The organism is Halococcus sediminicola (assembly GCF_000755245.1).
Taxonomy (GTDB): Archaea; Halobacteriota; Halobacteria; order Halobacteriales; family Halococcaceae; genus Halococcus; species Halococcus sediminicola.
Window position 1 is genome coordinate 168,517 of record NZ_BBMP01000007.1, and the last position, 109,861, is coordinate 278,377.

A 109,861-nucleotide genomic window follows, 5' to 3' on the forward strand; every position below is an offset into this window, starting at 1 on the left:
CGGTCGACGAAACTGCTCGCAATATCGGGGTCGGCCGACCAGTAGAGCTGAAACCACTTCGCAGTGTCGCCCAACTCCTCGGCGACTGCCTCCATCGTGTGCGACGAGGCCGAACTGAGCACCATCGGAATATCGAGTTCCGCGGCGGCGCGTGCGACGGCGAGTTCACCCTCCTCGTGGACGACCGAAAGCACGCCGAGCGGCGCGAGAAGAACGGGGAGTTCGAACTCGGTGTCGAAGAGGGACACTTGGAGGTCCCGTTCGGCGACGTCACGGAGCATACGCGGAACGATGCGCCAATCGGCGAACGCGCGGCGGTTCTCGCTGATGGTGTCCTCAGTTCCGGCCCCGCCGGCGACGTAGGCCGCCGCCTCGTCGCTCATCGCGGCCATCGCTTGGCGTTCGAGTTCCTCATAACGAACCGGGTGCTCGGGCGAGTCGTCGGCGAGCATTCCCGACGCGTAGACGTTCTGCTGGCGGTTCTCTCCATAGGGTTCCGATGGCTCCTCGCTCATGGGAACCCGTGCGCCCGGTCGGCACAAGTAACTTCACCCGTCGCGTTCGACGCCAACGAGATCGCAGATTTCGAACGGGTCCTCGATACGGTACGTGACGGTCGGGTCGTCGGGATCGGCCTCGCTCGCGCTCCCGCCGAAGGCAGCGGTGTCGATGCCCATCCGCGCCGCGCCCTCCATGTCGTTTTCGTAGCGGTCGCCGACCATCAGCGCCCGTGCGGGGTCGATACCTGCCTTGTCGAGCGCCGTCTCGAACATCGCCGGGTCGGGTTTCGTTCGGCCGACCTCCTCGGAGGTCGTCACGGCGTTGAGATGCTCGCGCACGCCGAACTGCTCCAACAGGCGCTCACCCTCCCACGTGTCGATGTCGCTGACGACGCCCTGATGCACGTGGCCATCGAGTCGGCGGATGGCCACGACCGTTTCGCTCACGGGTTCGAGGTTCTCGTGGGTCGCGCGCTCGAAGACCGGCAGCCACTCCTCCTCGGGGAGTTCGCGGCCGACCATCGCGGCGACCGCCCGCTGGTAGCCGACCCGCGCGCTGCGGAATTCGGTGCCATCGCGGGTCGTGAAGTGAGTTCCCAACTCCTCGCGCCACGTTGCGAGCGCTTTCTCCATGTCGAGATCGTGTTCCTCGGCGAGCGCTCCGACGAATGACCGGTGACCCGCCCGGACCGATTCGAGGTCGAGGATGACGCCGCCGATGTCCCAGAAGATTGCCTCGTACTGTGAATCATTCATATGTTGTCTACAACTTTTTCTTCGTGCTCTGTTCAAGTTCTTCAGCAGATTTGTTTGCGGCCTTGATTTCTGAACTGATGCCGACTGCGTGCAGTTCAGTATTTGCCCGGGTTACTTCTCTGCATTTCTTTGCTGTCTCTTCAACTAGCGTGAGTGTAGAGTCGTCAACATTTAGATGCTCTCCCCGGGCACGGTGAGAGGACAGATCCTCGGCTATGGCTTTTATCTTTCTTTGTGTCTCAGAGTGTTGTGGGATGCTTCGCTCCTTCCAATTCTTCTTCATCCGTTGGACGCGCTGAGCGTATTCAATGGTGTCAACATACCAGTTCTTGATATTTTCTTGAGTTTCTGCGGTCTGTTGGTCTCGGTTCGTGTACCAATGAAGAACTATTCCGACGAACAACCCGCTTATGATGGCCAATATGAATTCTAAACTGTAGCTAAGCCATTCAACCATACGAATCTATCAAGTCTGAATCACGTAATTGTTGTGGGTTCATCTCCAACAGGCAGCCGAAGATTTGTTGATATCATGAGTCTTTGCGATCCGGGATTATTACCGGTGGTAAATAAATAAATATCTATTGTCATTGATGGTAGCGGCGGGATTTATTAGCGTGCCATCGGTAACGGCGGTGTGATGGAATCCACCACGCGGAGGGCGCGATGACGACCGAGCAGTTCAGCGTCGACGGCGACACCGCGCTCGTCACGGGCGCATCGAGCGGCATCGGGCGGGAAATCGCGGAACGATTCGCCGACGACGGGGCCGAGGTCGTGGTCTGCTCGCGCGAACAGGACAACGTCGACCCCGTGGCGGACGGAATCGAGGACGCCGGCGGCTCGGCGCTCGCCGTCGAGTGCGACGTGCGCGAGCGCGAGTCGGTCGAGGCACTGGTCGAGGCAACAGTCGAGGAGTTCGGCGATCTCGACACGCTCGTGAACAACGCGGGCGCGAGTTTCATGGCGAACTTCGAAGGCATCTCCGAGAACGGCTGGAAGACCATCGTTGACATCAATTTACATGGTACCTACCACTGCACGCAGGCCGCCGGCGAGGTGATGCGCGAGGCCGGCGGGGGAACCATCGTGAACTTCGCCAGCGTCGCCGGCCAGGAGGGCGCACCGTACATGAGCCACTACGCCGCCGCCAAAGCGGGTGTGGTGAACCTCACCTCGACGCTTGCCTACGAGTGGGCCGACGACGGGGTGCGGGTCAACTGCATCGCACCGGGATTCGTCGCCACACCGGGCGTGGCGAGCCAGATGGGCGTCACCGCCGATGACATCGATCGAGAGGAAGTCGACAGAAAGATCGGCACGAGCGAGGAGATCGCCGACGTGACCCAGTTTCTGGCCTCGCCCGCCGCGTCGTATCTCACGGGCGAGACCATCACCGCACGCGGCGTGCCCGACATCATGGAATCGCCCGAATGAGTCCCGCAGCCGACCGCGACGTGTTCTTGCCCGTGGGCGCACAGCCGAGCATCGACGCGCTCTGTGCGCAGGCCGAGCGCGCCGAGGAACTAGGCTACAATCGCGTATGGCTGCCCGAGACGTGGGGTCGCGACGCGGTGACGGTGCTCACCTCGATTGCCCATCGAACGGACGAGGTCGGCATCGGCACCTCGATTCTGCCCATCTACTCGCGTTCCCCAGTTTTGATCGGCCAGACCGCCGCCACCCTTCAGGAGGTCTCGGACGGACGTTTTCGGCTGGGTCTCGGTCCGTCGGGACCGATCGTCATCGAGAACTGGCACGGCGTCAAGTACGGCAACCCGCTCCGCCGAACGCGCGAGACCGTCGAGATAGTGAAGCAAGTGCTCGCCGGCGAGGAGGTCGACTACGACGGCGACTACTTCGATCTCTCGGGCTTTCGGCTGCGATGTGACCCACCCGAAACCCCACCGAACGTGGACGCGGCCGGCATGGGACCGAAAAGCGTGGAACTCGCCGGGCGTTTCGCCGACGGCTGGCATGCGCTCATGCTCACTCGTGAGGGGATCCGCGACCGCCTCGACGACCTCTCCCGAGGCGCGGACCTCGCCGACCGCGACCCCGATGACGTGCGCGTGACGCTCTCGCTGACCTGTGCAGCCCTCGACGATGGTGAGCGTGCCCGCGAGTCCGTCCGCCAGCATCTCGCCTTCTACGTGGGCGGAATGGGTACGTTCTACCGCGACAGTCTCGCGCGCAGTGGCCACGAGGAAACCGCCGAAGCGATCTACGAACACTGGCAGGCCGGCGAGCGCGAGGCGGCGATGGACGCCATCGACGACGACCTCCTCGACGCCATCGCGATCGCCGGCACCCCCGAGCAAGCTCGCGGGCGCTTCGAAAAATTCGCCGCCATCGACGGCGTCGACGGGATTTCGGTGTCGTTCCCGCGCGACGCGACGCTCGACGAGATCGAAGCGACGACCGCGGCGCTGGCCCCGAACTGACGAGTCCGCAGAGCTTAGTCGGCTTCGAGCGGTTCGTGGACGGCGCGGTAGCCGTTCGCCGTCTCGGCGACGGTCTCGACGGTGTAGAGTCGCATCGATCGCTCCTGTTTCGTGGTGACGGGAAACCCGTATCGGTCGGCCTCGTACGCGAAGCGCTTCGCGCCACGCTCGGCGACGAACGCGCGATGGTCGGCGAGTCGCTGGTGACCGACGGTTCGGGAGATCGAAGGAACGTCGGCGACGCGGTCGTCGAAGGCGCGTGTGAACGCCGCGTCGCGTTCGTAGCCGATGGAGTCGCGAGCGGCGGCCATCGCGGCGAGAGTCGTCGTCCCCGTACCCCAGAAGGGGTCGAGAACCGTGTCACCATAGGCGCTGAACATGTTGACGAGTCGGTAGGGGATCGCGAGTGGGTAGGCTCCCGAGCGCTCCCGCAGGTCCGCACCGTCGAGCGCCTGGAGTTCGCCCCCGACGTCCGTCCAGAGGTCCGAGAACCATCGGTTGCGCTCCTCCCAGAAATACGCCGACTCGTAGCGGCGTTCGGCGTGTGGCTCGAACTCCCGTTTCTCCCCGTTACGAAAAACCAGTATATACTCGTGTTCGAGCGTGACGTAGGCGTTCGGCGGGAGCATGCCGCTGCCCATGAACTTCGTGCCCGAGTTGGCCGGTTTGCGCCAGAGGATCTCGGGGAGCGGCTCGAACCCACGCTGCTCGAAAGCATCGACGATGCGGGAGTGATTCCCCCAGACGCGAAAGCTGTCACCGACGGTCCGGGTCGCATCGCCGACGTTGATGCAGGCGATGCCGCCGTCGACGAGGACGCGGCCGAGTTCGTCCCAGACCGCATCGAGCTGGTCGTGCATCGACTCGAACGCTTCCCGTCCCTCGCCCGCGTCGAGATGGTCCGCGACCGCGTCATCGAGGTCGGCGAACAGGTCGTCCCACATCTCGATCATCGGATACGGCGGCGAGGTGACGACGAGTTCGACGCTGTCGTCGTCGACCCGGTCGAGTCGCCGGGAGTCGCCGACGACGACGCGATGGTCGGTCTCCATTGGAGACTTTCACCACGTCACCGCTGAAAACACCCGCGAAGAGGGTTCGGGTCCGGTGTCAGGCCGCGAGTTTCTCGGCGAACTTCTCGCGCACCTTTTCGATTTTCGGTTGGGCGTGGAAGGTGCAGTAGGCGTCGTCGGGGTTCTTCTCGTAGTAGTTCTGGTGTTCCTCGCTCGCTTCGTAGAACGTGTCGAGCGGTTCAACCTCGGTCACGACGTCATCCTCGTAGCCACCCTCCGCGTCGAGCGCGTCGACGTAGGTTTCGGCCTTTTCCTGTTGATCGTCGCTGTGGGTGAAGATCGCCGAACGGTACTGGCTGCCGACGTCTGGACCCTGCCGATTCAGTTGGGTCGGATCGTGGACGGTGAAAAAGACGTCCAGGAGGTCCTCGTAGGCGATGCGCTCCGGGTCGTATTCGACCTGGATGACCTCCGCGTGGCCGGTAGTGCCCGAGCAGACCTCGCGGTAGGTCGGGTTCTCCGTGTGGCCGCCCGCGTAGCCCGAGGTCACGTCCTGCACGCCGTCGAGTTCCTCCATCGGGGCCTCGATACACCAGAAACAGCCGCCGGCGAGCGTCGCACGTTCGGTTTCGGTTGCCATAGCAATAGAAAGAGCCGCTCGGGGGAAAACCCATCGACCCATCGGAGTGAGGTATTTCACGGCGGGCCACGATGGAACGACGATGACAGACTACACCGGCGCGGAGCTGTTCGTCGATGCGCTCGCCGACTACGGCGTCACGCACGTCTTCGGCAACCCCGGAACGACCGAACTCCCGGTGGTCCACGCCATCGCCGACAGCGACATCGAGTACGTCCTCGGCCTCCACGAGGACATCGCGGTCGGGATGGCCGGTGGCTACGCCCAAACCCGCAGATACCACTCCCACCGCGACGACGAAATCACTCCGCTCGGCGTTGCGAACCTCCATCTCGCGCCGGGGCTGGCTCACGGATTGGGGAATCTCTACGCCGCGAAGGTCGCCGGCGCGCCGCTGCTGGTGACGGCCGGCAACCACAGTCTTGATTTCCGCCACGAGGAACCGATCCTCTCGGGCAACCTGCTCAGGATGACCCGGCAGTTCTGCAAGAGTAGTCACGAGGTTCTCGACGTCGAGGCGGTGCCGACGATGGTCCGCCGGGCGGTGCGGACGGCGCTCACGCCACCCACGGGACCCGTCTTCTTGGGATTGCCACTAGACACGATGCTCGCCGAAACCGATGCCAGCCCCGAGCGGCTCGGGCCGATTCAGACGGGAGGAGGCGGCGACGCCGCGAGCATCGAGCGCGCGACCGACCTGTTGGTCGAGGCCGATGCGCCGGTGCTGGTCGTCGGCGACCACGTGGCACGGGCAGACGCGGTCGCGGCGGCGGTCGACCTGGCCGAGGCGAGCGGCGCGCGCGTCCACGGCGAGATCCTCCTCTCGGAGGTCGACTTCCCGATGGACCACGAGCAGTGGGTCTCGCCGATTCCACCCGACGAGGACCTCGCGCGAACGCTGTTGAGCGCCGACACCGTGATCTTCGCGGGCTGCTCGACGAACACGACGCTGACGCGCCACGAGGGCGAACTCGTCGCCAGCGATACGACCTGTATCCATCTGAGCGACGCGGTCCACGAGATCGGGAAGAACCAGCCCGCCGACGCGGCCGTCGTCGGCGACCCCGGCGACGTGATGGGCGATCTCGCCACCCGACTGCGCGAGCGCCTCGGCGACGAACAGCGGGACGAACGGCTCGAAGCCGTGCGCTCGGTGAAGGAGATGATCGAAGGGCAACTGGCTGCGATGGGTCACGGCGACGAGGACGACAAGCGCGCCTCGAAGGCCGAACTCGTCGACGCTCTCCGGGAGAGCGCCCCGGACGCCTACATCGTCGACGAGGGCATCACGTCGAAATACGCGATGTTGACGCGCTGGCCGCTCCAGCCCGAACAGTATATCTCGAACAAGGGCGGCGGATTGGGCTACGGACTCCCGGCATCGGTGGGTGCGGCGCTCGCCGAGAGCCAGCACGAGGAGCCACGGGACGTCGTGGGATTCGTCGGCGACGGCTCGTATCTCTACTATCCCCATTCGCTCTACACCGCCGCCCGGTACGACCTCGATCTCACGGTCGTGATCCCCGACAACAGAAATTATCGCATCCTGAAGGACAACACCCTCGACGTCATGGGTGGCGAGGAAGACGAGTACAACTGGCAGGACATGGAGTTCGACCCACCGGTCGACATCCCGACGAACGCCGCAAGCCACGGCGCGCGCGGGGAGTTAGTCGAATCGCCCGACGACATCGCGCCCGCTGTCGAGGATGCACTCGACAGGGCTGGCCCGGACGTGCTCGACGTGCTGGTTCACGACTGACTCGACAGAAAGTATTTGTCGGCCGTCGTACCATCGTGATCAATGCGGAAGGCGATTCTCGTCGTACTCTGCGCGGCGGTCGTTCTCGCCGGCTGTAACGGGTTTGCGCCCGGTGACGACGAGACCCCGGCTCGGACGGTGACGCCGGCGGACGTGCCCACCGACCGGCCGACCCCAACGCCCGTGCCACAGCTCGCACCGGGCCTCACCGAAGGGGGTGTGACCGACGCGTTCGCGCTCGGCGAGGCCCACGCGGCCGCTCTCGATGACACATCCTACACCCTGCACGAGGACTTCATTGTCGAATACGCGAACGGAACCGCTTACAACCGGGGTTCGACCGACGCCCGACTCGCGGCCAACGACAGCCGGTACTTCGTCCGGCAGAACGCCTCCGGACTGCTCTTCGACGGCGGTGCGTTCGCCAGGGTGATCTGGTCGAACGGCGAGCGCGTCCTCGTAGCCGACACGGCGAACGATAGCACGTCGTACAACTCTCCGCGGGACGTCGAGGGCGAGTCGGTACCACCCCGCGAGGCACTCGTGATCGATCCGACGAAGCGCCAACAACTGTACTCTTACCTCGGCTCGGTCGAGACCCGTGTGACCGGAACCGAGACGCGAAACGGAACGACGCTCCACCGCGTCGAGTCGACGGGCGTGACTAATCCAGCCGCCTTCGAGGTCCAGTGGAGGGATCCACGGGATCTCTCGCTCGTCGCGTTCGTCGATTCGCGCGGGTTCGTCCACGAGTACCGACTCGACTACACGGCATCGCTCGACGGCACTCCCGTCGCCGTTCGCCGGCACGTGCACTACACGAACCTCGGAAACACCACCGTCGAGCGTCCCTCCTGGTACGATGCGGCCATCGCAAACGTTTCGACCGCTACGATGACTACTGATTGAGATTCAATCGACCCGCAGGCGCTCGCCGTCGGCGGTTTCGGGAAAGATCTTGCCGGGGTTCAGAGTATCCTTCGGGTCGAGTGCGCGCTTGATGGCACGCATCGTCTCTACACCGTTCTCACCGTGCTCTTCGACCATGTACTCACGCTTTCCCTGGCCGACGCCGTGCTCGCCGGTCGCCGTGCCACCGAGTTCGATGGCTCGCCGGACGACGTCGTCCGAAATCTCTCGGCCGGCCGCGAGTTCCTCCTCGTCGTTGGGGTCGACCAACACGTTGTAGTGGACGTTACCGTCGCCGGCGTGGCCGAACGTCGTCACGTCCAAGCTGTATTCGTCGCCGCGCGCTTTTGCGTAGCGGACGATTTCGGGGAAGTGGCTGATGGGCACAGTAACGTCGCCGGGTTTGGCCGGCCGGCGTGGCGGGTCGTAGGCGAGCATGGCGTTCGCAAGATTTCGTCTGGCTTCCCACAACTCCTCCATCTCGTCGCCGGCAGCCATCGCGAAGCGCTCGGCTCCGTGATCTTCGAAGACTGCGCGGCAGGTCTCGATTTCGTCCTCGACGTGGTGGTTAGCGTGGAATTCGAGGAAGACTGTGGGAACGTTCGGGAGATCGGTTCCGGAGTAAGCGTTGGCGATTTTCGTGCTCAGCGGGTCGATGAGTTCGATGGTGGCCACGTCGACGCCGGTCTGCATCGCCGCCGCTATCGCCTCGGCCGCCGCATCGAGGTCGGGGAAGGTCGCCCGGCCCCCACGAATTTGTTTCGGCCGGCGGGCGAGTTCGACGGTCACGCGCGTGACGACTGCAAGGGTGCCCTCGCTGCCCACGATGAGATCCGTCAGGTTGTAGCCGCTCGACGTTTTGACCGCCCGGCCACCCGTTTCGATGACTGTGCCGTCAGCGAGCACCGCTTCGAGACCGAGCACCCAGTCGTCCACCTCGCCGTACTTCACGGTTTTCGCGCCGCTTGCGTCGTTGGCGACCATTCCACCCACGGTCGAGATGTCGCCCGACTGGGGTAGCGGCGGCAAGAAGAGGTCGTGCTCGGCGACCGCGTCGTTCACCGCCGACCCCATGACGCCCGGTTCGACGTCGATCTGGAAGTCGTCCGGTCGAATCTCGATCACCTCGTCCATCCGCGTGCAGTCCATGCTGATACCTTCGAAAGCGGGCAGCGCGTTGCCCTCCAGCCCCGTGCCCGCCGCGTAGGGCGTCACCGGCACTCCCCGTTCGTTGGCCGCGGCGAGCACCGCGCTCACCTCCGCGGTGGATTCCGGCCAACAGACTGCCTCGGGGCGCACGCGCTCGTCCTCAGGGGTTCCCCAGTCGCCGGCGTGGCCGTCACGGTCGTCGGCGTCCAACGATACCTGCTCGTCGGCGAGGTGGTCGGCGAGAAATCCACAGTCGTGTGGCATGCGTCCGCTTCACGCGCGCCGGAGATTAACCCTCCGCCCGACGACCGGCCGTCGAGTGTAGGCGAGTCCGTTCTCCGCCCGGACCGTGCACTTCGGATCGTATTCACTACGTGAATTATTTCCCAATAATATCTGTGTGCTACTTGCAAGGTAAAGGAATGGTTTATTACCATTGCGAGCGAATATGATGTTGCGGTCGTTCGCGGATGCGAGACGCTACCGTGTAAACGACCCGTAAGAACCATGATTCATGCACACACGATCGGAAGTACAGCACTACAGATACAGGTCCCACAGTTCCTCCAGGAGACCGTCGCGGGCATCATCGCGTTCCTGCCGGTGCTTCTCAGCGGCATCGTCGTCCTGCTCATCGGGTGGGTGCTCGGCCGGGTGCTCGGTGCCGTCGTCACCCGCGTCGTCGAGGGCATCGGCCTCTCGAAGTACACACAGGGGACGCCACTCGAAAGCGACAGGAGCGGTGATGGCGGCATCGCCGGCGCGCTCGGAAAACTCGTCAAGTACATCGTCTATTTCTACGCCGCACTCGCGGCATCGGACATCCTCGGCATCGCGATCCTCTCACAGTTGCTCTCTGACATCGGCACGTTCTTGCCGGTCGTCCTCTCGGCGGTCGTCGTTCTCGTCATCGGGTTCGTCGTCGGCCGGGCCGTCGGCGACATCGTCGCGGACGTCGTCGGTGGGTTCAACCTCGGGAGCTACTTCCACGACACGCCGCTCGAACGAGTCACGAGGACGGCCGGCGGCATCGGCGGCATCGTCGGCGCGCTCGTCGAGTACTACATCTACTTCCTCACGCTCCTCACCGCGGCGGGCATCCTCCAGATTCCCGCGCTCTCGCGGCTGTTGAACGACTTCGCCGGGTTCGTCCCGGCGCTCATCGGCGGCGTCGCAGTCCTGATCGTCGGCGCGCTCGCCGCGGAGTTCATCGAGGACATCGTCGCCAGCACCGACCGGAGTCGGCTGACGAGCCTCGTCGGGCTCGGGGTGAAGCTGTTCGTCTACTACCTCGCCATCACCATCGCGCTCGACACGATGGGCTTCGACGCAACCGTGCTCACGACGCTGTTCACCTCGTTCGTGACGGCCTTCTTCGGCGCGCTCGCGGTCGCCCTCGCCCTCGCCATCGGCATCGGTCTCGGCTGGGGGAGCAAGGACTACGTCGCCGACAATATCGACGACTGGATGGGCAGTGCGCGCGACAGCGCCGGCGACCTCACCGACGAGAGCGCCGGTCACGGCTCATCCGACGAGTTCGGCTCATCCGGTCCCGACGACGGCCCGGGTGGTTCCGGCCCGAGCGGCACGGGCGGCTCCGACATCTGAACACGCTCGCACAACGACTTTTTATCCGTTCCGCTGCTGTTCGCGTCATGGCTAGCCTCCTCGGCGACTACGACCGCTCGCGCATCCCGATATGGGGCATGGCGGTCGTGTTCGGTCTCGCGCTCGCGTTCATCGTCTGGCGGTACGTCGGGACGTTCGTCCTCGGACTGTTCGTCTACTACATCACGCGCCCGATCCACCGCCGGCTCGCCGACCGCGTGCCGACGTCGAGCCTCGCGGCAGCGGTCTCGCTGTCGACGGTCGCGCTGCCGATCATCCTGCTCATCGGCTACACCCTCTACGTCGGCGTCTTTCAACTCGCCGACGTCGCCGAGAGTGCAAATCTCCAGCCGGTGCTCGACGCGCTCGAACCGTACGTCGGCGATGCCGGCGTCGGCACCGAACCACAGGCGATCATCGATTCGGCCATCGCGGACCCACAGCAGTTCCTGAGCGGCGGCGTGGTCGACGCGATTACTGAGGCCACGACGCCGCTGTTCGCGTATCTCGGCGCGTTCGGCAACGCGCTCATCCACCTGTTCGTCGTGCTCGCGCTTGCGTTCTACCTCCTGCGCGACGATCACAAGCTCGCGGCGTGGTTTCGCCGCCAGCTCGCCGGCGAGGGCACGCCCGTCTACGCCTACCTCGACGCGGTCGACCGCAACCTGAAGACCATCTACTTCGGCAACATCCTGAACGCCTTCTCGACGGCGATCCTCGCGGCGGTCTCGTACAACGCTCTCAACGCGATCAGCCCGGCCGGCGTCGCCGTGCCCTCGCCTACATTGCTGGGTCTGCTCACCGGCGTCGGCAGCCTCGTGCCCGTGATCGGGATGAAGATCGTCTACGTCCCGGTCGCGCTGTTGCTCGGCGTCGAGGCCGTGCTCGTCAGCCCCGCACTGCTCTGGTTCCCGCTCGTCTTCGCCGCCGTCTCGCTGGTCATCGTCGATACGATCCCCGACCTCGTGCTCCGACCCTACGTCTCCGGTCGGGACCTGCATACCGGGTCGGTGATGATCGCCTACATCGTCGGTCCGTTACTGTTCGGCTGGTACGGACTCTTCCTCGGACCGCTCTTGCTCGTGCTGTTCGTCCACTTCGCGCGCATCCTGCTGCCCGAACTCGTCCGTGGCGAACCGCTCACCGCGCAGGCAACGGCGGGCAACCCGCTCCACCCGGCCAGCGATATCGCCGTCCCCGAACCCGAACCGGTCGAGACGGCGGACGAATCGAGCACCGAGAGCGTCGATGAGACAGCGGAATCGGCATCCGATGACGCCGCTCGACGCTCTTCCGAGGGCTCCGATACCGACGATTGAACAACGGACGGATGGTTTATCCGCCCGGCGCGAGAACCATCGGTGATGCAGGCGATCGAAATCACTGAGTTCGGCGACAGCGGCGTCATCGAGAGTACCGAGCGCGACAGACCGGAGCCAAGCGACGGCGAGGTGCGCATCGCCGTCGAGGCCGTCGGAGTGAACTTCGCGGACATCATGCAGCGCCGCGGCCACTACGTCGGCGGGCCGGAACCGCCCTACGTACCGGGCATGGAGGTCGCGGGCACCGTCGACGCGGTCGGGGAGGGCGTCGACCGCGAGGTCGGCGAGCGCGTGGTCGCCATGACCGACGAGGGCTACGCCGAGTACGCCACCGCAAACGCTGCCGGACTGTTCGACGTCCCCGAGTCGATGAGCTTCCCGGAGGCGGCGGGCTTTCCCGTCCAATTCCTGACTGCCCACAACACGCTATTCGAGTGGGGTGAACTGGAGGAAGGCGAGCGCGTGCTGGTCCACGCCGCCGCGGGCGGCGTCGGCACGGCCGCGACCCAACTCGCCAACGAGGCCGGCGCGGAGGTCTTCGGCACCGCGAGTACCGAGGAGAAACTCGCTCTCGCCGAGCGCCTCGGTCTCGACCATCCCATCGACTACACCGAGACCGACTTCGCCGAGGAAGTCAACGAGCAGACCGACGGCGAGGGTGTCGACCTCGTTCTCGACGGGATCGGCGGCGAAACCACCACCGAGAGCCTCGACTGCCTCACCCACTTCGGTCGGATGGTCTCCTATGGAGCGGCGAGCGGCGAACCTGGCTATCCCGACACGAGCACGCTGCTGTTCAACAATTTCACAATCCAGGGCTACCATCTCGGCCAGTCGATGCAGCGCGACCCCGAGCGCGTGCTCGATGCCGTCCCGCATCTGACCGAACTGCTCACGAGCGGCGAGCTCGAAGTGATCGTCGGCGAGACGTTCCCGCTGGCCGAGGCTGCCGACGCCCACGAGTACATCGAGAATCGCCAGTCGAGCGGAAAGGTCGTCCTCGAACCCTAATCGACCGGCAGCGCGCTCGTGTCGATTCCGTCGCGCCGTCCATCGAGAACGGAAAACCGCTCGTCACGTCGGCGTTCGAGCCAGTAGAGCAGTCGTTCGGCCCACACGAGTTTTCGTCGTTTCATCGCACCTACCGAATCGTCCTCGAAATCCCAGCCGACGAACTCTAAACTACTCGCCCCGCAGTGATCGGCCAGAAAGGCCGCACGATCTCCGTCGGTGAATCCGCCGAGGTTCATCACCGGATCGGCGGGCGCTGCCTGGGTCGTGGCGAGCACGTGCTCGATCTCGAGGGTTGGCACCACCTCCTCGACCAGCGGCCCGTTGTCGCCGTGGGCGTGGACCGCGACTGGCGTGCCCGAGTCGGTGAGTCTTCGTACAGTTTCGGGATTTTTGTCCAAATCGGTCACCATGCAGTCGACGGCGATGCCAGTCTCCTGGAGACGGTCGACGGCGGTCGAGGCGGCGAACACGCTGCTGTCCGCTGTGTCGAGCCCGTCGAGATCGGTTCCGAGAGACGGGCCGGCCCCGGCGATCACGACCGTCTCGCCCGTCACGTCGAGCCTATCGAGGTCGAACGGGCGGGTGAGGTCGGCGAGGTGGTCACGGGCGCGCTCGTCGCTCGTGCGGTCGAAACCGAAGTCGGCGAGAATCGCCTCGTAGATCGGTTCCCACGTGGCGAAGTTCATCGCAGTGCGGCTCTGTCGCCGAGTGCATCGCCGATCAGGGCTGCATCGCGGGTTGCGGCCACGTCGTGGGTGCGAATCACGTCCGCGCCACGCTCGACGGCCAGCGCCGTCGCGGCGAGGCTCGCGGGCAGTCGGTCGTCCGTTTCGCGGCCGACGACATCACCCAAGAAGTTCTTCCGGTTGATGGAGACCAACATCGGGTGGCCGATCGCGCGGAACTCGGAAAGCCGCCGGAACGTCTCGCGGTCGTCTTCGAGGGTCTTGTCCTCGCTCCAACCCCCGAAGGCGGGGTCGATGATCGTCTTGTCGGTGAGATCTTCGGCGAGCGCGTCGTAGATCTCGTCAACGTCCGCGAGCGCGCCGGGTCGTTCGAGATCCGGCGGGCTGGCCATCTTCACGACCGCCGCGTCGCGCGCCTCGCAGACTTGCGGCAGTTCGGGGTCGGCGAAGCCACAGACGTCGTTCACCATGTCGAAGTTCGCGTCGAGGGCCGCCGCCGCGACCTCGTGGTATCTGGTCTCGATCGAAAAGACCGCCTCGCCTTCGACTCGTTCGACGGTCTCGATGGCCGTGTCGAGTCGCTCGCGTTCCTCGTCGGCCGAGAGCACCGCGAAGCGCTTGTTCGCCGATTCGAGACCGATATCGACGATGTCCGCGTCCTCGGCGATGAGGTCGTCGACGTAGGCGGCGGCGTCGGTGGCATCGGCGAACACGCTCGGCTCGTAGGGCGACTCGTCGCTGACGTTGAGCACGCCCATGATGCGCGATGGGTACTCGTCGCCGATGGGGAGACCGGCGGCCTCGACGGTCTGCATGCCCCGAAATTGGTGCACAGCGCCAAAAGCGGCGCGTTCGAGCGACGCGACTTTCAGGGACCGGCACCCTCTCTCTGTTATGGGCAAGGTCAATATCGCGCTTCGCGGCTGGCGCTTCGACGAGTCGGCGGTGTTCACCGACGACGGCGACGTCAAACCGATCGACGAGATGGACCCGACGACCAGAGAGCGCGTCGTCAGGCTCCGCCAACTCATCGACTCGCCATGTCACGCCTGCTGGCTCGTTCACGGCGACAGCAACTTGGACGACTGTAACGACGCGGCGGCAGTCTACGGTGAACCCCTGAGCGAAGTCGTCCTCTGTGAAGCACACGAACCCGACTTCCTCTACTGGTTCCGCGAGCGGGGCGGAGCCGACTACCGGGGCGACCCCGAACTCCAGGACGCCTTCCACGAGTGGTTCGCCGACGGTGGGCGCGCGCCCGATGGATACGAGAGAGTCGAACACGTCGACACCGACCAAGCGGGAGTGCCGTCGGTGTCGGGCACGGAGTCGCCCGCCGAGGCCGAACAGGAGGCTCAGAGCGTGGATCTCGACAACCTCGACATCTGATGGAGGTCGCCGTCGCCGTCGTCGATGCACACACGCCGGGCAACGTGGGCACCATCGCGCGGGCGATGAAGAACTTCGGGTTCAGTGAGTTGAAACTGGTCGATCCCCCAGAACTGGACCCCGACGGCGAGGCCTACGGCTTCGCCGGCCACGCCCGCGAGGACGTTCTCCCGAACCACGACGTGCTCACCTTCGAGGAACTGGTCTCGGAGTTCTATACGGTGGGTTTCACCGCCATGACGGGCCGCGACGAGGGGAGACACGTCAGATACCCGTTTAGAACACCTGCCGAACTCAGCGAGCACCTCGCCGGCGTCGAGAGCGACGTCGCGCTCGTCTTCGGCCGTGAGGGTACTGGACTCTCGAACGAGGAGTTCGCCCGTATCGACGAGGTGTGTTCGATTCCGGCCAACCCCGATTATCCAGTTCTCAATCTCGGGCAGGCGGCCACGGTCGCCCTCTACGAACTTCGGGACCTCACCCTTGGGGAGACCCACCAACCCGTGCGCCACGACCGCGCCGACGAGCGCGCGCTCGAAGGACTGTACGAGCAGTTTGCGTCGTTTCTCGTGGCCATCGACCGGCCAGCCGAAAAGCGCGCGAAGACCGAGCGCATGCTCCGGCGCGTGCTCGGGCGGGCTCACCCCACCGGACGGGAGGTCACGACGCTGCGCGGGCTGTTCCGGCGTGCGGAGATGCAGATCGAGCGCGCACGGAACAAGGAGTCGTAGGCGGTTCGGGTCCCTTACAGTTTCGGCGTCGCCGGCGATTCGGTCTCTTCGCTCTCCTCGTCGACGATGAGCGTGTTGGCGATGAGGTTGCCGTGTGCGCGCCGGAAGCGCTCCGAGAGCGCCTGATGGGAGATGTCGAGCTCCTCGGCGAGGTCGGCGACCGAGAAATCGCGGGGCACCTCGTAGTAGCCGTGTTCGAAGGCCGCCTCCAGCGCCTCAGCCTGCCCCTCGGTAAGCCCGAAGCGGGCGTGGCGCTCGTTCTCCATCGAGTAGATGGCCTGGACGTCGATGTCGATATCGTGTTCGCGACAGAACTCGTAGGCGCGCGAGAGCGAATCACGGTCGGGAAAGAGCAGTCTGAGGTTCCAGTGGCCGTTCTCGCTTTCGGCGTTCAAGACGGTAGCCTCCTCCTCGACGAGTGCGTGGACGACGAACTGAACGTGTGAGATCCAGTCCATCCGGTAGAGCCACTCGCCGTCGAGGTCCGAGAGACACTCGACGTTTTCGACGCTCGGGTCGACCTCGAAGGCAGCCTCGAGTTCGTCGCGATCGGGTGCGCTCGCCCAGACGAACGGCATGACCCGCTCGGCGTCGTGGGCGACGACGCGCTCGACGTCGAACGTCGCCTCCGGCACCGCTTCGAGCGTCTCGCCGAGCGCGAACGTCGCGGCCGCGATCGACGCCTCACAGATGGTGGTCATTCACCAACGTATGGGATACAACATGGCATAACCATTTCGCTACTTCGACAGGATGGCTCGAAACCACGAACCCGTTCTGTTGAAGTGTCCGAAGCCAATATGGACGGCAATGAGCGAGGACTTCTACTCGGTGCTCGGCGTCTCGCGGGACGCGAGCGACGAGGAGATCAAACAGGCCTACCGGAAGAAGGCCGCCGAGTACCATCCCGACGTCTCCGACGACCCGAACGCCGATGAGAAGTTCAAACAGGCCAAGAAGGCCAAAGAGGTGCTCTCGGACGACCAGAAGCGCCAAGCCTACGACCAGATGGGCCACGAGCGCTTCGAACAGGCCGAAAAGCGCGGCGGGTTCGACGGTGGCGGTGCGGGCGGCCGGGGGGGTATGGGGGGAATGGGCGGCATGGGTGGTGCCGGCGGCGACCCCTTTGGAGGAATGGGTGGCGGCATGGGCGGTGGCGGTCTCGGCGACATCTTCGAGCAGTTCTTCAACGGGGGTGGCGGTCGCGGCGGCGGGCAGAGCGGTCGGCGACAGGGATCGGACCTCCGAACCGACCTCACCATCGAACTGGAGGAGGCCGCAAAGGGGGCCGAAAAACAGTTCACCGTCGCCCGCCCGGAAACCTGTCCCGACTGCGATGGGGCGGGCCATCCCGACAGCGCTGACGCCGAGACCTGCCCGCAGTGTGATGGGCGCGGCCAGACGACACAGGTCCAGCAGACCTCGCTCGGACGGGTCCAGCAGACCCAGACTTGCCGGCGCTGTGGCGGCGACGGCACGCTCTATTCGGAGGACTGTTCGACCTGCGGCGGCGACGGTCAGGTCCGCACCGAGGCCAGCCTCTCGGTCGAGGTGCCACCCGGCATCCGCGACGGTCAGACCCTCCGGATGGAGCGGGAAGGCGCACCCGGCGAGAACGGCGGCCCGAACGGTGATTTGCTCATCGAGATCAGCGTCCGCAAACATCCCGACTTCGATCGCGAGGGCGACGACCTCGCCCACCGCGCGGCCATCTCCTTCCCGCAGGCGACCTTCGGCGCGACCATCGAGGTGCCCACCCTCGACGGCACGGTGGAGATGGACGTGCCAGCGGGCACACAGAGCGGCGAAACGTTCCGCCTCGAAGGCAAGGGCATGCCCCGCTTACGCCGTCGCGGCACCGGCGACCTGTTCGTCCGGACGCAAGTCGTCACCCCAGAGGAGATGAACGACGAGCAGCGCGAGGCGCTCGAAGCGTTCGCCGAGGCCGGCGGCGAGGAAATCGAGGTCGAGGAAGGCTTTTTCGAGAAGATCAAGAACTCGCTCTGAGAGCGATCGTCCACGTACCGAGGCAACAAAGCCGTCTCGGGGTTCGGACGGATAGTGATGGTCCGACGAGTGATCGAACCCCACCCGTGTTCTGCAGACGAGTGGACGAGCCGTCTCGAATCACGGCCGCTGCGTTTCGCCCGCCATTCCTCGCACTCGAACGTTCCACACGATCAGCGAGTGGTCGCGTCCCGGTCGACCTCATACGCCGACAGTACACAGTCCAGCGATCGGCCGGCTTTCGAAAATCGAAACTCAACTACGCATCTCGCAGACTATCGCCGGGCTTATTACGATGTGCGAATTGGCGTGGGTAATGAGCGACGAGGACGAAACGATACTGTTGATCGGTAGTGGCCCAATCCAGATCGGACAGGCGGCGGAGTTCGATTACTCGGGCGCGCAGGCCTGTCGCGCGCTCGCCGAGGAGGGGGTCCGAGTCGTCCTCGTCAACTCGAACCCGGCGACGATCATGACCGACCCGGAGATGGCCGACGCGGTCTACATCGAACCGATCACCACCGAAGCCATCGGCGAGATTATCGACAAAGAACGGCCCGACGGCGTCATCGCGGGACTCGGCGGCCAGACTGGACTCAACGTGACCGCCGAACTCGCCGAGGAGGGTGTCCTCGAAGAGTACGATGTCGACATCATGGGAACCCCATTGGACACCATCTACGCGACCGAGGACCGTGACCTCTTCCGCCAGCGCATGGAGGCGATTGGCCAGCCGGTGCCCGCCTCGACGACCATCGCGCTTGACGAGGGCGAATCGGTGACTGACATGGACCGGGACGCCCTGCGCGAGCGGGTCGATGCCGCGGTCGAGTCCGTGGGCGGCCTGCCGGTCATCTCGCGGACCACCTACACCCTCGGCGGCAGCGGATCGGGCGTCGTCGAGGAGCGCGAGGAGTTGTACGAGCGCGTGCGGAAGGGGTTGCGCCTGTCGAGAAACAGCGAAGTCCTGATCACCGAGTCCATCGCGGGCTGGGTCGAACTCGAATACGAAGTGATGCGCGACGCCGACGACTCGTGCATTATCATCTGCAACATGGAGAACCTCGATCCGATGGGGATTCACACCGGCGAATCCACGGTCGTGACGCCCTCGCAGGTCATCCCGGACGACGGCCACCAGGAGATGCGGACCGCGGCGCTCGACGTGATCCGCGACCTCGGGATTCAGGGCGGCTGTAACATCCAGTTCGCATGGCGCGACGATGGCACGCCGGGCGGCGAATACAGAGTCGTCGAAGTGAACCCCAGAGTGTCACGTTCGTCGGCGCTCGCCTCCAAAGCCACCGGGTATCCCATCGCGCGCATCACGGCAAAGGTCGCGCTCGGCAAGCGCCTCCACGAGATCGAGAACGAAATCACCGGCGAAACCACGGCGGCGTTCGAGCCGGCGATCGACTACGTCGTGACCAAAGTCCCGAGATGGCCCAATGAAAAATTCCGCGACGTCGAGTTCGAGCTCGGTACCGCGATGAAAAGTACAGGAGAGGCGATGGCCATCGGACGGACTTTCGAGGAATCCCTGTTGAAGGCGTTGCGCTCGACGGAGTACGAACCGGACGTCGACTGGGCGGAAATGGACGACGCGACGCTCGAAACGGAGTTCCTGGAACGGCCGACGCCCGATCGTCCATACGCGATGTTCGAGGCGTTCGACCGTGGCTACTCGGTTGAAGACGTCGCCGAACTCACCGGCATCGAGTCGTGGTACGTCGAGCGCTACGCGAACATCGCCGAAGCAGCAGGGAAAGCGGCCGACGGCGAATTTGAGGCGGCCGCCGCGGTCGGCTTCACCGATCAGGAGGTCGCGGCGATGGCCGCCGGCGACGACGCGATGACGCGCGCCGACGGCAGCGGCGCGATCGAGGTCGACGATGCGGCCTTCGACGAAGTGGCCGCGGACGCGCCCGCACGCGATTTCAAACAGGTCGACACCTGCGCCGGCGAGTTCGCCGCCTCGACGCCGTACTACTACTCCGCGCGCGAACCGGAATTCGGCGGCGACTCGCCGCTCGCGACCGACGAGGTGCGCGTCGACCGCGACGTCGAGAGCGTCGTGATCGTCGGCGGCGGCCCCATCCGCATCGGTCAGGGTGTTGAATTCGACTACTGTACCGTGCACGCCGTGCGCGCGCTCCGCGAGCAGGGTATCGACGCCCACGTCGTCAACAACAATCCCGAGACCGTGTCGACGGACTACGACACCTCCGATGGGCTGTTCTTCGAACCCATCACCCCCGAGGAGGTCGCCGACGTCATCGAGACCACCGGGGCCGACGGCGTGATGGTCCAGTTCGGCGGCCAAACGTCTGTGGATATCGGGCGCGGGCTGCAGGCCGAACTCGACCGGCGCGACCTCGACTGCGAGGTCCTCGGAACCTCCGTCGAGGCGATGGACCTCGCCGAGAACAGAGACCGCTTCAACCACCTCATGGACGAACTGAGCATCGCCCAGCCGGCCGGTGGGGCGGCCGAAAGCGAGGCCGAAGCGCTCGACCTCGCTCACGAGATCGGTTACCCAGTATTAGTACGCCCGAGTTACGTCCTTGGCGGGCGCGCGATGGACGTCGTTCACGACGACGACGAACTCCGCCAGTACGTCGAGGAGGCCATTCACGTCAGCCCCGACCAGCCCATCCTCATCGACGAGTTTCTCGAAGGGGCTGTCGAACTCGATGTCGACGCGGTGGCCGATGCCGACGACGTGCTCGTCGGCGGCATCATGGAACACGTCGAATCGGCCGGCGTCCACTCGGGCGATTCGGCCTGCATGATCCCGCCCGAATCGCTCGACAGCGAGGTGCTGGGACGCGTGCGCGAGGTCGTCGAGGACATCGCACAAGCGCTCGATACGGTGGGCTTGCTCAACGTTCAACTCGCCGTCAAGGACGGGGAGGTGTTCGTTCTGGAGGCGAACCCGCGCTCTTCGAGAACCGTGCCGTTCGTCTCGAAAGCCACCGGAGTACCCATCGCAAAGCTCGCCGCACAGGTGATGGCCGGCACGTCGTTGGCGGACCTCGATGTGACCGAGCAGGTGCCGGAACAGACGAGCGTCAAGGAAGTCGTGCTGCCGTTCGACCGCCTACCGGGCAGCGACCCGCGGCTCGGTCCGGAGATGAAGAGCACCGGCGAGGTGATGGGCACGGCCGGTAGCTTCGGAAAGGCCTACGACAAGACCCAGACCGCGACGAGTAAGCCGATTCCCGCCGAAGGAACGGCGGTCGTGGACCTTACGGATGGGGAATTTCCCGAACCCGAGAGCCAGCAGGGACGGGAACTCCACGATGGCTTCGCCGAGCGCTTCGAGCTGGGGGAGTTCGACGACTTGCAAGCGGCCATCCGCGAGGGCGAGGTGGACCTCGTGATCTCGCGCGACCGCGCGGCGCTCGAAACCTGCGTCGAGGAGGATATCACCTACTTCTCGACGACCGCGAGCGCCGAGGCGGCACTCGCCGCACTCGCAGCGCGCGAGGAGGATTCGGCGGTCGCGGCGGTCAGCGAGCGGCCGACGACCGAGCGCGAGTGGGGCAACTGAAGGGAATAGTCTGGGGTTGAATCAACGGATTCGGTGACGGAACGTATTTGTCGGTCACCGGAGAACTGCCGGTGAATGAGCCGTCTCAGTCTGTTCGGCGCTATCCACTTCGACCGCCGTGCGAAGGTCGAAGACGAACTCTCGGAATTCGTCGCGACGGAGGATGCGGACGCGATCTTCATCGAGTGGCCCGAACATGCGCTTGCACGGCGCGCGGTGTTGCGTGCAATAGTCGCCGTCCCGATCGTCGTGCTCGGTGGCGTCGTTCTCGACCTCGTTCGGTCGCCGTATTATCTCCTGTTCAACCGACGCTTCGATTCGACCGAGCACGTGATCGCCGAGCGGATCGAACGGCCGACACACGAAATCGACCGGCATCCGTGGGCACTCATGGCCGAGGCGGGCCTACTGGCGATCGCCCTCAATTGGCTCGTTGGACTCGCTTTTCTCGCGGTCGCACCGTTCGAGACCACAGCGACGACCGTTGCGCTCCTCGTCGCCGGTGGCGCGGTCAGGGCAGCGGCCACGCGAGACAGAAGTTTCGCAGCGGTCGCCGGCACGCTCGTTCTCGTCGCTCTGGGAAGCATTGGGGCCGTCGTCGACCCCTTTATCGGATGGTTTGCGCTCATACTCACCGCGCTACCCGCCGCCACCGCCGTACCGCTGGCCTTCAGCATGAACACGACCATCGCGACCGTCGCTCGTATCCCCGCGGTCGCCGTCGTGGTCACGATGGCATTTCTCGCGGACTCGACCGTCGGATGGTTCGCGCTCGTGGCGTTCCTCGCCTTCGCGGTGTTCGCTACCCGAACGCTCGATACACGAAACGAACACATGACCGAGCGCATCGAGACCATCGCCGGCGAGGAGGGATACGACTCGTCGGTGCTCGTGACCGGTGCGGCCCATCTCCCCGGAATAGTCGAACGCGCGAGCGACGCGGGCCTCGCGCTCGGACGAACGTACACGCCACGCTGGCTCCGCGCGCCGGGGAAGATCGAAGAGAATCCGGCCGAATCGGCCGAGAGCGCCGTGCGAACGAGCGACACCGTCCCCGTCGAACTCGGCTCGGCAGGTGCGCGGGCGGCCGCGAGCGTGGTCGATCTCCTCGTGCTCGGTGCGATGGCCCAACTCCTGCTCGATGGCTTCCTTTCAGGCGTGCTCGCCGGGATCATCGTCACGCCGCTCGCGTACTACGTGCTCCTCGAAGCACACTATGGAAAGACGCTCGGCAAGCATCTCGAAGGGCTGGTCGTCACCGACAGGAATGGGTTGCCGCCCTCGCTTCGGGCGTGTCTGCTGAGAAATCTCCTGCGTCCGGTCGATTTCGTGGCGTTCTATCTGCTCGGGTTCGTCGTCGTGCTGGCGACCGACCGCGACCAGCGCCTCGGCGACCTCGTCGCCGGCACGGAGATCAGGGTGAGAAGTTAGTCCGCCGTTGCGACGACGCGCTGGGAGTCGGCCAGTTCGAGCACCTCGTCGAAGAAGTCGAGCGAGTCGTGCGGACCGGGATTGGCTTCAGGGTGGTACTGTCGGGTGAGCACGCCCAACTCGTCGCTTTCGAGACCTTCGGGCGTGTCGTCGTTGACGTTGATCTGTGTCACGTCGAGGTCGCCCGGTTCGGTGACGGCGTAGCCGTGGTTCTGCGTGGTCATCACGACTCTGTCGCTGTCGAGATCGCGGACGGGCTGGTTCACGCCGCGGTGGCCGAAGGCCATCTTCTCGGTGCTGCCGCCGAGCGCCCGTGCGACGACCTGCTGGCCGAGACAGATGCCCGCGATCGGGAGGTCGCCGACGAACGTGTCGACGAGTTCTTGGGCGGCATCGAAGTTCGCTGGATCGCCCGGGCCGTTCGAGAGGAAGAGCAAGTCGGGGTCAAGCGCGCGCACGTCGTCTGGCGTCGTGTCGTAGGGCAGGACAGTGACGCTCGCGCCGCGGTCGAGCAGCGAGGAGACGATCGAGCCCTTCGCACCACAGTCGATCAGCGCGATCTCGCAGTCGCCGCCCTCGTGACGGATCGGCTCGCCGACGCTGACCTCGGCACCGATGTCGGTGTGTTCGCTCATTCCCTTGCACTGTTCGAGCTGCTCGCGTGCGGCCGCCGGGCTGGCGTCGGGTCCGGCGGCGATGCCACACTTCATCGCGCCCTCCTCGCGGAGTTCGGTCACCACGTCCCGTGTGTCGAGGCGGTCGAGTGCGGGCACTCCCTCGCTTTCGAGCCACGTTGCCACGTCGTCGGTGAGTTCGCGGGCGAGCACCGCGGTCGGCTGGACGGTCTCGGACTCGAAGCGCTCGTCACGAACCCCGTAGTTCCCGATGAGTGGGTACGAAAAGGTCAGGATCTGCTGGGCGTAGGAGGGGTCGGTGAGGCTCTCCTCGTAGCCCGTGTACGCCGTCGTGAACACCAGTTCGCCGCGAGCGGTGCCCGGTGCGCGCGAGCGCCCGGTCAACACCGCGCCACCCTCGATGGCGACGTAGGCCTCTGTCATTACGATATGCGTACAGACGCACCCCTAATAATCGTTGTGTTCGAAACAACGTTACGATATTCGTAATCGTGAAGTAGCGACGGCCGGTAGCGTGGACGATGGACGACCTCGACCGCCGGATCCTCGACGTGCTCCGACGGGACTCACGAACGCCGTACACCGAAATCGCCGCACAGGTCGGTACCTCCGAGGGCACGGTCAGAAACCGTGTCGAGCGCCTCGTCGAGGAGGACACCATCGAGCGCTTCACCGTGACCACCCGCACGGGGAACATCAAGGCGATGATCGAGGTGAGCGTCGCCGTCGACGTCGACACCTCGGCGGTCTCCGAACGGATGGCCGAGTGGCCCGAGGTCGATTTCGTCTGGCAGGTCAGCGGCGAGGACGACGTCGTTTTGATCGTCGATGCGGCCGATACGGGCGCGGTCAACGGTCTCATCACGCAGGCGCGCGAACTCGACGACATCGTCTCGACGAAAACACGATTGATTCTCGACGAACGGCTGGGCTAGTCGTCCTCGGGTGGCGTCCCCACACCGGACGTCGCCCAGTCGGGCGCGCTCTCGCTGCGCGTCGGCGACGGCTACGATCCCGACCCGCCGGCCATCGGCGAGCGGTAGGCCGCAGTCGAAGGCGATATGAACGCACTCCGCGAGACGCCACTATGAGCACACGGGACGCCACCGACGACACCACCGAAACGCACCCGGACGCCGACCAGCAGCTCGTCGCGGTCGACGAGAACGACGAGCCGGAGGGGATCGTCCAGCGCCTCGACGCCCACACCGGTGACGGCGTTCGCCACCGCGCGTTCACCGCGATGTTGTTCGACGAGGCGGGCAACCTCCTGCTCGCCCAGCGCAGCCCCGAGAAACGCCTCTGGGACACCGGCTGGGACGGCACCGTCGCCTCCCACCCCCGCGAGGGCGAGGACCAACTCGACGCCACGCGCAAGCGCCTCGACGAGGAACTCGGCATCTCGCCCGATCAGTACGACGATCTCCGGGCGACCGACCGTTTCGAGTACAAGCGCTACTACTACGACGAGGGCATCGAATGGGAGGTCTGTACGGTTCTCAAAGCGACCCTCTCGGACACGACGCTCGACCCCGACGACAGCGAAGTTGCCGGGGTCCTCTGGGTGCCCTACGAGCGCCTCCACGAACACCCGCGCTGGTACCGCCAGCTCGACTTCTGTCCGTGGTTCGAGATCGCCATGCGCCGCGACTTCTAACACGGACCTTTTTACTGCGGGGGTGCGCTCCCTCGCGTTGTTCGGTCGCGCACCCCCGCTTGCAAAAAGCTACGCTAAAAACTCCCGCTCGCTCCCTCCGGTCGCTCACGGTGAACCGCGCTCGTTCCACTCGCGCGGACACCGATGCACCGCTTCCGCACAGCACCGCCGAAGCCCTCGCTCCCGACGGTCGCTCGCCCTTCATCCGCCGAGGCCCGCACCGCGAGCCGCGAGCGCCGCCCACAATCGCTCCGCGACCGCAACCGTGGGCCGCGGCCGCAGTCGCCAGACCCCAACCGACTTGACTCACCGGTACCATACGTCACCAATGGCGACGTGCGACGCGTGCGGCAAGAACGAGAACATGCCGTATCACTGCCGGCACTGCGGCGGGACCTACTGTGGCGAACACCGCCTGCCCGAGAGCCACGACTGTCCCGGTCTCGACGACTGGAACGACCCCTCGGGCGTCTTCGACAGCGGGTTCGACGACAGCGTGAACAACCGGGGCGGGTCGTCGAGTCGGTTCTCGGGACTCACCGGTACTGGCGGCCCGCTTGGCTACTTCCGCGGCAACATGACGTTCGTCTTCCTCGGGCTGATGTTCATCACGTTCGCGCTGCAGTTCATGGTCTTTCCGCTCTTTGGCGCACCGCCCGGTAGTGGACTCTGGAACGCGGTGTTCGTGATTTCGCCCCAACATCCGCTCTACGTCTGGACGTGGTTCACGTCGATCTTCGCTCACGGCGGCTTCTTCCACCTGCTGGTCAACGCCATCGTCATCTACTTCTTCGGGCGCATCGTCGAGAACTACGTCGGATCGCGCGATTTCACCGTCCTCTTTCTCGGCAGCGGCGCGCTCGCCGGGCTCGCCCAGATCGGCATCGAGATGCTCCAAGGGGGAATCACGGGCGCACTCGGCGCGAGCGGGGCAGCACTCGCCGTCATGGGCGTACTCACCGTCATCAAACCCGACCTCAGAGTCTATCTCTACTTCTTCATTCCGGTCCCGATATGGCTGCTCACCGCCGGCTACGTCGTTATCTCGGTTTCGGGCGCGCTCGGCGGCCCGGGCATCGCCGGCGTCGCCAACGTCGCCCACCTCGTCGGCCTGCTCGTCGGTCTCGCCTACGGCCAGCGCGTCAAGGGTCAAAAACGCATGCCGGGCCAGCTCCAGTTCGGCGGCGGGCGCGGTGGTGGCGGCATGGGCGGTCCCGGCCGCGGTCGGGGACCGTTCTGATGGATCTCGCCAACCCGAAATTCGTTCCTAACCCCGATAGTTCGCGCGAGGAGATGGAAACCCTCCAGCGCGATGTCGCGACCGCCGCGATCTTCACCGACGACTTCACGTTCGACGCCGCGACCGTCTCGACGGCGAACACCCTCACGGCTGGCGATTCACCTGTCGTGGTCGGCGTCGATCAGGCTTTCCTCGACGACAGGGCCGTAGGCGCGGTCGTCGCCTTGCGCGACGGGGAAGTCATCGAGCGTGCGAGCGCGGCCGTCGACTGCGATTTTCCCTACATCCCGGGACTGCTCTCCTTTCGGGAGGCCGGAGCCATCGTCGCCGCGCTCGAAAATCTCGACACCGACCCCGACCTCGCGATCTTCGACGGCAGCGGCCGCATCCACTACCGCGAGGCGGGTCTGGCCACCCACCTCGGCGTCGTCTTCGACCTCCCCAGTATCGGCGTCGCCAAGGGACTGCTCTGTGGCACGCCTCGCGAACCGCTCGATGGACTCACGGAAGGTACACGGGTCGCCATCGACGCCGACGAAGACATCGAGGGAACCGACGAAATCATCGGCTACGCACTCCAGACGCGCCAGTACGACTCGGATAGTCGGAAAATCAACCCGGTCTACGTGAGTCCGGGCCATCGCGTGGGCTGCGAGACGGCCGCAAACCTCGTCGAACAACTGTGCGACGGCTACAAGCTCCCCGAGCCGACGCGGCTGGCAGACGGCCACGCCGACGCAGTGAAGCGCGAACTCGCGGGATGAACCGGCGAGCGAACGGCGGAAGTTAACTACCCGGCCCGAGAGAATGGGATAGAATGGCGAAAACCGCACTCATCACCGGCTGCTCGTCGGGCATCGGTCGTGCAACCGCCGAAGCCTTCCTCGATGCCGAATGGACCGTCTACGCGACCGCACGCGAGGCATCGGCCATCTCGGACCTCGGAACCGCTGGCTGTGAGACCGCCGCGCTCGACGTGACCGACGACGAGCAAGTCGAGAACGTGGTCGAGCAGGTCATCGATGAGACCGGGAGAATCGACTGTCTCGTGAACAACGCCGGCTACGGCCAGTTCGGGCCGATCGAGGACGTACCAACAGAACGGGTCCGCGAGCAGTTCGAGGCGAACACCATCGGCCCACACCGACTCGCGCGGGCTGTCCTCCCGCACATGCGCGACCGGGGTGACGGGCGCATCATCAACGTATCGAGCACCACCGCCCGGTTCGCCACGCCGGGCCGAGGCGTCTACGCCGGTTCGAAGGCCGCCCTCGAAGCCATGTCCGAAGCACTGCGTGCGGAGGTCACCGACTACGGCATCGACGTCTCGGTGGTCGCGCCCGGCCCGGTCGATACCTCTTTCGACGAGCGCGCCCGCGCGGAACTCGACGGTGTCGAGCGCTCGGGGGCCTACGAAGTCTTCTACGACTACTTCGAGGACTATCGTACCGTGGTCGAGGGTGGTGTTGGTACTGTGAGTCCCGGAGCAGTCGCCGAGGCAATCCTCGATGCGGCGGTCTCGCCCGATCCGCCGGCACGCTATCCCGTGGGTCCGGTCGCGGGGGCCGCCGAGTACGCCCGCTTCCTCCCTGCCGGCGTGCGCAACTCGCTGTACGGTCTCGTCCGCCGCGTCGTATAGATTTACTTGCTATTGCTGGCGACCGCCGAGCGTTCGCCGTCGAGATCCGGACTGAAAGCGTGTTTCGTGAGCGTGGGTACGATCCACGAGTCGTGGAGCGAACGAGAGGCCGCCCTGCATCGCGACAGCCACATCTTCCCCAGCCGACTGCGCTCCTCGCTCGCTACACTCGTGCAGACCTCGCGCGAGTCGCGCGCTGAAGGCGCGCTCCCGCGCGCCAGCCACGAACCGCAACGCGACCAGACCGTCAACCGAAGAATTCGGTCAGCCGGCGGCCCGCTTGCTCGACTTCCGGCGTGACGAGCGCGAAGCGGAACCAGTCGGCGCGCGCCTCGCCGAAAGTCTCGCCGGGCATCCCGGCGACGCCAGCCTCGTCGACGAGTCGCTCGGCGTTGTCCATCGTGCCCGGAAAGTCGGGAAAGCGCGCCATCACGTAGAACCCGCCGTCGGGGGCGGTGTAGTCGGCTCCAGCGGCGTCGAGCGCGTCGGTGAAGGTATCGATGCGGCGGGCGAGGCGGTCACGATTTCGCTCGTAGTAGTCGGGACCGGTCGCACGAAGCGCGCGGAGGACGGCGTGCTGGGCGGGCCGACTCCCGGCGACGTTCACGAGCATGTGGCGGGTGTGCGCGCCCTCGGCCAGCGCCTCCGGGAAGATTGCATAGCCGACGCGAAAGCCCGTGATGGCCATCGACTTCGAAAACGAGTTCGTCACTACGCGATGGGAAGAATCGACCGCGAGCGCGCTGGCAAAGTCACCAGTATAGTCGAAGTGATCGTACACCTCGTCGCTCACGAGAATCGCGTCGTGCGCTTCGGCAATATTGACAAGTTCGGCCATCGTCTCCTCGGAGTAGACCGCTCCCGTGGGATTGTTCGGCGTGTTCACGACGATGGCTGCGGTTTCGTCGCTCGCGCGCTCGCGGACGGCGGCGGGGTCGAGTGAGCCGTCCGCATCGACCGGCACGTACCGGGGGATGCCACCCAGCAGTTGCGTCTTGCCGGGATAGTACGGATAGACGGGGTCGGTAAGCAACACTTCCTTACCTGCGTCGCGGTCGAGCGCGCCCGCGAGCGCGAGGTAGTTCGCCTCGCCCGCCCCGTTGGTGACGACGACCGCATCACTATCGACTCCACGCCGGGCCGCGATTTCCTCGCGCAGATCGGCGAGACCCGCACTCGGCGGATATTGGTAGTCGTTGCCATCGAGATCGGCGTACTCGTGGAAGGCCTCGCCGATTGCGGGCGGCGAGTTCCAGTCCGGACCGCCGCTGACCATCTCGACCACATCACTATCGCTGGCCGCTGCGTACTGCATCAGTCGGAAGAACTGCGGCGTCTGGTAGTCCATACGTCAGCCAGACGCGGGTTCGTACTCCGTCTTTCGCCTCCGAACGTGGGTTTTTGCCCACGGCGGGCGAGCACTCGGGTATGTCATCGCCCGATCCAATCGAGGAACGACTCGGCGACGCCCTGCGGGACGCCGACGCCACCATCGCGGTCGCCGAGTCCTGTACCGGGGGGTTGGTGGGGTCGCTGCTCACGGATGTGCCGGGGTCGAGCGACTACTTCGACCGCTCGCTCGTGACCTACTCTTCACGGGCGAAACGCGCGCTGCTCGCGGTCAGCCGCGAATCGCTCGACGCCCACGGCGCGGTGAGCGAACCGGTCGCCCGCGAGATGGCCCGCGGCGCGCGCGATACGGCCGACACGACGTGGGGGCTCGCCACCACGGGAATCGCGGGCCCCGACGGCGGTACCGACGAGAAGCCAGTGGGAACAGTTTTCATTGGCGTTGCCCACGCAGCGCCGTGGACGACCGGTGACTCGACGAGCAGGGTCGAACACCACGTCTTCGACGGCACGCGGAAGGAAATCAAGGAGAAAATCGCCCGGCGCGCGCTCGCGGTGATGTGCGAGGCGCTCGACGACCGCGAGCAGGAAACGACTTAGGGACCACACGTCTCGAAGGAATCGAGGATGAACAAGCGCGGGCACGTACTCAACGCACTCGTCTTGAGCGTGGGACTGGGCTGTCTCGCCGCCCCCGCACTCGACGTGACGACGCTCTGGACCGTCGTCGCCATCGCCGTCCCTGTGACACTCGGCGCGCTCCTTCCCGACGTCGACACTGCCTTCGGCACCCATCGCAAGACACTGCACAACCTCCCGGTCCTCGCCCTGTTTTTCGTCTACCCCTTTTATTTCGACAACCTTCGGTTCGTCTGGATCGGCGTCGCCACCCACTACGTGCTCGATCTGCTGGGCTCGAAACGCGGCATCGCCCTCTTTTACCCGTTCGACCGCGCCGAGTTCGACGTTCCGGTGGGGGTCTCGGCGCGGAGCCGGTACGCCGGCGGGCTGATGGTGCTCATCACGACGCTCGAACTCGCGGTCGCCGCCGCGCTCGCCTACGACCTTCCCCGGCGATTGGTGGCGAACGGATTGCGTGCGAGCGGGCTGACCTGAGAGCAGAACAGGTATCACTCGCGGACGGTTCGGGACGAACACGATGACTGCAGGCAGAACCGTCGGCGTCTGTGTGGTCGTGCTCGCGCTGGCCGTGGCGGGCGTCGCGGGCACCGCGAGCGCACAGAGCGCGCCGACGCCCATCGATTCCTGTCGGACCATTGCCGACGACGGCCAGTACGTGCTCACGTCGGACATCGAGAACAGTTCCGGCTCGACGTGCGTCCAGATCCTCTCGAGCGACGTCGTCTTCGACGGCGGCGGCCACACCATCGAGGGTGCGAACGCCAACGAGAGCGTCGGCGTGAAGGTGAACAACTCGCTGACGAGCCTCTCGAACGTCACGGTCAAAAACGTCACGACGACCGGCTGGACGGCCGGTGTCTACTACCGCGACGCACAGAACGGCACCGTCGAGAACGTGAACGCGAGCGCGAACCGCCGCCACGGCGTGCTCCTGCGCGCGGCGAGCGACACCCGGCTCGAAAACGTCACCGCCGTCGAGAACGGCCGCTGGAGCCTCTATGCGGTGGGGAACACGACGGACGTCCTCGGAACGCGGTTCACGACGCGCTCGACCGACAACGCCTCGTTCAGAGCGAGCGACGTCGCGCTCACGGGCGTCGGCCCGTCCCCGGGCGGTCTCGAAAACCGCTCGACGGTCGGTCAGCGCATCGGCGCGGCCGGCACGGGTGGGAACAGCTCGCTCCGACTCGGCGTCGGCTACGACGAGCGGAACGTCACCGAGGCGAACGTGACCGAGAGCAGCCTCCGAATGTGGCGCTTCGAGGGCAACTGGAGCAAGCCATCCGGCGTGAACTTCGTCAACGTCAAACGCAATCGCGTCGTCGCCGAGGTGCAGGGCGTCGACAACGCGAGCGTCTTCGCCCCGGCGGGCGACGTCGAGACGCCGACGCCCACACCGACCCCGACCGCAACCGCGACCGAAACGGCCGCGAACACGACGACCACGAGTTCCGACGACGGACCGGGCTTCGGGGTCGCCCTCGCGCTCGTCGCCGTGCTCGCCAGCGCGCTCGCCCTCCTACGGCGCTGAACGCGCTCTGGCGAATCGAATCAGTATACGCGCACGTCCGCGAATCGCTTCGCGTAAGTCTCGCGTTCTGGATGTGTCGGCTCCATCCCCGAGAGCACGAGTCTATCGAACTTCGTCACGCTGTTTTCGTAACCGAGATGGGCGAACTCCGCGGCGCGGCGCAGCCGGTGAATCGCCCCCGTGCGATGCTCGACGCGACGGGACACTCCCTCGCGGAGCGCCGCGAGCAGGCCGCGCTCGTCGTCGATTCGCTCCTCGATGGCCGTCCAGACCTCGCCCACGGTCCGCCGGCGGTGGGCGTACGACGACCCGAACGTCGGGAGCCGGAGTCTGGAGGCGATCGAACGCGCGCGACGGTCGTGATAGGCCCACAGCTTCGGGTTGTACGTCTCGACGGCGTCGATGGCGTCCCGAAAGCGGGCGATGAGTTTCCTATCGAGACTCACGTTCAGGAACTCGGGGTGAGGAGCCAGCACGACCGCTTCTTGCCGACGGAGTTCGGCCATCGCCCCTTCGAGCGTGATGAAATCCGGCACGGGGTCACTGAGTCCGAGCGCGAGGACGTGTCGCCGGTTGCGCCACGACCCCGTGAACAGTTCGCGGCCCGGCACCACCAGCAGATCGTCGTCGGTGAATTCGCGCGCCCGCGACCGGATGTCTGGCAGAGGGGTGAAGTGAGGGGCGTACACCAGCGCGTCGAGCCCGTACCGCTTGGCCCGGTTCACCACGTGCTCGTCGAGGACTTTGACGTGCAAGTCGACGCGAAACGGCTCGTGGGACGTCACTTGATTCGAGAGGACGGCCGCCAGCGTATAGCGATTTCCGGTTTGGAACGCGACGGGTACTCCTCGGAGTTCTCACGGCGTCGCCGTTCGGTGTCCGAAGAGCGCTCTCAGCGCGGCGAAGCCGCGCTGACTGCTTGAGGAACGCTTTCAGCGTCTCTCACTGTCCGCTCACGGCGCATTGCGCCGTTCGCGTGGTCCGAAGCTATCGCTCCTCGCTATCCAACACGCGGATCTGGTCGCCGCGAACGGTGACGGGAATCGGTACCGTCGCCTCGTAGAGTTCGACGGTGACTTGATCCTTGCCCTCGTCGATGCGCTGGACCTGTGCCTTCTCGCCTTTGAACGGGCCGGCGACGAGTTCGACGATGTCGCTTTCGGCGATCCCCTCGACGTCGGGTTTCGGCGAGAGGAAGTGCTCGACCTCCGCGATCGAGGACTTTCCGGGCACGAGATTTCTGGCGTGAGGGATCTCGTCGAGCACTCGTTCGAGGATAGCGTGGTCGTCGGCCTCGACCATGACGTAGCTCGTGAGCGAATCCGGTGCGAGCGCCGCGTGGATGTCCTCGGCCTCGCGCTCCATGATCATGTCCGCGACGGTGCGCTCCTGGCTCGCGGTGGTCTTGACGGCGTACATCCCCATCTCAGACCCCTCCGGGGAGGAAGCTCATCAGCGAGAAGATGAGAAAGCCGACGACGCCGATGAGGAGGATGCCCGCGCCCGCGATGAGCGCGATGCGCGAGAACTCCTCCCACGAGGGCGTGCTGGCGAGCTTCAGCACGCGCGTGTAGCTCGACAGGTCGTATTTGATCTCCATATCCGCACTACCTACCGCAGGGATTTCTATGTGTTGTTTGCCCGACTCCGCTATTCGACGTAGTCGATGTCCGAATCGACCTGTCCACCGGTCTCGCCAGCGAGGTCCGAGCGCCCGTAGATCTGGGGCGAGTCAACACCGGTGACGACGATCATCGTCTCCATCTTGCCCGAGAAGCTCTCGTCGACCGACGCGCCCCAGATGATGCGCGCGTCGGGGTCGATCCGATCATAAATTTCCTCGACGACGCCCTCGGCCTCCTCGATACTCATGTCGGGACCGCCGACGACGTTGACGAGCGCGGAGCTTGCGCCCTTGAACTCGACATCGAGAAGGGGCGAGCGCAGCGCCGAGCGGATGGAGTCGGTGGCCTTGTTCTCAGAGTCAGATTCGCCGAGCCCGATCATGGCGACGCCGCCGTTTTCCATCACAGTACGAACGTCGGCGAAGTCGACGTTGACCAGCCCGGGTTTGGTGATGAGCTCGGTCATGCCCTTGACCGAGCGCATCAAGACTCTGTCACAGATGGTGAAGGCGTCCTGCAGCGGGAGGTTCGGCGCGTATTCGAGCAGGCGGTCGTTCGGCACGACGATGACGGTATCGGACACTGCTCTGAGCCGTTCGAGACCCGCGTCGGCGTTCGCGCGCCGGCGCTCGCCCTCCGCAGTAAACGGAATGGTGGCGATAGCGATGGTGAGCGCGCCGGCCTCTTGGGCGGCCTGAGCGACGACCGGTGCCGCGCCCGTTCCCGTGCCGCCGCCGAGGCCCGCGGTGACGAACACCATGTCCGAGCCGTCGATGGTCTCGTTGATGTCGTCGAGCGTCTCGCGGGCGGCCTCCTCGCCGATCTTGGGCACCGAGCCGGCACCACGGCCCCCCGTCTTCTCGCGGCCCATCAGGATCTTCGTGTCGGCTTGCACCTGCTCGACGAGGTGCTGGGCGTCCGTGTTGGCTGCGACGAGTTTCGCGCCGTGGATGCCCTCCTTGGCCATCCGGGTGACGGTGTTCGAGCCGGCCCCGCCACAGCCGACGACCGTGATCTGTGTTCTGAGGTCCTCGACGACGCCCGCGAGCTCCTCGTCGGTCATCGTCCCCGCCTCGCGCTCACCGGCCGGCGTCTCGCCGTCGGCGCGGTCGTCTTCGGCCTCGTCGATGGCGTCCTCGATGATGGAATCCATTTGTGTGCGAGTGGCGTACGCCGCCTATTTATCTTTCCCCTTCCGCTCGACACACCCATCGAAGGAAAAGCGACGCTCGCACTCGACGTGGACGATCTCGGGGTCGATAGCCCGCCCGTCGACGGTCACGGACTCGCCGTCGGCCAGCCGGCCGAACGCCGGCCCTTCGGGGACGCCCATCTCGTGTGCCCTCTCCGGCGAGAAGGCCGTTTCGTGGACCACCACTCTCCCGTCCTCCCGCTCGACGTCGTGATATTTCTCGCCGAGGAGTGCGACGAGCGCGTCGAGAATCGCCTCTCGCCCGGCTTCGTTGACCAGCGCGCGCCCGCCGATGCGGGTTCCCGACTGCTCGGTCTCGAACGCGAGCGCGCGGTGCTCGACTGTCTCGCGCACCGCCGCGGCGTCGATACCCTCGGCTTCGGCGAGCAGGTCGCCCGGCAGCCGCCAGCGCTCGGCGTCTTCGATTCCTCCCTCCGTGGCGGGCGCGCCGAAGCGAAGCCCCTGTTCGATAGTCGTGAGCCGTTCTTCCGCCTCGGCGACGACATCGAGCGGGACGCCGGTGGTCTCGCGGAGCCACGTCTCGCCCACGAGTTCGTAGCCGAGACGCTCGACGGTGCGTTCGAGTTCGGGTCGTTCGCCCTCGACGAGCGCACGGTTCGCGCCGCTCCGCTCGAAGGCCCGTCGCAGCACGTCTTCGTCCACGCTGCCCATCGCGTCGAGCGCCCAGTCCGCGCCGATGTGGCCCACGGCCCAGTCGGTTTTTCCTACTATGCGCTCGAATCGCGGCACGTAGTGGCCGCCGCCGAAACCCACGAGCTGGCGCTCGCGCCGTGGCGCGACGTCACGCAGATCGATGACGGCACGGGCGACCGCGCGCGCTCCCGCCGGGTCGCTCCATTCGGACTCGCTACTTCCCAACTCGACGAACATCGACGGTACGCCCACCGCGGTCGGGCCGTGATGCGTACACTCCATGCCCACTTCGTAGTTCGCCGGAGCGTACTCGGCGAGCGAGGCGAGTACCTCGGAGTGGGCGTTCGGACAGGCTGTGGCGAACTCACCATCCTCCCCGCCGGCCTCCGCCGGCCCGAAGTTGCCGGTGTGGTGGGCGGTGAGGAGGCGACCGGTGTCGCCGGCGTGTTTCGAGACGAAGGCCACCAGCCGCGGGTCGGTGAACGCTTTGGCGACGTTCGTGAGATCGAGATGCAACTCGTCGAACTCCCGAAGTTCGATGCCCGGCGCGCGATAGACCGTGCCGCCGCCAGCGCCGTCGGGTCGGGAGTCGTCGGTGATTCGCTCCCAGTCGATGCACTCGCGGAGTTGTTCACCGATGGTCACCGAGGCGGCGTCGGCGCGGCTGACGACGATTCCGAGGGTTCCGGTCATCAGTCGGCACGCTCGGGCTGGGCGGAGCCGCCGACAGCCTCGCGGGCGTTCGTCGCGGTGCGCCCGAGCAGTTCACGCAGGCTCTCGCGGTGGCGGACGAACAGCGCGACGCCGAGAACGACGTAGAGGGCGGTGTAGGCGTAGAGGATGGTGATAGAGACCTGGTTGGCCGCCTGCTCGCTCATCGTCTGGATGACGTAGAACTCGGCGAGCACCTGCGAGATGAACAGGACGAACAGGGCGATCGCCTCGCGGACGGACATCTCGAAATTCGCCAGGATGCCGAGCGCGAAGAAGCTCTGAGCCGCCGTGATCCAGATCTCGACGGTCTGTTTTTCGTCGAGCGGTAGGCCGCCGATGTGGCCGGCGGAGATGGAGAACACGACCGCGAGGGTCCCGATGAGCAGGGTCCACTGGTTGAGTTTCGAGGAGATGAGCGCGTTGAACCCGGCCGTCGAGCGCGCCTTGTTGACGAGGTAGGCCACGACGACGAGTTCGGGGCTCTCGGAGGCCAGCGGCGCGAGCCACTGCACCATGAAGAACTCGGGGATGCCGTACTGGACACCGAGTCGCTCTAGGCCCGTGGCGAACGGGTGGACGGCCTCGAAGATGAGCAGGCCCGAGTAGGCGAAGAGCAGGAGCACGACCGCGATGCGGCGCTTCTTGGGGAATTCCTGGAAGTACGCCGGCACGCCGACATGTTCGTCCGTCTCCTCGACGTCGCCACGGACGATGATGGCGATGTACAGGACGTAGAGACCGACGAGCACGACCGTATCGAGGATGCCGATGGTGCCCCCGAGCGGAACGAGAAAGGCGAAGGCCGTCGCCGCGAGCAGGAAGGCGATCTCGGTGGCGATGCCGTGGTCGAGCGTCACCACGTCCGCGAGGAAGCCCGAGCGGTGATCGACCGCCTCGTCGCCGACGTATTTCGCCCGATAGACGGTGAAGACGGCGATGCCGGCCCAGCCGAGACCGATGAGGATGCGGTTCGCGCCGGTCATGTTGGCGACCGCGAGCCCGGCGTGGCTGCCCGATCCGCCGAGGCCGGCCTGCCACGCGTAGTAGGCGTCGACGGCGTACTCGGGCGCGACCGCGAGCACCGCGAGCACCGCGATAGCGAAGGCGGTCGGAACGTCCTTTTCTGCGGTTTCGGCCCCCCACGCCAGCAGAAAGGATGCGCCGAGGATGGCGAGTCCGCCGACGAGCACCGCCATCCCCGGCGTGATGTTCGCGCCGGGTGGCTCCGGACTCAGATGGAGGCCGTGGGTGACGAACGTGGCGACGAACGGTATCGTGAGAAGTAGTGCCATCGCGACGGCGACGAGCGGATGGCGAAGACGGTCGAACATGCTCGAAGGCGGCGAGGGACGTACCTATCTCTTTTGCTGTCGGCCGCCGGTCGCACGGACCGGCCCGCTTATCGCGCCGGATCGTGATGGGCACGCATGCAGGTGTTCGGACTCGTCGGCTCACCCGTTTCTCACTCGCTGTCGCCGCCGCTGCACGGGGCGGCCTACGAGGAGTTGGGGATGGACGCGAAGTACGTGACCTTCGAACCCGATGGCGAGGACCTCGCCCCGGCCATCGAGGGCGCACGCGCGCTCGGAATTCGAGGTCTGAACGTCACGATTCCGTTCAAACGCGACGCCCTCGAGTTCTGTGAGCCGGACGACCTCACCGAGCGAATCGGCGCGGTCAACACGCTCGATTTCGGCGGGAACGAGATAACCGGCCACAACACCGACGCCGTGGGCGTGACGCGCGCGCTCGCCCACCACCGCGTCTCGCCGTCGGGCCGGGCGGTCGTCGTCGGCGCGGGCGGGGCGGGCCGGGCGGCGGCCTTCGCGCTCGCCGACGAGGGAACGACCGTCGAGATCGCCAACCGCACGACCGAGCGCGCGACCGATCTCGCGGGCGAAATCGACGGCGCAACGGGCCACGGTCTCGACGAACTGGAAAACCTCCTCGCCGATGCCGATGTCCTCGTCAACGCCACGAGCGTCGGGATGGACAGTGACGAAACGCCCGTCCCACCGGAGGCGCTTCATTCGGATCTCGCGGTGCTCGATGCGGTCTATTCGCCGATCGAGACCCGACTGCTCCGGGAGGCTGCCTCGGCGGGGGCCACGGCGATCGACGGGGGATGGATGCTGCTCTATCAGGGCGTGGCGGCCTTCGAGCGCTGGACGGGCCGTGCGGCCCCCGTGGACGTGATGAACGAGGCGCTTCGGGCACGGATACTGTCGGACAACGGTTCGAACTGACGGCCGACGCATCGCCGAACCGTCCATCCGAGCGTCGTCCGCGCCTTTTCGAACGACCGTCCGACAGTATATTTAACCCCAGGGATGGTAGGGCCGGCCATGACGCTGCTCGATACCATCAAATCGCTGCTCGGACTCGACGACGGCCGATCGGACAGCCGACGAAGCGGGCGTTCCGACCCATCCGATTCGGAGACGACCGCGCCGTCGACCGACTCCGAGGACGCCGTCAAGGGAACCGGAAGCGAGGAACCGGCGGCCGCCGGGGGCGACGCGAGCGCCTCGACCGAATCCATGCTCGACGAGAGCGCCGAGGGCGGTGCCGAACCCGGCGAAGTCACAGGACCGGCGTCGGGCAACGACGCGAACGCCGATCCCGACACCGAGGACGACGCTCGGGCGGACGAGGCGGCGGCCGCCGGCGGTGACGCCGCCGGCTCGACCGGTTCGATGACCGAGGACGGGAGTTCCGAAGGGGCCGCCGAACCCGGTGAAGCGGTCGGACCGACGGACGACGAAGACGACCTCGACCTCGATCACGAGGGCGACGACGAAGCGACCGATGGCGACGCGACGGGCGACGACACGGCCGAGGACGCGGCCGCGGCAGGTAGTGACGCGACCGGCTCGACCGGCTCCATCACCGAGGAGACCAACGAGTCAATCTCGGCGACCGAGGACGCCGAAGCGGCTGGTCCCACCGACGCGGACCCAACCGGCGACACCGCCGATCACGACGTCGACGTGCTCAAGGGCATCGGCCCCTCCTACGCCGAGCGCCTCGGCGAGGCCGGCATCGAGAGCGTCGACGACCTCGCCGACGCCGACCCTGGGGAACTCGCGGCCGACATCGACGTCTCGGAGAGCCGCGTCGAGCGCTGGAGCGAGCGCGCGAAGGCCCGCCGGCAGTAGCTCTTGGAGTACCACCTGAACGGCGTGCTCGTCCCCGCGAGCGAGGCGAGCGTGAGCGTCCACGACCGGGGCTTTCGCTACGGCGACGCCGTTCGCGTCGGGCTGCGGGCCTACGGTGGCACCGTCTTCGAGTGGGAGGCGAACGAAAAACGGCTCCGCCGAGTGGCCGAGGGACTGGGCTTGACCGATGCGGTGCCCGAGGACCTCCGCGAGCGCGTCCGCGAGACGCTCGCCGCCAACGGCCCGGACGACGCGCGCCTCGACGTCTCGATCACACGCGGCACGGACGGCGGGCTGACACCGCCTTCCAACTGCGAGCCGACGGTTCTCGTCACCATCGAGGAGCGCCCGCGCGGCGGTCTCGACGGGACACGGACGTGGGACGAGCCGGCGCTCGTCCAGATCGTGAAGACGCGGGCGATCGCCGGGCACGCGATACCCGCTTCGGGGCTGACCCATGCGCGCCTCGACGGCGTGCTCGCGCGGCGCGAACTCGAACGCGCTAGCACCGACGCTTACCACGCCGACGAGGCGCTCGTCCGCGATGAGGACGGCCATCTCGTCGGCGGTGCGGCGAGCAGCGTCTTCTTCGTCGCCGACGGCGTCCTCAAGACGCCGCGCGCGGAGGGAGCGGCCGCCGGCGTGACCCGTGACGTGGTCCTCGACCTCGCGCGCGAGGAGTCGTTCCCGGTCGAGACGGGCGCGTACGCACCGGCGGACGTGCGCGCCGCCGACGAGGCGTTTCTCACCAACCCGACGTGGGAGCTACGGCCCATCGCGCGCGCCGACGGCGTGGCGGTCGGCACGGGACCGATGACACAACTGCTGACGCGACTGTTCGACGAGCGCATCGAGCGCCATCACTACGAGTGAGTCGCACCGACTCGGGATGCACTCGACCGGCAGTATCTTGACGGCGACCCTCGATGATCGATTATGCACGAGGAACTCGATGCGGTCACGGTAGAGTTCGACGCCGAGGAAGGGATCGGCACGCTGACGCTGAACCGGCCGGACGCGCTGAACGCGATGAACGGGCAGATGCGCGCGGACATCGAGACGGGTCTCGAACGACTCGCCGAGCGCGACGCGGAAGAAGACGGCGTCGCCGTTCGCGTGGTGGTCATCGAGGGAGCAGGCGAGAAGGCCTTTTGTGCCGGTGCCGACATCACCGGTTTTTCGGGCGTGTCGCCGGCGGCCTTCGACGCCCACGGGATGCGCGATTCGGTCATCGAGTTCCCCGCGCCCGTGGTGGCGAAGATCGAGGGCTACTGTCTGGGTGGCGGTCTCGAACTCGCGCTGGCCTGTGATTTCCGTATCGCCAGCGCATCGAGTCGGCTCGGCTTCCCGGAGGTCGAGCTGGGACTGCTTCCGGGTGCCGGCGGCGTCCAGTACGTCTCGCGGCTGGCCGGCCCTGCATTTGCGAAGGAACTCGCCATGACCGGCGAGCACGTCAGCGCCGAGCGCGCCGCCGAGGAAGGAGTCATCAATCACGTTCACGATGACGAGGAGTTCGAGGAAGCGGTTCGGGAGTTCGTCGAGACGCTCGCCGGGAAGCCGCCGCTGGCGATTCGGGCGATCAAGGATTCGGGCAACGTGAGCGTCGAGACCGACCTCCGCGAGGGGCGCAAGTACGACCGCCGGGTGTTTTCGACGCTGCTCGAAACCGACGACCACGAGGAAGGCGCACGGGCCTTCGCCGAAGACGACTACGATCCCGAATTCGTCGGGAAGTAAGGTCGGAATCGTCGATCTCGGTGGCAAACGCCGCGCCGTCAGGCACAACCCTTAATTGAAAACCGCCCGTATCAACAGTATGGCAGAAAAGAACATCAGCGAGCAAAAACTCGACCGTACCGAGGCCGCCGAGCGCCTGCGGGCGATCGCCGACGACCTCGAATCCGACGAGGAGTTCCACATCGACATCGACAACAAGACCATCACGCTGCATCCGCGCGACTCGGTGGGCTTCGAACTCGGCGTGCGCGAGCGCTCGTCGATCCTCCGGGGGAGCCGCGAGTCGGTGACCATCAAGATGGACTGGAGGGCCAAATAATGGCGATCCTCGACAGTCTCGTCATCTTCCTCGTCAGCCTGATCCTCGGAACGATCGGCATCTACGCCGGCGTGCGCCTCGTCGCCGACCGGGACGTGAGTTACGTCAACGCGGCCATCACCGCCCTGCTGGGCGCGCTCGCGTGGGGGATCGTAAGTTTCTTCGTCGGATTCATCCCCATCATCGGCGCGCTGCTCGCGCTGCTCATCTGGATCGGCGTCATCAACTGGCGCTACCCGGGTGGGTGGATCACCGCTGCCGGCATCGGCTTCGTCGCGTGGCTGGTCGTCCTCGTCGTCACTTACCTGCTCGCGACGCTGGGGCTCATCACGCCCGACGCGCTCGGCATTCCCGGTATCTGAGGCTCACTCTCCGGCGACGATCTCGACGCTGCGTTCTCCCATCTCGTCTTCCTCGAAGACGAACACGCGCCCGCGAGCCGTCTCCGGGTCGGCCGTCACGGTGACGCGATGGCCCTCGGCGCGCACGCTCACGCCCGGAAAGAGGGTCGTCTCCTCGTTCTCCTCGACCAGCACGCGCCCGACGCCGGTTTGGTCGATGATCTCGTCGACGGTCGTCCGGTCGTTGACGTAGACGAGCACGCCCTCGGTCTCGGTCGGGTCGGTGACGAGAACGTGAACCTCCTTTCCCGGTGCGGTCGTGTGGCTTTCCTCGGCTTTCGCCGGGATACCGTGATAGAACGCCTCGCGGCCGTCGGTGTATTCGACGGCGATGCCCGCCTCCGTGAGATCGACCGAGAGCGTGTCGGGCGAGTGTTCGCTGTGGTAGCTCATGCGGTGACTACTGCCGTGCGAGTCAAAAACGGCGTGTTCCGCACGGACCGCTACCGGTAAGGTCGCCGGCGCGCGACGCCGCTACATGGATGGACGCGCGAGCGCGCCGGCGGCGGGCACGATCGTGAACGCACTCGCCACCGGTAGGGGGAGTGCGTTCGCCATCGACCGTGAGACGACTGCACGAGTGGAGCTCTCGGGCGGTGGCGACGTGACCGGCACGATCGCCGGTGCGCCCGATGCTGATACACGCCTCGTCGAGCGGTGTGTCGAACTCGTCGTCGATGAATACGGCGACGGCCAGGGCGGCTGGGTCGAAACCGAGAGCGAGGTGCCGATGGCCGCCGGCCTGAAGAGTTCGAGTGCCGCAGCCAACGCAGTAGTACTAGCGACCTGCGACGCGCTCGGCGTGGCCGTCGGCAAGGACGGTGCGCTCTCGCGTGCGGATGCCGCCAGGCTCGGCGTGCGCGCCGCCCGCGACGTGGGCGTCACGGTGACGGGCGCGTTCGACGACGCGAGCGCGAGCATGCTCGGCGGCGTCACCGTCACCGACAACACGACCGACGAGCTGCTCGCGCGCGGAACGGTCGACTGGGACGTGCTGGTGTGGACGCCCGACGAGCGTGCGTTCAGCGCCGACGCCGACGCCGCACGCTGTGAGCGCGTCGCACCCGTCGTGGATGTCGCCCTCGAAAAGGCGCTCGCCGACGAGTACGAGCGCGCGATGACGATCAACGGGCTGGCGTTCTGTGCGGCGCTCGACTTCCCCACCGAACCGGCGATAGTGGCGCTCGAATACGTCTCGGGTGTCTCGCTGTCGGGCACCGGGCCGAGCTACGTCGCGGTCGGCGAGCACGAGGAACTAACGAAGGTACAAGAAGCGTGGAACGAGTACGATGGGGATACATGGCTGACGACGAGCCGGACCGACGGCGCACGGACGGAATGAGCCTCGACGAGCTGCGCGAGGAGATCCAAACTATCGACCGCGAGATCGTCGAGCACATCGCCCAGCGCACCTACGTCGCCGACGCCATCGCCGAGGTCAAACGCGAGCAGGGGCTGCCGACGACCGACGAATCCCAAGAACAGCGCGTGATGGACCGGGCCGGCGAGAACGCACAGCGCTTCGACGTCGACGACAACCTCGTGAAGGCGATGTTTCGATTACTCATCGAACTGAACAAGGTCGAACAGCGCGAGAGTCGATAACGAATCGTCACTCCCTTCGCTGGCTGTCGAGCCGTAGAAAACGGTTTACAGGCACGGCGACAACGGCCAGCTATGGGAAGCTATGCGATGCCACCGACCGCAGACGACGGTTCGTCGGACGAAGATGGCGACGAATCCTCGCGGCTCGGCGACCGGCTTGCCGGTCGGTTCTCGGACGTGGATATCGACTCCGTCGAAGCGGTGCGCGACGAACGCGAGTGCGAATGAAGCTGTTCATCGATAGCAACGTCTTCGTCGCCAGTCTCACCGACGAACCACAGCGTGGCGAAGCGGCCACACGCCTCCTCAATCGCAACGACGAGTTCTGTACCTCGATTCTGAATCTCATGGAGATTCGCTCCGTGCTGACGAAGAAAAAGCACGTTGAGCAGGAACGAGTCGAAGGTGTGCTGTCCGACATCTATACCGAGGTCGAGATCTATGCGCCCGAGATCAGCGACCAAATATCGGCGTACGAGCGCCAGCGAGACACGCTCCTCTATACGCTCGATTGCGTTCTTCTGGCGTTGGCTGACGACGTGGATGCGACGATGGTCTCGTTCGATGGCGAACTGCTCGACAACGGTGCAATCTCCCCGTCGGACGTTCTCGACTGAAATCGAGTCGCGGTCTCCGCTTCCCGTTCCGAAATCAGCCCAAGGAGGAATGAGGAGCCGTACGGATGAGCCGCTCGGGATCGGAATCTTCGCTGAGACGGATGATGTCCTCACCGACGATTTATGCCGGTCGCGGTCGTAGCCCGCGGCGATGACAGAGACAGACGTCGCAGTCGTCGGCGGCGGTCCCGCAGGGCTTAGCGCGGCGCTATTCACAGCGAAAAACGGTCTCGATACGCAAACGTTCGACACCGACGGGACGTGGATGCACAAGGCTCACTTGTTCAATTACTTGGGAATCGAGAGCGAGGACGGCTCGGCGTTCATGGACGACGCCCGCGAACAGGTCGAGTCCTTCGGGGTCGAACGCCACGAGGAAACGGAAGTCACCGGCGTCGAGGCGAACAACAACGGGTTCACCGTCAGCACGGACGAGGGCGACCACGAGGCGAACTACCTGATCCTGGCGACGGGCGCGAAGCGCGACCTCGCCAACGAACTGGGCTGTGACTTTACTGATGAGGACATCGTCGACGTCGACGTGACGATGGAGACCAGCGTCGAGGATGCCTACGCCACGGGCGCGATGGTGCGCGCCGAGGAGTGGCAGGCGGTCATCTCGGCGGGCGACGGCGCGGCCGCGGCGCTCAACATCCTCACCAAGGAGAAGGGCGAGCATTTCCACGACTTCGACACCCCGGCCGACGCGGAGTAACCCGAATCACAACCGGTAAGCGCTCCCTCGCCATCGAATCGGCGTGAGCAACGCCCTCGGTCGCATCGAGCGTGCGACGCCGCCGTTCGCGGCGCTCGCAGTCGCCGTCGTCGCCGTCAGCACGAGCGCCATCCTCGTTCGGTATAGCTCCGCGCCGAGCATCGTGAAGGCGCTCTATCGCGTGCTGTTCACCACCCTTCTGCTCGCGCCGCTCGCCGTCACGCGCCACCGCGAGGCGTTCGGGAGGTTGACGAGCCGAGACTGGCTCGTTGCGGGCGCGGGCGGGGTCGCGCTGGCGATCCACTTCGCGTCGTGGTTCGAGAGCCTCGAATTCACCAGCGTCGCCGCCTCCGTCACCATCGTTCAGTCGCAGGTCCTGTTCGTCGCCATCGGCGCGTCGTGGCTGCTCGCCGAGCACGTCACCCGCCGAACGTTCGCCGGCATGGCGCTCGCGCTCGTCGGCATCGCGGTGCTGTCGGTCGGCGACTCCATCACCGGGGCAGTCGCCGGCCCAGCCCCGCTCTACGGCAACGCCTTGGCGCTCGTCGGCGCGGTCTGTGCGGCGGGCTACGTGCTCGCCGGGCGCTCGCTGCGCCAACGGATCCCCCTCATTCCGTACGTCATCGTCGTCTACTCGGTCTGCACGGTCGTCCTGTTCGCGCTCACGCTCGCCGACGGCGCGGCGCTCGTCGACTACCCAGCCAGCGAGTGGCTGCTCTTCGTCGGCATGGCGGTCGGCCCAGGGATCTTCGGCCACACGGTGTTGAACTGGGCGCTCGCCCACCTCGAATCAAGCGTCGTCAGCGTTTCGTTACTAGGTGAACCGATCGGCAGCGCGCTGCTCGCGCTCGTCCTGCTCGGTGAGGCTCCCAGTACCGTCACCGTCGTCGGCGGGACGGTCATCCTCCTCGGCATCACCGTCACCGCACGGTCAGCGTGATCGCCACGGCGGCCGTGGTGTCAGTCGATGCACTCCGACGATCGGTCGTGGCGCTTGGCCAGTTCGACGTAGTGTTCGCCGGCGTGGGTCCACGGCGAGTTTGGGACCTCTTTGTGGACCTCGGCGGGCGTGCCGGCGACGAGCACCGCCGGTGGAACGTCCATGTCTTCGGTGACGACGCTCCCGGCGGCGACGAGGCTCTCCTCGCCGACGTGTGCGCCGTCCAGTACCGTCGCACCCATCCCGACCATCGCGCGCCCGCCGACCGTCGCCGCGTGGACGATGGCCGTGTGGCCGACGGTCGCTCCGGGGCCGATCTCACAGCCCTCGTGGCAGACAGCGTTGTCTTGGACGTTCGCGCCCTCGCGGAGGACGATTGCGCCCGAATCACCACGAAGCGTGACGTTCGGCCAGACGCTCGCCTCGGCCTCGACGGTGACGTCGCCGATGACGACCGCCGACTCGTCGACGCGCGCCGACTCGTGGACGTCCGGTGTCGTACCCTCGAACGAGCGGATGACCATGCGCGTGGATGGATCCACGGACGCATAAATCCACGAGGGTTCGGGGGAAGTTATACGTGGACGGCCTCGGGTGTTCAGCCATGAAACTCGCCACCTTCGAGGTCGAGACGCCATTCGGTCCCGAACGGCGCGTCGGCATCAGTAGTAATGGGAGACTCATCGACGCGACCACCGGCTACGCCTGCGTACTCGACGAGCGGGGCGAGCCATCGCCCGTGGAACTCGCCGACGCCATCGCGCCGCCCGAGATGCTCGCCTTTCTCGAACGCGGCGAACGCGCCATCGAGGCCGCTCGCGAGGTGGTCGCGTTTGTCGAGAGCGCCGGGCGCGAGCGCGGCCCGAACGGCGCACGGATCGTTTTCGACCCCGCGGAAATCGATCTCCTGAGTCCGCTGCCGCGTCCGAACTCGCTGTGCGACTGCATGGCGTTCGAAGAGCACGTCACGAACACGATGGGCGAGGACGTCCCCGACGTCTGGTACGAGCAACCTATCTACTACAAAGGCAACCCCGATTCGGTCCGTGGCACCGGCGAGACGGTCGTCTGGCCCGATAGCTCGGACTTGATGGATTTCGAACTCGAACTCGCCGCGGTCATCGGCCGCGAGGGTCGTGACATCCCAGTAGCGGAGGCCGATTCGTATATCGCGGGCTACACGATATTCAACGACTTCAGCGCGCGCGACGTGCAGGGCCGCGAGATGGAGGGGAACCTTGGTCCCGCGAAGGGCAAGGACTTCGCCAACGCGCTCGGGCCGTACCTCGTCACGCCCGGCGCCATCGACATCGAGAGTGCGACTATGATCGCCGAAGTCGATGGCGAGACGTGGTCGTCCGGCACACCGGGCGAGATGGAGCACACCTTCCCCGAAATCGTCGCCCACGTCTCACGGGACGAAACCATCCATCCCGGCGACGTCATCGGCAGCGGCACAGTAGGAGAGGGCTGTGGTCTCGAACTCGGGCGCTTCCTCGACGACGGGGACCGGGTCGCGCTGTCGGTCGAGGGCATCGGCACGCTCGAAAATCAGGTCATCATGTCGTCGTGACCCGATAGCCGCACGCTTACCGCGTCCGCCGGACGAACGCGACGATCTCTTCGGCGATCTCCTTGCCGGCGTCCTCCTGAAGGAAATGCATCGCGCCTTCAACCCAGATATCGGGCTGGTCGCTCGCCGTCGGGATGAGGTCCCGAAGCGGGTCACGGTCCCCGCTCGTGATGGGGTCCGAATCAGCGAAAAGGACGAAGGCCGGTTTCTCCCATTCGGCGAGGCGTTTGGCGGCGGCCTGCGTGACGTCCGCGCCGTCGCCACCGTTCTTTCTGGGAACCATGTCGGGCCACTCCCGCGCGCCGGCTTTGTGTTCCTCTTCGGGGAACGGAGCCTCGTAGGCCGCGAGGGTCTCCTCGGAGAGTTCCGTTGCGGTGGCGTTCTGAATGAGCATTCCGATGGGGAGTTCGTCGGCGCGCTCGACGAAACTCCGAAAGTCCTCCCACGCTTCGGGCATCTCCTGATTGCCGCTCGGGACGCCGGTGTTCATCGGCACGAGGCGCGCGAATCGGTCGGGATGGTTCGCCGCGACCGGCAGTCCGAGAATGCCGCCCCAATCCTGACAGATCAGCGTGATATTATCGAGGTCGAGTGCCTCGATGAACGCCACGAGCGAGTCGTAATGCATCGCATAGCTGTACTCCTCGCGGTCGGTATACTTGTCCGAGCGGCCGAAACCGACGAAATCCGGGACGACGACTCTCCCCTCCTTGGCGAGGGTCGGTATCATCTTCCGATAGAGGTAGCCCCACGTCGGCTCGCCGTGCAGACAGAGAAACGTCTCGTCGCCGCTTCCCTCGTCGATATAGGCCATCTCCGGTCCGCCGACGTCGACGAACTGCGGTTCGTAGGGGTAGCCGTCGATGTCGGCGAATCGTTTCTCGGGGGTGGAAACGAGTCCCATCACACCGACGTACCACGACCGGCCACAAGTGCTTGTCCCCGCTCGCCGCCCACCGCGAGCAGCCCGTCGGCCGAGAATCTGCCGCGACAGGTACGCATATCCGTGCGTCGGGCGGGGATTCGTCCATGTCATCCACACGGGAGCCGGCACTCATCACGGGCGCATCGGCGGGCATCGGGCGGGCGCTCGCAAACCGCTTTGCCCGCGCCGGCCACGACGTGGTACTCGTCGCCCGCCGCGAGGCGACACTCCGAGAACTGGCCGATGCGCTCGAAGAGCGATACGGGATCACCGCGTCGGTCGTCGTACAGGACCTCGCCGCACCCGACGGTCCCGAGCAACTGTACGAGACCGTCACCGAACGCGACCTCGATGTCGGCGTGCTGGTGAACAACGTCGGCATCGCCACACAAGGCAAATTCACCGACATCGACCTCGATCGCGAACGCGACCAGCTCCGTCTCGATGTTGAGACACCCACAGTTCTCTCGAAACTGTTCGGGCGCGAGATGGTCGCCCGTGGTCGCGGGAAGATCCTCAACGTGGCGTCGAGCGCCGCCTTCCAACCCGGTCCGTTCATGGCCGTCTACTACGCCTCGAAGGCCTACGTGCTCTCCTTTTCGGAGGCCATCGCCGAGGAACTCCGCGAGGACGGAGTCACGGTATCGGTGCTCTGTCCCGGCCCGGTCGATACCGAGTTCCAAGAGCGCGCGTCGATGACCGACACGCCGCTCGGCAGCGGCCCGATGCAGGACGTGACGGCGGTGGCCGACGCCGGCTACGAGGGGCTGATGGCTGGCGATACCGTCGTCGTGCCCGGCATCGGCTACAAACTGCTCTGGCACACCGTCGGAGTGATGCCGCGCCCATTGGTCAGGAAGGTGGCGCGCTGGCTGAACGAGTGAGTCAGTACGAGCGGGGCAGTCCGAGGTGGTGTTCGGCGATGAAGTTCTTGGCCATCTCGTTCGAGACGGGCGCGGTCTGGGTAAGGCGGGCGTTCTGCCAGAGGTCGTACACCTCGTACTCGGGTGTGAACCCGTTGCCACCATGGGTTTGAATGGCCTGTGAGGCCGCCTCGGTTGCGAACTCGCTCGTGAGGAGTTTGGCGGCGTTGGCCTCCATGCCGCAGTCGTCTCCATCGTCCCACTTCGCGGCGGCGTCGTAGGTGAGCTGCTGGGCCGCGGTGAGTTTGGCGTAGTGTTCGGCCAATGGATGCTGAATCGCCTGATGGGCACCGATTGGCTGGCCGAACACGTCCCGGTCCTTCGCGTAGTCGACCGCGAGATCGATGGCGCGCAACCCCCCTCCGAGGGCGCTCGCCGCGCCGCCGATGCGCTCGGTGTTGAGGGTGTCGAACAGGAGATAGAGGCCGCCGTCCTCGGCCCCAAGAATCCGGTCCTCGTGGACGCGCAGCCCGTCGATGTCGACCTGATACTGGATCTCGAACCACGGGACCGTGGTTTCGATGGGGGTGAGCGAGATGCCGGCCTGTTCGGCCGGGTCGGGCACGAGGAACATCGAGACCCCATGGGTGGGATTCGAGCGGTCGAACTCCGCGGTGCGCGCGATCAGGAGCATCTCGTCAGCGTTCTCGACGCCGCTGATGAACGTCTTCTGGCCTTCGAGCACGAACTCGTCCCCGTCCCGCTCGGCGTGCGTGTCGATGTTGAGTGTATTCGTGCCCGCCCGCGGCTCGGTCAGACCCATACAGAAGCGCATCTCGCCGTTGGCTATCTTCGGAAGATACTGTTCTTTCTGTTCTTCGGTCCCGTGGCGTTCGATGCCGATGCCACCGAAGACGGGTGTGAGGACGAAGATGATTCCCCCCTGACCGCCGCCCCGCGAGAGTTCCTCGATGACGATGGCCATTTCGAGCATGCCCATTCCCTCGCCACCATAGGCCTCCGGGATGGCGACGCCGAGCCAGCCGTTGTCCGCGAGGTCCTGCCAGTATTCCTCGGGGAACTCCTTTTCGTTGACGCACTCGCGCCAGTATTCGGCGTCGTACTTGGCGGCGATCTCCCGTGTCGCCTCCCGAATCATCCCGTGCATCTCCGTCTCGAAGGCGGCCATGCTCACTGTGAGCGTTCACCAACCATAGTGGTTGTGCCGGTCATCACAGGCGAATGCGGTTGGTGACCCGCTTCGATCACATCCGGTGATGCCCGCCGTTCTCAGAGTTCCTCGCCGGTCGAGCGCAGGGGTTCGTCGAGCCGTTCGTCCACGTTGGCTTCGAGTTTGTATCGCTGGACCTTCTGGGTCGCGCTCCGGGGGAGTTCCTCGACGAAGAACACCCGGCGCGGGTGAGCGTAGCTCGCTACGTGCTCCAGCGCGAACCGGCGGAGGGATTCCTCAGTAAGGCCGGCCCCCTCTTCGGCGACGACGAACGCGACCGGTGCGGCTCCCTTCACCTCGTGGGGGGCGGCCACCACGGCGGCCTCGGCCACGTCGGGATGGGCGTAGAGGGCGTCCTCGACCTCGGCGGGATAGACGTTCTCGCCGCCGACGATGAGCATGTCGTCGATGCGGTCGACCATCCAGAAGTAGCCATCACTATCGACGCGTGCAACGTCGCCGGTGTAGAACCAGCCCTCGTCATCGAAGACCGATGCGGTTTCTTCGGGTCGCCGGTAGTACCCCTCAAACACCTGCGGGCCGCGAACCGCGATCTCGCCGGTGACGCGCTCGTGGTTCGAAAAGTCGATGTCCGGGTTCACGAACGGGGTCAGATCCTCGGGGCCGACGAGCGTCTCGCGGGTTTCGGGGTCGGCGATTTTACACTCGATGTTCGGGACCGGCGGGCCGATACAACCTGCCGCCTTGCGCACCCCGCGGGAGGGTTCGGTCGTGCCCGCGGGTGCGGTCTCGGTCATTCCCCAGCCCTCGGTCATCGGGACGTTCCACGTTTCCTCGATCTCGCGGCGCGTCGAATCCGCGAGCGGCGCGGCCGCACAGGTCACGTTTTTGAGCGACGAGAGGTCGTATTCGTCCGGATGCTGGCGGTATTCCCGGAACATCATCGTGTACATCGCCGGGACACCCGCGAACTGCGTGATGGAATGCTCGGCGATGGCATCGAGCATCGGTGCGGCCTCCGGCTGTGGCTGGAGCACCATTTTCGCGCCCGTGTAGAGGAAGGTTCCCATGATGGCGTTCAGCGCGTAGATATGGAACAGGGGGAGGACGAGCAAAATCGAGTCCTCCGCATCGACGTTCAGTCCACCGGTGTCGTACGATTCGATGGTCGAAAGGAGGTTTCGATGCGAGAGGAGGACACCTTTGGGCTTGCCGGTCGTGCCCGACGTGTAGGGTTGGCAGGCCACGTCGTCGAAATCCCGCTCCGGGCCGTCGAACTCGCTGCTCGCCTCGCCGATGGCGTGCGAGTAGTTGACGATTCCGTCCTCGGAAACGCCCGGCAGGAAAGTCGTTGCCAGCCCGGCGGCGTCGGCCAGTCCCCTCGCCTCATCGGCGAGCAGCGGCGAGGCGACGATCGCATCGACGCCCGCATCGTCGAGGACGAACACCAGCGTTTCGGGGTCCATCCGCAGGTTGAGCGGAATCGGGACCGCCCCCGCACGGATGGTGCCGAAGTACGCGCTCGGGAACTGGAGTGTGTTCGGCACGAACAATCCGACGCGCTCGTCCGGTTCGATGCCGTGCTCGACGAGAACGTTCGCCACCCGGTTCGCCTCGCTGTCGAGGTCCGCGAACGACTGCTCCTCGCCGAAGGCGACGAACGCCGTCTTGTCGCCGTAGCGATGGGCGGCCATCGCCGGGAGGTCGCCCATCTGTCGAAGAGGTCCGCCGTCGTGATATTCCATGGTATATGCCAACGTGTATTTTCCGGCCGTATTAAACGTTGGTGCGCCCGACAGCGGTGCCGTGTGCGGCCGGCGTCGTTCAGTCGGCGTCGAATTCCTCGCTCACCCGCTCTGCGAGCGCCACCTTGTCGATTTTCTGGCTACCCGTCCGCGGGAACGACTCGACGACGCTGACCCGGCGCGGGCGCTCGTAGCCCGCGAGGCCCTCACGCGATTCACAGAACGCCTCGACTCCCTCGACCGTGCAGTCGCCGACGATGGCGGCCGTGACGGTCTCGCCGAGTCGCTCGTGTGGCGTGCCGAAGACCGCGACTTCCTCGACGCCGTCCATCCCCGAGACGACGTTCTCGACTGTGCTTGGCGCGACCTTCTCGCCACCCGAGAGGATCATGTCGTCGAGGCGGTCGCGGTAGTAGAGATAGCCCTCCTCGTCCCGCACCACGACATCGCCGGTGTGGAGCCAATCGTCGGTGAACGCCTCTGCGGTGCGTTCGGGTTGTTCCCAGTACCGGGGAGTGATGGTGTCGCCACGGAGGCACAACTCGCCGGATTCGTTCGGCGGGAGGGAATCACCGGATTCGATGTCGACCACCCGCGCCTCGACGCCGGGGATGGGGCGGCCCATCGAACCGGGTCGGCGCTCGTCGGCGATGTCGTAAGTGACGCTCACGCCCGCGTTCTCGGTCTGGCCGTAGTAATCGAGGAGTGCATCGAGTCCAAACGTCTCCTCGAACCGTTCGAGGACTGGTTCGGGCGTCGGACTCCCACCATAGAAGCAGACCCGGAGCGAGTCGGTGTCGTACTCGCGCGTGGAATCGGTGTTGAGCACGTCGACGAGCATCGCACTCACAAGACCCGCGAAGGTCGCACCCGTCTCCTCGACCATGCGCGCCCAGCCATCCGCGTCCCAGGCCGACTGAATCCCCAGCGAGCCGCCCACGAACAGCGACATCAGCGTCGAGCCGTGTAGCCCACCGACGTGAAAGAGGGGGACGGCGGCGAGCGCGGTGTCCTCGCTGGTGAGATCGAACAGGACGATGCCCGCATCGACCTGCGCGCCGATATTCCTGTGAGTCTGGACGACGCCTTTCGGCTCGCCGGTCGTCCCCGAAGTGTGCATCACGATGGCGGTCTCGCCGTCAAGTCGGGTGACCGCTTCGGGCGCGTCCTCGGGGTCGGCGAAGGCGTCGCCATCGAACTCCCCCTCTGAGTGACCGTGGACGACGTGCTCGACCGCCGCGACCCGCTCGGCGACGTCTTCGGCGTTGTTGACAAAGGTGTCGTCGGCCACGAGCACGCTGGGCCGGACGTCGTCGAGGACGTACACGACCTCGTCGAGACCGAAACGGTAGTTGATCGGCGTGAGCACCCGGCCCGCGCGCCACGTCCCGAGTGCGACGGCGACGTAGGTCGGGTTGTCCAGCATGTAGACCGCGACGCGGTCACCCCTGTCGGTGTGTTCTCCGAGCCACGCCGCAACCCCTCGGGCCTGCCGGTCGAGGTCGCGGTAGGTGAGGTCTTCGTGTTCGGAGCGGTGTATCGCCGGATTATCGGGTGTCGTGTCGACCCAGTGGCCGAAATACTCGTAGAGATTCATGTGACATCCTAGCACTCCGGTGTTCGCTCATAATCGTTTCGGCGGTTCGTATCGGTGCTCGCCGCGGTTCGGCGGCTATCGAGTGTGGTAGCGAACGACGCCATCGTCAAGTTCCGCCTCGATTCTGTCGACGGATTCGAGGTGGGCGAGCGCGGCGACCGTCTCGGGCAGGATGTAGGTGGTGTCGTTTGCGCCCGTTCGCTGGTCGGCGATGTCGGCGGCCGTCCGCGGTTCGTCGAGCGCTTCGACCGTTCGGTCGAGCAGTCGGTCGAGGCTCCGGCGGTCGCGCTCGATGGTATGCTCGAAATCGGTGTGCACCGGTCCATGACCGGGATAGACGCGGTCGGGGTCGAGCGAGGCGAGTCGGTCGAGCGCGCCGTAGAACATCCCGATGGCTTCCTCCACACCCCGGTCGAGACCGGTATGGAGTGTGACGGGACGGAACGGTTCGATAGCCATGTCGCCAGCGACGAGCGCGCGTTCGTCGCCGAGCGCGACCGAAAAACAGCAGTGGTCTGCCTGATGGCCGGGCGTGTGCAGTGCCTCGACCGGTGTGCCGCCGACCTCGTAGGTTTCCCCGCCCTCGATCCAGACGTCGACCGCCGCCGGCGGGAGCAGGTCACGATTCCGTTCGAGCGACTCGACGGCCATGTCGATTGCTCGCTCGCGCTCGTCGCCCGCGAGACCCGCGCGCGTCGCGTTCTCGCGGACCACGGCGGCGAGGTCGTTGGCGTCGCGTGCGAAGCGCTCGCGGACGCCGACCGGTGCGTAGACGGTGGGGTCGGCCGCCGCGAGCACGGTGTTGGTCTGTCCGATGTGGTCGACGTGCGGATGCGTGAGAACGAGGTTCTCGATGTCCGCGGGCTCGTAGTCGATGTCGGCGAGCGCCTCGCGGAGTCGGGTCTCACAGTCGGCACCGGGCATGCCGGCGTCGACGAGCGTCGGCCGCTCGCAGTCGATGAGATAGCTCGCGGCGTGGCCGGGCGGCCAGTCGACGTCGAACTCGATGCGGTGGACGGGCACTGCCCGCTCGCGCTGGGCCATTACGCCCGAGAGTCGCGTGGCGCGAATAAACGTGCCGCCCCCGACGTGAAGCGGAGCGATCCCTCGGATACGGCGCAGTAGTTTGAAAACATGGGGGTGAGAGACACGGGTATGGAGATCGACGTCGGTGAGGATATCGACGACGAGACCGCCCGCGCGATCGCCACCGCCGTCGCGGAGCATCTCGGGCGGTCGGTCGAAGTCGTTACGGACGGCGAGCGGATCGCCGACGCCGGCGAGGGCGACTGGAACGATGCCGGGACGGTGATGACCGACCGCGAGGAACAACTCCGTGGAGAGATCGAAGACATCCTCTCGGGCGGTCCCGAGCGCGGTCACGAGAAAATCGAGACACTGGGCAAGGCGTTCGTCCGCGACCGCCTCGACATGGTCTTCGATACCATCGAGTACGAGGACGGTACCTTCGCCCGGCACAACGACGATGACGACCTCGCGGCTGACGGTCTGTTGACCGGAATCGGGAAAATCGACGGTCGGCGAGTGGCCTTCACCGCGAACGACTATACCGTGAAAGCCGGCTCGCTCGGCACCGAGGGAGTCGAGAAGGTCATCCGCATCGAGGAGCGGGCGATGGATCTCGAAATCCCGATGCTCAGGCTCATCGACTCGACGGGCGCGCGCCTCGACGCCGCCGAGCGCGAACCGGGCGACACCCACATGGGTCGCTACCACGGCGGGAAAATGTTCTACAACCAGTGTCGGCTCTCGGGTCAAGTCCCCCAGATCGGCGTGCTCTACGGGCCCGACATCGCCGGATCGGCCTATACGCCCGTGTTCTGTGATTACCTCATCATGGTCGACGGTATCTCGGGGATGGCCATCGCCTCGCCGCGCATCGTCGAAGCGATGACCGGCGAGCAGGTGGACATGCAGGCCCTCGGCGGTCCCGACGTGCACGCCACCGAGAGCGGGAGCGCCGACCTCGTGGTCGAAGACGAGCGAGCCGCCGCCCAGAAGGCCCGCGAACTCCTCTCGTATCTCCCGCAGAACTACGCCGAAAAACCGCCCGAAAGCGCGTCGAAACCACCCATGAAGAATCCGAAAAGTCTCGACAGCGTGATTCCCGAGGCTCCCAACAGAGGCTACGACGTCCACGAGACCATCGACCGGCTCGTCGACCGCGAATCGTTTTTCGAACTCATGCCCCGCTTTGCGCCCGAACTCGTGACGGGGTTAGCGCGCATCGACGGCCAACCGATGGGAATCGTGGCGAACCAACCAAAGCACATCAGCGGGGCCATATTCCCCGATTCGGCCGACAAGGGCGCGGGCTTCGTATGGACCTGTGACGCCTACAACATACCCCTGATTTATCTCTGCGATACGCCCGGCTTCATGATCGGCTCGCAGGTCGAGCGCGAGGGCGTGCTCCGCAAAGGGCGGAAGTTCATCTACGCGACCGCCAATGCGCAGGTTCCGAAGTTCTGCGTCATCACGAGGAAGGCTTACGGGGCCGGTATCTACGCGATGTGCGGGCCCGCCTTCGGAGCCGACGCGACGCTCGCGCTCCCGAGTGCCGAGATCTCCGTGATGGGTCCCGACGCGGCAGTCCACGCCCTCTTCGGCGAGCAGATAGCGGGGATGGATGGCGAGGCACGCGAGCAGTTCGTCGAGAGCGCGAAAGAGCAGTTCGAGGAGTACGTCGACATCGAGGCCCAAGCCTCGAACATGGAGGTCGACGAACTCGTTCCCGCCGGCGACCTCCGCGAGCAACTCGAAGCGCGCCTCGCGGCGTTCGCCACGAAACGCCGAAGCGAACGCCCGCGCCACCACGGCACCGTGCTATTTTAGGGTGCGAACGCCCGGTGTGCGCCCCGCATCGCCCGCCACAGCCGCTCGCGGTCGTCGCTGTACGCCAGATGTGACTCGCAGCCACAGTCCGACGCACCGAACCCCACGACCGGCTGGCCAGAGAGCGCACCGGCAACCGCACATTCGACGTCCGCGTCGGCCGTCCGTGCGACCGCCACGACGGTCGTCTCGGGCTGGCCGAGGAGATAGTCGATGTGCCAGTGGCGGGTGTCGTTCTCACCGGTGGCGACCGCGCGGTGGCGCTCGACCCGCGCGAACCCGCCCGTGCCGAGCGCACTGCCGGTGTAGGCGTACCAGCCCCGCTCGAAGGTGTGTTCGCCGAGCGCACCCACGGCGATGACCGCGCGCTCGGGCAACTCGACGAGCAAGGTGTACGTTCCGCCGGGCATGATCGGGCGTCGACCGCGACCCGCCTAACGGTCACGAAATCGTCTCAGAACGGCGTCGGCGCGAGCAACTGGCCGCCATCGACGGTGAAATACCCACCAGTAACGTAGGCGGCCGCGGGGCTGGCGAGAAACAATACTGTGGGCACGCAGTCGGCGGGCGTCCCGAAGCGTCCTGCAGGGACGTCGTCGAGAAACGTCTCGGGCAGTTCGCCGCCGGCAGCCTCGGTCACGCCTTCTGTTTCGACGATGCCCGGTGCGACCGTGTTCGCCCGGATGTCGTGCTCGCTCCACTCGCTCGCCACGGTCTGCATCAGGCTGTGGACGCCGGCCTTTCCTGCACCCGAGTGGGCGTGATACGGTGCGCCCCTGACGGAGTTGGTCGCGCCCATCGAGAGGATTGCACCGCCGCCGGTTTCCATCATCTGCTCGCCCGCGGCGAAGGTGCAGTAGGCCGTCCCGTCGAGGATGGTGCCCACGACCGCGCGCCAGCCGTTCGGCGTGAGCGATTCGGTGGGCGCGAGGAAGTTCGCGCCCGCGTTGTTCACGAGGATGTCGATACCGCCGAGGTCCGTGACCACTTCCTCGACCATCGCCTCGACCGCCTCGTACTCACGGATGTCGACGGTGGTCGCACACGCCCGCGCGCCCCGCGCTTCGATTTCCTCGGCCACCGGCTCCAAGTGACTCATCTCGCGGCTGGCGATGGCGACATCAGCGCCACAGTCGGCGAACGCGAGCGCGATTGCCCTGCCGATCCCTGTGCCACCGCCGGTCACGAGCGCCACCTCGCTCGCGAAGAGGTCCTCGGCGAACAGTGTCTCTACTGGGGGCGTCTCGCCGAGACCCGCCATCAGTCCAACTCCATGATGGCGCGCGCCTCGTCCGGTGTCGCCGGCTCGCGGCCCACAGTACGAGAGAGTTCGGCGGCTTTGCCGACGAGTTCGGGATTCGTCGCCATCTCCTCGTTCGGAAGATAGAAGTTGTCTTCGAGTCCCACGCGGACGTTGCCGCCCATCGAGAGTGCGGCGGCGACGAGCGGCCACTGGTCTCTACTGATCCCGATGACCTGCCAGTTCGCGCTCGCGGGCAACTGGCGCACCTGATGGGCCAAGTTCTCGACGGTGGCCGGAACCCCGCCGAGAACGCCCATGATGAGGCTGAACTGCAAGGGATGACCGAGTTCGCCCTGTTTCAACAGCGGTCGCGTGTTGGCGATGTGGCCGGTGTCGAAGCATTCGAGTTCGGGCCGAACCCCTGAGTCCTCCATCGCGGTGACGAACTGGCGGATCTCGTCGAAGGAGTTCTCGAAGACCATGTCGAAGACGAACTCCTCGCGGCTGTCAGAATACTTCGCGTAGTTCATCGACCCCATGTTGAGCGCCGCGATGTCGGGCTGGACCTCTTTCACATAGTCGATGCGCTCCTCGGGTGGCGCGTGGAGCGCGCCGGTAGAGAAATTGACGACGATATCGGTACGGTCGCGGATTTCGTCGTGGATTTCTTGATAGATTTCCGTGTCGTAGGTCGGGCTGCCGTCGTCGGTGCGGGCGTGGATGTGGGCGATGGCCGCCCCCGCCTCGCGCGCCGCGGCGGCGTCCTCGGCGATCTCTTTCGGTGTATAGGGAATCGCCTCACACTGGTCGCGGGTGGTGAGCGCGCCCGTGAGCGCCGCCGAAATCACGGTTGTATTGGGGTCGTTGCCCTTTATCGACTCTTGGTCTCGTATCGTCATAATTCATCCATCTTATCGACCGCTCCAGTCGGGTTCTTCGTCCATCAGGAAGGCGTTGATGCCTTCCTCGGTGTCCTCGCTCATGGCGATAAGCGCGATGATCTCGCGCATATAGGACAAGGCCTCGCCGAAGCCCATGTCGCGCTGGGTGTAGTAGGCCCGCTTGCCCATCTCTATCATCACCGGCGAGGACGAGGCGAGGTCCGCGACGAGGCTATCGAGTTCGGTCTCGAACTCACCCTCGGGGACCACATCGGTCGTCAGGCCCATCTCGTGGGCGCTCGTGGCGTCGATGTGCTCGCCGGTGAAGAGGAGTTTCAGGCCGCGCTTTTCGGTGACGGTGCGCATGATCGGTACCAAGGCCTGTGCGGGGAACAGGCCGATATCCACTTCGGGCGTGCCGAAGGTCGCTTCCTCGCTTGCGAGAAGCATGTCACACGCGGCCGCGAGACCCATCCCACCGGCCAGACAGTAGCCCTCAACGGCCGCCACCGTCAGCGCGCGCGTTGCGACCAACCGCTCCATCAGGGTCGAAAGCCCCGAGAACCCCTCACGATAGGCCTGTGGTCCCTCGCCGAAGTTCGCGGCCATGCTCTTGAGATCCCCTCCCGAGCAGAAGGTTCCGCCCACACCGCGGATGACGACCACCCGCGCCGGGCCCTCGTCGGCGGCCGCAAGCACGTCCAGCAGCCCTTCGATGACGCTCTCGTTCAGCGCGTTGCGCTCGTCGTGTCGGTCGATGGTCGCGCGTATCACCAGTCCGTCGTCGCTTTCGCGCACGTTGAGGTCCGCGTTGCTCTCAGCTGTTCGGTCGGTCATCGCCACCCGCTCGATTGCCCGTTTCGACTGTCGTTCATCCTCTCACGAGTCTCCCGTTCGTGAACGACACTCACGGGCGAGTGATAACTGTACCCCGTCGAATGTGCGGGCGCTTTTGTGCTCAGGCCGGACTCGGCGTCTGGACGTGCGAGAGATAGGCCGCGAGGTCCGAGGAGGTTATCATGCCGATAACGCCGTCCTCGTCGCTGACGACCGGCACGTGGTGGAAGCCGTGTTCAGTCATCGCGTCGGCGACCGCACGGATGGGGTCCTGTGCGGCCGCCGTGACGATGTCGGTGCTCATGTAGTCCGAGACCGGTGTCTCGGCTTTCGGACGGCTTTTGGCGACGATATCGACGAAATCCGTTCTGGTGAGGATGCCCCGCAGCGCACCGTCTTCGACGACCACGACCGATCCGATGTCGTTGTCGAGCATCAGTTCGGCCGCGTCGGCGACGAGCGTCTCCGGGGTGACCGTGTGCAGCTCCGACGACATCAACTGTCCGACGAACACGTCGTCCATGATGGTAAACCGTGTGGGTGACTGATAAACGTTGACTCCGTGGTGAAATCCGCCGGCCCGTCGAGCGCCGATGCGCGCGACCGGCCGATTTATCCGCGGCGGGGCGCTCGACGGCGCATGGACCTGCTCCACACCTGTCTCAACGTCACGGACATCGAGCGCGCGGTCACCTTCTACACCGAGGAACTCGGCTTCACCGAGTCGTGGTCGTTCGAGACGCCCGACGGCGAGACCGAAAACCGGTACGTCGCCGCCGAGAACGGCGTCGAACTCCAACTGTCGAAGACCGATGGGCAGACCGAAGTCGAGGGCGGCACCGCGTGGGACCACCTCGCCGTGGGCGTCGACAGCGTCGACCGCGCGTTCGAGGATGTCGACCACTACGGCGTCGTCCAGGAACCGGCCGACCAACCCGCCGCCGGGGCACGAACGGCGTTCGTCGAGGACCCCGACGGCCACGTCGTCGAGTTCGTCGAACCGCTCGACGACTGAGAAGCCCACAGAAGCTCGGAGCGCAAGTCGTTTGTCGGTAGCGGCGTTCGATTATAGCAGTGACGAACGCGAACGACACCGAAGAGACCGCCATCACCGCAGCCGAGTTCCGGGCGGCGCTCGAAGAGCTAGCAATGCCCGTGGCGACGGCGAGCGCGGTGGCGCGCACCCTCGATTGCACCCAGACCGAAGCGAGCGACGCGCTCGATTCGCTGGTCGCATCGGGGAAACTCGAACGGATGGACGTGAGCGACGACCCCGTGATATGGTATCCCTGCGAGTTCGCCGACTTCGTCGATCCCGAGCATATCATTCCATTTCCCGAACGCCGCGAACTCGTCGTCGAACATCCCGAGCAGTTCACGCGCGCCCAACTCACGCAGTTCGCCCACCTCGTCGATTCGTCCGACGAGGCCTACATCTACGAGATACGTGAGGAGGACGTCTGGTGGGCTCCCTACGACCACATCGACGGACTCGTCGGGACGATGCGTGACGTGTTGGGCGAGTCCGTGCCGGAGTTGGAGGAGTGGGTGGAACGCCAGTGGACGCGCGCCCGGAAGTTCGCGCTGACCACCCACTCCGATGGGTACACGGTGCTGGAAGCCGAAAGCCCCGAACTCATGGGCAACGTCGCCCGCCAGAAACTCGATTCGGACCAGCTCCACGGACCGATTTCGGATACCGAGAGCTGGGTGGTCGAGGGGAACGAAGGCGACATCAAGCGCACGCTCTACGAGGCGGGCTACCCGGTTCAGGACCAGCGCGAACTCGAAGGCGGCGCGGAGCTCGACATCGACCTCGGCGTCGATCTGCGCGAGTACCAGGAAGACTGGCTCGATCGCTTCCTCGACACCGGTGCGGGCGTGCTCGTCGGGCCGCCGGGCAGCGGCAAGACGATCGCCGCCATCGGCGCGATGGCCGAGGTCGGCGGCGAGACGCTGATCCTCGCGCCGGGGCGCGAGCTCGCCGGCCAGTGGCACGAACAGCTGCTCACTCACACCTCGCTCGCTCCCGACCAGATCGGCGAGTACCACGGCGGCGAGAAATCGATCCGTCCGGTGACCATCGCCACCTATCGAACGGCGGGCATGGACCGCCACCGCAAGCTGTTCGACGAGCGTCGCTGGGGGCTCATCGTCTACGACGAGGTGCATCACGTGCCGGCGACCATCTACCGCCGCAGCGCCGACCTCCAAGCCAAACACCGCCTCGGGCTGTCGGCAACGCCCATCCGCGAGGACGACAAGGAGGGTGAGATCTTCACGCTCATCGGCCCACCCATCGGCACTGACTGGGCAAAATTATTTGAAGCGGGCTTCGTCGCCGAGCCCGAAATCGAACTCCGCTATGTCCCGTGGCGCTCGGAGGAAGACCGTACCGAGTACGCGAGCGTCGAGGGCCACGAGCGCCGGCAGGTCGCCGGCACGAACCCCGCGAAACTCGACGCCGTGCGCTCGCTGCTCGCCGACCACGAGGGGGCAAAGGCACTGATCTTCGTCGAGTGGCTCGCTCAGGGCAAGAAGTACGCGGAGACGCTCGGGATTCCGTTCATCAGCGGCGAGACGCGCTACGCCGAGCGCGAGCGGCTGTTCGACGAGTTCCGGCGCGGGGCACGGGATCGGCTCATCGTCTCGCGGGTCGGGGACGAGGGCATCGACCTACCGAGCGCGGAGGTCGCCATCGTCGCCTCCGGTCTCGGTGGCTCGCGCCGGCAGGGCTCCCAGCGCGCCGGGCGGACGATGCGCCCGACCGGCAACTCACAGGTCTACGTGCTCGCCACGCGGGGCACCCGCGAGGAGGAGTTCGCCAGAAACCAACTGCGCCACCTCGCCGGCAAGGGCGTTCGCCTGCACGAGACCGAGACGGGCTGACCGCGCCGCTTTCGACGGGGAGACAACTCAGAACGTGAGATAGCCGAGATGCATCCCGCCGAAGACCAGCCCGAACACCACCACGAGTATCAACAGCAGTCCGATCATGTACTGGTAGGCCCCGTCGACCGTCGTCAGCTGTGGAACGTTCATGGATGAGCCGTTGCGGCCGAACCTTTTAGTGCTACCGTCCTCCGCTCGTGAGGGACCCGCCATCACAGCGCCTCGCAGAGCGCGTCGACGTCCTCGGCGGTGTTGAACGCGTGGACCGAAACCCGGACGGCCGCCGGCGACGGCAGCGACCGAATCACGATATCCTCCTCGGCGAGGCGCGAGACGGTGGCTTCAGGATTGTCGGCCGCAACCGTCACCAGCCCGGATTCGTATTCTCGGGGACTCAGCAGTCGGTCGTCGTCGAGACCCGCCTTGAGCCGGTCGGTGAGTCGCTCGATGCGTCCCTCGATGGTGTCGGTCCCGATAGATTCGATACAGTCGATGGCTGCCTGTAGCCCCGCATACGGTGCGGGCGAGGTCGTGCCGATTTCGAGGCGTTTCGCGCCCGCCGCGAACTCGTACTCGTCGGCGTTCGGGTCCGTGACGCTTCGATAGCCCACCCGGTCGGGGTCGAGCGCGGCGGTCGCCTCGTCGGCGACGTAGAGGAAGCCAGCGCCCCACGGCCCGCAGAGCCATTTGTGGCCCGCGCCGACGGCGAAGTCGGCACCCCACTCACCGACGTCGACGTCGACCTGTCCCGGCGACTGGACGGCATCGACGAGCACGCGCGCGCCAGCGTCGTGGGCGATGTCGGTGAGGTCGGCGATGGGCAATCGAGTTCCGTAGTTCCACGTAATGGAACTCAGACAGAGCAGGTCGGCTCCCGCGAGCACCTCGATTGCCTCGTCGCGGTCGATGCGTCCCGCGTCGGTTTCGAGGACTCGGATCTCGATGCCGTAGCGGTCGCGCAGTCGCTTCCAGGGAAGGATGCCAGCCGAGTGCTCGCAGTCGGTGCGCACAACTACGTCACCCTCATCCCACGGGAGCGCCGCTGCGACACGGCTGATGCCGTCGGCGGTGCTCTGTGTCAGCGCGATCTCGTCCGTTTTGGCATCGAGAAATCCGGCGACCCGTTCGCGGGTGTCCTCGAAGGTCCCGAACAGGGCGGGATAGGCTCCCTCGCCCGCGGGGGCGACGTACTGCTGGCGCTCGATTTCGTCGGTCGCGGCCTCGACGACGCTCGTCGGTGCGGGGCTTGCAGCGCCCGTGTTCAAGTAGGTCACGTCGTCGAGCACCGGAATCTCCTCCCGGAGGTCGAGCGGGTCCATAAGTGGGAAAATGGCGGCCCCATAGAAGGGTGTTCCCGTTCGTTCCCGATTAAACACCGTTATCCCGTGGCCCGGCCGATTCCCGGTATGTACCTCGCGGACCGGACGTGGCCGGAACTCGACGACATCGACGAGCGGTCGCTCGCGGTCGTGCCCGTGGGTTCAACCGAACAGCACGGCCCACACCTCCCGCTGGCGACCGACCACCTCATCGCCGAATCGCTCGCCCGCGAGGCCACCGACCGGGCCGACGTGCTCTGCACACCGACGGTACACGTCGGCGTCAGTCCCCATCACCGCCAGTTCAACGGGACGATGTGGGTCGACCCGCCGGCCTTCCGTGACTACATGGCAAGCCTCGCACGCAACCTCACGTATCACGGTATCGACAGAATCGTCTTCGTCAACGCCCACGGCGGCAACATCGTCCACCTCCGGGAAGTGGGCCGCCGCCTGCGCGACGCGGGCGACGCCTACGCCATCGAGTGGATGTGGAACGATTCGATTCCCGATCTCGTCGACGACCTCTTCGAGACGAACGGTCCCCACGGCGGGCCGAAGGAGACGGCCATGATCCAGCACATCGCGCCCGACCTCGTCCGCGAGGATAAATTGGAGACTGCCCGCGACGGCGGATTGCTCGACTTCGAGGCGGACGGAATGACGGTTCATGGCTCACGGACGTTCTACGACTCCATCGACAACACCGAGAACGGAGTCCTCGGCGACCAGACCGACGCCACCGCCGAAAAGGGCGAGCAACTGTTCGAGGCTGCGACAGACCAGTTGGTTCAGTTGCTCGATTGGCTCGGCGACCAACCGCGCGACGCGCTGATGGCGAAGCCACACGTCTGATTCGTCGGCGGCAGCCCCGATCGCTTCCCATGTCTCGTTCGACCACCGAATCCGATTCGGGCGGAGCGACCGCTCTCGAACTTCGTGGGCCGCGTCCACACGGGACAACCTACTTACGCGCGAGCGCGCTATACGGAGCATGCGAGACGCGTTCATCGTCGATGCGGTGCGAACACCGTTCGGCAAACGCAGCGGTCAGTTCCGCGACACCCACCCACAGGACCTCGCGGCCGCACCCCTGACGGCGCTCGAAGAGCGGATCGGCTTCGACCCGGAAATCGTCGAGGACGTGATCTACGGCTGTGTGACGCCGGTCGACGAGCAGGGGATGAACATCGCGCGGCTCGCACCGATGGTCGCCGGTTGGGGCGACGGCGTGCCCGGCGTGCAGCTGAATCGGATGTGTGGCTCGGGCCAACAGGCAATCAATTTCGCCGCCGCACAGGTCCAATCGGGGAGTCAAGACGTCGTGGTCGCCGGCGGCGTCGAGCACATGTCGCGGGTGCCGATGGGGTCGGACGGGAACAGTCTCACCGAAACCTACTTCGACCACTTCGACGAACTCACCACGCAGGGCGAGGGAGCCGAGCGCATCGCCGAGCAGTACGACATGACCCGCGAGGAAGTCGACCAATTGGGAGTGGACTCCCAGCGGCGCTGGGGCGAGGCGTGGGACGACGGCCGCTACGACTCACAAATTGCGCCTGTGGAAACCGAACTCGACGGCGAATCCGTCACTGTCGAACGCGACGGCCACCCGCGACCGGACACCGACCGCGAGACGCTCGGCGAACTTCCTCTCTCCTTCCGCGAGGAGGGCAACGGCGTCCTCCACGCGGGCAACTCGTCGGGTATCGTCGACGGTGCGGGCGCGCTCGTCGTCGCCAGCGGGGAAGCGGTCGAGGCACATGGATGGAAGCCGATGGCGCGCATCGTCGCACGGGAGGTAGTCGGTGTCGACCCCATCACGATGCTCACGGGTCCTATCCCCGCCACCGAGAGAGTGCTCGACGAGGCTGATATGACTGTTGGGGACATCGACCTGTTCGAGGTGAACGAGGCGTTCGCGCCGGTCGTGCTCGCGTGGCTCGACGAGACGGGAGCCGACTGGGCGCGGACGAACGTCAACGGCGGCGCAATCGCCCACGGCCATCCCCTCGGCGCGACCGGCGCGGCGCTCGTGACGAAACTCGCCCACGAACTACAGCGCACGGGACAGGAGTACGCGCTCTCGACGATGTGCATCGGGTTCGGACAGGGCATCGCCACGATCATCGAGCGCGTGTAGGAGCAGGCCGTTTCGGCCGCCGGCCGCAGGGTCGAAGTGGATTCGGCTCTCAGAGGTTCCATGAAACCGTACGAGCGAAAACAGCTCCTCGCGCGCCTCGACCGCGAGGGCGCGACCGTCGGGGCGACGATTCCCGACGAAATCACCGTCCAGGGCGAGCGACTCGCGCTCGCCGAGTTCGTCTTCGAGACGCGGTCGCGCGGGTCAGTGCCGGCCGACGAGCGCGAGACCGTCGAGCAGGCCAAGCGAAACCTCCGGCGCGAGCGCCTCGCGCGCCGACAGCGCATCGAGGAGGGTGACATTACGCGCGAGCGCGGCGAGGAACTCGTCGAGAGCATCATCGGCATCGAGCGCGCGCTGCACGCACTCGGCGACCTCGGGACCGCCGACATCGAGCGCGAGGCGACGGCGAAAGAGGCCGCCGACCAAAAGCGCTGGATGAACTTCCTGCAACAGGCGCTCGGACGGGACGAATCGAGGGCACGCCGATGAGTACGAACGACACCGTCGCCGACCGCTTCGAGGAGTTCGCCGACCGCCTCGAAGCCACAGGTGTCGAATACAAACCACAGTCCTACCGTCGGGCGGCCGAGAACGTCCGCGCCCATCCCGAATCCGTCGAATCGCTGGTCGCCGATGGGCAGGCGGCCGTCGAGGAAATCGAGGGCGTCGGCGAGGCACTCGCCGAGAAAATCGTCGAGTTCGTCGAGACGGGCGACATCGAGGAACTGGATGAGCTACGCGCCGAACTACCTGTTGAGATGGCCGAACTCACGCGGGTCGAGGGCGTCGGACCCAAAACCGTGGGGACGCTCTACGAAGAACTCGGCGTCGAGGACCTGGACGACCTCGAAACGGCCGCGCGCGAGGAGCGCATTCAGGAGGTCGAGGGCTTCGGCGCGAAGACCGAGGAGAACATCCTGTCGGGTATCGACTTCGCCCGGCAGGCCGGCGAGCGCGCGCTGCTCGGCGACGCACGGCCGCTCGGCGAGGAACTGAAGAACTACGTCGCGGGGCCGGGGGCGGTCGCCAACTGCGAACTCGCGGGGTCGCTGCGGCGCTGGCGCGAGACCATCGGCGACGTCGACGTGCTGGTTGCGAGCGACGAGCCCGAAACCGTCGTCGAGCGATTCACCGACTGGGAGCGAACTGACGAAATCATCGAGGCCGGCACGGGCAAGGCCAGCATCCGCTCGAAAGGAGTACGGGTCGATCTGCGAGTGGTGGTTCCCGAGGAGTTCGGCAGTGCGCTCCAGTATTTCACCGGGAGCCGCGATCACAACATCGGCTTTCGCAATCGCGCCATCGAACAGGAGTTGAAAGTCAACGAGTACGGCGTCTTCGATGTGTCGGATGTCGGGGACATCGAGGCGGGCCAGCGCGTCGGCGAACGCGTCGCGGGCAATACGGAGGAGGGCATGTACGATGCCGTGGGACTACCGTGGATTCCACCCGAACTCCGCGAGGACGGTGGCGAACTCGCCGCCGCGGCCGCCGGCGAACTGCCCGACCTGCTCACCGAGGGGGACGTTCGCGGCGACCTCCACGTCCACTCCGAGTGGTCCGACGGTGACTACACGATCACGGAGATGGTCGCAGGCGCGGCCGAATTCGGCCACGAGTACGTCGCCATCACCGACCACGCGAGCGGGCCGGGAATCGTCGCCGACACGGGTCTCTCGGACGACGACCTCGAATCCCAGCGCGCGGCCATCGAAGAGGCTGCCGAGAATGCCGACATCGATGTGTTCGCGGGCGTCGAGGCGAACATCGACGCCGATGGCGGGGTTTCGGTCGGCGACGGCGTTCTGGAGGCTCTCGACATCGTGGTCGCCTCACCGCACAGCGCGCTCGACGGCGACGGCACCGAGCGGGTCGTCAGCGCCATCGAACACCCACACGTCGATATCATCGGTCATCCGACCGGGCGCTACCTGAACCAGCGCAGCGGTCTGGACCTCGATTTCGAGCGGGTCGCCGCAGCGGCCGCCGAACACGACGTCGCGCTCGAAGTGAACGCGAACCCGCAACGGCTCGACCTCTCGGGCGGTGCGGTCCGGACGGCGATCGAGGCAGGAGCCACGGTCGTCATCGACACCGATGCCCATCGACCGGCGAACTACGACCTCCTCGGGTACGGGGTTCACACCGCCCGGCGCGGCTGGGTCGAAGCGGATAACGTGCTCAACACGCACGATTACGGCAGGGTACGGGAGTTTCTCGACGGGTAACTCAGAACGGCGCGTCGGTCGCGTCGCTGGCGGTGGCCGTGCGGTCGTCGGTGGTCGTGCGTTCGACGGCGGCGTCGAGCGGGCCGTCCCACGCTTCGAGACCGCCGGCGAGACTCTCGACGGTGGCGTCGTCGATCGCTTCGGCCGAGCGGAGCAACTGGACGGCCTGCAAACTTGCCTTGCCGTGCGGACAGACGGTCACGATGCGCTCGGCGTCGGCGAAGCGCTCGACGCTCCGGGGTAGTTCGGCGAAAGGAACGTTCTCGCTGTCGGGAATGTGGCCGCGCTCGAAGGCAGCCGACGAGCGGATGTCGACGACGCGAATCGCTTCGTCGCCATCGAGACGGGATTCGAGTTCGTCGGGCGTGATTTCGTCGCTCACAGGGAGCGGTAGCGGTTTCGGGCGAATAAAACCGCCGTTCGTCAGAGCAGACCCTCCTCGCGCGCGAGCAGCAGCCCCTCGATGGTGGCGTCGTTTGCGGGTTCTTCGCGCGCCACCGCGAGCGCTTCATCGATTGGTATCGTCGTCACGGTCAGAAACTCGTTGTCGTCGAGGTCGCGGTCAGTGGGGGTAAGTCCCTCCGCGAAGACGATGGCGCGGCGATGCCGGAGCACGCCAGTAGCGACCCAGAACTCGGAGAGCAGCGAGATGCCTGCGGCCTCGAAGCCGGTCTCCTCGCGGAGTTCGCGCGCGCCCGCCGTGGTGGCCGATTCGCCGTCCTCGACGATACCGGCCGGGAGTTCGAGACACTGCTCGCCGATAGCTGGCCGATACTGGTCGACGAACACCAACTCCTTGTCGCTGCGAGCGACCACCACGACCGCCGCCGGGAGTTCCGCCCAGTAGTACTTCTTTTCCGTTCCATCGGGCTGTTCGACGCGGTCGTAGCCACCGGTGTACCAGCCGGTCTCGTACTCGGTGACCGATTCGAGAACCGGCCAGTCGTGGTCGGTGTTGCTCATATCGCATATGCGCACGCCGGGCGCTAAACGGTGGCGCTCGGCGATGTCGTGAGATTGACCTACTCCACCTCGTGGAGGCGCTCGCCACGGTGCAGCCGCGTCGCAATCGAGAAGGTCTGCTCGTTCGAACGCCGCGTCGGGAAGTGGGCGGCCATGTAGCGTGCGGTCGCCATCAGCGCCGTCCGCTGCTCGCTCTCCTCGTCGACGTATTCGAAACGCTCGATGGCCGCCGTCAGGTTCTGGAGGGTGTGGAAGTCGGCGTCCTCGCGGAGCAATCCGCGCCCGAGCGTACGTTTCAAATCATCAGAGTCGCCGTCGGCATCGAAATGTTCGCTCACGAGGCTGGCCGCACGATTGGTGTTGCCCTGTTCGTCGAACGCGCCGAGCAGGTCGGCGCGGACATCCGCGGGCGCGCGATCGGTCTCGCCGGGATCGGGCACCGGCGCGCGCGGCGAGTTGAGGAACCGATCGAGATAGACCGACATCGCGCCGTCGAAGCAGGTCCGATAGAGTTCGGTCGCGTCGGTCTTCTGGGTCGCGCGGTGGAGGGCGTTCGCGTAGGTGAAGGTGTGATGGACGGTGTTCCAGTCGTTGAACTCGTTGTTCGTGGCGAACCAGAGCACCCGGCGGGTGGCCGCGCGCGCGACCGCGTCGGCGAGCTGTTCGGTCGTCGCACCCGATTTGATGGCGTCGGTCAGCGCGTCGATGATCGCCTCCGCATCGTCGGCGAGTAGCGTCTCGACGAATCCCTCGGGGCGCTCCCACTCTTTGCCCTCGCCGGCAGCCACGAGATCGGAGAGGCGATCGTTCGCATCGGTACACAGCCCTGCGATGTCCACGGGTTGACGCCACGAGGAGAGTTCTTCACTTCTGGTGGCGTCGGTGATCTGGGCGACCGTCGAGGCGAGCGCGGCATCGGCATGTTCCTCCCAGCCGAGGTGTTGTGCCGTCTCGAAGGCCGTGTTGATGAAATCCAGTGTGTGCCCGGCGTTCATGTAGCGGTGGTCGGTCGCGGCCGAAAAGACCATCTCCGCGACGTCTTCCGGCGGGAGCGTGTCGATAGCCGTGAGTAGACAGCGCTCCGCGCCGTCGGTGTCGCGCACCTCGCAGGTATTCCGGAACCACGACTTGAGACGTTCCTTCGAGAGGTCGCGGTTGTCGAAGGCGTACTGCTGGAAGCGTGGTGGTTCGCCGGCCGAATCGTCGGCGACCTCGCGGACGCCCGTGAACATCGCTCGGCGCTTGTCCCGGCTGCCGACGTGGTCGTAGAGGTTCGCCATGCAGCCCAAGGTAGTGAGACCGCGTCCCCAGCCCATCGCGCGGTAGCGCGTGCCGAAGTTGACGGCGGTTTCGAGCGGCGTGTAGAACCCCTCTCCCTCCTCATCTAAGCCGATCACCGACTTCGCCATCACAAGCGAGATGTCTTCCTGCAGGCCGTCGGCGAGTCGGTTGCGAAATCGTGTCGCGGGCGGGACGTCGGGTTCGGGGTCGGGGTCGAGATACACCTCGCCGTCGTCGATTGCGGTCGGGAAGGTCTGGACGTCGTCGGCGAAGAGGTCGAAGGTGTCGCCCTCCTCCAGTTCGAAGCGTGCGTGATGCCAGTGGCAAGTGAGGATGCCGTCCTCGACGGTCCCGCGGGTCAGCGGGAAGCCCATGTGCGGACAGCGGTTGTCGACGGCGTAGACTGCGCCCTCGTGGTGGAAGAGCGCGATCGGCCGGCCGTCGCTGCTGACGACTTTTCGGCCTTCGGCTTCGAGGTCCGACAGCGATGCGACCTGTACGTAGCCCGTGTCTTCGACCGCCATATCTGCGAATTAGTGACACGCCCACAAAACGGTTCCCTGAAACGATGTTTTGTAACCGAATCGACTATTTCGTCTGAGTGATCGACGAGTCGTGACTGAAGGTGCGTGGCGGCGCGGCCGCCGCGGTGCGGACCTGGCGGATGAAGGGCGAGGCGCGCCGGCACGAGCGGAGCGAGTGCCGCGACCGAAGGGAGCGCGCCGAGGGCTTCGGCGGTGCTGTGTGGTTGGCGGTTGCGGTGTGAAACAGTCGTGTCCGCGCGAACGCAGTGAACGGGGTTCGCCGCGAGCGCCGAAGGCGCGAGCGGGAGTTTTTAGTCCAGGTTTTTGGTCGGGGGTTGAGCGCGCGAAGCGCGCGATGCCCCCGTCTAAAAAGTGGGTGCTTAGAACGCGCCGCTCTCGACCGAGATGTCGGCGTGGAGGTCCTCGCGCAGCGCCGAGTGGACGTGACAGATCTCCTCGCCGCGTTCGACGAGTTCGTCTTCCTCGCCGCTGATGTCGGCCTCGACACGCATGTCGAAGCGGATGGCTTCGAGGTCGTCGTCATCGTCGAGGTCGGCCTCGGCGTCGATCTCGATCTTCCCGAGGTCGTCGTGGTCGCGCTGCTGACCGGCGACGCGGAAGGCCGGGATGTAGCAGGAGGCGTAGTCGGCGACGAGCGTTTCGTTCGGGTCTGGTCCCGTCTCGTTGGTGGCGTCGATGGTGAGTTCGAAGTCACCGAGTCGACTGGTAGTGGCGAATCCCTCTTCGGACGTGCTGCTGACGGTGATGTCTGCCATTGCACCTGTTCTGGGAGCGCCGCGACCGTAAGCGTCCCGGTCGTGCAGGTGGTCTACACGATCGATTCAGTCGAGCGTGAACGAGCCGTCGTCGTCGAGGACGTGGACTTCGCTGTCGGGCGCGCGCTCGGCGACCGCATCGGCGAACTCCTGTGGGTCGGCTTCGAGCGGCGGCATGGTATCGTAGTGCATCGGGAACACGTGGGGCGCTTCGAGCCACTCGGCGGCGATGGCGGCCTGCCAGATCCCCATCGTGAAGTGGTCGCCCATCGGGAGTGCCACGGCATCGGGCTGAAGGTACGGAGCGATGACGTCCTTCATCTCGCTCATCAAACCTGTGTCGCCGGCGTGATAGAACGAGGTCCCCGTGCCGTCGGGACCCGGCTGTTCGTCGCTGACGAGATAGCCCGCGGGATTGCCGAGTTCGTACTCGTAGCCCATGTCGATGCCGCTGGTGTGATCGGCCCGGTGCATCGTCACGTAGGCGTCGCCACATTCCACAGTTCCCCCGATGTTCATCCCGATGGTGTCGTCGGCACCCATCTCCGCTTCGACGTAGGCGGCGACTTCGACCGGGGCGACCACCGTCGCATCCGTGAATTCGCCGACGTGGGCGATGTGGTCGGCGTGGCCGTGGGTCAGGAGTACGTAGTCGGGTTGGTCGATGTCCGCCGGCTCCATTTCGGTATGCGGGTTGTCGAAGAAGGGGTCGATGAGCAGACTGGTGTTTCCGACTTCGAGATACCACGTCGAGTGACCGTGCCAGGTGAGTTCCATTGCACTCCGGAGTTCTCGCGTCACGCACTTAATACTGTAGGCGAGCGTGTGGACGGAGAACACGGACGGATGCGTGTGTATTTATCAGGGCCGGCGACGAGAGGCGGCCATGCACCGCGTCAGGTTCCGCGACCCCGAGGGTGAGGTTCGCACCGGCGAGTGGGATGCCGAGGAAAGTCGCATCACCGCCAACGCCGGTCCGACGGGGAGAGTCGCCTTTCCGGACGACACGTTTTCGCCGGGGGAAGTCGACGTACTCGCCCCGACCGAACCGTCGAAGATCGTCTGTGTCGGTCTCAACTACGAGGATCACGCCGAAGAGCAAGGTAGTGAGATTCCCGAGCGCCCGATGCTCTTCTTGAAGGGACCGAACGCCGTGGCGAGCCACAACCAGACCGTGGAACTCCTCCCGGGGAAGGAGCGCATCGACTACGAGGCCGAACTCGGCGTCGTTATCGGCACCGAGTGTCGCAACGTCGCCGAGGACGATGCGATGGACGTCGTGGGCGGCTACACGTGTGTCAACGACATCTCGAACCGCGACGACCAGTCGATCGAGCAGAACTGGGTGCGCGGGAAGGCCTTCGACGGCGCTGCGCCGATGGGACCGCTACTCGCCACTCCCGACGAGGTGCCAGAAGACGCGAGCATCGAACTCCGGGTCAACGGCGAGCGCAGACAGCACTCTTCGAGGGATCAGTTCATCTTCTCGATACCCGAACTCGTCGCGGAGATCACCGCCTATATGACCCTCGAACCGGGCGACGTCATCTCGACGGGAACGCCCGCCGGCGTCGGACCGCTGTCGGACGGCGATCGCGTGGCCGTCGAGATCGAGGGCGTCGGCACGCTCTCGCATTCGGTCACGATTCCATGACGGACTCGAACCAGCGCCGGAGGGTAGGGCTGACGTAGGCGATGGCTCCGAGCGCGACCAGCGCCACCCCGAGCGGGAAGACGAGCGGGTCGATGACGACACACTGGTTCAACGACCCGATGGCCGCGTAGTAGCGCTCGCCCTGATAGGTGACGACCGCGCCCTTGCGCAGTGCGTCCGTCCGAATCGGCCCGTCGATTTCGCTCTCGCTCGTGGGGGTCCCGATGGCCTCGACGAACGCCGTGCGCTCGGGACCGGAGAGGTCGCCCGCGGCGACCGTGGGACTCCCGGTCGTGTCGCTCGGCGAACTGACTTCGAGGATCGGGTCGCCACAGAGACCGAAGTCCTCCTGAATCAGCGCGTAGCCGCCGACGACGGCCGCACCGATGCCGATGGCGAACAGCAGCGCACCCAGAAAGCGCATCGTGAAGGCGATAGCGTCCGTACGATTCATTCGATACCGGCCTCTCGCCCGGGTCGATTATGTGCTTTCGGATGTCAGCAACCGGGCGATGGGGGACGAACCACGCCCGGAGGCGTGTGAGTACGCTTAAACCCCGTCACCCGTTTTTCGAACCATGCAGCCACGCGACCTCTCGAATCACACCGTGTACGCGGCGGGCCGAGGTAGCGAGGAGGTCGCCCGCGAGCTGGATCTCGCGCCCGACGAACTGGTGACACTCTCCTCGAACGAGAACCCGCACGGCCCGAGTCCGGCGGCGGCCGCCGCCATCCGCGACGGTGCCGAAACGGTCCACACCTACCCCAAGAGCGTACACACCGACCTCACGGAGCGCATCGCCGAGCGCTGGGCGGTCGATCCAGCACAAATCTGGCTCGCCAACGGCGGCGACGGCGCGCTCGATTACCTCTCGCGCGCGCTGCTCGACCCCGGCGATTCGGTACTCGTCTCTCGCCCCGGATTCGCCTACTACGCGATGAGCGCGCGCTATCATCACGGTCGTGTGAACACCTACGAACTGGAGCGATCGAACGGGTTCGCACAGACACCCGAGACCGTCCTCGACGCCTACGACGGCGAGCGTATCGTCTATCTCACGAGCCCGCACAACCCGACCGGCACGACCGCGAGCCTCGACACCATAGAGCAGGTGGCCGAAGAAACCGACGAGGAAACCTTGATAGTGGTCGACGAGGCTTACGGCGAGTTCGCCGACGTTCCGAGCGCGCTCGCGCTCGTCGAGGGTCGAGAGGGATGGAACGCCCGCGATGACGTCGCCGTGCTCAGGACGTTCTCGAAGGCCTACGGGCTGGCGGGCGTGCGACTCGGCTACGCCGTGGTGCCCGACGAATGGGCCGGGGCGTACGCGCGCGTGAACACGCCGTTCGCGGCCAGCGCGCTCGCCTGTCGGGCGGGTCTCGCTGCGCTCGACGACCGCGAACACGTCGAAAAAACCGTCGAGACGGTCCGGTGGGCGCGCGAGTTCGTGATGGACGAACTCGACGCAGACACATACCCGAGCGCGGGCAACTTCGTGCTCGTCGACGTGGGCGACGCCACGACGGTCGCGGAGGCCGCCAAACGGAAGGGCGTGATCGTCCGGGACTGTTCGAGTTTCGAACTCACCGACTGCATCCGGATCTCCTGTGGCACGCGCGAGGAGACCCAGCGCGCGGTCGAGGTGATAAACGAGGTGCTCGCATGAGTATGCGGGTCGCTATCACCGGCACGCCCGGCACGGGCAAGACGACCGCGACCGAACGCCTCGATCACGAAGTAGTACATCTGAACGACGTCATCCGCGCGGACGGACTCGATACAGGGACCGACGAGAGTCGGGAGAGTCTGGTCGCGGATATGGACGCGGTCGCGGCAGCCCTCGACGAGCGAGAAAAGGACGAAATCGAACTCGTCGAATCCCATCTCGCCCACCGGCTGCCGGCTGACCGGGTGGTCGTGCTGCGCTGTCATCCCGACGAACTCGGCGAGCGCCTCGCCGCCCGCGGTGAGTCCGAGAGGACGGTCGAGGAGAACCGCGAGAGCGAGGCGCTCGACGTGATCCTCGCCGAAGCCGTCGAGAGCCACGGACTCGATAGCGTCTACGAGATCGACGCGACCGAGCGCACTCCCGAGGAGACCGCCGCCGAAATCGAGCGGGTCGTCGCCGGCGAGCGCGAACCGAGCGCCGGGACGGTCTCGTTTCTCGACGCGGTGTCGGTAGAGCGCCGATGACGCTCGACCAGTACCGCTCGCTCGCCGACAGACTGTTGGAGCCGTTCGTCGGCTTGGCCGTGCGCGCGGGGCTGACGCCGAACGCGGTGAGTGTATTGGCGTTCGCCCTCGCGGGCGGGGCTGGGGTCGCCTACACCCTCGTGGGCGGCGAGTCAGTGTGGTATTTCGTCGGCGCAGTACTCGTGGGCCTGAACGGCGCGCTCGACCTGCTCGACGGGGCGCTCGCCCGCCGGCTCGACACGGCATCACGGGCCGGCGATCTGCTCGACCACGTGCTCGACCGGTACGCCGATATCGTGCTGGTCGTCGGACTCGCGGTGGGTATCGACAGGGAGGTTCTGGGCATCGTGGCCGTCACCGGTGTCTTGATGACCTCCTATCTCGGCACACAGGCGCAGGCGGTCGGTCTCGACCGGGTGTATGGGGGACTGCTCGGTCGCGCGGATCGCCTCGCGCTCATCGGCATCGTCACCGGACTGGCGGCGTTCGTCCAGTTCTCGATTCTCGATGTGAGCCTTGTCGGCTGGCTGCTGGTCGTGCTGGCCGTCGTCGGCCATCTGACGGCGCTCCAGCGCCTCTCGCACGCGTGGAGCGCGCTCTCGCCGGGCCGCTGAGCACGGCGGACGTTTTATACGCGCGGGTGGCCTTCTCCCGATATGGTTCAGTGTGAGATGTGCGGTGCGGAGACGGCTTCTCCGACGACGGTGAAAATCGAAGGTGCTGAACTCGACGTCTGTGACGACTGTACGGACTTCGGTACCGAGGTCGAACAGCAGTCGACCGGGAGTGCATCCACGAAATATTCGACCGGGTCGTCGGACGGCACCAACGAATCGTCGAGCGCCGGCGATTCGGGGAGCGCGGGCGGTTCGCGCCGGCGGGACATGTTCGACGACATGGACGAGGTGGTGCAAGATTACGACGAGCGCATCCGCACCGCGCGCGAGGCGGCGGGACTGAGCCAGAAGGAACTGGCCCAGGAACTCAACGAGAAGGCGAGCCTCATCAGAAAACTCGAACGCGGCGCGAGCCTCCCGAGCGACAGCGTCCAGAGCAAGCTCGAACGCAAACTCGACATCACGCTCACCGAGGGCGGCGTCTCCGATACCGAGTGGGAGGGTGGAGCCTCCACCGGCGAGTACACCCTCGGCGACGTCGTGCAGCGCAAGGATTCCTGAACGACTCTACGCCGGGGCTCGTCCGGCATCGCGACCAACCTCGCAACCTATTTGTCCGTCGCGGCTCCCCTCCAACCATGTTCGTCCTCGTCAATCTGAAAGCCTACGCCACCGATCCGGTCGAGATCGCGGCCGCCGCACGTGAAGTGGCCGACGAATCGGGTGCGCGGATCGCCGTCGCGCCTCAAGCGGCCCGGCTCGCAGCGGTCGCCGACACGGGCGTCGAGACGTGGGCACAGCACGTCTCCGCCGTGGAACACGGCAGTCACACGGGAAGTACGCTCGCCGAGGCGGTGGCGGAGGCGGGTGCGACTGGCACACTCATCAACCACTCCGAGCACCGGCTCCGCCTCGCCGACGTCGACGGGGCACTCGCCGCCGCCGACCGCGCAGGTCTCGAAACGGTCGTCTGTGCGAACAACCCCGCGCAGGTGGGTGCGGCGGCGGCGCTCGGGCCGGATGCGGTGGCGGTCGAGCCGCCGGAACTCATCGGCGGCGACCAATCGGTGAGTCAGGCCGATCCCGATATCGTCACCGAGGCGGTCACGGCGGCCGAAGCGGTCGATGACTCGGTGGACGTGCTCTGTGGGGCCGGCATCTCGTCGGGCGACGACCTCGATGCGGCGGGCGAGTTGGGTGCGGAGGGCGTGCTACTCGCCAGCGGCGTGGCGAAGGCCGACGACCCACGGGCGGCGCTTGCCGAACTGGTCGAACCGCTCTCCTGACACCGGCCACCGTGTCTCGCCCGTGGAGATGTCACTTCGGCATGAACACCATTGATGGTGGCCGTGACAGTAATCGAGGTATGGCAACGCACAACTTGCCCGATTACGAGGCCGCGCGCGGGGAGTTCTCGTGGGACGATATCTACGCCGAGGCCGACTGGGACGCCCCTGAGGAGTTCAACATCGGCCACGAGGTCTGCGACCGCCACGCCGACGGCACAGGGAAAGTGGCACTGGAGTACGCCGGCACCGACGGCGAGCGCGAGACGCTGACGTTCGATGACCTCGCCGAACGGTCCAATCAGTTCGCAAACGTGCTCGAAAGCGAGGGCATCGAGCGCGGCGACCGGGTGTTTACCTATCTGCCACGGGTTCCGGCCCACTACGTCGCGCTGGTGGGAACCCTGAAGCGCGGCGCGGTCTTCGGCGGCGTCAACGAGCGCTTCGGTCCCGACGGCATCGCCTATCGACTCGGCGACTGCAACGGGCGCGCGGTCGTGACCACCTCCGAGAACCGCGAGACGGTCGAACGCGCGCTTGAAGACGTCCCGAGCGTCGAGACCGTTATCACGGTCGACCGGGGCGATGGCATCGCCGACGGCGACGTGGATTTCGAGGAAGCAATGGCCGACGCGAGCGCCGAATACGAGGCGGCGAAGACGGGCAGCGAGGACAACGCCCTGCTCTACTACACCAGCGGCACGACCGGGCTGGCGAAGGGTGTCCTCCACAAACACCGGTGGGTCGCCGGCGTCGCGGCCACCCAGCGCTACGCGGTCGATCTGCAAGAGGACGATCTCTACTGGTCGACCGCCGACCTCGGCTGGCTCACGGGCCCCATCAACGCCCTCGGCGCGTGGTTCTGGGGCACGAGCCAGCTCGCCTACGAAGGTGAGTTCAGTCCTGAAAAATGGGCCGACCTTCTGGACGAGTTCCCGATCAGTGTATTATTCTCGGTGCCGACTGCCTACCGGATGCTCAGGACAAACGAGGACGTGCTCTCGGGCGTCGACCTCGACCTGCGCCACGCGCTCTCGATCGGCGAGCCGCTCTCGGCCGGCGTCGTCGAGTGGGGTGAACAGGCATTGGACGTGACGATTCTGGATACCTACGGCCAGACCGAGACCGGCAATATGGTCATCAACAACTATCCGATGATGGAACTCAGACCGGGGAGCATGGGCAAACCCCTTCCGGGTGTTGAGTCGGCCATCGTCGACCCCGAAACCGGCGAGGTGCTCGACCCCGGCGAGACGGGCGAGATCGCCCACCGGGGTGAGTTCCCCTGCTTCTTCGCCGAATACTGGGAGAACCCCGAAAAGACCGACGGCTGCTTCGTCGAGGGAAGCGATGGTGAATGGTATCTCTCGGGCGACCTCGCCCATCTCGATGAAGATGGGTATTTCTGGTTCGAGGGCCGCGCCGACGACGTGATCCTCTCCTCTGGCTACCGCATCGGTCCCTTCGAGGTCGAATCCTCGCTCGGCGAGCATCCCGCGGTGGCGGAGGCCGCGGTCGTCCCGAAACCCGACACCGAGCGCGGCAACATCGTCAAGGCCTACGTCGTGCTCACCGGCGACCACAGTGGTTCGGAAGACCTCGCCGAGGAACTGCAAACACACGTCCGCGAGGAACTGTCGGCCCACGAGTATCCCCGCGAGGTGGAGTTCGTGGACGACCTCCCCAAGACGGTGACCGGCAAGATCCGACGCACCGAACTGCGCGACAGGACGGCGGACCCGACCGAATGAGCGCGATCAGCGGACGAGATACGGTTCGTCGCCGGGCATGAACCGCCCGAGTTCGGCCTCGCGGCGGTAGTCGGTGCCGAGCAGCGTTTCGAGCGCCTCCCGCAATCGCTCGGCGTGGCCGTCGTTCCAGCCTCCGGGATCGGCTATCGGAACGACGAGCCAGCCGCTCCCCCGCAGCTCGGTCGCGTGAAGGGCGTCCATGTCGAGCGGTTGCGGTGGGGTACGGGCGGTGTAGGTCCGCAGGACGTGTTCGGTCGCGCGCTCGCCGACGGGAAGCAGGACGTGAGCGCCGATGGCGCGGAGTTCGGCGTCGAAAAATCGCTCGCAGTCGGCGTACGACTCCGGGGTCGGGTCGCCGGCACAGAGGTGGAGGTACGAGAGGAAGAGATCGTCGAGGGCGGGGGCGTCGGCGTCGGGATCGTCGAGCAACCCTATGTCGGCGAAGACGGCGAGCAGGCGGCGACCGGCGGCGTTCGTGAACGGGACGCCCGTATCGAGACCGCCGTGAACACCGGGATGGTCGCCGACGAGGTGCAACGCCGCGTTGGCGTCGCCGTAGCCCGCCACGAACCGTTCGCACGGCGGGCGCATGCCGAAGGGATTGCTCGTGCGGTCGGTGACGTTTTCCACGACACGCGTACGACGGCGGCGGACAAAGGCGTACGGATTTCGGTCGCGGGCGGACGACAATCAGTAGACGACGTACGACAGCAGATAGACGACGATGCCGAGTGCGAACGAGGTCATCCACAGCGAGGCGGCGACGCGACCGACTCGTGGATGGTTCGTTGCCGAGAGCGCCTCGACGGGCCGGGTGAGCGCGAGCAGCAGGACGTAGTAGAGCAGCGGGATGCAGACGATGGCGAGCGAGACGTGGATGGCGAGCGTCGGGAGATAGACGAACCGATATATACTATCGGGACCCGGAAACGGTGCCGGCCCGAGCAGCGAGACGCGGTAGAGATAGAGGACGAGGAAGGTGACGAACAGTGCGAGCGAGACACCCATCAACGTGCGATGGCGGCGGACTGCGCCGCGCCTGATGGCTCGCCAGCCGGTGGCGATAGTGACGATGGCGAGGGCGCTGACGAGAACGTTCACGAGGGGAATCGCGTCGAGCACCGCCGTCGGGGCACGTGGAAGCGTTCCCTCGAACGCTCCGAGAACGGCCCCGAAGACGAGCGCGAGCGATACCGCAGAGAGCAGTCCCGCAAGCGCCGGCACGTGATTTCGTGCGCGAAGCTCCATACCTCGGGCTTGGGTGGTGGCCCGCTTGTAGTTTGGTTATTCGTCCGCGAAATCGTCGAAGCGTGCCTGACCGTCGGTCGGTTCCGGGACCGACGCCGACCGATCGGCCGTCTCGTCCGCATCCGTCTCTCCTGTTCGCTCGATCCCGCCGTCGGCCCGCTCACCCTCGTGGGCGTCGAACCCGTCGAGGCTAGCCTGTTCACCGGATTCGAAGGCGAGGTTCGAAACCCTGACGCCGACTTTCCTGACTGCCGTGTCGTCGAACTCCCCAAGGAGGTCGAGCGCCACGGTCCGGAGGAGATCGGCATCGGCCACCGGGCCGGGCAGCGAGCGCGCGCGGGTGTTGACGTCGAACGGCGGGGTGACGACCTTGATGCCGATGGTGCGATAGAGCGCCTCCTCGCGCTCTGCGCGCTCGGCGACGGCGGTTGCGAGCGCCGCGACACGCTCGCGGAGGTCGTCCACGTCCTCGGTAGCCTCGGTGAACGCCGACTCGCGCGAGAGACTCTTCGGGCGGCCGACGGGCGTCACCGCTCGGGTGTCGTCGCCGCGGGCGAACGCACGGATCTCCCGGCCGCGCTCGCCGAACCGTTCGTCGAGCCTGCTCGGGGCGGTCTCCGCGAGGTCGCCCGCCGTCTCGATGCCCATCTCCCGGCATTCGCGGGCGGTCACGGGACCGACGCCGTGGACAGATTCGATGTCGAGTGGCGCGAAGAACTCGGCTACCTCGCCGGGTTCCACAGTCACGAGTCCGTCCGGTTTGTCGCGGTCGGCGGCGACCTTCGCGGCGCTCATGTTGGGGGCGACGCCGATGCTCGCGACGACGCCTACTTCCTGGAGGATGCGCTCTTTGACGTGACGGGCGTAGCCCTCGGCGAGCGTCCGGCCGTCGACGCGCTGCCACGAGGTCCGCTCGGTGACGTCGAGGGCCGCCTCGTCGATGCTCACCTCGCGGACGATGTCGGCACAGTCGTGTAGAACCTCCCGAACCTCCTCGCCGACGGTCTCGTAGTAATCGAGATCGACGGGGAGATAGTGACCAGTGACCTCGTCTGCGTTCGCATCCTCGACGCGAGGCAGTCGATCGAGCGCCGTCGAGATGGCCTGTGCGCTCTCGATGCCCTCGGCGCGGGCTTCGTAGCTCGCGGTGGCGACCGCGCCGTGGCTCTCGCCGGCCTCGTAGCCCATGCCGACGACGACCGGTTCGCTCTCCAAGTCGGGATTGCGGCGGCGCTCACAGGCGGCGTAGAAACAGTCCATATCGACGTGGAGGACAATGGAATCGTCCTCGGCGACGCCGGGCAGCCGCGAGCCGCCGCGCTCGACCATACACGACGTCGGTGCGGCGAGCCAATGAGCGTTGGCAAACGAGGGGTGGGCAATCGCCGATCAGTCAGTTCGACACAAAGTTTATTACAGACACTGTGAAAGAATGACGTGCGTCAGACAGCATGACGACAATCAGAGATCCCCTCCGGCGGCTCCGATGCGCGCTCGAACTCAGCTACACCGCAGAGGAAAGCAATACCGGCTGGGTCGACGACCTGTAACGACGACGAGACAGCCCCGTTCCGCGATTTCGGATGCGTAGCTCGACGATTCGAATGTTTTTCTCGCCACAGCAAAGTGGGGTCGGAGGGATTTGAACCCCCGATCGACTGATATCTCCGGTCGCGCCTCGGTCCTCCAGAGGGTCGTCACGGCGGGCGATGATCAGTCGCCCGCTCTGTATATCAGTCTGGAGTCTCGTCACCGAGCGCGGTGCCTCTGGAGTCAGTCGCCATACCTGGCTTGGCCACGACCCCGCGAGTTGGTGTAGAACGAAACCACCGAAAACGATTTCGGTTGCGCCTCGTGATTCGACCGCGCCACCGACCGGTCACGACGCGCTCCGAAAGAGGACGAACGCACCGACGGCGACGAAGACGACGGCGAACACGTACGAGAGGAGCGGACTGTTGACCGTCCCGGACACGATCGGGTCCTCGGTGTCGAGAAGCCTAAAGACCGGCTCGCCCGTCGAGAGATTGTACGCGAGCACCCCGAGTCCCACTGCGAGCATCGAACCGCCACGCCGTACTCCCCTGTTCATCGAAATTCCGTCCCACGAGCAGCGCTTCGACGGCGGGTCACGCCTGCACGAGTCGGTAGTACGTGACCGGTTCGCCGTCGCGGTCGAGGTTCCGTCGCTCGATGGTGTCCTCGGCGACGAGTTCGGCGAGCGCTTCGTCGATGTCGTCGCTCACGAGTCCGCTCGCGGCGATGTCGCCGGCCGCGTCGAGGATCGAGTTCGGCAACACCGACAGCTTCTCGTGGACCGTGTCGGGGTCTTCAGATTCACCGAAATCGACGCCACGGTGGACCTCCGCCCGCGTGTAGGCCTTCTCGCCGTTCCGACTGAGGAAGGCGAGGATCAGGTCCTTGTCCGTCTCGTACTCCCCGACCGTATCGGTCCGGGGCGCGCTCTCGTCGGCGTCGAACCGGCCCTCGTCCCACTCTCGACTGGTGATCGGCATACCTCATCTATGCCCGTCGAGGCGCTAATAAAACTATCTGCTCGGCGGACGATTACTCGCGGTCGGTCTCGCTCCAGGCACATTCTTGACACTTCTGTCCGGTGACGAACTCGGTGATCGACGGCATGTAGCCGACTTCGAGCACGTCGCCGCCGCAGTCGGGACACTCCCGCTCGGCGTCGGCGATCGGTTCGGCGTCCATCACGTTCTCGCCCTCGATGAGTTCGGCGAGCGTCTCCGGCGTGACCATCCGTCCCTCGACGACGCGGTTTTGGGCCATGCGTGGGGTTGGGGAGGGGTGCTCTTTACAGCCACGGCGCGCGGTCGGGACCGAGGTCGGTCTCCTCGACCGCATCGGCTGACGGTTCGTCCTCGGTCTCCTCACTCATCTCGTCGGCCTCACCGGGGTCGAACGCGAGCAGCGCCGTGACCGCGAGCACCGCGAGCGCGAGCGGCGCGTCGCTGGGGACGAATCCGAGTACCGAGAGGCCGAGCACGCCCAGCGCGACCGCGCTACCGAAGCGAAAACGGTCGATATCCACGGCGTCGTGGAGCCACGGACTGGTGACGGCGACGGCGAGCGCGAACGCCACGCCCGTGCCGGCGGCCGCCACGCCCCGCAGAACGAGGGAGAGGTCGGGCACCGTCACGAGCTGTGCGTTCGCGGGGTCGAGGCTCGCGAGCATCCCCAGTCCGACGATGACCGCCGGTCGGGGAAGGTATTCCCCGACGCGCGCGCTGGCGGTCTTGGCCGCGACCGCGAGGATGACCAGCGCGGCGAAGCGCTCGAAGATAGCGAGGTCGAGCAGGCTCTCGATGGTCGGTGCGAGCGCCGCCTCGACGCCCGCGAGCGCGAGGACGACCACGCCGACGGCGAGCGTCGTCTCGACGCGCTCGCGACGGCTCCCGCTCATCTCGGCGAGGATCACGGCCACGGTCGCGCTCCCACCGAACACCAAGAGACCGACTTCGAGGATGCCGGCCGGGTCCGAGAGTGCGCCGGCGAGCACCATCGCCGGGAAGATGCCGTCGACGAGCGGCAGCGCCATTACGGTCGCCAGCAGGCGGGCCGCGCCGCCGACGCGCTGTTCGAGGCGGAGCGCGACCGGGTGTTGGGAGTGACTCACGGCGAGCGGTGGCTCTCTCCCGGAGCCGACGGGTGGTGTGAGTCACGATTTTCGGGGGAATCGCCCGTGACTCGCGTCGCCAGTGTGAGGGTGCACGCTGCTGTAAAAATGGTAGCGACCACGAAGCCGAGGGTCGTCCGGGCAGCGGTGCGTACGGTTGGCGGACTGGCGACGTCCATACACGGATAACTGCTGACACGATCATAAACGTTCTGTGAGACGCGGCCACACGAACCCCACGAACGATACACGGGGATTCATCCTCTCGGAACGTTTTTGCTTCGCGCTCCCACACCGATTACATGGCGACTAATCGTTCGGAGCCGTTCTCCGAGAAACTCGACGTTCCCGAAGCGCTCACGTTCGACGACGTCCTGCTCCGCCCGAAGGAGAGTCGCGTCGAACCCGACGACGCCGACACCGCGACCCGCGTCTCGACGTCGGTCGAACTCACGGTACCGGTCCTCTCGGCGGCGATGGACACCGTCACCGAGAGCGAACTGGCCATCGAGATGGCGCGCCGTGGCGGTCTCGGCGTGCTCCACCAGAACATGGACGTCGAGGAGGCAGTAGAGGAGGTCGACCGCGTCAAGCGCGCCGACGAGTTAGTCATCCGCGAGGTCGTGACCGCCAGCCCCGACCAAACGGTCCGGGACGTGGATGCGATGATGGACGAGGAGGGCGTCAGCGGCGCGCCCGTCGTGAGTGAGGACGGCGAGGTATTGGGCATCATCTCCGCGACCGACGTCCGCCCCTATCTGGAGGTCGGTGACCGTGACGAGGTGCGCGAGGCGATGACCGACGAGGTCGTCACGGCCCCCGAGGAGGTGGGCGCACGCGAGGCGCTCGAACTCATGTACGAGCACAAGATCGAGCGCGTGCCGGTCGTCGACGACGGGAACCGTCTGACGGGACTGGTGACGATGCAGGGCATCCTCCAGCGCCGCGAGTACGACTCGGCCGCCCGCGACGACGAGGGGCGGCTGCGCGTCGGCGTCGCCATCGGCCCGTTCGAGAGCGAGCGCGCCACCGCGGTGGACGCGGCGGGTGCGGACGTCCTCTTCATCGACTGCGCGCACGCGCACAACCGCAACGTCATCGAGAGCGCCCGCGAGATCGAGGGGAGCGTCGCGGCCGACGTGGTGGTCGGCAACGTCGGCACGCGCGAGGCCGCCGCGGCGCTCGTCGACTTCGCCGACGGCATCAAGGTCGGCATCGGTCCCGGTTCCATCTGCACGACGCGCGTGGTCACCGGGACGGGCATGCCCCAGATCACCGCCGTCGCACAGGTCGCCGACATCGCCAGCGAGCACGACATTCCCGTGATCGCCGACGGCGGGATTCGCTACTCGGGCGACGCGATCAAGGCCATCGCGGCGGGTGCCGATGCCGTCATGCTCGGGTCGTACTTCGCGGGGACCGACGAGGCTCCCGGCCGGGTCGTGACGATGAACGGCAAGCGCTACAAACAGTACCGAGGCATGGGCTCGGTCGGTGCGATGCAGTCGGGCGGCGGCGACCGCTATCTCAAGGAGACCGACGAAGAGGAGGAGTTCGTCCCCGAGGGTGTCGAGGCCGCCACACCCTACAAGGGCAGCGTCGAGAGCGAGCTCTTCCAGCTCGTCGGCGGGATGAAGAGCGGGATGGGCTACGTCGGAGCCGCGACAATCCCCGAGTTCAAGCGCCGCGCGGAGTTCGTCCGCGTCTCGTCGGCGGGCCAGACTGAAGGCCACGCCCACGACGTCGTGATCACCGACGAAGCGCCGAACTACAGCCCGGACAGTTAGGGAAGCGAGGAGTTCGAAAGACCACTCACACCGGCGACGTTTTTATCGCCAGCCGCGACGAGACCGGTGTATGAGTGTTCCCGATGAGGTCGAGGAGCTGATCGCCGACGCGCCGCTGAGTGCCCACCTCGCCACCGCGGCCGACAACCGCCCGCACGTCGCGCCCGTCTGGTACGGCTACCGCGATGGTGTTGTGAGCGTGCTCACGACCGGGAAGAAGTTGAAGAACATCCAGGCGAATCCGCGCGTCGCCGTTTCGATCGAAAAACAGGGCGACGACGGTCCCGAATGGTCGGTTTCGCTGCTCGGGACGGCCACGGTCGTCGAGGACACCGACCGGACGCGGGCCGCCCGTGAGCGCGTCTTCGGCAAATATCGTGAGACCGATGATGATGAAGGAGAGGGGACGCTGGTCGAGATCGAGGTCGGTTCGGCGACGAGCGGACACTACTGACTTGTGTTTAACTGACGACCGAACTCCGAGACTCAGCCGTTGACTCGCCGGAATACGGCCGACAATCGGTCCAGGTTGAAGCCGCGGGGTGGATATGTCGAAACGTGTCGGGTTTTATTTCCCAACGGACACGATCTCCGTCCATGTCGGGAATACGTCACCGTGGAATGATCGCCTCGTGAGCCGTCGCGGACAGGGACTCTACGACTGGTGGAGCCGTCATCGGGGGCTGTTCAGCCGGCTCTACGACATCGCCTTCCTCGGCCGCGAGTCCGAACGCCGCGAGCGGGCGATCGAAGCGCTCTCGCTCGATTCGGGCGAGCAGGTGCTCGAACTCGGCTGCGGACCGGGCAACTCCTTCGCGGCGCTCCGGACCCGTGTCGGGAGCGCGGGGCGCGTCGTCGGCCTCGACTACAGCCCCGGGATGGCTCGTCAGGCCCGTCTGCGAGCGCGCGACAGCGGCTGGGCGAACGTCCACGCCATCCACGGTGATGCGGGCCGGCCCGGTCTCGCCGACGGGGCGTTCGATGCAGTCTACGCCTCGATGTCACTGAGTGCGATGCCGGAGCCGGATCGAGCGATGGAGGCGGCCTATCGAGCGCTGCGCCCCGGCGGTCGGATCGTGGTGCTCGACGCACGCCCGTTCCAGGAGTTCCCCTGGACGCTGCTCAATCCGGTGGTCGTTCCGCTCTCGAAGTGGGCCACGAACTGGTTTCCAGACACCGATATTCCGGCGCAAATCGCCGATCGGTTCGAATCGACGAGGATCGCCACCTTCGACGGCGGCGTGACGTTCATCGCTACCGCACGGAAACCCGAACGGACGACTGGTTCCCGATAGCTTTCGAGCCGATCAGCCCCGATACACCGGATTTCCGGCGATGGCGCTCATCCGCGAGCTTTTGACCCATCCACCGTTCTACGACGCATGACTTCCTCTTGGTCCCGGGTCGTCGCGCGCCTCGGATCGAGCGCCGAACGGCTCGCGATCTGGGCGCTCGTGATCGGCCTGGTCCTCGCGAGCGGGGTCGGCTGGTACGTGACGCATCCGCTGTCGGGGAGCGAGGAGTCGATTGCGACCGTGCGCGCTGACGAGCGGGTCTCGGTCGGCCAGTACGACGGGACGTACGTGCTCGAACCCGCCAACGGGGAGCCGAGTGCCGGACTCGTGTTCTACCCCGGCGCGCACGTCGCCCCGGACGCGTATCTCGCCTCGCTCGCGCCGCTCGTCTCGCGGACGAACGTCGCGGTGTACGTCCCTCGGATGCCGCTCGGCTTTGCCGTGTTCGATCCCGACGCGGCCGGCGACGTGATCGCCGCCCAGCCGACGATCGATCGCTGGTTCGTCGGCGGCCACTCCCTCGGTGGGGCGATGGCGTGTCGCTACGCGGACGGAGGGCGCGGTCGCGTCGACGGTCTCGTGCTCTTCGCCTCCTACTGTGAGGCGAGTGCCACGCCGAACGTTTCGACGCTGAGCGTTACCGGCAGCGCGGATACCGTCCTCGACCGCGAAACATACGCCGCCCGACGTGCGAACGTTCCGGCCGACGCGACGATCGTCGAGATTCGGGGGATGAACCACTCGGAGTTCGGCTCCTATATCGGCCAGCGTGGCGACCAGCCGGCACCGATCGGGTATCGAACCGCCCACGACCGACTGGCGGACAGTGTCGTTCCGTGGTTCGAAAACCGGACCGGTCGGGGCACTCGGTCGTGAGTACGGTCGAGCACTGGTCGATGGGGCCAAAGCACAGTCCTCAATTAGGTGGTGTAGTGTAGAACGATTATGTCCTCCGAGGATCTCGGTGACGAACTCGCGCGGATAAACAGACGGTTCGACCTGAGCGAGTACGAGACGAGCGCCTACCTCGCCGTGCTCGAACACGGCCGCCTGACCGCCGCGGCGATCACCGAACGGACCGACATCCCCCAGCCGCGCGTCTACGACACCGTCCGCACGCTCGAAGAGCGCGGATTGGTCGAACTCAGGGAATCGCGCCCCATCGAGGTGCTCGCTATCGATCCGAAGGAGGCGTTCGGCGACATCCACGCGTCGCTCGACACGCTCGTCGGCGACCTCGAAACACGGTACACGACGCCGGCACGCGACACGGAGGCGACCTCGCTGGTCAAATCCCGCTCGACGATCCTCCGCCGTCTCGAAGCGATCATCGAGGGGGCCGAGTACGAACTCATCCTCTCGCTGACGCCGGCGCTCGTCGACCGCTTCGCGGACGTGCTCGCCGAACGCCGCGAGGCGGGCGTTTCGACCGAACTCCTCCTCACGCCCGCCGCCGACGCCCCGCCCGCCGACGAGTACGACTATCCCACCATCGCCACCGCCGTCCGCGCCCGCCGCGGCATCACTACGCCGGTCCTCGCGGTCGCCGACGGCACCCACGCCATCTACGCCACACAGGACGCGCTCGTCGCCGACAACGAGCGCTACGGCGTCGTCTTCGACCGCTCGGAACTCGGCTTCCTGGTCTCGGGCTTTTTTGATACGCTGCTCTGGACGACCGCCGAGGTGGTCCTCGACCGCGACGACGAGCGCTCGTTTCCACGGCGCTACGCCTCGATACGGCGCTGTGTGGCCGATCTCGTCGGCCGCGACGGCGAGTTCGAGGCGCTCGTCGAGGGGCGGGACGTCGAAACCGGCGAGCATCGCTCGGTCGCGGGTCAGGTCGTCGACGTCGGCACCAACGGGGCGAATCAGACGGCACACATCATCGTCGAGACCGAGAGGGGAAGAGTGACCGTCGGCGGACAGGTCGCCGCCTACGAGGACGTCGAGGCCCACGAACTCCGAATCGAACGTCCCTGACTGACTCGACCGCTCGCCGACGAACACCGTCGTCGAGAAGTCCGTCGTGTGCTCAGAGGACGATGCTCTTTCGCCGGACGAACTGCTCGATGCTCACGCCGATTCCTTCACGATTGATGCCCGAACGCTTGTTGCCGCCGAAGGGAACGTCGCCGAGACCGTGCGACGGCGCGCCGTTGATCCGGACCGCACCGGCGTCGATTCGCTCGGCCACGTCCATCGCACGGTCGTGGTCGGCGGTGAACACCGCCGCATCGAGCGCGAGGTCGCTCGCGTTCGCCACCGCGACGGCGTCGTCCGCGCTCTCGATTTTCGTCACGGGGATCACCGGGCCGAACTGCTCCTCACGGACGATGCGTGCGTCGCGCGGGACGTCGGCGAGCAGCGTCGGCTCGACGAACTGGTCGTCACGCTCGCCACCGCGAACGAGGCGTGCACCCCTCTCGCGCGCGTCCGCGACGAGTTCCTCGACCCAGTCGGCCTGTTCGGTGGAGATCAGCGGGCCGAGGGCCGTCTCCTCGTCGAATAGGTCGCCGGCGGGCCACTCGTCGATCGCGTCGTCGATCGCCGCGACGAGGGTGTCGTGGATCTCCTCGTGGGCGAGCACGCGACTGACCGCCGAGCAGCGCTGGCCGGCGTACTTGAGCGCGCCCTTCGCGCAGGCTCCGGCGGTCGCGTCGAGGTCGGCGTCGGGGAACACCACGGCGGGCGCGTTGCCGCCGAGTTCCATGTGGAGGTTGACGATCCCGCTTTCGCGCGCGACGTGCTCGCCCGCGGCCGACGAACCGGTCATCGCGATCGCGTTCACGGCCGACGAGCCGGCGAGCACGTCGCCGATGTCGCTCGCGTGGCCCGGGACGAAGTTGAAGCCGCCGTCGGGGATGCCGGTCGCGCTGATGATCTCCGCGAGAATCGCAGCGCTCACGGGCGTCTTGCTCGCGGGCTTCAGGACGACGCTGTTACCGGCGGCGAGCGCGGGCGCGACCTGGAGCGCGGTCGTCGAGAGCGGGTAGTTGTACGGCGTGATACAGAGGACCGTTCCGATGGGTTCGGGCACGGTCATCGTCCGCCAGCCCTCGTGGCTCGCGGTGGTACCCTGCCGGTACTCGCCGGTGAGGTTACGAGCCTCACCGACGGCGCGCTCGAAGCGCTCGGCGGCCGATTCGACCTCGCCGCGCGCGCTGGCGATGGGTTTGCCCGCCTCGTGGACGATGACCGCCGCGAGTTCGGCCTTCCGTTCGCGCAGTTCCGCGGCGATTGTTTCGAGCCATGCGACACGTTCGGGTATCGTGGTGTCGGCGAGTGCGGCCTGTGCGCCCTCGGCGGCGGCGAGGGCGGATTCGGCCTGTTCTCGATCCGCCGCGCTTACTCGGGCGAACACGCCACCGTCGGCGAGATCGGTCACTTCGATGACCCCGTCGCCGCTCTCCCACTCCCCGTCGATGAACGGCGCTCGGTCGTGCGTGGTCGATGCGGTAGCCATATACACACCACGAGCGCCGCGAGTAAAACGTTTACTACGCGACGAGTTAATATCGAGAAATGCAAGGATAGACCGATCATGACTGCCCTATCGAAAAGAACCATTGGAGATAGCGGGACCAACCGTGAGGCGTGGCGTTCCATCCGAGAACGTAGAGCGTGCTAACTATCAGCAGCAAGGTCGCGACGAACGGAGCGGTGCGGTGACTCGAAACCGGTCAGGAAATGGACGGGCCGGGAGGGATTTGAACCCCCGACTGTCTGATTAAGAGTCAGATGCTCTGCCTAACTGAGCTACCGGCCCTGACGATTCGGGGTTATTCGGCCCCAGTCAAATACGTTTTCCTTCGCCAGAGGCAGGCGTCGCGGTGCCGTGCGGTCGCGGAGCGGAGTGCGGTTGCGGGGCGGTGCGGAACAGCGTCCGCACGAACGAAGTGAGCGCGGTTCACCGCTCGCGCGGTTTGCGAGCGGAAGTTTTTGGTCCAGATTTTTGGACGGGGTTCGAGGTGAGCGCAGCGAGCCGAGGACCCCGTGTAAAAAGGTGGGTGTTAGTAGTGCCGTTCTTTCGGCTCGTAGCTCTTGTCCTCGCCGTCGAGGATGACCGGTGCGTAGTAGAGGTCCGGCGTGCCCTCGTTCCACGCGAGCATCGTGTGTTTGATCCAGTTCTCGTCGTCGCGCTCCTGGTACTCCTCGCGCCAGTGGGCACCGCGGAACTCGGTGCGTGCGAGCGCAGACAGCGTGATGGCCTCGGCGAGGTCGATGAGATTGCGGGTCTCGATCGTGTGCTGGAGGTCGGTGTTGAAGGTGCGAGAGGGGTCGTTGACGTACACGTCCTGATAGGCCTCGCGGGCCTCGCGGATGTCACGCAGCGCCTGCTTCAGACCCTCTTCGTTGCGGAAGACGTTCACGTTCTCGGTCATCGACTCCTGGAGCTTCGAGCGAATCTCGGCGTGCTGGACGCCTTCGTCCTTCTCCAAGAGGTGTTCGATGCGCGCGCGTTCGTCGTCGAGCGCACGCTCGACGGTCTCGTCCATGCCGACCACTGCGCCGCCGTCGGTTGCGCGATCGTCGCCCGCTCGCCCGCCGTCGGCGGCCACGTCGTCGGGTGTATCGAGCGCGCCCGGCGTGACTGGGGTGTCGACCTCGCCGGAGCCGATGCTCGCGGAGGGACCCGTCTCGATCTCGGCGGCCTCCATCTCCTTGCCGGCGGCGTGGCGACCCGCGCGTGCGCCGAAGACGATGAGTTCCGGTAGTGCGTTCCCACCCAGCCGATTCGAGCCGTGGACCGAGACGCAGGCACACTCGCCGGCGGCGTACAGCCCGCCGATGCAGGTCTCGCCGTTCTCCGAGACCTCGATGCCGCCCATTGCGTAGTGCTGGCCGGGCTTGACACGCATCGGGTCCTCCAAGGGATTGACACCCTCGAAGTCCTCCGAGAGGTGGATGATGTTCTCCAGTCTGTCGGTGATGCGCTCCTCACCGAGATGACGCATGTCGAGGTGGACGTAGTCGTCCTCGAACCCTCGGCCCGCGTTGATCTCGGTGAGTTCCGCCCGCGCGACGACGTCGCGGGAGGCGAGTTCGCCGACGTTCTTGGCGTAGCCACCCTCGAACATGAAGCGCTCGCCCTCGGCGTTGTAGAGGATGCCGCCCTCGCCGCGGACGCCCTCCGTGATGAGCACCCCTGTCGAGGGCAGCGTCGTCGGATGGAACTGGATGAACTCCATGTCCTCCAGGGGAACGCCAGCCCGGTAGGCCATCGCGGGACCGTCGCCAGTGTTGGCGACGGCGTTGGTGGTGTGGTCGTAGACCTGTCCGGGTCCACCCGTGGCGAGGATCACGCCGTTACGGGCTTTGAACGCGTCCACCTCTCCAGTTTGAACGTCGTAGGCCACGACACCGTGGCATTCACGATCTTCGGGGGCCTCGTGGTCCGTGACGGCGAGGCGCGAGACGTACCACTCGTCATATACGGTAATACCTCGCTTGACGACCTGCTCGTACATCGTGTGCAGCAGGTGATGGCCCGTCTCCGCGCCGGCGTAGGTCGTGCGCGGGAACGAGAGGCCGCCGAACGGGCGCTGGCTCATCCGGCCGTCGTCGTCTCTGGAGAAGGCCATCCCCCAGTTTTCGAGCTGGACGGTTTCGTTGGGACTCTGGTGACAGAGCGTCTCGATGGCCGGCGCATCCCCCAAATAGTCAGACCCCTTCATCGTGTCCTCGGCGTGGCTCTCGAAGGAGTCGCCATCTCGGAGCACGGCGTTGATCCCGCCCTCGGCGGCCCCCGTGTGGCTGCGCACGGGATGAAGTTTCGAGACGAGCGCCACGTCCGCGCCCTCCTCGTTCGCCGCGACCGCCGCCCGAAGGCCGGCCCCGCCAGCGCCGACCACGATGACGTCGTGTTCGTGCATACCCGTGGTCAGGGCCACCGAGACTTGAGGCTGTTCATGCCCGGCGTAGGGTTCCGGGGTTTTCGGGACCGTGGACGATAGTACATCATTCATCAGAGAAACTTGGTAGAAGGAAAATTCGTATGCGTGGGCGTGATTAACTACAGACCGAGAGATGATTGAAGCCGATTTTTGGCGTTTCTGCGCCACAATCTCTGCGACAATGATTGGTCTTGTATTTGTCGGAACGTTCTATTATCTCGAATCTGGCTGGGAATCGTTCAGATTCGTGCAAGGAGAGCTAGAAGAACTGTCTGTGGATTTTGCCAAACTAATCATCGCGTACTTTTCAACCACCCTGCTACTCTCCATTGCTCAGGAGCCGTTTCTGCCTACCTACGTACAACTCATATCTTTTGTTGCTCTTGCGATAGCGACTGGTGTTGCCACTATGTCGCTCTCAAATGATCTGGAGTATTTTCACAGTTTGAGTTACGAAACATCCATCCGCTGGGGGAAAATCGGGAATTGGCTGTATTTCGCGGTCGTTTTCGTCATTCCATTTTCTATTCATCTCTGGGGACACAGATCTACATTCACGTCGTCCCTCATAAGGTATCCAAGGGGAGAGGCCGCGGCATGGGTCGTGCTTCTTGCACTCGTCCTTGGATATTGGTACTTGATCCAATTTTTGCTCCTTCCATACCAGAGTCACAAGCGTGAGCGAGATATAGCAGAACGGATGAACAAAAAAGACGTTCGCAGCGGAGAGACTCCATCCAACGAAACGTGGGATGATGATCAGATGCAATTTGCCAAAGATCGAATTACATCTGGATTGAATGATGAGGGTTTGGTGTACCAGCCCGGGGATTATCTTTCTGGGGAACTTGATGAGCCAATCCTACATTTCGCACCGCAGGTGTCGGATTTGGGGAGGCAATGATCCACGTGCAGATAACAGATGATTGGACAGACGATAAACAGTTGCTCGACTACTCATGCCTTTTTGCGCAGAATGTTGGATCTGTAGCCTTAGATTCACATCGAGATTTAACAGGTGTGGAAGTGAGAATATGGCGAAGGCAACTACTACCGGAAAAAGAACATCCTGATGACTTCCTCGTATTAAAGCTCCGATGGGAGCATCATGACTTGAACGCGTTAGAGACGTTCGAGTCTGATGCTACAAAGATTCGTAAATCTGTGTCAGATATTTTGTTCAACACTAATCTCTTCCCAAGAGGATTGATTGACAACGAATCAAGCTAAGAGGCTGGAAAGCTGCTACCAGAACTTCAGGTTGTCTTTGACCGCTTCGCGCTTCATCTCTTGGATGTGCTCGGTCAGCGGAATGTCCTTCGGGCAGACCTCGGTACAGGAGAACTGGGTCTGACAGCGCCAGACACCATGTTCCTGTTCGAGGATGTTCATCCGGTGGGCCTTGATGTCGTCCGCTTCGCGCTCGTCCATCGCGAACCGGTAGGCTTTGTTGATCGCGGCGGGGCCGAGATACTCGTTGTCGCCGGCGGCGATGTTACACGAGGACTGACAGGCGCCACACCAGATGCATCGGGTGGACATCTTGATCTTCTCACGGTTCTCGCGGCTCTGGAGCTGTTCTTCACCATCGGGCGTGTCGCCTTGGAAGTACGGCTCGACGGCCTCCATCTGGTCGTAGAAGTGCTCCATGTCCACCACGAGGTCCTTCTCGACTTCCTGATGGGGCAGCGGTTCGACCCGCACGGGTTTGTCCAGATCCGACAGCTGGGTCTGACAGCCAAGCCGCTGTGAGCCGTTGATGAACAGCGCATCCGAGCCACACACCGCCTGCCGACAGGAGTGCCGGAAGGTGAGCGACGAGTCGAACTGGTCGCGGGCGTACATCAGCGCGTCGAGCACCGTGGTCCCCTGTGAGGCGGGCACGCGAAAGTCGTCGAAGCGGGGTTCGCGCTTGCCCTCGACTTCGGGGTCGTAGCGAAATACCTTGAGATGCGCGTGCGGTGTCTCGTCGTCGGTCGATTCCGTCTCTGTGCGCTGGACCTCGCGCTCGCTCTCGCCGAGGCGCTTGCGTTCGAGGCGCTGGTCCTGTGGCGATTCGTCTCCGTCCTGTTCGCTTCGTTGTAGCTGTGTACTCATGGATTTACACCAGTCCCGTCATCGCGAGCGCCAGTCGGATTCCCTGCACGACGAGTCCCGCACCGGCGATGACCAGTACGCCGAGAACGGCCTTCTTTTGGGTGCCCTTCAATCCCTGATTGACGAGGGCGTTGAACACGCCGTTGACGCCGTGGAACGTCGCCGTCACGAGGAAGAGCACCATCGTGACGAAGTAGCCCACTTGACTCATCCGGGCTTGGGACCCCAAGAAAGTGATCTCGTAGGCGTGGTTGACGAAGTGCAGCAACATGAAGTGGAAGGCGAGCACGATGACGAGAAACGCCGCCGTCAGTCGCTGGAGGAACCACGCCCAACCGCGCCGGTCGAAGGATGAATAACGCTCGGCCATTCAGAAGGCCCCCGAGAGGAACGTCGGCACGCTCGCGACGGCGATCGCACCCGTCAGCACGAGCGAGGCGTAGAAGCTCTTGTCTTGTGATTCGAGACCGACACCGAGATCGATGAACAGCAGCCGGATTCCGTTCATGATGTGGAAGGTCGCCACGGCGAGCAGCCCCACTTCGAGGACGCGAACGAGCAGCAGGCTTTCGAGCGAGCGCAGCGTCGTCGTGTACAGCTGCGGCCCCGAGATCGCCGTGCTCAACACGGCGACGTGGGTGAACAGGTAACCGATGAGCACCCAGCCGGTGAACTTATGAAACACCCACGCCCACATGCCGGGCGCGAACTCCCGCCACCGCCCGAAATCCTCGACGAGACCCCGATTGTGCGACTGACTCATGCACTCGGAACCTCGAACCCGTCCGATAAAGGCGTTACGTCACCGGACAGCCGGCCCGCACAGACACTGCAAGCGAGCAGCGTCGGGGATCGACGACCGACACGACGACGAACACCCGAACGACTTCACCGGTTTTGAGCGCGATGACGAACGATTCACTAGAAGAAACGAGACGGCAAGATCCGAATGCTACCAGAAGGATTAGTGTGCGCTAAAAATTTGATTCGATAGCAACCATTATAGTCTTCGGGACTACATAGCAAGACGAGAATGAACGACAACCTCCGTTCGAACGGCTGTACCGCTTTCGACCGTGACCGGTGCGATCGCCATTGTGGTGGGTAGCGACGATGCTCCCGCTGCAACTCGACGTCCAGCAAGCGATCGGCATCTTCCTCGGTTCGGTCCGCGACGGCTTCGTTCAGGTCTCGGCGTTCGTTGCGATCACCGTCCTGCTGTTCGGCTACCTCCAGTATCGGACGGGCGGGCGGGTCGTCGAGTTCCTCGAAAACAACGAGCGACTCCAACCCATCGCCGGCGGACTGCTCGGGCTGACGCCCGGCTGCGGCGGCGCGATCGTCGCAATGCCGCTGTACATCCGGGGTACCATCAGCTTCGGAACGGTGGTCGCCACGCTTGCGGCGACCGCGGGCGACGCGGCGTTCGTCATCATCGCGCTCGCGCCCGAGGCCGCGCTCTACGCCTACGGGATGGCGTTCGTCTCCGCCGTCCTGTTCGGCTACGCGATCGACTGGTGGGGATTGGGCGTCGGTCGTGTCGACCGCGCGGTCGAGCGCATCGGCCGGCCGATGACCGACGGCGGGTTCGCAACCACGAGCGTCGCCGACGGGGGGCCGAGCGTCGCCGGCTTCGAGATGGACGGTCACGACCACGACCACGAGCGAAAGACGTCGGGCGCGATGGCGAAAGTCACCCACGGTATCCACGTTCTGTGGTGGGTGGTGGCGATCGCCGGGTTGGTCGCCGGCGTGCTGTACCTCGCTCGCGGCGCGCCCGAGATTCCCTTCGAGTTCGGGTTCTCCTTTTTCGGGCTGTTCACCGTCGCCGGTCTCGTCGGGACGACGCTTTCGTTCTACTTGCACTTCTTCGGCCGACGGTTCATCGGCGAAGGCGACGCGGGCCGTATCCGTGAATCGTACGCCGACGCCTACGACACGTTCCAGCACGCGGCCATGGAGACCAGCATGGTCACTGTCTGGGTGATCGGTGCCTACCTCGTCTACGAGTACGCCGTCGTGCTCCTCTCGCTCGACATCGGGGCGCTCGCGGCGGCCGCGGGTGTTCTCGCGCCGCTCGCGGGTGCGGCGCTCGGATTGGTTCCCGGCTGTGCGCCACAGATCGTCTTCGCCGGCATCTACGCCGAAGGGGCGATCCCCTTCTCGGCGCTCGTGGCCAACGCGATCAGTCAGGACGGCGACGCGCTGTTCCCGCTGATGGCGATCGACATGAAGGCGGCGATCATTGCCACGATCTACACGACGATTCCAGCGGCGGTCGTCGGTGTCGCGGTCCACTACTTCTGGCCGTTCGCCCAGTTCGGTTTCGGGGTGCTCTGACGAGCGGCGTCTCGCTTTCCGCCATCGCCAGTACGCGCCCGACCTCGCCGAGCGGTACGACGCGACGCTCCACGCGCTGTTCGTCGTCGATACCGACCGGGGTTGGCTGACGCTCTCGAAGGCCGGGGTCCACCACACATACCGAGAGGTCGACCGCGAGAGACGTCCCGGTGGTGGCCGTCAGCACGTCCGCTTCGGAATACGATCGGATCACGACCTAGTAATCTATGTCGGCTTTGTTCACAACCTCTAATACTGGAACCGGCTATTTTGGCAGCCAGATTAATAAAAACGCGTCCCGTATGGTCGGCAAATGGATGCAGCCGATTCCGACTCGCCGGCCGACGGAACCGATACCCCGCCGGACGAGCACGCCGACCGCGAAACCGAGATTGGAGACGAACCGTCGAATTCGGCTTCGACGGACGAGGGAACCGTCGTCCAGCTCTCGGTTCCCGACATGGACTGCCCCTCCTGTGCGGGGAAAGTCGAGCGCAGCGTTCGGAAACTCGACGGGATCGAGGGTGTCGATCCACAGGCGACGACCGGCACGCTCACCGTCGCCTTCGACGACGATCGCACGACGCGGGAGGGAATCGCCGAGCGAGTCGAGAAGGCCGGGTACGACGTCACCGACGCTGCGAGTCAGAGATCGAACGACGAGAGCGATGCGAACGAGAGCATCTGGACGAGTCGGCGCGCGATCAAGACGTGGATCAGTGGCGGGTTCCTCGGGCTGGGTCTCCTCTTCGAATTCCTCCTGACCACGCAGAACGCCGCCGTCGGAACGGTTCTCGGCAGTGAACTCCACGTCGCGGACGTCCTCTTCTTGATCGGCGTTGCGGTCGGCGGCCAGGAGATCCTCCGGAACGGCTACTACTCCGCGCGAAATCTCAATCTCGACATCGATTTCCTGATGTCGGTCGCCATCCTCGGCGCGCTGGTCGCGAGCCTCGCGTTCGGCGAGGCGCTCTACTTCGAGGCCGCCACACTTGCATTCCTGTTCAGCGTGGCCGAACTGCTCGAACGCTCCTCGATGGATCAGGCCCGCAACTCGCTGCAGGAACTGATGGATCTCTCGCCGGACGAGGCGACCGTCAAGCGCGACAACGGTGAGGAGACGGTGCCGGTCGACGAGGTGTCGGTCGGCGCGGTCGTGGTGGTGCGTCCGGGCGAGAAGATCCCGATGGACGGCGACGTCGTCGACGGCGAGAGCGCGGTCAACCAGGCCCCCATCACCGGCGAGAGCGTTCCGGTCGATAAGACCACCGGCGACGAGGTGTACGCGGGGACGATCAACGAGGAGGGCTACCTCGAAGTGCAGGTCACCTCCGGGGCCGCGGACAACACCCTCTCGCGCATCGTGGAAATGGTCGAGGACGCCCAGTCTAACAAGACCGAGCGCGAGCAGTTCGTCGAGCGCTTTTCGGCGTGGTACACGCCCGTCGTGGTCGCGTTTGCGGTCCTGGTGACGCTCGTCAGCCCGTTCGTCCTCGGGACCACGTGGTCGACGGCCGTCGTCCACGGTCTCACCCTACTGGTGCTCGCGTGCCCGTGCGCGTTCGTCATCTCGACGCCCGTCTCGGTGGTGTCGGGTATCACGAGCGCCGCGGACAACGGCGTGCTCATCAAGGGCGGTAACCACCTCGAAGCGATGGGCGCGGTCGACGTGGTGGCCTTCGACAAGACCGGCACGCTCACGAAGGGCGAACTCACCGTGACGGACGTCGTTTCGCTCAACGGCAACACCGAGGAGGACGTCCTCCGGTGTGCGCGCGGGCTCGAAAAGCGCAGCGAACACCCGATCGGCGAGGCCATCGTCGCCGAGGCCGGCAGCGCGGGCGTCGCCGAACGGGAGATCGACGACTTCGAGAGTATTACCGGGAAGGGCGTACAGGCGGAGCTCGACGGCACGCCACACTTCGCCGGCAAGCCAGGACTGTTCGACGACCTCGGGTTCGACCTCTCACACGTCCATGCGACGACCGACGGAGGCGTCGTCACGGAGACGACCCGCCAGCTCTGCGAGCGCAACGATTGCTTGGACTTGCTGGAGGAGACGGTACCCGACCTCCAGTCTGAAGGAAAGACCGTCGTACTGGTGGGGACCGAAGACGAGATCGAGGGCATCGTCGCGGTCGCCGACGAAGTGCGCGCCGAAGCAGAGCGGACGGTTGCCCGGCTTCGGGAACTCGGTGTCGAACGCACGGTGATGCTCACGGGCGACAACGACCGCACCGCGCGCGCGATCGCCGAGGGGGTCGGCGTCGACGAGCATCGTGCGGAGCTGCTCCCGGACGAGAAGGTCGAGGCCGTCGAGGAACTAGTCGACGAATACGATGGCGTGGCGATGGTCGGCGACGGGATCAACGACGCGCCGGCGCTCGCGACCGCGACGGTCGGGGTTGCGATGGGCGCGGCCGGCACGGACACGGCGCTCGAAACCGCCGACATCGCGCTGATGGGCGACGACCTATCGAAACTCCCGTATCTCTACGAACTCGCGGGCGACGCTAACGGCGTCATCCGCCAGAACATCGTCGGCAGCCTCCTCTTCAAGGCCGGACTGGCGGTCGCAGTTCCGTTCGGCTACGTCCCGATCTGGCTGGCAGTGCTCGCGGGCGACGCCGGTATGACCGTCGCCGTGACCGCCAATGCGATGCGACTCTCGCGCGTTCGAGCGAGCGACGAATGAACCGTGTCGTCGGCCGGGTGCAGGTCGCACGAAGAGCGGAATCGGTCTTCGATACTCTTTCGTCGGTTCGGACGGCCGACTCGGCCGGGGTGCGTACCCGGTCGCCGACCGCTACGCGGGCAGACTGCTGTTCGACTGCTCGCGTTCGAGCGCGTGTCGGGTCGAGGTGTCGAGTTCGACGAGATGACAGAGCGGGTTGCCCGGATATACCAACGGATTTTCGAGCACACCCACCAGCAGGCCCGTAAAGGGTGCGGTCACGGTCTCGCTGTCGGTCTTGAACGGGTCGGTGATGGTACAGACCGCTTCGCCCTCCTCGACGAGGTCGCCGCCGTCGTAGTGCATATCTACCAATCCACCCACGTCCGCCCGGAGCCACGTCTTCTCGGCGTCGCCGTCGATGACGGTGCGCCAACCCGGCCACCGAACCGCGCTCACGCGCTGCATCCCGAACTCCGCGAGCACGCTCTCGACGCCGGCGAGCGCGCGATCGATGAGTCCGCGCTGGAAGCGATGGGCCTCGCCCATCTCGATGGTGATCATCGGCACCTCACGAACGGTCGCCTCGTGGCGCAGGGTCCCCTCCGGGCCCACGCCGTCGATGACGACGTTCGAGGCGAACGATTTGGCGACGCGCTCGACGCCCTCCTCGGCGGTGTTCGCGCGGACGTGGAGCATGTTGGTGCGCCCGCGCGTCGAGGTGTGGAAATCCAGCCCGAAATCACAGGGAGCGACGAAGTTTTCGAAGATGTGATTGGCCATCCGGCGCGCGCTCGTGCCCGTCTCACTGCCCGGAAACGACCGATTCAGGTCGCGGTCGTAGATGGGTAGATAGCGCTGCTGGGCGAGGAATCCCGGGACGTTCAATACTGGGAGACAGACCAGCGTCCCGCGGAGGTCGTCGTGGTTCCAGTCGTGGGCGACAGTTCTGACGACCTCGATGCCGTTGAGTTCGTCGCCGTGGGCCGCCGCGCTGAGGACCCCCGTCGGTCCCGGCTCGGAGCCGTTGACGATGGTTACCGGGATGCGAACCGGATCGCCCATGTACGTCTCACTGATAGCGTAGCGGATGTCCCGCGTCTCGCCCGGTTCGACCCGGCCCCCGTCGTAGCTGAACGCACCGTCGGCCATTGCTCGCGCCTCGGCAGCCACACGTAAAGCCCTCGCGTCTGCCGGCCGCACGGCTGCCGGCCATCGCCATAGCTTTGCCGAACGCGCAGCGATGAAGGATATGGACGAGACAGCAGCGGTTCGCGTGGGCGTGTTGAGCCTCCACACCAGCAAGGAGACCAAAGCGATCTTGAACGCCGTCGAGGACCTCAGCCACGAACCCGTCTGGTTGCGCCGGGAGAACACGGCGATCTCCATCCGCGACAGCGAGGTGAGTCTCGAACCCGAAGTCGACGTCGTCGCCAACCGATTACTCCTGTCGAACACCGAAGAACCGGCCGAGGGACTCGGCCTCGCGGCGACCTTCGAGCGCGTCCGCCCGATGCTCAATCGTCCGGGACCCACCTTGACGGCGATCCACAAGTTCGCCACCGCCGCCCGACTGGCCGACTGGAACGTCCGCGTGCCGGATGCGCTGCTCGCGCTCTCGAACGACCGGCTGAATCGTGGCCGCGAGCGCTTCGGCGATGTCGGCGTCTACAAGACTGCCATCGGCACTCACGGTGGTGGGACGTGGAAGGTGGACCTCGACGAACCTGTGAACCCGAAAGTCGGCAAGCGACAGGCCTTCTTGCAGGAACTCATCGAGCGCGACGCGAGCGAACACCGCGACCTCCGAGTGTACGTCGTCGGCGACCGCATCATCGGCGCGATGCACCGCTACGCGCCGGAAGGCGACTGGCGGACGAACGTCGCCCTCGGCGGCGCGGTCGAGAACGTCACCGACGAGATCCCCGACGAGGCCCGCGAGACCGCCCTCTACGCCGCCGACGTGATGAACCTCGACTACGTTGGAGTCGACCTCATCGAAGGAGAGAAAGGCTGGTACGTCCTCGAGATGAATCCAACAGCCGGCTTCAAAGGTCTCTACGAGGCCACCGGCACGAGTCCCGCCCCCTACATCGCCAAGCACGCCATCGAGAAGGTCGGGGGGGAAGTCGACGACGAGCGCGTGCGTGACCTCGCGGCGACGCTCGACGACTCCCGTCCCACGAGTATGCCCCGCACCGAACGGCCCGCACCCGGCCAGACGCCGACGGTCGGCTACATCGAGGACGTGGTGGTCAGCGGCACCAGCGGCTCCCAGTCGACGCTCGCGAAATCCGACACGGGCGCGACACGAACCAGCATCGACACCTCGCTGGCGGCCGCCATCGGTGCCGGACCGATAAAGAGCATGACGCGCGTGCGCTCGGGCAGTTCGAAATCCGGCACGGCCCGCCCGGTGGTCGATCTCGTGGTGGGCGTCGGCGGCACCCAACACACCGTCACTGCGAGCGTCGAGGACCGCAGCCACATGAGCTATCCACTCCTGCTGGGCCGAGACATCCTCAAGCACTATCAGGTTGACGTCCGCCGGCGTGCCGACAGCGACGAGCCACGGCCCGAGGAGGAAGCACTCGAAGAATAGGGATACCGGTCAGGACTCGTAGTGTCGCCAGATGTAGAGCGTGGCGAGGCTTCGGTACGGTCGCCAGCGCTCGGCGACCGCGCGCATCTCCTCGCGCGTCATCTCGCCGTCGCCGTACAGCGACTCGATGCCCCGGCGCACCGCGAGGTCGCCGAGCGGGAGGACGTCCTCGCGACCGAGCGCGAAGATGAGATACATCCGCCCGGTCCACTCGCCGACGCCACGAATCTCGGCGAGTTCGTCGATGACTTCCTCGTCGTTCGCATCCGCGAACCCCTCGCGAGTCAGGTCGCGCTCGCGGAAGGCTCTGGCGGTGTTTCTGACGTACTCGGTCTTCGTCTCGCCGAGGCCCGCATCGCGGAGTTCGTCGGCGTCGGCGGCGAGCACCGCTTCGGGTGTGAGGTCGTCGAACAGTGCGAACACGCGTTCGCGGACGGCGTTGGCCGAGGCCGTCGAGATGGACTGATTGATGATGGAGATCACGAGGCGCTCGAAGGGGTCGTCCGCGACGTCGAGTTCGAGTTCGCCGAACTCCTCGATCAGTGCGCGCAGTACGGGGTCCTCGCGCAGCGTATCGTGGGCATCGGACACGGAGCAGGTGCGAGCGCGACGGCGATAGCGGTTGTGGTCGCGGCCGTCGGGGGTTGCTTGTCGACTACAAACAGTCTTCAGCCGAGCGCAACGTCGAGCGAGAGCATCACGACGAGTCCGACGATGGTGCCGAGCGTCGCCATCCGTTCGTGACCGTTGGCGTGGGTCTGCGGGACGATTTCGTCGATGATGACGTAGAGCATTCCGCCGGCGGCGAAGCCCATCGCGTACGGGAGGATCGGGGCGGCGAACGAAACCGCGACCGCGCCGAACACCGCGATGGGGAGTTCGACCAGCCCCGAGCGAACCCCCGTGATGCCGGCGTAGAACAGCGAGCCGAGCCCGGCGTTGCGGGCGGCGACCGCGACCGCGAGTCCTTCGGGAATGTTCTGGATGCCGATGGCGAGCATCAGCGCGATGGCGTTGCTCAGGTTGCCCGAGCCGAAGCCGACGCCGACCGCGAGCGCCTCGGGCATGTTGTGCAGCGTGATGGCGACGATGAAGATTATCAGGGGTGTGATCCGGCGCTCGTTGGCCGCTCGCTGGGCCGCGACCGCCTCGCCCCCGTCGGTCGAGAACTCTTCGCTGCTGCGACCGGTGACGAGGCGCTGGACGTAGGGAACCCACTTCTCGCCGCGGTCGAGCACGACCGCTCCTAATAGGATCCCGACGACGACCGGAAAGAGGCTTCCACCGGCGTAGTCCTCGATGCCCGGGATGATGAGGCTCGTGAAACTCGCCGCGAGCATGACGCCGCCCGCGAAGCCGAGCGCCCCGTCGAGCGCGCGCTCGCTGGGATTGCGCCAGACGACCACCGACAGCGCGCCGACGGCGTTGAGACCGGCGATGACCAACCCGCCGACGAGTGCCTGCCAGATCGGATCCGTGCCGGCAAACCGGACGAAGAGGTCCTCTAACATCGCTGTACTCGGTCGTGTCGGTTCCCGACGGTCGTGCGGGCCGCCGCAGCCGGGGTACAGCTGTTGTCTCGCATCTAACTACTGAATTAGTCGGCTAAAAGATATGAGTTTCGTCTGAAAAACACTCGTGACCGGCGGTCCGGCGTGCGTTCGACGGCGCTGTACCGTCGGTCGGAAAGCCGGCGGTCGTCGGTTCGATCCGCTCGACCGTCAATGGGCCGTCGACGACGCCGACGGAACGCTTCCGGTCGACAGCACGGAAAACGGGCCGGCCGGTTGACCCCCGGCCCGTGGTTCGCGTATGCTCCCACACTCGGCGGCCCCGTGTCGGCCGAGCGTAGCGCAGACCCCGCGTGTCTGCGTTCGTCGTTCGACCGGCCAATATCTTAAGGGTTGTTACCAGTTAGCACGTGGGACGGTGACAGTGCCTTCGGATTCGATCGCGTGGCGACTCGCCGCGGTCGCGCCGGTCAGCGGTCGTGTTCGCGCGCCCGGGCGGCGCAGTCCTCACACCGGTCGAACAGTTCGTCGCGGTTCGCTTCGGGGTCGACCGCGCCGGCACCGTAGGTGGGACCGTCGTAGGCCAGCGGCGAGTCGTGATTCATGCCGCGGTCGATCATCTCCGCGGCGAGTCGGGCGTGGCGCCGTTCGAGCCGGGTCGTGTCGATGTTTCCCTTCTCGGCGTGCCCCTCGGCGATGGCCGCCCCGTGGGGATGGTTGTCGATGGTTCCCACGAGTTGGTGGTGTTCTGCATGCTCGCCGCGCAGATGGTCGTCACAGAGGAGTTCGGGCCGAACGCACCACATCCGAGTCATTGCCGATACGAGCGGGACCAGCCATAGATGCCCACCGATTTCGCGGTGCGCGTGGGGTGGGTTGGCGCAAAAGCGGCGCGTCTCCGTGGCCGCGTCGAGCGGTTCGCGGACGGACGGCCGCGGTCAGTTCACAGCAGTTCTTCGACGTTGTCGGCGACTTCCTCGGGGGTGTCGCCGACGGGCACCCCAGCATCCGAAAGCGCCTCGATCTTGCTCTCGGCGGTGCCGGCACCGGACCCGCTCACGATGGCCCCCGCGTGGCCCATGCGCTTGCCGGCCGGTGCGGTCCGCCCCGCGATGAAGCCCGCCACAGGGGTACTCATGTTCTCGTCGATGTACCGGGCAGCCTCCTCCTCGTCGCTGCCGCCGATCTCGCCACACATCACGACCGCCTCGGTTGCCGGGTCCTCTTCAAATAGCGAAAGGGCCTCCACGAAGTCCGTCCCGATGATTGGGTCGCCGCCGATGCCGATCGCCGTGGTCTGGCCCAGTCCGCGGTCGGTGAGGTTATCCACGACCTGGTAGGTCAAGGTGCCCGATCGGGAGATAAGCCCCACGTTACCCGACGAGAAGATGTTGCCCGGCAGGATGCCGAGTTTGGCCTCGCCGGGCGTGATCACGCCGGGGCAGTTCGGCCCGACGAGGTGTTTGTCGGTCTCGCCGAGGCGCTTTTTCACCCGGCTCATGTCCTGGGTCGGAATTCCCTCGGTGATGGCCACGACCAGATCCACCGGTGAATCGAGCGCCTCGAACAGCGCGTCGGCCGCGAACGCCGGCGGGACAAGTACAACAGAAGCGTCGGCGTCCTCGGCCTCGGCGGCCCCCGAGACGGTGTCGTAGACCGGCACGCCGTGGACCTCCTCGCCGCCGCGACCGGGAACCGCACCCGCCACGACGTTCGTGCCGTACTCGATCATCTGACCGGCATGGAATTCGCCTTCCCCACCCGTGATTCCCTGCACCACCACACGAGTGTCCTCGTCGACGAGCACGCTCATTGTGCACCTCCGGCCTGCTCGACGGCTTTCTGGACTGCGCCTTCGAGCGTCTGCTCGACGTCGAGCGCGTCGGCGTTCAGGATCTCCATCCCCTCCTCAGCGTTCGTGCCCGCCAGTCTGACGACGACGGGTTTCGGGAGGTCGTCGAACTCCTCGATGGCGCTGTTGATGCCCCGTGCCACCTCGTCGCCGCGGGTGATCCCTCCAAAGAGGTTGAACACGACGCTGTCGACGTTCTCGTCGGAGAAGACCATGTCGAGCGCGTTCGCCACGCGCTCGGCCTTCGCGCCGCCGCCGATGTCGAGGAAGTTCGCGGGTTCGCCGCCGTAGTAGTCGACGAGGTCGAGGGTGGTCATCACGAGGCCCGCGCCGTTGCCGATGATCCCCACGTTCCCGTCGAGGCGGACGTAGTCGAAGCCGTACTCGTTGGCCTTCGCCTCCAAGTCGTCGCCGGCGGCCTCCTGTTCCATCTCGGCGAGGTCGGGCTGGCGAAAGAGCGCGTCGTCGTCGATGTTCATCACCGCGTCGGCCGCGACGACTTCGCCTTCTCCTGTGATCATCAGCGGGTTGATCTCGGCCTCGCTCGCGTCACGGTTCTCCCAGAGATCGAACAACGTCGAGAGCACGCCCGCCACGTCGGAGGCGACCTCGCGATCGACGCCCGCGTCGTACACGGCGCGGCGGGCCTGATAGTGATGCATCCCGAACGCCGGGTCGATGTGCTCGCGTGCGATGGCCTCGGGGTTCTCCTCGGCGACCGACTCGATGTCGACGCCACCCTCCGAGGAGACCATCGCCACGGGCTTGCCCGCACCGCGGTCCATCGTCACCCCTACATATAATTCGTCGACGAAGTCCACGGCCTGCTCGACGAGGACGCTCTCGACGGTGTAGCCCTTGAGATCCATACCGAGGATGGAGTCGGCGGCCTCGCGCGCTTCTTCCTCGTTCTCGGCGAGTTCGATGCCGCCAGCCTTGCCGCGTCCGCCGACGTGGACTTGGGCTTTGACCGCGACCGGGTAGCCGATGGCGTCGGCCGCCTCACACACCTCGTCGGTGCTCTCGGCCAACGTCGCGTCGGGTGTCGGCATTCCGGCCTCGGCGAAGACCTCCTTTGCCTGATATTCGTGGAGTCGCATCACCTCGTGAGCGGAGTGGCGAGCGCTTAAATCCCCGCGATTCGGGCAGCACTCAGCACACGTCCGGCGAGTCGGCGATGACCCCGTCGACGCCCGCGCGTTCGAGAGCGCGGGTCGCAATCGAGCTGTCGATGGTCCAGACGTTCACTTTCATGTCGGCGTCGTGGGCGCGTTCGATGGCGTCGGTCAGCAGCCAGTGGCCCCAGTGGACGTGAATATACTCGCAGTCGAGCGCGAGCGCGTTATCGAAGTCCTCGTCGGCGTTCAGCCCGAAGAGGTAGGCCAGTTCCACCGTGGGGTCGTCGGTTTCGAGGTCGTCGAGCGCTTCCCCGTCGAAGGAAGAAACGACGACCTCGTTTTCTACTGTGGAGGCAGCGGCGACCGCCTCGTTGGCGATGTCGCGCTCTTTGAGTTCGAGGTTGATGCCCGTATGCGCGGGAATCGCGTCGGCGGCCGCTTCGAGGGCGGGAACCCCGGTGCCCGTCTCCAGCACGTCGAGGTCTTCGAGCTGTGCGAGCGGAAGGTCGTCGACGCGTCCCGAACCATCGGTGTCCCTGTCGACAACCTCGTCGTGGAAGACGACGAGTTCGCCCGAGCCGCATCGGCGGACGTCGAGTTCTATCATGTCGGCGTCGGCGACCGCGTTCTCGATGGCGACGAGCGTGTTCGCGGGGTAGCGGTCGGCGAAGCCGCGGTGGGCGATGAGCCGCATCGCGGGCATTTGGCGTTCGACGACCAAAGCCTGCTCGGCGGGAGCTTTTTCTCGCCGGTCGGTCATGGAGGGACATGCGCGCCGTCAGATTCCACGACCACGGCGGTCCCGAGGTGCTCACTGTTGACGAAATCGACGAGCCGACCCCCGGCGCTCGTGCGGTGCTCGTCGGGATTCACGCCGCCGGCGTCAATCCCGTGGACACCTACTTCCGAGAAGGAGCCTACGAGCCATTCGAACTGCCGATGACTCCGGGGATCGATTTCGCCGGCGAAGTGCGCGAGACCGGCGACGAAGTCGAAGGCTTCGCGCCCGGCGACCGCGTCTACGGAACCGGCATCGGCCGCAATCATCACGGCGGCTACGCCGAGTGCGCGACCGTCCCGACCGACCGACTCGTTTCGCTGCCCGACGGCGTGGACACCACGATGGCGGGCGCGGCGGGCGTCGTCGGCGTGACGGCGTGGCGCGCGCTCGTCGACCACGCGGGCCTCGAACCCGGCGAGACCTGCCTCGTCCACGGTGGTTCCGGGGGAGTTGGCCACGTCGCGGTCCAGCTCGCCGCCGCGGCCGGCGCACAGGTGTTGACCACCGCCAGCCCGGACTACCACGACCGACTCGCCGAACTCGGAGCGGATGCGGTCTTCGATTACTCCCGAGAAGATCTCGCGGAGGCAGTCGAGGAGAGGGCCAGCGGGGTCGGCGGAACCGACGGTGTGGACGTGATTCTTGACCACCGCCTCGACGACTACCTCCAGTTCGACGCCGAGGTGGCCGCGACCGGCGCACGGGTGGTCGGTATCGGCGAAAGCGACCCGGCGGTCGGTTTGGAAAACGACGGCGTCGCCCGCAGCAAGGACGTCAACTACCAGTTCATGAGTATGTTCAACACGCCGGATTTCAGGGTTCCGCTCGCCCGACTGGCTCGGCTCGTGAGCGCTGGCGACCTCACCATCGACGTCGCCCACGAGTACGAACTGGCGGATGCGGGCGAGGCCCAGCGCGTGGTCTTAGAGGAGAGTTTCCTCGGCAAACTCGTGCTCGTTCCCGAGGAGTGACTCGGCCCCCGAATCGCGTCTCGGAACGTTCGTAATCCGGTGTAGAGTAGGCCGGGTATGTCGCTGCTCTCGGTCTTCGCCACGGCCATCCTCCCTATCGTCACCATCGCGGCGGTCGGCTTCGTGCTCGGACGGTTGCGAGAGATCGACGTCGAGCCGCTCAATACCGTCACCGTCTACGTGCTCGTACCGGCGCTGGTCTTTCACAGCCTCACGACGACCGCCGTCGGCGGCGCGACACTGGTAAAGGTGCTCGTCGGCGTCGTCGCGTTCATCCTCCTGATGGCGGGGATCGCCGAGGGCGTCGGGCGCGCACTCGGCGAGAGCGAGCCGATACAGAGCGCGCTCGTGTTGGTGAGCGCCTTCTCGAACTCGGGCAACTACGGGATTCCCCTCTCGGAGTTCGCCTTCGGCGCGACCGGGCGGGCGACCGCGGTCCTGTATCTCGTGGGCCAGAGCGTCGTCATCTATACTATCGGGGTGTATCTCGCCTCGCGGGCCGGCGGCGCGCGCGGTTTGGGCGCAGTGAAGAAAGTATTCAAACTCCCACTGGTCTATGCGGTCGTGCTCGCGCTCCTCGTGCGCGCGCTCGGTCTCGTCCCGCCGGCCGACGGCGCGGCGATGACGACCATCCAGCTCGTCGGCGACGCCTCGATTCCGCTGATGCTGATCTTGGTGGGAATTCAACTGGCGAACGCGAACTACGGGGCGGCGCTCTCCCGTGTGGGCTCGGCGAACGTGCTCAAACTGCTGGTCGCGCCGGTGGTCGGTCTCGCCATCGCGGCCGTCCTCGACTTCGGAAATACGACTGTGGCGCGCGTGTTCGTCCTCGAATGTGCGACGCCGGCGGCGATCACGTCGCTCATCCTGCTCATCGAGTTCAGCGGCGAGCGCTCCCCTGAGGGCGTCAGCGGTCCGGAGTACGTCAGCGCGGCCGTTCTCACGACGACGCTCGTGAGCGTTCCGGTACTGACGCTGGTGATCGTCGCGCTCGAAACGGACCTCGTGACGTCGTTGCTGTAATCGAGGTGATACCCGTTATCATAGCCCTTAACATCGTTACCCACGCAGAACGGGTATGGCCGTCGACGACGAATTCTACGACCCACCGTCCCTCCAGACTTCGGCCGACGCGCTCGGCCACGACCACGACGACGTCGCCGAGTACCGCGCGCTCGCCGACGATCTGCGAGAGAGAGTCCGCGGCGAGGTGCGCTTCGACGAGTACTCCCAGATCCTCTACGCGACCGACGGCAGCATCTACGGCGCGAAGCCTGCGGGCGTGGTCTGTCCGCGCGACACCGAGGACGTCAGTGCGACGATGCGGGTCGCCGCCGACCACGACGTGTCCGTGCTCCCGCGCGGCACCGGTTCGTCGCTGGCCGGGCAGGCTGTCGGGCCGGGCTGTGTCGTGCTC

117 protein-coding genes, 2 tRNA genes and 1 pseudogene (2 of these 120 running past the window's edge) are annotated in these 109,861 nt (G+C 65.7%); 61 read left to right on the forward strand and 59 right to left on the reverse strand.

Going from position 1 to position 109,861, the window contains the following annotated elements; genetic code table 11:
- The 3 genes in view from ACP97_RS05050 to ACP97_RS05060 are tightly spaced (at most 33 nt apart) and all read right to left on the reverse strand, a layout consistent with a single transcriptional unit that may run on beyond the window.
- Positions 1-515: the start of an alpha-hydroxy-acid oxidizing protein gene (locus tag ACP97_RS05050; protein WP_049996746.1), read on the reverse strand. 688 nt of this gene lie to the left of the window's left edge; 515 of the gene's 1,203 nt are visible here — the first part of the coding sequence; its start codon is at positions 513-515; its stop codon lies beyond the left edge, outside the window.
- Positions 516-548: 33 nt separating this feature from the next.
- A complete protein-coding gene (locus ACP97_RS05055) occupies positions 549-1,256 on the reverse strand; it encodes an HAD family hydrolase (RefSeq protein WP_049996747.1) in 708 nt (235 codons plus the stop codon).
- 7 nt (positions 1,257-1,263) lie between these two features.
- Positions 1,264-1,713 carry a hypothetical protein gene (locus ACP97_RS05060; protein WP_049996748.1) on the reverse strand — a complete coding sequence of 150 codons (450 nt, stop codon included), beginning with the start codon at positions 1,711-1,713 and terminating at the stop codon, positions 1,264-1,266.
- Positions 1,714-1,922: 209 nt separating this feature from the next.
- On the opposite strand from ACP97_RS05060, the gene ACP97_RS05065 reads away from it, so the two are divergent.
- Both ACP97_RS05065 and ACP97_RS05070 read left to right on the forward strand, forming a co-directional pair.
- On the forward strand, positions 1,923-2,693 hold the full coding sequence (locus ACP97_RS05065; protein WP_049996749.1) for an SDR family NAD(P)-dependent oxidoreductase: 771 nt from the start codon (positions 1,923-1,925) through the stop codon (positions 2,691-2,693).
- Positions 2,690-3,700: a TIGR04024 family LLM class F420-dependent oxidoreductase gene (locus ACP97_RS05070; protein ID WP_049996750.1), complete on the forward strand. Its 1,011-nt coding sequence runs from the start codon at positions 2,690-2,692 to the stop codon at positions 3,698-3,700. Before ACP97_RS05065 ends, ACP97_RS05070 begins: the two co-directional genes overlap by 4 nt.
- Before the next feature lie 14 nt (positions 3,701-3,714).
- Here ACP97_RS05070 and ACP97_RS05075 read toward each other — a convergent pair whose 3' ends face one another.
- Positions 3,715-4,752, reverse strand: coding sequence for a DNA-methyltransferase (locus ACP97_RS05075; RefSeq protein ID WP_049996751.1), 1,038 nt, complete (start codon positions 4,750-4,752; stop codon positions 3,715-3,717).
- 58 nt (positions 4,753-4,810) lie between these two features.
- Positions 4,811-5,353 carry a peptide-methionine (S)-S-oxide reductase MsrA gene (gene msrA, locus ACP97_RS05080; protein ID WP_049996752.1) on the reverse strand — a complete coding sequence of 181 codons (543 nt, stop codon included), beginning with the start codon at positions 5,351-5,353 and terminating at the stop codon, positions 4,811-4,813.
- An 82-nt stretch (positions 5,354-5,435) separates the two neighbouring features.
- On the opposite strand from msrA, the gene ACP97_RS05085 reads away from it, so the two are divergent.
- Together ACP97_RS05085 and ACP97_RS05090 are read left to right on the forward strand one after the other, a co-directional pair.
- Entirely contained in the window at positions 5,436-7,115 is a 1,680-nt protein-coding gene (locus ACP97_RS05085) for a thiamine pyrophosphate-binding protein (RefSeq protein WP_049996753.1), read from the forward strand.
- 42 nt (positions 7,116-7,157) lie between these two features.
- On the forward strand, positions 7,158-8,024 hold the full coding sequence (locus ACP97_RS05090; protein ID WP_049996754.1) for a DUF7537 family lipoprotein: 867 nt from the start codon (positions 7,158-7,160) through the stop codon (positions 8,022-8,024).
- Positions 8,025-8,027: 3 nt separating this feature from the next.
- Here the strand turns inward: ACP97_RS05090 and ACP97_RS05095 are convergent, their stop codons facing one another.
- The gene (locus ACP97_RS05095) at positions 8,028-9,437 is read right to left on the reverse strand and encodes an FAD-binding oxidoreductase (protein WP_049996755.1); all 1,410 of its coding nucleotides are present in this window, start codon (positions 9,435-9,437) and stop codon (positions 8,028-8,030) included.
- A gap of 243 nt (positions 9,438-9,680) precedes the next feature.
- Between ACP97_RS05095 and ACP97_RS05100 the strand changes: the two genes are divergently transcribed.
- From ACP97_RS05100 to ACP97_RS05110, 3 genes are read left to right on the forward strand one after another with little or no spacing between them, the layout of a single operon-like run.
- The gene (locus tag ACP97_RS05100; protein WP_049996756.1) at positions 9,681-10,781 is read left to right on the forward strand and encodes a mechanosensitive ion channel family protein; all 1,101 of its coding nucleotides are present in this window, start codon (positions 9,681-9,683) and stop codon (positions 10,779-10,781) included.
- A gap of 47 nt (positions 10,782-10,828) precedes the next feature.
- Positions 10,829-12,100 carry an AI-2E family transporter gene (locus ACP97_RS05105; RefSeq protein ID WP_049996757.1) on the forward strand — a complete coding sequence of 424 codons (1,272 nt, stop codon included), beginning with the start codon at positions 10,829-10,831 and terminating at the stop codon, positions 12,098-12,100.
- A gap of 45 nt (positions 12,101-12,145) precedes the next feature.
- Positions 12,146-13,114, forward strand: a complete 969-nt coding sequence (locus ACP97_RS05110) for a quinone oxidoreductase family protein (protein ID WP_049996758.1) — start codon at positions 12,146-12,148, stop codon at positions 13,112-13,114.
- Here the strand turns inward: ACP97_RS05110 and ACP97_RS05115 are convergent.
- Positions 13,111-13,803, reverse strand: coding sequence for a 6-hydroxymethylpterin diphosphokinase MptE-like protein (locus tag ACP97_RS05115; protein ID WP_049996759.1), 693 nt, complete (start codon positions 13,801-13,803; stop codon positions 13,111-13,113). The genes ACP97_RS05110 and ACP97_RS05115 overlap by 4 nt on opposite strands.
- Positions 13,800-14,618 carry a dihydropteroate synthase gene (gene folP, locus ACP97_RS05120; RefSeq protein WP_049996760.1) on the reverse strand — a complete coding sequence of 273 codons (819 nt, stop codon included), beginning with the start codon at positions 14,616-14,618 and terminating at the stop codon, positions 13,800-13,802. Before folP ends, ACP97_RS05115 begins: the two co-directional genes overlap by 4 nt.
- Before the next feature lie 79 nt (positions 14,619-14,697).
- Here folP and ACP97_RS05125 point away from each other — a divergent pair, with 79 nt between their 5' ends.
- Together ACP97_RS05125 and ACP97_RS05130 are read left to right on the forward strand one after the other, a co-directional pair.
- Positions 14,698-15,192: a hypothetical protein gene (locus ACP97_RS05125; RefSeq protein WP_049996761.1), complete on the forward strand. Its 495-nt coding sequence runs from the start codon at positions 14,698-14,700 to the stop codon at positions 15,190-15,192.
- Positions 15,192-15,923: an RNA methyltransferase gene (locus ACP97_RS05130; RefSeq protein WP_049996762.1), complete on the forward strand. Its 732-nt coding sequence runs from the start codon at positions 15,192-15,194 to the stop codon at positions 15,921-15,923. Before ACP97_RS05125 ends, ACP97_RS05130 begins: the two co-directional genes overlap by 1 nt.
- 14 nt (positions 15,924-15,937) lie before the next feature.
- On the opposite strand, the gene ACP97_RS05135 is transcribed toward ACP97_RS05130, so the two are convergent.
- Positions 15,938-16,624 carry a helix-turn-helix domain-containing protein gene (locus ACP97_RS05135; protein WP_049996763.1) on the reverse strand — a complete coding sequence of 229 codons (687 nt, stop codon included), beginning with the start codon at positions 16,622-16,624 and terminating at the stop codon, positions 15,938-15,940.
- A gap of 109 nt (positions 16,625-16,733) precedes the next feature.
- Here ACP97_RS05135 and dnaJ point away from each other — a divergent pair, with 109 nt between their 5' ends.
- The 3 genes from dnaJ to ACP97_RS05150 all read left to right on the forward strand — a co-directional run bounded on the left by dnaJ (position 16,734) and on the right by ACP97_RS05150 (position 22,914).
- Positions 16,734-17,930, forward strand: a complete 1,197-nt coding sequence (gene dnaJ / locus ACP97_RS05140) for a molecular chaperone DnaJ (protein WP_049996764.1) — start codon at positions 16,734-16,736, stop codon at positions 17,928-17,930.
- A gap of 316 nt (positions 17,931-18,246) precedes the next feature.
- Positions 18,247-21,483 (forward strand): carbamoyl-phosphate synthase large subunit, encoded by a 3,237-nt coding sequence (gene carB, locus ACP97_RS05145; RefSeq protein ID WP_049996765.1) that lies wholly within the window; start codon positions 18,247-18,249, stop codon positions 21,481-21,483.
- A 75-nt stretch (positions 21,484-21,558) separates the two neighbouring features.
- Positions 21,559-22,914, forward strand: a complete 1,356-nt coding sequence (locus ACP97_RS05150) for an RDD family protein (protein WP_049996766.1) — start codon at positions 21,559-21,561, stop codon at positions 22,912-22,914.
- Here ACP97_RS05150 and carA read toward each other — a convergent pair.
- Positions 22,911-23,972 (reverse strand): glutamine-hydrolyzing carbamoyl-phosphate synthase small subunit, encoded by a 1,062-nt coding sequence (gene carA / locus ACP97_RS05155; RefSeq protein WP_049996767.1) that lies wholly within the window; start codon positions 23,970-23,972, stop codon positions 22,911-22,913. The genes ACP97_RS05150 and carA overlap by 4 nt on opposite strands.
- A 98-nt stretch (positions 23,973-24,070) precedes the next feature.
- Between carA and ACP97_RS05160 the strand changes: the two genes are divergently transcribed.
- From ACP97_RS05160 to ACP97_RS05180, 5 genes are all read left to right on the forward strand, one after another.
- Positions 24,071-24,484 carry an Lrp/AsnC family transcriptional regulator gene (locus tag ACP97_RS05160; RefSeq protein WP_049996768.1) on the forward strand — a complete coding sequence of 138 codons (414 nt, stop codon included), beginning with the start codon at positions 24,071-24,073 and terminating at the stop codon, positions 24,482-24,484.
- A 152-nt stretch (positions 24,485-24,636) separates the two neighbouring features.
- Positions 24,637-25,206, forward strand: coding sequence for an NUDIX hydrolase (locus tag ACP97_RS05165; protein WP_049996769.1), 570 nt, complete (start codon positions 24,637-24,639; stop codon positions 25,204-25,206).
- Between the two features lie 328 nt (positions 25,207-25,534).
- Complete coding sequence (locus ACP97_RS05170) at positions 25,535-26,446, forward strand: rhomboid family intramembrane serine protease (protein ID WP_049996770.1); 912 nt, start codon at positions 25,535-25,537, stop codon at positions 26,444-26,446.
- Entirely contained in the window at positions 26,446-27,210 is a 765-nt protein-coding gene (locus tag ACP97_RS05175) for an endonuclease V (protein WP_049996771.1), read from the forward strand. The genes ACP97_RS05170 and ACP97_RS05175 overlap by 1 nt, the downstream gene beginning before the upstream one ends.
- Positions 27,211-27,263: 53 nt before the next feature.
- The gene (locus ACP97_RS05180; RefSeq protein WP_049996772.1) at positions 27,264-28,085 is read left to right on the forward strand and encodes an SDR family oxidoreductase; all 822 of its coding nucleotides are present in this window, start codon (positions 27,264-27,266) and stop codon (positions 28,083-28,085) included.
- A gap of 247 nt (positions 28,086-28,332) precedes the next feature.
- On the opposite strand, the gene ACP97_RS05185 is transcribed toward ACP97_RS05180, so the two are convergent.
- On the reverse strand, positions 28,333-29,433 hold the full coding sequence (locus ACP97_RS05185) for a pyridoxal phosphate-dependent aminotransferase (RefSeq protein WP_049996773.1): 1,101 nt from the start codon (positions 29,431-29,433) through the stop codon (positions 28,333-28,335).
- Positions 29,434-29,513: 80 nt separating this feature from the next.
- Between ACP97_RS05185 and ACP97_RS05190 the strand changes: the two genes are divergently transcribed.
- The 3 genes from ACP97_RS05190 to ACP97_RS05200 are packed head-to-tail and all read left to right on the forward strand — an operon-like array spanning position 29,514 to position 31,608.
- Positions 29,514-30,035, forward strand: a complete 522-nt coding sequence (locus ACP97_RS05190; RefSeq protein ID WP_049996774.1) for a CinA family protein — start codon at positions 29,514-29,516, stop codon at positions 30,033-30,035.
- Between the two features lie 27 nt (positions 30,036-30,062).
- A complete protein-coding gene (locus ACP97_RS05195) occupies positions 30,063-30,551 on the forward strand; it encodes a metal-dependent hydrolase (RefSeq protein ID WP_049996775.1) in 489 nt (162 codons plus the stop codon).
- 43 nt (positions 30,552-30,594) lie between these two features.
- Positions 30,595-31,608, forward strand: coding sequence for a right-handed parallel beta-helix repeat-containing protein (locus ACP97_RS05200; RefSeq protein ID WP_049996776.1), 1,014 nt, complete (start codon positions 30,595-30,597; stop codon positions 31,606-31,608).
- 20 nt (positions 31,609-31,628) lie between these two features.
- On the opposite strand, the gene ACP97_RS05205 is transcribed toward ACP97_RS05200, so the two are convergent.
- The 6 genes from ACP97_RS05205 to ACP97_RS05230 form a co-directional block, all read right to left on the reverse strand.
- Positions 31,629-32,393, reverse strand: a complete 765-nt coding sequence (locus ACP97_RS05205) for a PHP-associated domain-containing protein (protein WP_049996777.1) — start codon at positions 32,391-32,393, stop codon at positions 31,629-31,631.
- A 202-nt stretch (positions 32,394-32,595) separates the two neighbouring features.
- Positions 32,596-33,033, reverse strand: coding sequence for a transcription elongation factor Spt5 (locus ACP97_RS05210; RefSeq protein ID WP_049996778.1), 438 nt, complete (start codon positions 33,031-33,033; stop codon positions 32,596-32,598).
- A gap of 1 nt (position 33,034) precedes the next feature.
- Entirely contained in the window at positions 33,035-33,208 is a 174-nt protein-coding gene (locus ACP97_RS05215) for a protein translocase SEC61 complex subunit gamma (protein WP_049996779.1), read from the reverse strand.
- 50 nt (positions 33,209-33,258) lie between these two features.
- A complete protein-coding gene (gene ftsZ / locus ACP97_RS05220; RefSeq protein WP_049996780.1) occupies positions 33,259-34,386 on the reverse strand; it encodes a cell division protein FtsZ in 1,128 nt (375 codons plus the stop codon).
- 24 nt (positions 34,387-34,410) lie between these two features.
- On the reverse strand, positions 34,411-35,772 hold the full coding sequence (locus ACP97_RS05225) for a D-aminoacyl-tRNA deacylase (RefSeq protein ID WP_049996781.1): 1,362 nt from the start codon (positions 35,770-35,772) through the stop codon (positions 34,411-34,413).
- Positions 35,772-37,124, reverse strand: coding sequence for a sodium:calcium antiporter (locus tag ACP97_RS05230; protein WP_049996782.1), 1,353 nt, complete (start codon positions 37,122-37,124; stop codon positions 35,772-35,774). The genes ACP97_RS05225 and ACP97_RS05230 overlap by 1 nt, the downstream gene beginning before the upstream one ends.
- Positions 37,125-37,220: 96 nt before the next feature.
- Between ACP97_RS05230 and ACP97_RS05235 the strand changes: the two genes are divergently transcribed.
- The 6 genes from ACP97_RS05235 to ACP97_RS05260 all read left to right on the forward strand — a co-directional run bounded on the left by ACP97_RS05235 (position 37,221) and on the right by ACP97_RS05260 (position 41,369).
- Positions 37,221-38,039, forward strand: a complete 819-nt coding sequence (locus tag ACP97_RS05235) for a shikimate dehydrogenase (RefSeq protein ID WP_049996783.1) — start codon at positions 37,221-37,223, stop codon at positions 38,037-38,039.
- A 99-nt stretch (positions 38,040-38,138) separates the two neighbouring features.
- Complete coding sequence (locus ACP97_RS05240) at positions 38,139-38,951, forward strand: helix-hairpin-helix domain-containing protein (protein WP_049996784.1); 813 nt, start codon at positions 38,139-38,141, stop codon at positions 38,949-38,951.
- 3 nt (positions 38,952-38,954) lie between these two features.
- Positions 38,955-39,824, forward strand: a complete 870-nt coding sequence (locus ACP97_RS05245; protein ID WP_049996785.1) for an aminotransferase class IV — start codon at positions 38,955-38,957, stop codon at positions 39,822-39,824.
- 63 nt (positions 39,825-39,887) lie between these two features.
- On the forward strand, positions 39,888-40,688 hold the full coding sequence (locus tag ACP97_RS05250) for an enoyl-CoA hydratase/isomerase family protein (protein ID WP_049996786.1): 801 nt from the start codon (positions 39,888-39,890) through the stop codon (positions 40,686-40,688).
- A gap of 79 nt (positions 40,689-40,767) precedes the next feature.
- Positions 40,768-41,007 (forward strand): amphi-Trp domain-containing protein, encoded by a 240-nt coding sequence (locus tag ACP97_RS05255; RefSeq protein ID WP_049996787.1) that lies wholly within the window; start codon positions 40,768-40,770, stop codon positions 41,005-41,007.
- Positions 41,007-41,369 carry a hypothetical protein gene (locus ACP97_RS05260; RefSeq protein WP_049996788.1) on the forward strand — a complete coding sequence of 121 codons (363 nt, stop codon included), beginning with the start codon at positions 41,007-41,009 and terminating at the stop codon, positions 41,367-41,369. The genes ACP97_RS05255 and ACP97_RS05260 overlap by 1 nt, the downstream gene beginning before the upstream one ends.
- Before the next feature lie 3 nt (positions 41,370-41,372).
- Here ACP97_RS05260 and ACP97_RS05265 read toward each other — a convergent pair whose 3' ends face one another.
- The gene (locus tag ACP97_RS05265) at positions 41,373-41,801 is read right to left on the reverse strand and encodes a DUF5796 family protein (RefSeq protein ID WP_049996789.1); all 429 of its coding nucleotides are present in this window, start codon (positions 41,799-41,801) and stop codon (positions 41,373-41,375) included.
- 85 nt (positions 41,802-41,886) lie between these two features.
- On the opposite strand from ACP97_RS05265, the gene ACP97_RS05270 reads away from it, so the two are divergent.
- The 6 genes from ACP97_RS05270 to ACP97_RS05290 all read left to right on the forward strand — a co-directional run bounded on the left by ACP97_RS05270 (position 41,887) and on the right by ACP97_RS05290 (position 45,285).
- Positions 41,887-42,750 (forward strand): shikimate kinase, encoded by an 864-nt coding sequence (locus ACP97_RS05270; RefSeq protein ID WP_049996790.1) that lies wholly within the window; start codon positions 41,887-41,889, stop codon positions 42,748-42,750.
- A complete protein-coding gene (locus ACP97_RS05275; protein ID WP_004053286.1) occupies positions 42,708-43,013 on the forward strand; it encodes a chorismate mutase in 306 nt (101 codons plus the stop codon). The genes ACP97_RS05270 and ACP97_RS05275 overlap by 43 nt, the downstream gene beginning before the upstream one ends.
- A gap of 72 nt (positions 43,014-43,085) precedes the next feature.
- Entirely contained in the window at positions 43,086-43,241 is a 156-nt protein-coding gene (locus ACP97_RS20335; protein ID WP_154019952.1) for a hypothetical protein, read from the forward strand.
- The gene (locus tag ACP97_RS05280) at positions 43,238-43,630 is read left to right on the forward strand and encodes a type II toxin-antitoxin system VapC family toxin (protein WP_049996791.1); all 393 of its coding nucleotides are present in this window, start codon (positions 43,238-43,240) and stop codon (positions 43,628-43,630) included. Before ACP97_RS20335 ends, ACP97_RS05280 begins: the two co-directional genes overlap by 4 nt.
- A 151-nt stretch (positions 43,631-43,781) precedes the next feature.
- Entirely contained in the window at positions 43,782-44,345 is a 564-nt protein-coding gene (locus tag ACP97_RS05285; RefSeq protein WP_049996792.1) for an NAD(P)/FAD-dependent oxidoreductase, read from the forward strand.
- Positions 44,346-44,388: 43 nt separating this feature from the next.
- Complete coding sequence (locus tag ACP97_RS05290; RefSeq protein WP_049996793.1) at positions 44,389-45,285, forward strand: DMT family transporter; 897 nt, start codon at positions 44,389-44,391, stop codon at positions 45,283-45,285.
- Between the two features lie 20 nt (positions 45,286-45,305).
- On the opposite strand, the gene ACP97_RS05295 is transcribed toward ACP97_RS05290, so the two are convergent.
- Complete coding sequence (locus tag ACP97_RS05295) at positions 45,306-45,809, reverse strand: gamma carbonic anhydrase family protein (protein WP_049996794.1); 504 nt, start codon at positions 45,807-45,809, stop codon at positions 45,306-45,308.
- Between the two features lie 80 nt (positions 45,810-45,889).
- Between ACP97_RS05295 and ACP97_RS05300 the strand changes: the two genes are divergently transcribed.
- A complete protein-coding gene (locus ACP97_RS05300; protein WP_049996795.1) occupies positions 45,890-46,858 on the forward strand; it encodes a fumarylacetoacetate hydrolase family protein in 969 nt (322 codons plus the stop codon).
- A 16-nt stretch (positions 46,859-46,874) separates the two neighbouring features.
- Here the strand turns inward: ACP97_RS05300 and ACP97_RS05305 are convergent, their stop codons facing one another.
- Entirely contained in the window at positions 46,875-47,762 is an 888-nt protein-coding gene (locus tag ACP97_RS05305) for a haloalkane dehalogenase (protein WP_049996796.1), read from the reverse strand.
- Positions 47,763-47,887: 125 nt separating this feature from the next.
- Here ACP97_RS05305 and ACP97_RS05310 point away from each other — a divergent pair, with 125 nt between their 5' ends.
- On the forward strand, positions 47,888-48,667 hold the full coding sequence (locus ACP97_RS05310; protein ID WP_049996797.1) for an SDR family NAD(P)-dependent oxidoreductase: 780 nt from the start codon (positions 47,888-47,890) through the stop codon (positions 48,665-48,667).
- A 1-nt stretch (position 48,668) separates the two neighbouring features.
- Here ACP97_RS05310 and ACP97_RS05315 read toward each other — a convergent pair whose 3' ends face one another.
- The 4 genes from ACP97_RS05315 to ACP97_RS05330 all read right to left on the reverse strand — a co-directional run bounded on the left by ACP97_RS05315 (position 48,669) and on the right by ACP97_RS05330 (position 54,224).
- On the reverse strand, positions 48,669-49,835 hold the full coding sequence (locus ACP97_RS05315; RefSeq protein WP_049996798.1) for an acyl-CoA dehydrogenase family protein: 1,167 nt from the start codon (positions 49,833-49,835) through the stop codon (positions 48,669-48,671).
- Between the two features lie 101 nt (positions 49,836-49,936).
- Positions 49,937-51,550, reverse strand: a complete 1,614-nt coding sequence (locus ACP97_RS05320; protein WP_237561100.1) for a class I adenylate-forming enzyme family protein — start codon at positions 51,548-51,550, stop codon at positions 49,937-49,939.
- 112 nt (positions 51,551-51,662) lie between these two features.
- Positions 51,663-53,180 carry a class I adenylate-forming enzyme family protein gene (locus ACP97_RS05325; protein WP_049996800.1) on the reverse strand — a complete coding sequence of 506 codons (1,518 nt, stop codon included), beginning with the start codon at positions 53,178-53,180 and terminating at the stop codon, positions 51,663-51,665.
- 75 nt (positions 53,181-53,255) lie between these two features.
- Positions 53,256-54,224 (reverse strand): MBL fold metallo-hydrolase, encoded by a 969-nt coding sequence (locus ACP97_RS05330; protein WP_049996801.1) that lies wholly within the window; start codon positions 54,222-54,224, stop codon positions 53,256-53,258.
- 111 nt (positions 54,225-54,335) lie between these two features.
- Between ACP97_RS05330 and ACP97_RS05335 the strand changes: the two genes are divergently transcribed.
- Positions 54,336-56,036 carry an acyl-CoA carboxylase subunit beta gene (locus ACP97_RS05335; RefSeq protein WP_049996802.1) on the forward strand — a complete coding sequence of 567 codons (1,701 nt, stop codon included), beginning with the start codon at positions 54,336-54,338 and terminating at the stop codon, positions 56,034-56,036.
- Here ACP97_RS05335 and ACP97_RS05340 read toward each other — a convergent pair.
- The 5 genes from ACP97_RS05340 to ACP97_RS05360 all read right to left on the reverse strand — a co-directional run bounded on the left by ACP97_RS05340 (position 56,033) and on the right by ACP97_RS05360 (position 59,520).
- Entirely contained in the window at positions 56,033-56,446 is a 414-nt protein-coding gene (locus ACP97_RS05340; protein ID WP_049996803.1) for a GIY-YIG nuclease family protein, read from the reverse strand. The genes ACP97_RS05335 and ACP97_RS05340 overlap by 4 nt on opposite strands.
- A 44-nt stretch (positions 56,447-56,490) precedes the next feature.
- A complete protein-coding gene (locus tag ACP97_RS05345) occupies positions 56,491-57,297 on the reverse strand; it encodes an SDR family oxidoreductase (RefSeq protein WP_049996804.1) in 807 nt (268 codons plus the stop codon).
- Positions 57,297-58,178, reverse strand: a complete 882-nt coding sequence (locus ACP97_RS05350) for a BKACE family enzyme (RefSeq protein WP_049996805.1) — start codon at positions 58,176-58,178, stop codon at positions 57,297-57,299. The genes ACP97_RS05345 and ACP97_RS05350 overlap by 1 nt, the downstream gene beginning before the upstream one ends.
- A gap of 12 nt (positions 58,179-58,190) precedes the next feature.
- Positions 58,191-58,997: an enoyl-CoA hydratase/isomerase family protein gene (locus ACP97_RS05355; RefSeq protein WP_049996806.1), complete on the reverse strand. Its 807-nt coding sequence runs from the start codon at positions 58,995-58,997 to the stop codon at positions 58,191-58,193.
- Between the two features lie 121 nt (positions 58,998-59,118).
- Entirely contained in the window at positions 59,119-59,520 is a 402-nt protein-coding gene (locus ACP97_RS05360) for a CBS domain-containing protein (protein ID WP_049996807.1), read from the reverse strand.
- Between the two features lie 117 nt (positions 59,521-59,637).
- Between ACP97_RS05360 and ACP97_RS05365 the strand changes: the two genes are divergently transcribed.
- Both ACP97_RS05365 and ACP97_RS05370 read left to right on the forward strand, forming a co-directional pair.
- Positions 59,638-60,012: a VOC family protein gene (locus tag ACP97_RS05365; RefSeq protein WP_049996808.1), complete on the forward strand. Its 375-nt coding sequence runs from the start codon at positions 59,638-59,640 to the stop codon at positions 60,010-60,012.
- A 53-nt stretch (positions 60,013-60,065) separates the two neighbouring features.
- Positions 60,066-61,886, forward strand: a complete 1,821-nt coding sequence (locus ACP97_RS05370; RefSeq protein ID WP_154019953.1) for a DEAD/DEAH box helicase — start codon at positions 60,066-60,068, stop codon at positions 61,884-61,886.
- A 27-nt stretch (positions 61,887-61,913) separates the two neighbouring features.
- On the opposite strand, the gene ACP97_RS21000 is transcribed toward ACP97_RS05370, so the two are convergent.
- Both ACP97_RS21000 and ACP97_RS05375 read right to left on the reverse strand, forming a co-directional pair.
- A complete protein-coding gene (locus ACP97_RS21000) occupies positions 61,914-62,039 on the reverse strand; it encodes a hypothetical protein (protein ID WP_272913434.1) in 126 nt (41 codons plus the stop codon).
- A 62-nt stretch (positions 62,040-62,101) separates the two neighbouring features.
- Positions 62,102-63,208, reverse strand: coding sequence for an aminotransferase class V-fold PLP-dependent enzyme (locus tag ACP97_RS05375; RefSeq protein ID WP_049996810.1), 1,107 nt, complete (start codon positions 63,206-63,208; stop codon positions 62,102-62,104).
- A gap of 87 nt (positions 63,209-63,295) precedes the next feature.
- Here ACP97_RS05375 and ACP97_RS05380 point away from each other — a divergent pair, with 87 nt between their 5' ends.
- The 4 genes from ACP97_RS05380 to polX all read left to right on the forward strand — a co-directional run bounded on the left by ACP97_RS05380 (position 63,296) and on the right by polX (position 67,582).
- Positions 63,296-64,063 carry a creatininase family protein gene (locus ACP97_RS05380; RefSeq protein WP_049996811.1) on the forward strand — a complete coding sequence of 256 codons (768 nt, stop codon included), beginning with the start codon at positions 63,296-63,298 and terminating at the stop codon, positions 64,061-64,063.
- Between the two features lie 139 nt (positions 64,064-64,202).
- A complete protein-coding gene (locus ACP97_RS05385; protein WP_049996812.1) occupies positions 64,203-65,351 on the forward strand; it encodes a thiolase family protein in 1,149 nt (382 codons plus the stop codon).
- 60 nt (positions 65,352-65,411) lie between these two features.
- On the forward strand, positions 65,412-65,843 hold the full coding sequence (locus tag ACP97_RS05390; protein ID WP_049996813.1) for a DUF5788 family protein: 432 nt from the start codon (positions 65,412-65,414) through the stop codon (positions 65,841-65,843).
- Positions 65,840-67,582, forward strand: a complete 1,743-nt coding sequence (gene polX, locus ACP97_RS05395; protein WP_049996814.1) for a DNA polymerase/3'-5' exonuclease PolX — start codon at positions 65,840-65,842, stop codon at positions 67,580-67,582. Before ACP97_RS05390 ends, polX begins: the two co-directional genes overlap by 4 nt.
- A 1-nt stretch (position 67,583) precedes the next feature.
- Here the strand turns inward: polX and ACP97_RS05400 are convergent, their stop codons facing one another.
- From ACP97_RS05400 to ACP97_RS05420, 5 genes are all read right to left on the reverse strand, one after another.
- Positions 67,584-67,964 carry a rhodanese-like domain-containing protein gene (locus ACP97_RS05400; RefSeq protein WP_049996815.1) on the reverse strand — a complete coding sequence of 127 codons (381 nt, stop codon included), beginning with the start codon at positions 67,962-67,964 and terminating at the stop codon, positions 67,584-67,586.
- A gap of 41 nt (positions 67,965-68,005) precedes the next feature.
- A complete protein-coding gene (locus tag ACP97_RS05405) occupies positions 68,006-68,545 on the reverse strand; it encodes an NUDIX hydrolase (RefSeq protein ID WP_049996816.1) in 540 nt (179 codons plus the stop codon).
- 59 nt (positions 68,546-68,604) lie between these two features.
- Positions 68,605-70,350: a Rieske (2Fe-2S) protein gene (locus tag ACP97_RS05410; protein WP_049996817.1), complete on the reverse strand. Its 1,746-nt coding sequence runs from the start codon at positions 70,348-70,350 to the stop codon at positions 68,605-68,607.
- Positions 70,351-70,730: 380 nt separating this feature from the next.
- The gene (locus ACP97_RS05415) at positions 70,731-71,126 is read right to left on the reverse strand and encodes an OsmC family protein (protein WP_049996818.1); all 396 of its coding nucleotides are present in this window, start codon (positions 71,124-71,126) and stop codon (positions 70,731-70,733) included.
- A gap of 66 nt (positions 71,127-71,192) precedes the next feature.
- Complete coding sequence (locus ACP97_RS05420) at positions 71,193-71,903, reverse strand: metal-dependent hydrolase (protein ID WP_049996819.1); 711 nt, start codon at positions 71,901-71,903, stop codon at positions 71,193-71,195.
- 109 nt (positions 71,904-72,012) lie between these two features.
- Between ACP97_RS05420 and ACP97_RS05425 the strand changes: the two genes are divergently transcribed.
- Positions 72,013-72,780: a fumarylacetoacetate hydrolase family protein gene (locus tag ACP97_RS05425; RefSeq protein ID WP_049996820.1), complete on the forward strand. Its 768-nt coding sequence runs from the start codon at positions 72,013-72,015 to the stop codon at positions 72,778-72,780.
- Here the strand turns inward: ACP97_RS05425 and ACP97_RS05430 are convergent.
- Entirely contained in the window at positions 72,767-73,234 is a 468-nt protein-coding gene (locus tag ACP97_RS05430) for a hypothetical protein (RefSeq protein WP_049996821.1), read from the reverse strand. The two genes, ACP97_RS05425 and ACP97_RS05430, sit on opposite strands and share 14 nt — an antisense overlap.
- Positions 73,235-73,358: 124 nt before the next feature.
- Here ACP97_RS05430 and hisC point away from each other — a divergent pair, with 124 nt between their 5' ends.
- The 6 genes and pseudogenes from hisC (at position 73,359) to ACP97_RS05460 (ending at position 78,628) form a co-directional block, all read left to right on the forward strand.
- Complete coding sequence (gene hisC / locus ACP97_RS05435; RefSeq protein WP_049996822.1) at positions 73,359-74,447, forward strand: histidinol-phosphate transaminase; 1,089 nt, start codon at positions 73,359-73,361, stop codon at positions 74,445-74,447.
- A 2-nt stretch (positions 74,448-74,449) separates the two neighbouring features.
- Positions 74,450-74,974 carry an adenylate kinase family protein gene (locus ACP97_RS05440; protein WP_049996823.1) on the forward strand — a complete coding sequence of 175 codons (525 nt, stop codon included), beginning with the start codon at positions 74,450-74,452 and terminating at the stop codon, positions 74,972-74,974.
- On the forward strand, positions 74,971-75,588 hold the full coding sequence (locus ACP97_RS05445) for a CDP-alcohol phosphatidyltransferase family protein (protein WP_049996824.1): 618 nt from the start codon (positions 74,971-74,973) through the stop codon (positions 75,586-75,588). Before ACP97_RS05440 ends, ACP97_RS05445 begins: the two co-directional genes overlap by 4 nt.
- A 33-nt stretch (positions 75,589-75,621) precedes the next feature.
- Positions 75,622-76,152 (forward strand): annotated as a pseudogene (locus tag ACP97_RS05450) (multiprotein bridging factor aMBF1); the annotation flags it as partial.
- A 77-nt stretch (positions 76,153-76,229) separates the two neighbouring features.
- On the forward strand, positions 76,230-76,877 hold the full coding sequence (tpiA, locus tag ACP97_RS05455) for a triose-phosphate isomerase (RefSeq protein ID WP_049996826.1): 648 nt from the start codon (positions 76,230-76,232) through the stop codon (positions 76,875-76,877).
- An 80-nt stretch (positions 76,878-76,957) separates the two neighbouring features.
- Positions 76,958-78,628, forward strand: coding sequence for an acyl-CoA synthetase (locus tag ACP97_RS05460; protein WP_049996827.1), 1,671 nt, complete (start codon positions 76,958-76,960; stop codon positions 78,626-78,628).
- A 6-nt stretch (positions 78,629-78,634) separates the two neighbouring features.
- Here ACP97_RS05460 and ACP97_RS05465 read toward each other — a convergent pair whose 3' ends face one another.
- The 9 genes from ACP97_RS05465 to ACP97_RS19790 all read right to left on the reverse strand — a co-directional run bounded on the left by ACP97_RS05465 (position 78,635) and on the right by ACP97_RS19790 (position 83,698).
- A complete protein-coding gene (locus ACP97_RS05465) occupies positions 78,635-79,258 on the reverse strand; it encodes a uracil-DNA glycosylase family protein (RefSeq protein WP_049996828.1) in 624 nt (207 codons plus the stop codon).
- A gap of 60 nt (positions 79,259-79,318) precedes the next feature.
- Positions 79,319-79,876, reverse strand: coding sequence for a DUF420 domain-containing protein (locus ACP97_RS05470; RefSeq protein WP_049996829.1), 558 nt, complete (start codon positions 79,874-79,876; stop codon positions 79,319-79,321).
- Positions 79,877-79,912: 36 nt separating this feature from the next.
- Entirely contained in the window at positions 79,913-81,205 is a 1,293-nt protein-coding gene (locus tag ACP97_RS05475) for a DNA polymerase Y family protein (RefSeq protein WP_049996830.1), read from the reverse strand.
- Between the two features lie 298 nt (positions 81,206-81,503).
- Positions 81,504-81,681: transfer RNA gene (locus ACP97_RS05480), tRNA-Trp, on the reverse strand.
- Between the two features lie 74 nt (positions 81,682-81,755).
- Positions 81,756-81,968 carry a hypothetical protein gene (locus ACP97_RS05485; RefSeq protein WP_154019954.1) on the reverse strand — a complete coding sequence of 71 codons (213 nt, stop codon included), beginning with the start codon at positions 81,966-81,968 and terminating at the stop codon, positions 81,756-81,758.
- A gap of 37 nt (positions 81,969-82,005) precedes the next feature.
- The gene (locus ACP97_RS05490) at positions 82,006-82,392 is read right to left on the reverse strand and encodes a hypothetical protein (RefSeq protein WP_049996832.1); all 387 of its coding nucleotides are present in this window, start codon (positions 82,390-82,392) and stop codon (positions 82,006-82,008) included.
- Positions 82,393-82,444: 52 nt separating this feature from the next.
- Positions 82,445-82,672 carry a DUF5795 family protein gene (locus tag ACP97_RS05495; RefSeq protein WP_049996833.1) on the reverse strand — a complete coding sequence of 76 codons (228 nt, stop codon included), beginning with the start codon at positions 82,670-82,672 and terminating at the stop codon, positions 82,445-82,447.
- 25 nt (positions 82,673-82,697) lie between these two features.
- Entirely contained in the window at positions 82,698-83,519 is an 822-nt protein-coding gene (locus ACP97_RS05500; RefSeq protein ID WP_049996834.1) for a DUF5794 domain-containing protein, read from the reverse strand.
- Positions 83,516-83,698, reverse strand: coding sequence for a hypothetical protein (locus ACP97_RS19790; RefSeq protein ID WP_154019955.1), 183 nt, complete (start codon positions 83,696-83,698; stop codon positions 83,516-83,518). Before ACP97_RS19790 ends, ACP97_RS05500 begins: the two co-directional genes overlap by 4 nt.
- 123 nt (positions 83,699-83,821) lie before the next feature.
- Here ACP97_RS19790 and guaB point away from each other — a divergent pair, with 123 nt between their 5' ends.
- The 5 genes from guaB to trmB all read left to right on the forward strand — a co-directional run bounded on the left by guaB (position 83,822) and on the right by trmB (position 88,584).
- Positions 83,822-85,306, forward strand: coding sequence for an IMP dehydrogenase (gene guaB / locus ACP97_RS05505; RefSeq protein ID WP_049996835.1), 1,485 nt, complete (start codon positions 83,822-83,824; stop codon positions 85,304-85,306).
- A 70-nt stretch (positions 85,307-85,376) separates the two neighbouring features.
- A complete protein-coding gene (locus ACP97_RS05510; protein ID WP_049996836.1) occupies positions 85,377-85,760 on the forward strand; it encodes a pyridoxamine 5'-phosphate oxidase family protein in 384 nt (127 codons plus the stop codon).
- Between the two features lie 94 nt (positions 85,761-85,854).
- Positions 85,855-86,601: a class I SAM-dependent methyltransferase gene (locus ACP97_RS05515; protein WP_237561101.1), complete on the forward strand. Its 747-nt coding sequence runs from the start codon at positions 85,855-85,857 to the stop codon at positions 86,599-86,601.
- Positions 86,602-86,688: 87 nt separating this feature from the next.
- Positions 86,689-87,477 (forward strand): alpha/beta hydrolase, encoded by a 789-nt coding sequence (locus ACP97_RS05520; protein ID WP_079977553.1) that lies wholly within the window; start codon positions 86,689-86,691, stop codon positions 87,475-87,477.
- 69 nt (positions 87,478-87,546) lie between these two features.
- The gene (trmB, locus tag ACP97_RS05525; protein WP_049996837.1) at positions 87,547-88,584 is read left to right on the forward strand and encodes an HTH-type sugar sensing transcriptional regulator TrmB; all 1,038 of its coding nucleotides are present in this window, start codon (positions 87,547-87,549) and stop codon (positions 88,582-88,584) included.
- A gap of 52 nt (positions 88,585-88,636) precedes the next feature.
- Here trmB and ACP97_RS05530 read toward each other — a convergent pair whose 3' ends face one another.
- From ACP97_RS05530 to ACP97_RS05540, 3 genes are all read right to left on the reverse strand, one after another.
- Positions 88,637-90,067: an aldehyde dehydrogenase family protein gene (locus ACP97_RS05530; RefSeq protein ID WP_049996838.1), complete on the reverse strand. Its 1,431-nt coding sequence runs from the start codon at positions 90,065-90,067 to the stop codon at positions 88,637-88,639.
- A gap of 229 nt (positions 90,068-90,296) precedes the next feature.
- Positions 90,297-90,370 (reverse strand) — tRNA-Lys (locus ACP97_RS05535).
- 244 nt (positions 90,371-90,614) lie between these two features.
- Positions 90,615-92,477, reverse strand: a complete 1,863-nt coding sequence (locus ACP97_RS05540) for an FAD-binding protein (protein ID WP_049996839.1) — start codon at positions 92,475-92,477, stop codon at positions 90,615-90,617.
- Between the two features lie 154 nt (positions 92,478-92,631).
- On the opposite strand from ACP97_RS05540, the gene ACP97_RS05545 reads away from it, so the two are divergent.
- On the forward strand, positions 92,632-93,402 hold the full coding sequence (locus ACP97_RS05545) for a hypothetical protein (RefSeq protein ID WP_049996840.1): 771 nt from the start codon (positions 92,632-92,634) through the stop codon (positions 93,400-93,402).
- Positions 93,403-93,743: 341 nt separating this feature from the next.
- Here the strand turns inward: ACP97_RS05545 and ACP97_RS05550 are convergent, their stop codons facing one another.
- Genes ACP97_RS05550 through sdhC form a run of 3 tightly spaced genes read right to left on the reverse strand, consistent with a single transcriptional unit; the run spans position 93,744 to position 95,358 of the window.
- Positions 93,744-94,595, reverse strand: coding sequence for a succinate dehydrogenase/fumarate reductase iron-sulfur subunit (locus ACP97_RS05550; RefSeq protein WP_049996841.1), 852 nt, complete (start codon positions 94,593-94,595; stop codon positions 93,744-93,746).
- 4 nt (positions 94,596-94,599) lie between these two features.
- Positions 94,600-94,965, reverse strand: a complete 366-nt coding sequence (locus ACP97_RS05555; RefSeq protein ID WP_049996842.1) for a succinate dehydrogenase hydrophobic membrane anchor subunit — start codon at positions 94,963-94,965, stop codon at positions 94,600-94,602.
- Complete coding sequence (sdhC, locus tag ACP97_RS05560) at positions 94,966-95,358, reverse strand: succinate dehydrogenase, cytochrome b556 subunit (protein ID WP_049996843.1); 393 nt, start codon at positions 95,356-95,358, stop codon at positions 94,966-94,968.
- Between the two features lie 350 nt (positions 95,359-95,708).
- Between sdhC and ACP97_RS05565 the strand changes: the two genes are divergently transcribed.
- Together ACP97_RS05565 and ACP97_RS05570 are read left to right on the forward strand one after the other, a co-directional pair.
- Positions 95,709-96,935 (forward strand): putative manganese transporter, encoded by a 1,227-nt coding sequence (locus ACP97_RS05565; RefSeq protein WP_049996844.1) that lies wholly within the window; start codon positions 95,709-95,711, stop codon positions 96,933-96,935.
- Positions 96,936-97,248: 313 nt separating this feature from the next.
- Positions 97,249-99,630 (forward strand): heavy metal translocating P-type ATPase, encoded by a 2,382-nt coding sequence (locus ACP97_RS05570; protein ID WP_154019956.1) that lies wholly within the window; start codon positions 97,249-97,251, stop codon positions 99,628-99,630.
- A gap of 111 nt (positions 99,631-99,741) precedes the next feature.
- Here ACP97_RS05570 and ACP97_RS05575 read toward each other — a convergent pair whose 3' ends face one another.
- Entirely contained in the window at positions 99,742-100,761 is a 1,020-nt protein-coding gene (locus ACP97_RS05575; RefSeq protein ID WP_049996845.1) for a succinylglutamate desuccinylase/aspartoacylase family protein, read from the reverse strand.
- Between the two features lie 100 nt (positions 100,762-100,861).
- Between ACP97_RS05575 and ACP97_RS05580 the strand changes: the two genes are divergently transcribed.
- Positions 100,862-102,211, forward strand: a complete 1,350-nt coding sequence (locus tag ACP97_RS05580; RefSeq protein ID WP_202593563.1) for an ATP-grasp domain-containing protein — start codon at positions 100,862-100,864, stop codon at positions 102,209-102,211.
- 9 nt (positions 102,212-102,220) lie between these two features.
- On the opposite strand, the gene ACP97_RS05585 is transcribed toward ACP97_RS05580, so the two are convergent.
- Together ACP97_RS05585 and ACP97_RS05590 are read right to left on the reverse strand one after the other, a co-directional pair.
- On the reverse strand, positions 102,221-102,802 hold the full coding sequence (locus tag ACP97_RS05585; protein ID WP_049996847.1) for a DNA-3-methyladenine glycosylase family protein: 582 nt from the start codon (positions 102,800-102,802) through the stop codon (positions 102,221-102,223).
- 77 nt (positions 102,803-102,879) lie between these two features.
- Complete coding sequence (locus tag ACP97_RS05590; RefSeq protein WP_049996848.1) at positions 102,880-103,722, reverse strand: ZIP family metal transporter; 843 nt, start codon at positions 103,720-103,722, stop codon at positions 102,880-102,882.
- A gap of 127 nt (positions 103,723-103,849) precedes the next feature.
- Between ACP97_RS05590 and ACP97_RS19795 the strand changes: the two genes are divergently transcribed.
- Positions 103,850-104,002 carry a hypothetical protein gene (locus ACP97_RS19795; protein WP_154019957.1) on the forward strand — a complete coding sequence of 51 codons (153 nt, stop codon included), beginning with the start codon at positions 103,850-103,852 and terminating at the stop codon, positions 104,000-104,002.
- A gap of 190 nt (positions 104,003-104,192) precedes the next feature.
- On the opposite strand, the gene ACP97_RS05595 is transcribed toward ACP97_RS19795, so the two are convergent.
- The 4 genes from ACP97_RS05595 to ACP97_RS05610 form a co-directional block, all read right to left on the reverse strand.
- A complete protein-coding gene (locus ACP97_RS05595) occupies positions 104,193-104,537 on the reverse strand; it encodes a pyrimidine dimer DNA glycosylase/endonuclease V (RefSeq protein WP_237561102.1) in 345 nt (114 codons plus the stop codon).
- A 128-nt stretch (positions 104,538-104,665) separates the two neighbouring features.
- Entirely contained in the window at positions 104,666-105,535 is an 870-nt protein-coding gene (gene sucD / locus ACP97_RS05600; protein ID WP_049996849.1) for a succinate--CoA ligase subunit alpha, read from the reverse strand.
- The gene (sucC, locus tag ACP97_RS05605) at positions 105,532-106,674 is read right to left on the reverse strand and encodes an ADP-forming succinate--CoA ligase subunit beta (protein WP_049996850.1); all 1,143 of its coding nucleotides are present in this window, start codon (positions 106,672-106,674) and stop codon (positions 105,532-105,534) included. The genes sucD and sucC overlap by 4 nt, the downstream gene beginning before the upstream one ends.
- A 52-nt stretch (positions 106,675-106,726) precedes the next feature.
- A complete protein-coding gene (locus ACP97_RS05610; protein WP_049996979.1) occupies positions 106,727-107,386 on the reverse strand; it encodes a glycerophosphodiester phosphodiesterase in 660 nt (219 codons plus the stop codon).
- Between the two features lie 74 nt (positions 107,387-107,460).
- Between ACP97_RS05610 and ACP97_RS05615 the strand changes: the two genes are divergently transcribed.
- The 3 genes in view from ACP97_RS05615 to ACP97_RS05625 are tightly spaced (at most 57 nt apart) and all read left to right on the forward strand, a layout consistent with a single transcriptional unit that may run on beyond the window.
- A complete protein-coding gene (locus ACP97_RS05615; protein WP_049996851.1) occupies positions 107,461-108,444 on the forward strand; it encodes an NADPH:quinone reductase in 984 nt (327 codons plus the stop codon).
- A 57-nt stretch (positions 108,445-108,501) separates the two neighbouring features.
- The gene (locus ACP97_RS05620) at positions 108,502-109,467 is read left to right on the forward strand and encodes an AEC family transporter (protein ID WP_049996852.1); all 966 of its coding nucleotides are present in this window, start codon (positions 108,502-108,504) and stop codon (positions 109,465-109,467) included.
- Between the two features lie 55 nt (positions 109,468-109,522).
- On the forward strand, positions 109,523-109,861 hold the start of the coding sequence (locus ACP97_RS05625) for an FAD-binding and (Fe-S)-binding domain-containing protein (protein ID WP_049996853.1). Its footprint extends 2,658 nt past the window's final position; 339 of the gene's 2,997 nt are visible here — the first part of the coding sequence; the start codon lies at positions 109,523-109,525; its stop codon lies beyond the right edge, outside the window.

Excerpts from the sequence above, each read along its gene's own strand:
- ACP97_RS05055 (WP_049996747.1), bottom strand. The coding sequence starts at position 1,256 with ATGAATGATTCACAGTACGAGGCAATCTTCTGGGACATCGGCGGCGTC.
- ACP97_RS05060 (WP_049996748.1), bottom strand. The coding sequence starts at position 1,713 with ATGGTTGAATGGCTTAGCTACAGTTTAGAATTCATATTGGCCATCATA.
- ACP97_RS05065 (WP_049996749.1), top strand. The coding sequence starts at position 1,923 with ATGACGACCGAGCAGTTCAGCGTCGACGGCGACACCGCGCTCGTCACG.
- ACP97_RS05070 (WP_049996750.1), top strand. The coding sequence starts at position 2,690 with ATGAGTCCCGCAGCCGACCGCGACGTGTTCTTGCCCGTGGGCGCACAG.
- ACP97_RS05075 (WP_049996751.1), bottom strand. The coding sequence starts at position 4,752 with ATGGAGACCGACCATCGCGTCGTCGTCGGCGACTCCCGGCGACTCGAC.
- msrA (WP_049996752.1), bottom strand. The coding sequence starts at position 5,353 with ATGGCAACCGAAACCGAACGTGCGACGCTCGCCGGCGGCTGTTTCTGG.
- ACP97_RS05085 (WP_049996753.1), top strand. The coding sequence starts at position 5,436 with ATGACAGACTACACCGGCGCGGAGCTGTTCGTCGATGCGCTCGCCGAC.
- ACP97_RS05090 (WP_049996754.1), top strand. The coding sequence starts at position 7,158 with ATGCGGAAGGCGATTCTCGTCGTACTCTGCGCGGCGGTCGTTCTCGCC.
- ACP97_RS05095 (WP_049996755.1), bottom strand. The coding sequence starts at position 9,437 with ATGCCACACGACTGTGGATTTCTCGCCGACCACCTCGCCGACGAGCAG.
- ACP97_RS05100 (WP_049996756.1), top strand. The coding sequence starts at position 9,681 with ATGATTCATGCACACACGATCGGAAGTACAGCACTACAGATACAGGTC.
- ACP97_RS05105 (WP_049996757.1), top strand. The coding sequence starts at position 10,829 with ATGGCTAGCCTCCTCGGCGACTACGACCGCTCGCGCATCCCGATATGG.
- ACP97_RS05110 (WP_049996758.1), top strand. The coding sequence starts at position 12,146 with ATGCAGGCGATCGAAATCACTGAGTTCGGCGACAGCGGCGTCATCGAG.
- ACP97_RS05115 (WP_049996759.1), bottom strand. The coding sequence starts at position 13,803 with ATGAACTTCGCCACGTGGGAACCGATCTACGAGGCGATTCTCGCCGAC.
- folP (WP_049996760.1), bottom strand. The coding sequence starts at position 14,618 with ATGCAGACCGTCGAGGCCGCCGGTCTCCCCATCGGCGACGAGTACCCA.
- ACP97_RS05125 (WP_049996761.1), top strand. The coding sequence starts at position 14,698 with ATGGGCAAGGTCAATATCGCGCTTCGCGGCTGGCGCTTCGACGAGTCG.
- ACP97_RS05130 (WP_049996762.1), top strand. The coding sequence starts at position 15,192 with ATGGAGGTCGCCGTCGCCGTCGTCGATGCACACACGCCGGGCAACGTG.
- ACP97_RS05135 (WP_049996763.1), bottom strand. The coding sequence starts at position 16,624 with ATGACCACCATCTGTGAGGCGTCGATCGCGGCCGCGACGTTCGCGCTC.
- dnaJ (WP_049996764.1), top strand. The coding sequence starts at position 16,734 with ATGAGCGAGGACTTCTACTCGGTGCTCGGCGTCTCGCGGGACGCGAGC.
- carB (WP_049996765.1), top strand. The coding sequence starts at position 18,247 with ATGAGCGACGAGGACGAAACGATACTGTTGATCGGTAGTGGCCCAATC.
- ACP97_RS05150 (WP_049996766.1), top strand. The coding sequence starts at position 21,559 with ATGAGCCGTCTCAGTCTGTTCGGCGCTATCCACTTCGACCGCCGTGCG.
- carA (WP_049996767.1), bottom strand. The coding sequence starts at position 23,972 with ATGACAGAGGCCTACGTCGCCATCGAGGGTGGCGCGGTGTTGACCGGG.
- ACP97_RS05160 (WP_049996768.1), top strand. The coding sequence starts at position 24,071 with ATGGACGACCTCGACCGCCGGATCCTCGACGTGCTCCGACGGGACTCA.
- ACP97_RS05165 (WP_049996769.1), top strand. The coding sequence starts at position 24,637 with ATGAGCACACGGGACGCCACCGACGACACCACCGAAACGCACCCGGAC.
- ACP97_RS05170 (WP_049996770.1), top strand. The coding sequence starts at position 25,535 with ATGGCGACGTGCGACGCGTGCGGCAAGAACGAGAACATGCCGTATCAC.
- ACP97_RS05175 (WP_049996771.1), top strand. The coding sequence starts at position 26,446 with ATGGATCTCGCCAACCCGAAATTCGTTCCTAACCCCGATAGTTCGCGC.
- ACP97_RS05180 (WP_049996772.1), top strand. The coding sequence starts at position 27,264 with ATGGCGAAAACCGCACTCATCACCGGCTGCTCGTCGGGCATCGGTCGT.
- ACP97_RS05185 (WP_049996773.1), bottom strand. The coding sequence starts at position 29,433 with ATGGACTACCAGACGCCGCAGTTCTTCCGACTGATGCAGTACGCAGCG.
- ACP97_RS05190 (WP_049996774.1), top strand. The coding sequence starts at position 29,514 with ATGTCATCGCCCGATCCAATCGAGGAACGACTCGGCGACGCCCTGCGG.
- ACP97_RS05195 (WP_049996775.1), top strand. The coding sequence starts at position 30,063 with ATGAACAAGCGCGGGCACGTACTCAACGCACTCGTCTTGAGCGTGGGA.
- ACP97_RS05200 (WP_049996776.1), top strand. The coding sequence starts at position 30,595 with ATGACTGCAGGCAGAACCGTCGGCGTCTGTGTGGTCGTGCTCGCGCTG.
- ACP97_RS05210 (WP_049996778.1), bottom strand. The coding sequence starts at position 33,033 with ATGGGGATGTACGCCGTCAAGACCACCGCGAGCCAGGAGCGCACCGTC.
- ACP97_RS05215 (WP_049996779.1), bottom strand. The coding sequence starts at position 33,208 with ATGGAGATCAAATACGACCTGTCGAGCTACACGCGCGTGCTGAAGCTC.
- ftsZ (WP_049996780.1), bottom strand. The coding sequence starts at position 34,386 with ATGGATTCCATCATCGAGGACGCCATCGACGAGGCCGAAGACGACCGC.
- ACP97_RS05225 (WP_049996781.1), bottom strand. The coding sequence starts at position 35,772 with ATGACCGGAACCCTCGGAATCGTCGTCAGCCGCGCCGACGCCGCCTCG.
- ACP97_RS05230 (WP_049996782.1), bottom strand. The coding sequence starts at position 37,124 with ATGTTCGACCGTCTTCGCCATCCGCTCGTCGCCGTCGCGATGGCACTA.
- ACP97_RS05235 (WP_049996783.1), top strand. The coding sequence starts at position 37,221 with ATGCAGGTGTTCGGACTCGTCGGCTCACCCGTTTCTCACTCGCTGTCG.
- ACP97_RS05240 (WP_049996784.1), top strand. The coding sequence starts at position 38,139 with ATGACGCTGCTCGATACCATCAAATCGCTGCTCGGACTCGACGACGGC.
- ACP97_RS05250 (WP_049996786.1), top strand. The coding sequence starts at position 39,888 with ATGCACGAGGAACTCGATGCGGTCACGGTAGAGTTCGACGCCGAGGAA.
- ACP97_RS05255 (WP_049996787.1), top strand. The coding sequence starts at position 40,768 with ATGGCAGAAAAGAACATCAGCGAGCAAAAACTCGACCGTACCGAGGCC.
- ACP97_RS05260 (WP_049996788.1), top strand. The coding sequence starts at position 41,007 with ATGGCGATCCTCGACAGTCTCGTCATCTTCCTCGTCAGCCTGATCCTC.
- ACP97_RS05265 (WP_049996789.1), bottom strand. The coding sequence starts at position 41,801 with ATGAGCTACCACAGCGAACACTCGCCCGACACGCTCTCGGTCGATCTC.
- ACP97_RS05270 (WP_049996790.1), top strand. The coding sequence starts at position 41,887 with ATGGATGGACGCGCGAGCGCGCCGGCGGCGGGCACGATCGTGAACGCA.
- ACP97_RS05275 (WP_004053286.1), top strand. The coding sequence starts at position 42,708 with ATGGCTGACGACGAGCCGGACCGACGGCGCACGGACGGAATGAGCCTC.
- ACP97_RS20335 (WP_154019952.1), top strand. The coding sequence starts at position 43,086 with ATGGGAAGCTATGCGATGCCACCGACCGCAGACGACGGTTCGTCGGAC.
- ACP97_RS05280 (WP_049996791.1), top strand. The coding sequence starts at position 43,238 with ATGAAGCTGTTCATCGATAGCAACGTCTTCGTCGCCAGTCTCACCGAC.
- ACP97_RS05285 (WP_049996792.1), top strand. The coding sequence starts at position 43,782 with ATGACAGAGACAGACGTCGCAGTCGTCGGCGGCGGTCCCGCAGGGCTT.
- ACP97_RS05295 (WP_049996794.1), bottom strand. The coding sequence starts at position 45,809 with ATGGTCATCCGCTCGTTCGAGGGTACGACACCGGACGTCCACGAGTCG.
- ACP97_RS05300 (WP_049996795.1), top strand. The coding sequence starts at position 45,890 with ATGAAACTCGCCACCTTCGAGGTCGAGACGCCATTCGGTCCCGAACGG.
- ACP97_RS05305 (WP_049996796.1), bottom strand. The coding sequence starts at position 47,762 with ATGGGACTCGTTTCCACCCCCGAGAAACGATTCGCCGACATCGACGGC.
- ACP97_RS05310 (WP_049996797.1), top strand. The coding sequence starts at position 47,888 with ATGTCATCCACACGGGAGCCGGCACTCATCACGGGCGCATCGGCGGGC.
- ACP97_RS05315 (WP_049996798.1), bottom strand. The coding sequence starts at position 49,835 with ATGGCCGCCTTCGAGACGGAGATGCACGGGATGATTCGGGAGGCGACA.
- ACP97_RS05320 (WP_237561100.1), bottom strand. The coding sequence starts at position 51,550 with ATGGGCGACCTCCCGGCGATGGCCGCCCATCGCTACGGCGACAAGACG.
- ACP97_RS05325 (WP_049996800.1), bottom strand. The coding sequence starts at position 53,180 with ATGAATCTCTACGAGTATTTCGGCCACTGGGTCGACACGACACCCGAT.
- ACP97_RS05330 (WP_049996801.1), bottom strand. The coding sequence starts at position 54,224 with ATGGCCCAGCGCGAGCGGGCAGTGCCCGTCCACCGCATCGAGTTCGAC.
- ACP97_RS05335 (WP_049996802.1), top strand. The coding sequence starts at position 54,336 with ATGGAGATCGACGTCGGTGAGGATATCGACGACGAGACCGCCCGCGCG.
- ACP97_RS05340 (WP_049996803.1), bottom strand. The coding sequence starts at position 56,446 with ATGCCCGGCGGAACGTACACCTTGCTCGTCGAGTTGCCCGAGCGCGCG.
- ACP97_RS05345 (WP_049996804.1), bottom strand. The coding sequence starts at position 57,297 with ATGGCGGGTCTCGGCGAGACGCCCCCAGTAGAGACACTGTTCGCCGAG.
- ACP97_RS05350 (WP_049996805.1), bottom strand. The coding sequence starts at position 58,178 with ATGACGATACGAGACCAAGAGTCGATAAAGGGCAACGACCCCAATACA.
- ACP97_RS05355 (WP_049996806.1), bottom strand. The coding sequence starts at position 58,997 with ATGACCGACCGAACAGCTGAGAGCAACGCGGACCTCAACGTGCGCGAA.
- ACP97_RS05360 (WP_049996807.1), bottom strand. The coding sequence starts at position 59,520 with ATGGACGACGTGTTCGTCGGACAGTTGATGTCGTCGGAGCTGCACACG.
- ACP97_RS05365 (WP_049996808.1), top strand. The coding sequence starts at position 59,638 with ATGGACCTGCTCCACACCTGTCTCAACGTCACGGACATCGAGCGCGCG.
- ACP97_RS21000 (WP_272913434.1), bottom strand. The coding sequence starts at position 62,039 with ATGAACGTTCCACAGCTGACGACGGTCGACGGGGCCTACCAGTACATG.
- ACP97_RS05375 (WP_049996810.1), bottom strand. The coding sequence starts at position 63,208 with ATGGACCCGCTCGACCTCCGGGAGGAGATTCCGGTGCTCGACGACGTG.
- ACP97_RS05380 (WP_049996811.1), top strand. The coding sequence starts at position 63,296 with ATGTACCTCGCGGACCGGACGTGGCCGGAACTCGACGACATCGACGAG.
- ACP97_RS05385 (WP_049996812.1), top strand. The coding sequence starts at position 64,203 with ATGCGAGACGCGTTCATCGTCGATGCGGTGCGAACACCGTTCGGCAAA.
- ACP97_RS05390 (WP_049996813.1), top strand. The coding sequence starts at position 65,412 with ATGAAACCGTACGAGCGAAAACAGCTCCTCGCGCGCCTCGACCGCGAG.
- polX (WP_049996814.1), top strand. The coding sequence starts at position 65,840 with ATGAGTACGAACGACACCGTCGCCGACCGCTTCGAGGAGTTCGCCGAC.
- ACP97_RS05405 (WP_049996816.1), bottom strand. The coding sequence starts at position 68,545 with ATGAGCAACACCGACCACGACTGGCCGGTTCTCGAATCGGTCACCGAG.
- ACP97_RS05410 (WP_049996817.1), bottom strand. The coding sequence starts at position 70,350 with ATGGCGGTCGAAGACACGGGCTACGTACAGGTCGCATCGCTGTCGGAC.
- ACP97_RS05415 (WP_049996818.1), bottom strand. The coding sequence starts at position 71,126 with ATGGCAGACATCACCGTCAGCAGCACGTCCGAAGAGGGATTCGCCACT.
- ACP97_RS05420 (WP_049996819.1), bottom strand. The coding sequence starts at position 71,903 with ATGGAACTCACCTGGCACGGTCACTCGACGTGGTATCTCGAAGTCGGA.
- ACP97_RS05425 (WP_049996820.1), top strand. The coding sequence starts at position 72,013 with ATGCACCGCGTCAGGTTCCGCGACCCCGAGGGTGAGGTTCGCACCGGC.
- ACP97_RS05430 (WP_049996821.1), bottom strand. The coding sequence starts at position 73,234 with ATGAATCGTACGGACGCTATCGCCTTCACGATGCGCTTTCTGGGTGCG.
- hisC (WP_049996822.1), top strand. The coding sequence starts at position 73,359 with ATGCAGCCACGCGACCTCTCGAATCACACCGTGTACGCGGCGGGCCGA.
- ACP97_RS05440 (WP_049996823.1), top strand. The coding sequence starts at position 74,450 with ATGCGGGTCGCTATCACCGGCACGCCCGGCACGGGCAAGACGACCGCG.
- ACP97_RS05445 (WP_049996824.1), top strand. The coding sequence starts at position 74,971 with ATGACGCTCGACCAGTACCGCTCGCTCGCCGACAGACTGTTGGAGCCG.
- tpiA (WP_049996826.1), top strand. The coding sequence starts at position 76,230 with ATGTTCGTCCTCGTCAATCTGAAAGCCTACGCCACCGATCCGGTCGAG.
- ACP97_RS05460 (WP_049996827.1), top strand. The coding sequence starts at position 76,958 with ATGGCAACGCACAACTTGCCCGATTACGAGGCCGCGCGCGGGGAGTTC.
- ACP97_RS05470 (WP_049996829.1), bottom strand. The coding sequence starts at position 79,876 with ATGGAGCTTCGCGCACGAAATCACGTGCCGGCGCTTGCGGGACTGCTC.
- ACP97_RS05475 (WP_049996830.1), bottom strand. The coding sequence starts at position 81,205 with ATGGTCGAGCGCGGCGGCTCGCGGCTGCCCGGCGTCGCCGAGGACGAT.
- ACP97_RS05485 (WP_154019954.1), bottom strand. The coding sequence starts at position 81,968 with ATGAACAGGGGAGTACGGCGTGGCGGTTCGATGCTCGCAGTGGGACTC.
- ACP97_RS05490 (WP_049996832.1), bottom strand. The coding sequence starts at position 82,392 with ATGCCGATCACCAGTCGAGAGTGGGACGAGGGCCGGTTCGACGCCGAC.
- ACP97_RS05495 (WP_049996833.1), bottom strand. The coding sequence starts at position 82,672 with ATGGCCCAAAACCGCGTCGTCGAGGGACGGATGGTCACGCCGGAGACG.
- ACP97_RS19790 (WP_154019955.1), bottom strand. The coding sequence starts at position 83,698 with ATGGACGTCGCCAGTCCGCCAACCGTACGCACCGCTGCCCGGACGACC.
- guaB (WP_049996835.1), top strand. The coding sequence starts at position 83,822 with ATGGCGACTAATCGTTCGGAGCCGTTCTCCGAGAAACTCGACGTTCCC.
- ACP97_RS05510 (WP_049996836.1), top strand. The coding sequence starts at position 85,377 with ATGAGTGTTCCCGATGAGGTCGAGGAGCTGATCGCCGACGCGCCGCTG.
- ACP97_RS05515 (WP_237561101.1), top strand. The coding sequence starts at position 85,855 with ATGTCGAAACGTGTCGGGTTTTATTTCCCAACGGACACGATCTCCGTC.
- ACP97_RS05520 (WP_079977553.1), top strand. The coding sequence starts at position 86,689 with ATGACTTCCTCTTGGTCCCGGGTCGTCGCGCGCCTCGGATCGAGCGCC.
- trmB (WP_049996837.1), top strand. The coding sequence starts at position 87,547 with ATGTCCTCCGAGGATCTCGGTGACGAACTCGCGCGGATAAACAGACGG.
- ACP97_RS05530 (WP_049996838.1), bottom strand. The coding sequence starts at position 90,067 with ATGGCTACCGCATCGACCACGCACGACCGAGCGCCGTTCATCGACGGG.
- ACP97_RS05540 (WP_049996839.1), bottom strand. The coding sequence starts at position 92,477 with ATGCACGAACACGACGTCATCGTGGTCGGCGCTGGCGGGGCCGGCCTT.
- ACP97_RS05545 (WP_049996840.1), top strand. The coding sequence starts at position 92,632 with ATGATTGAAGCCGATTTTTGGCGTTTCTGCGCCACAATCTCTGCGACA.
- ACP97_RS05550 (WP_049996841.1), bottom strand. The coding sequence starts at position 94,595 with ATGAGTACACAGCTACAACGAAGCGAACAGGACGGAGACGAATCGCCA.
- ACP97_RS05555 (WP_049996842.1), bottom strand. The coding sequence starts at position 94,965 with ATGGCCGAGCGTTATTCATCCTTCGACCGGCGCGGTTGGGCGTGGTTC.
- sdhC (WP_049996843.1), bottom strand. The coding sequence starts at position 95,358 with ATGAGTCAGTCGCACAATCGGGGTCTCGTCGAGGATTTCGGGCGGTGG.
- ACP97_RS05565 (WP_049996844.1), top strand. The coding sequence starts at position 95,709 with ATGCTCCCGCTGCAACTCGACGTCCAGCAAGCGATCGGCATCTTCCTC.
- ACP97_RS05570 (WP_154019956.1), top strand. The coding sequence starts at position 97,249 with ATGGATGCAGCCGATTCCGACTCGCCGGCCGACGGAACCGATACCCCG.
- ACP97_RS05575 (WP_049996845.1), bottom strand. The coding sequence starts at position 100,761 with ATGGCCGACGGTGCGTTCAGCTACGACGGGGGCCGGGTCGAACCGGGC.
- ACP97_RS05580 (WP_202593563.1), top strand. The coding sequence starts at position 100,862 with ATGGACGAGACAGCAGCGGTTCGCGTGGGCGTGTTGAGCCTCCACACC.
- ACP97_RS05590 (WP_049996848.1), bottom strand. The coding sequence starts at position 103,722 with ATGTTAGAGGACCTCTTCGTCCGGTTTGCCGGCACGGATCCGATCTGG.
- ACP97_RS05595 (WP_237561102.1), bottom strand. The coding sequence starts at position 104,537 with ATGACTCGGATGTGGTGCGTTCGGCCCGAACTCCTCTGTGACGACCAT.
- sucD (WP_049996849.1), bottom strand. The coding sequence starts at position 105,535 with ATGAGCGTGCTCGTCGACGAGGACACTCGTGTGGTGGTGCAGGGAATC.
- sucC (WP_049996850.1), bottom strand. The coding sequence starts at position 106,674 with ATGCGACTCCACGAATATCAGGCAAAGGAGGTCTTCGCCGAGGCCGGA.
- ACP97_RS05610 (WP_049996979.1), bottom strand. The coding sequence starts at position 107,386 with ATGCGGCTCATCGCCCACCGCGGCTTCGCCGACCGCTACCCCGCGAAC.
- ACP97_RS05615 (WP_049996851.1), top strand. The coding sequence starts at position 107,461 with ATGCGCGCCGTCAGATTCCACGACCACGGCGGTCCCGAGGTGCTCACT.
- ACP97_RS05620 (WP_049996852.1), top strand. The coding sequence starts at position 108,502 with ATGTCGCTGCTCTCGGTCTTCGCCACGGCCATCCTCCCTATCGTCACC.